Below are 101,639 nucleotides of genomic sequence, written 5' to 3' on the forward strand. Positions count from 1 at the left end.
AATTTTTGTGAAAAATTTGTCGGCCCGCGCGAATCGTTCGATGACTTTGTGGGCGCCGTGCAGCATGCCCTGCTGGAGCTGAAGGTCGGCATTTTGCGGATGGAAAGCGAAGATCGGGAAAATGCCCGTTTCACATTGACTGTATCCGAAGACCTGGACTGTTCCGGCCTGCCTGACATGGAACACTCGGTTTGCACCTATGACGAAGGCTTTATTGCCGGCATTTTCAAGGTGTTCAGCGGTCAGGATTTTGCTGTGAAGGAGATCGACTGCTGGTGCACGGGCGACCGAACCTGCCGTTTTGAAGTCAAACCCAAAGGCGCTGTCTGACAGGCGCGTTGAAAACAGAAGTATGCCTACGAATGATTCTTCTACACAGCTTGCAAGCATTGCCGACCGCTCGGCGGAGCTTCTTGATTTCGTTACGGATGTGCTTACGCGAAATTCCGCGCGGGAAGAGGGTATTTCAGAGAAGCTTCAGGATATCGAGGGAATTGAAGAACTGCATGCATTGCTCTGGGATATCCGTAATCTGACGTACGCGCTGGGCAAGGGAGATCTCAAATACGCCTGCAAGAGCAAAGGTTGCGTCGTCGGCGCGCTCAAGACACTGCAAGCCAACCTGTCTCACCTTACCTGGCAGACGCAGCGCATTGCCAATGGCGAATACCAGCACCGGGTGAACTTTATGGGAGAGTTCTCCACGGCCTTTAACCAAATGGTGGAGGCGCTGGACGAGAATGTTTCCTCATTGGTGCGGCTTTCCCAAAAATATAAAGAAATGTCCGCCAAGGATCCGCTGACCGGTCTGTACAACCGGCGCGCCTTTGAAAGCGCGCTTATGGGCATTCTGGAAGACGTCGGGAAGAAAGAGTTTCACGCAAGCATAATCATGACGGATATTGACCTGTTTAAAAAGGTCAATGATACCTATGGTCATGCCAGCGGCGATACGGTGTTGCGGGCCTTTGCCGAAAAAATATCCGCGATGTTGCGTCCCCATGACCTGTTTTGCCGTTATGGCGGCGAGGAATTTGTCATTTTGCTGCCGGGCGCGTCGCTGAAGGGAGGCATGGCCGTGGCGCAGCGGCTCTGCCGGGGCGTGGAGGGGATGGCCATTCCCATTGAAGGAGTGGAGATTCGCATTACCGCCAGTTTTGGCGTGAGCAGCTTTGTCGCGTCGCTGCTGCAGAGCGAAAAACGCAATATGATGACAGAGTTTGATGCGGCCGTGAAGCGTGCCGACGATTGTCTGTACCAGGCCAAAAACGCGGGAAGAAATACTGTCGTCTGCGAAAAGGGCGACGCGCCGGCATAGGCCATTCCTGTCAGCCTTTTTCTGACTTCCGCATGCGTTTTGGCGCTGCCATGCCTGACAGCGCGCGGGCCGCCTTGGAGTGATTGCTCCAGAGCGGCCCGCTTTTGTCAGAGACGGCATTTTAGAGCGGTTTGGCAATAAAATTATCCAAACCGCTCTAATAGGCCTGACTCTAAGGCATTCGCCTAACCGCCAGCGGGCGCGGGCGGCGCGGCAGGCGCAGCGTCCGTATCCACATGGGGGACGGCGTCGTTTCTCGTTTCCGGCTGGGGCTGTGGCGGCGCGTCGCCTTCCTGTGGCGCAACGGGCGTGACTTCCTGCGGAGGCAGGGGGGCATTCCCCGCCCCGGCGGGCTCACGCGCGGGCGTCTCTTCTGAAAGCGGAAGGGGAACCGCCCGCGGCGCGTTCGGAATTTCCGGAGGTGCTTCCGCGGCTGGCGCGGCGGGCGTCACGTTGTCTCCGCCATTCACGGGCGCGGTCGGGGACTGGATGTCCTGAAGGCGGTTCAAGCCCGCCTGCGGCAGGGCGGCCAGCTCCGGCGCGAGCATCAGGGACGCCGGCTGGGTAAGAATGACGGCCGTCAGAGCGCAGAACAGCAGCGCGCCGCCCGGATGATCCCGCCGGATAAAACGGGTCATGGCCACGGCGGCCAGCAGACAGAGCGCGCCGAGCACGGGCAGCGCCCTGAGGCCCAGAATCATTTCCCGCTGTTCCGGGGTGAGCGGATGGGAGAAAAAGCGCGCCATCCAGTCCAGGGAAAAGCCGAAACCCGCCGCCATCAGGGCCAGGCCGGCGTGCAGCAGGCAAAGCGCCGCGATAAGATAAAACAGGCGGCTGCCCAGATGGGGCAGGCGCAGCAGGGCTTTGCCCAGCAGTGGGGCGGCAAGGCAGGCCAGGGCCACGGCCACGCCCTGCATGCGCGCAACGGGCGTCAGCAGACTGAGCAGGCAGCCCAGTACCAGCGTGATCCAGACAAAGGCCGAGCCGGCGCGTTCCGCGCGGGACGCCTTGAGATCGCCCCAGGCCGAGAGCAGCACCCGCCGCCAGGCGACGCAGAGCACCAGGGCGAGCCAGGGCGCGAGGCCCAGGGCGGCCCCGGCCAGGGGCCACCACCAGCGGTCCGGCAGGGGCCAGGGGCGGCGGGCCAGGGTGGCGTACAGCTCTTGCATATACCCTTCGGCATGCGTCCAGAGAATGACGCCGCCCAGCCAGGCGCCCAGAAGCAGCAGCAGAAGCGCGAAACCGCTCAGGGCGTCCGCTCCCTGGGCCCGGCGGAACGCGCCGCGCCAGAGCAGAAAGACGGCGCTGGCCAGCAGGGGCAGCAGCAGATGAAAAAGCCCGCCGGTCAAACCGGCCATGCCCGCCAGCACAAAGCCCGTCGGCAGGAGGAACCAGGCGCGGCGCGCCTGCCAGCCCCGGCAGAAACAAAGCAGGGAAAAAAGCAGCAACGCGGCGGATAAAGCCGTGGAGCCGGTAAAGTGAACCAGGGGCGCGAAAAGAGGCGAACAAAGCAAAATCAGCCCGGAGGCCAGGGCGGCCCTGGGGCCGAAACCCGCCGCGCGGCTCAAGCCCCAGACGCCCAGCAGGGCCAGGGCGGCAGCCAGAGCCCCGGCCAGGGGAAAAAGCAGGGCGGACGCGGCCTGCGGCAACAGCAGCGACAGAAGCGCCATGAACCAGGTGAAGCCCGGCCACTGCGCGGCCAGGCAGCCCATCCCATCCGCTTCGGGCGTCAGGCCCGCGCTGGGCGCGAGCCATGGCCCGTGCTGCGCCGTATGCAGAAAAGCGCGGATATGCTGACTTTCAGCCGGGCAATACAGGGCGTCGCCGCGCCATGCCTGCCAGAAGTCCGGCCAGGCCTGGGCCGCCAGCACAAGCAGCAGAACCAGGGGGGCCACCCCGCGGAGCGCCTGAAAGACCTTGTCCGCCTGGCCTTGCGCCGGCGCGGGGCCAGGCGTCGGCGCGCTTGTGCCGTCCCCTGGGCTTTCCCGCATGCCCTGCCCGGCGGCGGCATCATGATCAGGCGCGGTCGTGGCGCGCTCCGAAGCGGCTGCCGCATGCGCCGGGGATTCCGGCGAGGCGTCAGGCCCGCTTTCCGACGAGGCGTTCAGGGAAGGATTGGGGGCTTTGTCTGAGGTCATGGCGTCGCTCCTGGTTGGCGTGGGGGGAACAAATCCTCCGCCTGGCCGCCAAGCAGCAGATGGCGGGCCTGACGGGCGTCAAGATCAAGTTTGAGGGCGCGTCCGTTTTGCGCCGGGGCCGGGGCATGCGGGTTGAGAATGTCGCAAAGCCTGCCCGTTGTCGCGCCGTGGGGCAGGGTCAGTGAAAAGCTTTGTTTTTCTGCGGAAAAATTGGCCGCCAGCAGCCAGTGCCCGCCATCGGGCAGCGCGCTGAGCACGCCCGCGCAGCCGGGAGGGCCGCTGAACACGGCCAGCAGTCTGCCCCGCGCCAGGCCCGTATTTTTGCGGGCGCGCAACAGGGCGCTGACGGCATGCAAAAAACTCTGCCCGTCCGCCCATTGCCGCTCCAGAGGGCCGAAGGCCAGCGGCGCGGGCGGCCTGGAACCTCCGGCGCTCTCCCGCCAGAGGGGCGTCAGCCCCAGGCTGGCTGGCAGCTCAGGCGTGGCGCGCGGCAGAGCCAGCGCCCCGGTCATATCCTGCGGGCTCACAAAGCTCAGGCCCGGCAGGCCCACGCGCCAGCTCAACAGCAGAAGGCAGGCCTCGCGCAGGGCCGCCTTCTTTTCCGCACTGGACGCGGAGCCGCTGGAAGCGGCCGCGTCGGAAGGCTTCAGGCCAAGAGCGCGCGCGGCCAGAGAGGCCGGAGTGGTCCAGAGCTGCAGGGCCTCGGGGGGGCCGCCGGCCTTGCGTTGCGCCGTGCGGATCAGCTCCCGTCCTTGCGGCAGATCCAGCAGGGGCCGCCAGTCCACAGCCAGCCAGTCATGCAGGCCGCGCGCCAGTCGGCTCTGATCCACACCGGCGGCCTGGGCGGCGCGCAGCAGGGCGGCCAGTGGGGCCGCATCGCCGCTGAGCAGGGCATAGGCGGCAGCCGCCGGTGTGGCGGCGTCACGGGTGAAATCCACAGCGCCGGCCAGCACCGTGGCCGTGAGCGAGGGCGGCAGCACATCGTCCTGCATGGCCCAGCCGCCGTAGCGGCGCACCTCGCGCGCGGCATCGTCCAGAGCCTCCAGGCCGGGCGTCAGCAGGGCGCGGGCCGCGTCTTGCGATGGGCCCTCCGGCGCGCCGGAGAGCACATCCAGGCCCATGAGCGCTTCCAGGCGCAGACCGGCGAGGGTCTGCCGCTGCAGGCCGGTATGCCGGATGATGGCGGCGGAAAAAATGCGCCGGGCCTGGCCCGAGGGGTCTTGCCAGAGCAGGGTGGGGCGCAGGGGGTCGCCGCTGTAGCGATAGACCCAGCGCCGGACCTGGCCGTCAGCGCCGCGCACTTCGCCGGTGGCGGCCCAGCCGCCGGGCGTGGCCCAGGGCAGGCTGTCGCGCGCCAGGGCCTCGGGCAAAAGCCCGCGCCCGGCCAGTTGCGCCGCCGCTTCGGGCCGCAGGGGCAGGCATTCCCACTCGTCCGGCAGACGCGGGAGTATGTCCCAGTCTTTTGGCGGCACGGCGATCATGGCGTAGATGCCGTCGAAACGCGCGGCCCGTCGGGCCTGGAGTATGAAATCAGGTCCCAGGCCCGTATGGGCCGGGGGCAGTTCGCCGCCTGTCTGGATTTGAAGCCGCTCAAGATGCAGGGCCAGTTTTTCAAAATCCGCGTCCGCACCCAGGGCAGGATCAAAATGCAGGGAAGCCACGTTTTCCCCGCCGGGCGAGGATTGATTGCGCTTGTTCCAGATGTCGGCGCGTTCGCCCGTGGGAGAAATGAACAGGCCGTTGAAGCCGGCCCGGGGCAGCATTTCCAGAAAGGCGCCCCCGCCGGACAGCGCCCGGAAGAGAGGCTGGGCAACGCCGACCGCGTAGGGATTGAGCTCCAGCCAGTTGGGCGCGGCCCCCAGCAAAACGGGCAGCCGCCGGGCCGTGCTGCTGTTGCGCCAGATGCGCTCCGTGCCCGAAACCTGCGCCGTAAGCTCCGGCGCGGCGCCAAGCATGGATTGTTTTTCAAGCCATTGCAGATAGCCGGGATCGACTCTGGGCAGGCCGTCAGCAGGGGCAAAGGCCGCCGGGGGCCCGCCTGTCGGGCGCGTCGCGCGTTTTTGGGGGGTACAGGCCGCCGCCAGACAGCAGGCCAGCAGCGCGGCCAGCAGAACAGTCGGAAGGCGGGGCGTGCTGCGCGGCAGGGGCATGGCGTCTCCGTCAGTCCTTGCGGGCGGATGCGGCTGTTTCCTCCGCCTTGGCCGCGTTCCAGAGTTCATCCTTGTCGTCCAGGGAGAGTTCCGTAAAATCGCGTCCCTGTTCCCGCGCCATTTCCTCCATGCGGGCGAAGCGGCGCAGAAAGCGCAGGGTGGCCAGATCCAGCGCCTCACTGGCCTTGATGCCCTTGCGGCGGCCCAGCTCCGTGATGCTGAAGAGCAGGTCGCCCAGCTCATGCTTTTGCGCTTCCGCGTCGCCGTTGGCCGAGGCGTCGAGCCATTCCAGCCATTCGGCCTCCACCTGCTGCTCCGCCTCTTCGTCTTCGGGCCAGGTGAAGCCGGCGCGCGCGGCCTTGGAGTGGATGCGGTAGGCCTTGACCAGCGGCGGCAGGCTGGCGGGCAGGCTGGCGAAAAGCCCCTGGGGCTTGCCGTCGGCGTCGGCGTGTTCGGCGCGCTTGATGGCCTCCCAGGTTTTGAGCTGTTCGTCCAGATTTTCAAAAACCGTGTCGCCGAAAACATGCGGATGGCGGCGAATCATCTTGGCGCGGCTGGCGTTCAGGGCGTCGTCGAGGTTGAACTGGCCCTGTTTTTCATACAGGCGGGCCACGAAGAGCAGCAAGAAGGCCACATCGCCCAGCTCTTCCCGAATATCGCCGACATTGCCCGAACGGATGGCGCTGACAAGCTCGTGGCTTTCCTCAATGATGTAATCAGCCAGGCTTTCCGGGGTCTGCTCCTTGTCCCAGGGGCAGCCGTTCGGGCTGATCAGGCGTTCAATGACGTTTTGCAGTTCTTCCAGGGCGCTTTTTTTCATGACGCGGTGCATCCTTTTATACTATGGGTTCAGATTCCCAGCCGGGAGAGAAGGTCGGGCGGCAGCCATGCGCGCACCTGCTCCATCAGGGCGTTGAAATAGGGCAGGACGCGCGAATGCCGTATAAAGGCCGCATCGTGAAAAAATTTTTGCAGCGCCAGCAAAAGCAGCGCGCAAAGCAGCATGCCCTTGGCCAGGCCCAGCAGCATGCCGGCCAGCCTGTCCGCCCAGGAGACAAAGGAAAAGGAAAGAATTTTTTGCAGAATGCGGGCCAGCACGGCCACAGCCAGAATGACCGCCAGAAAGATCAGCACATAGGCGGCAATGGTGCGCCAGGCCGAGTCGGCGATGAACGTGAGGCGCGGCGCCAGCAGGGGATGATAGGCATGCGCGGCCCAGAAACCGCCCAGCAGCGAAACCACCCCGGCCACCTCGCCCACAAAGCCGTGCACAAAGCCGCGCCCGGCGAAAAAGACCAGCGCCAGGACGATGATCAGATCAAAAATATCCTGCTCCATACGCGATTCCGTCAGCCTCCGTGGCGCACCATAGCAGAAGCGCCGCCGCGAGACAATGCGGCCGCTGTACAGCCCCCGGCCATTGGGCTATATTGCCGGGCGTGAAAACGATGTCCGCAATGTCGGCTCTGCCCGGGCGGGAAGAGGGAGAGCAGACGCCCCTGGAGGCCTACACGCCGGAAATCGCCGTCAACGCGGCCGGGCGGCTGTGGCGTCTGACGCGCGCCGCCGACCTGGAGCGGCTCTGGGAGGCCATGACCGACGACCCCCGCAATTTCGAGGACGAGCGGCTGCCCTACTGGACCGAGCTGTGGCCCTCCAGCGTGGCGCTGGCCGGCTGGCTGGCCCGGCGGCGGGAGGAAATCGCGGGCCGCCCCTGCCTGGATTTGGGCTGCGGCTTGGGGCTTACCGCCCTGGTGGGCCGCTGGCTGGGCGCGCGGGTCACGGCTGTGGATTATGAGGAAGAGGCCCTGCGTTTCGCGCGCCTGAACGCAGAGCGCAACGCGGTGCCGCAGCCCGGCTGGGCGGTTATGGACTGGCGGCGTCCCGCGGTGCGCGCCCGGAGCATGGCGCGCATCTGGGGCGGGGACATTATGTATGAAAAGCGCTTTGTGACGCCGGTGCTGCGTTTTCTGGAGCATGCCCTGGCGTCGGACGGCGTGGCCTGGGTGGCCGAGCCGGGGCGTTCTGTGTATGAGGCTTTTCTGCACGCCCTGCACGGCGGGGGCTGGCGGGGGCGGCGCGTCCATTCGGCGCGGGTCGCGCCCCTTTACGCCCAGCCTGTGCCGGTGACAGTGCAGGTATGGGAAATACGGCGCGGAACGCTCTGAAGCATGGACGGGCTCGCGCCGGGGCGGCATACAGACGACAGGCGGTATACATGGGAAAGCTCGTGCGTTTCGGCGTATCGCTGGATGATGCTTTGCTGGAGCCTTTTGACGCGCTTTGCGCGCGCAAGGGCTATTCCAATCGTTCGGAAGCCATCAGGGATCTGATCCGCAAAGCTCTGGTGGAGGATGCCTGGCGGGATGCCGTGGGCCAGGGCGCGGGCACGCTGACCCTGGTCTATGATCATCACAAAAATGATCTGGCCCGGCGGCTGATGAAGATACAGCATGATGATCATGACATTATCGTGACCACCCTGCATGTGCATCTGGATCATTACAACTGCCTGGAGGTGCTGGTGCTCAAGGGCGAACCCGCGCGGGTGCGCGCTCTGGCCGACCGGCTGATCTCCTGCCGCGGCGTCAAACACGGCACGTTCAGCGTGACCACAACCGGACAGGATCTGGCCTGATGGAAGATGTGCAAAGTTATGCCCCCGCAGTGCCCCTGAGCATTGACCGCGTGGGGGTGCGTGAGCTCAGGCTGCCCCTGCTGGTGCGCGACCGCGCCAGGGGCAGCCAGCAGACCGTGGCCAGCGTGGACCTGGGCGTGGATCTGCCTTCGGCCTTCAAAGGCGCCCACATGAGCCGTTTTGTGGAAGCGCTGGAAGGCTGGAACGAGGAAATCAGCTATCAGTCGGTGCGCCGCCTGCTGGAAAACGTCAAGGAGCGTCTGGGCGCGCGACGGGCCTGGGCGCGCTTCAGCTTTCCCTATTTCATCCGCAAGGCGGCCCCGGCATCGGGCAGCCCGGGCACAGTGGCCTATGAATGCCGCCTCACCGGCGAGCTGGACGAGAAGGGGCAGTCCTTTCTGTTAGACCTGGATGTGCCGGTGATGACCGTCTGCCCCTGCTCCAAGGCCATCAGCAGCGAGGGCGCGCACAGCCAGCGCGCCGTTGTGCGCATGAGCGTGCGCATGAGCGGCTTTTCCTGGCTGGAGGAATTTATTGACATGGCCGAGGAGGCGGGTTCCTCGGCGGTCTATACCCTGCTCAAGCGCGAGGATGAAAAATTCGTTACGGAGCGCGCCTTCGCCCACCCGGCCTTTGTGGAAGACGTGGTTCGCAATGTGGCCCAGCGCCTTTCCCGGCACGAGCATGTGGCGTGGTTCAGCGTGGAGGTGGAAAGCCTGGAGTCCATTCACAATCACAACGCCTTTGCCCGCATAGAGCGCGGCCTTCCGCAGGCGGAGCCAAGCTGAAGCCGCCCGAAATGCCCGAAAAGACGCATGCGCGTTGGCCCGGACGGGCGCGGCCCGACACTGGAAAAAGCGTTTTGCAGTGCCGGGCTTTTATGCTAACATGACGCAAACAGGCGTGAAGCTGACATTGACATGAGCGGCACAAGCGACAGCATGTATATAGGCGCGTCGGCCTTGAACGCCCATTCTTGGGGCATGGCCGTCACGGCGCACAATGTGGCCAATGTGAACACGGCGGGCTTTACGCCGCGGCGGGCTGTCTATGCCGAGGGGCCTGACGCCCGTGGCGTGCGCTTGGACGCCGTGCTTCAGGATGCCGCCGGGCGCTTTGATGTCGCCGCAAGCGGCGAGCCGTCCATGCCGCCGGAATTCGTGAACCCCAGCGGCACGGATTTGGGGCGTGAAATGACGCGGATGATCTCCACGCAGCGAACCTATGAGGCCAATGCCCAGACTGTCCGCTCCGCTGACGCCATGCTGGGGGTATTGCTGGATATCAAGGCCTGACACAGGCATATGCCGAAATGGGCGGGACAGACCTGCCTGTTTTTTTGTCCCGTTGCCTGTCGCCCGCGCGGCGGGCGTTCACAAGCGGGAATGGAGCGCTAATGGGTAACTACTTGAAAATTTGCGCCTTGATCATGGCCTGCGGCCTTGCGTTCGGTTGCGTGGCCAGGCAGAACAGCGCCGCTGATGAGCAAATGCGCGTGGAGCGCTTTCGCCGTTCCTATGAGGCGGCGCTGGAGGAAGATCAGGCGCAGGCCAGCCAACAGTTGCTGAACAAGGCCCACTCGGCCATCGGCACCCCCTATGTGCGGGGCGGATCCAGCCCGGGCGGTTTTGACTGTTCGGGCTTTGTCTGCTGGGCGTACAAGAGCGTGGGCGTGAAGTTGCCGCGCACCGCGCGTGAACAGTCCGTGGTAGGCGAGCGCATCAGAAGGCAGGAAGACATGCGCGCCGGCGACATCGTGGCCTTCCGTCATCCCCGCCGGGGCTATCACACGGGCATTTATGTGGGCGACGGCAAATTCATCCACAGCCCGCGCCGTCGCACCACCGTGCGCATCAACTCCCTCAGCGACCCCTATTTCAGCAGCACCTTTCTTGGCGCGCGCCGTGTGCGCCTTGAAGGCAATGAAGACCTGGTGGCCCAGGCCGAAAGCCGTCTCAGCGATTACGCCGAGGAAAAGGCCGTGCGTGAACTTTCCGCCGCGAAGAAAAAACCGGCTCAATCCCGCCGCGACGTGAAAACGCGTCGCGCCTCCAGAGACAAGGTCGTGCAGGCGGCCGGCGGCGACAAGCGCCGTCAGGCCAGGGCCGCCGGCGAGCGCAAGGCACTGGCCGCCAAGGCGGGCAAAACCGCCAGGGCGGAAAAGGGCAAAGCCGGACAATCCGCCAAAAACGGTACAAAAGCGGTACGCAAAACCGCGGAAAAAAAGTCCTCCAAGGCGCTTTCCTCTTCCCATCAGAAGAGTAAAAATGCCGCCGGCGCAAAGAATCGCAAGAAATCATAGGTGATTACATGCTCCCCGCAATCAGCCCCGCCGAAACCCTGCAAAAACTCCAAGACGGCAAAATCCGTCTTGTGGATATCCGCGAACCGGATGAAATAAACTCGTTGCGCGTGCCCGGGGCGGAAGCGGCGCCCCTTTCGGTCATCAGATGGATGCGCCTGGCCCCGTCTGATGCGAAGCTGCCGATTGTCTTCACCTGCAATTCCGGCAACCGCACCAGCAAGCAGAGCGATCTGCTGGAAGAACTGGCCGGCGGCCCCGCCTGGCAGATGGAGGGTGGCGTCAGCGCCTGGGCCAGAGCCGGCCTGCCCGTGGAGCGCGGGCGGCAGGGCGTCTCCCTGTTTCGCCAGATCCAGATCGGCGCGGGCGCGCTGGTGTTGCTGGGCCTGGCGGGCGTGTTTGTCTGGCCGCCCATGATCTGGCTGCCCGCCTTTGTGGGCGCGGGGCTGATGTTCGCCGGAGTGACCGGCTTCTGTGGTCTGGGGCTGCTGCTTTCAGCCATGCCCTGGAATAAAAAATAACTTCATGCCGCCGCGCGGAGAGGAGGCTCCCGCCCGCATTTGCGGGCGGCTGGCGCCAAGCCCCACTGGGTACGCCCACCTGGGCAACGCCTGGGCCTTTCTGCTGGCGTGGCTGGCGGCGCGGGCGCGCAAGGGCGTTCTGATTCTGCGCCTGGAAGATATAGACCCCCAGCGTTCCAGGCCGGAGTATGCGGCGGCGCTTCTGGAAGACCTGCGCTGGCTGGGCCTTGACTGGGATCAGGGGCCGGATGTGGGCGGGCCGCTGGGGCCGTATGAGCAGAGCCGGCGCGAAAGCGCATATGCGGCGGCCCTGGCCCGGCTGGAGGCCGCCGGTCTGACCTATCCCTGTTTCTGCACCCGCAAGGAGTTGCGCCTGTTGGCCGCGGCCCCCCATGTGGACGACGCGGGCGCGCCCTATCCCGGCACTTGCCGTGACCTGAGCGCCACGCAACGCGAGGCCCTGTTCAGCAGCGGACGCAGGGCCGCCGTGCGGCTGCGCTGCCCCGCCGGGACCGTCGCCTTTGAGGATGCCCTGCTGGGTCCGCAGCTTTTCCGGCTGGCTGAATGCGGCGGCGACTTTGCCTTGCGGCGTTCTGACGGCGTGGTGGCCTATCAGCTGGCTGTGGCCGTGGATGACGCGCTCATGGGGGTGAATCAGGTGGTGCGCGGGCGGGACATTTTGCCGTCCACCCCGCGCCAGATTGCGCTGTTGCGGCTGCTTGGGCGCAGCGCGCCCACCTATGCGCATATTCCGCTGCTGCTGGACGGCGAGGGCCAGCGCCTGGCCAAACGCCATCAGAGCCTGGCCCTGCGGGCCCTGCGGGAACAGGGCGCAAGCGCGCGGCGTATTGTGGGGTTGCTCGCCCGGCTGGCCGGCCTCAACCCGCGCGGCGTGCCCGTGAGCCCGGCGGAACTGCTGCCGGATTTTGCCCTGGAACGCCTGCCCGGCGCGGATCAGCGCGTGACGGATCAGGATTTGCGTCAACTAGCGTCGTAACAGGCGCGTACCTTTCAGCAGGAGTGTACAGAACCGTGCTAACGCTTGATCAGGCTTTTCTGGATGAGATTTTTCCGACGCAACGAACCGATGATTTTTTTGACGCCCTGTTCGGCGGCGCCGAAGAGGGGGCCTACGACATCCGGCTGGTCTGTCGGGGCGTGACGCCCGCCAGGGCGCAGCTGGCCTTTGAGTTGCGCCGGCGGCCCGGCAAGTGCCTGGTCTGCACTCTGACCTACGGGCTGCCGCAGGTTTTTCAGCGCCATCCGGTTCTGAATGTGGCCGGCGTGGCCAGGGCCGTGGCGAAACGTCTGGGCTGGCCCGAAAACAGCCCCTGGAAGCTGGAACCGACGGAAGAAATCAGCCCTGAACTGCATGCCATTCCCCTGGTGCTGGAGCGGGGCTGACATGCGCCTTGACAGGGGGACGCTTTTTTGGCAATAAAGCGCACTGACAACGCGACCCGGATGGCGGGGCTGCCGCCTGCGCGTGGGCTTTTTGCCTGAAGAGTGAATAATTTTAGTATTTACAGGCATTTGCCGCCTTGGCTCAGCTGGTAGAGCGGCTGATTCGTAATCAGCAGATCGTCAGTTCAAATCTGACAGGCGGCTCCATACATGAAAGGGCTTGCACAGAGTTCTGCGCAAGCCCTTTTTTTTTTTTTTTTTCTCTCTTCTTTCCTTTCTTCCCCAGGCCGGCGAGCCCCTGCGCACACGGGGCGCCCGCGCTGCAAGGCCCCTGGCGGCGGTGAAGCGCTCAAAAAAAGCCCCGCATAAGTTGCCGGCAAATGCGGGGCCGCTCGCCAGATGCCGGCCAAGCACAACTGTCAGCCGGGTATTCGCTCCAAGCTCCTACCATCCCCACACTCCAGGTCAGAGAGTGGGGAATGGTCATGACAGTTTCATAAGCATCTGGTTTGCAAAGTCATATGGCTATTCTGACGCCATGTTTTTCTCAGCTCCCGCCGGGCGGGGGCTGGTCCGCGCGTCACGCGCTATTTATGCTGACAGCCGCAGCCGCACCCCTGCAATTTCTTGCGCAGAAATTCCGGCAGAATGCCGCGTACGGATTCGGCGGTCACCATGCGGCGCATGATGCCCAACTGATCCTGCAAGGGCAGTTGCTTGGGGCAGACGTTGTCGCAGGCCAGCAGGCCCATGCAGCCGAATACCCCGGTGTCGTCGCCGATCAGGTCGTAATAGTCGGACGCGGTGCGGTTGTCGCGCGGGTCCAGGTAAAAGCGGGCCAGACGGTTGATGGCCGTGGCGCCGATGAAGTCTTCGCGCATGCGCGCCGTGCCGCAGGCCGCCACGCAACAGCCGCACTCAACGCAACGATCCAGCTCAAATATCTTTGTGGCCAGTTCGTTGTCCATGCGTTCTTCCTGGGCGTCAGGATCAAAATCCTTGTTGGTATGAATCCAGGATTCGATTTTTTTGCCCACATTGCGGAACCATGTGCCCGTGTCCACCGAGAGGTCGCCCAACAGCTTGAACACCGGCAGGGGGTGCAGGGTGATGCGGTCGGGCAGGTCGCTGGTCTGGGTATGGCAGGCCAGGCCGGGGCGGCCGTTGATGACCATGCCGCAGGAACCGCATATGCCGGCCCGGCAGCAGAAGTCAAACTGCAGGCTTGCGTCCTGGGTTTCGCGGATCATGTTCAGGGCGATGAAGAGCGTCATGCTGGGGTGTTCTTCCAGATGATACGTCTGCATGCGCGGCTGGGAACTGGGGTCAGACGGATTATAGCGGAATATTTCAAACTTCAGGTTGCGTCCCATATCTCCTCCCTTATGCCTGTTCCGCGAAGGGCACAATATTGCCATCCTCGATTTTGCCGGGAATAATTTTGCCGCCGCCGTAACCGCGATCGCCAGGAGGCAGGATGAAGAACGGCGTTACCTTTTCGTATTCGAGGGTCGGCAGGGTGGCGCCTTCTTTCCAGGTAGCCAGGGTGCGCACGAGCCAGTCTTTGTCGTTGCGTTCCGGGTAATCTTCTCTGGCGTGCGCCCCGCGGCTTTCCGTGCGCTGCAGAGCGCCGTAGGCCACGCAGAGGGCCAGCTTGACCATGCCGGGAACGCGCAGGGCCATGGACAGCTCGCCGTCGGGCCCGTGAGATGCGCGTCCGCGCAAGCTCATCCGCTTGCACCGTTCCAGAATCTCCTGAAGCTTGTCGACGCCTGTCTGAAGATCCTTGCCGTTGCGGAAAATGCCCACATACTCCATCATGACATCCTGCATGGCGTTGCGCAGGGTGTAGCAGTCGTCGCCGGAGCCGCGCCGCAGGGCGGCAATGCGACCCTGCACCAGTGTCGCCGCCTCGTTGAGCGCCTTTGTGGAAAAGACCGAATCGCAGCCCTGCAGAAATTCCACCACCTTTTTGCCCACAACGCGACCGGCCACGACGGTTTCGGCCAGAGAGTTGCCGCCCAGGCGGTTGAAGCCGTGCATATCCCAGCAGGCGGCTTCGCCCGCAGAGAACAGACCGTGCAGGCCATAGGCGGCGCCATCCTTGTTGGTGCGCACGCCGCCCATGCTGTAATGCTGGGTGGGACGCACGGGAATGAGCTGATGGATGGGGTTCACGCCGAGGAAATGCATGCAGATGTCATACACTTCGCGCAGATTGGTGGTAATGTGCTTTTCGCCCAGATGACGGATATCCAGCCAGAGGTGGTCGCCATAGGGGCTCTTGACGCCCAGGCCCTTGCGCATGTGTTCGGTCATGCGGCGGGATACCACGTCGCGCGAGGCCAGCTCGGCTTTTTCAGGCTCATAGTCGGGCATGAAGCGGTATTCATTGACGTCCAGCAGCGTGCCGCCATCGCCGCGGCAACCTTCGGTAACCAGAATGTCAGTGGGCACCGTGCCTGTGGGATGGAACTGAACGGCCTCCATATTGCCCAGCGGCACCACGCCTGTTTCCAGAGCGGCGATCTGGCCGCCGCCGTCGCAGATCACGGCGTTGGTGGTGGCCCGGTAGATGCGCCCGAAGCCGCCGGTGGCGATCAGGGTCGCCCTGGCAAAGTAGCCCACCAGCTCGCCGGTGCGCAGGTCGCGGGCCACACAGCCCATGCAGCGTTCGCCGTCATGGATGAGGGCTTCCGCCTGCATGCGGTCATGCACTTCCACGCCCAGTTGCAGCATGCGGTTGTCCAGGGTGAAAAGCACCGCGTGGCCCGTACCGTCCGAGGTGTAGCAGGTGCGCCATTTGGCAGTGCCGCCGAAGGCGCGGGAGTGGATCAGACCTTCGTTTTCTTTCTTTTCCGTGGCCTGAAAGGGTTTGCCTCCCTTGAAATAGGTGTGCTCGCCGGGCACCACGCGGTTCCAGGGCACGCCCATCCAGGCCATTTCGCGCATGGCGATGGGCGCCGTATTGGCAAAGATGCGCGCCACTTCCTGGTCGCAGCCCCAGTCCGAGCCCTTGACCGTATCGTTGAAATGGATTTCCGGGCAATCGCCTTCGCCCATGATGGAGTTGCCCAGCGCCGCCTGCATGCCGCCCTGCGCGGCGGAGGAATGCGACCGCCTGGGCGGCACGATGCTCAGACAAATAACACTGAAGCCCGCCTGTGCGGCCTCCACGGCCACGCGCTCTCCGGCCAGACCGGCGCCTATGCAGAGTACATCACTTTGAAAAACACGCATATATACCCCCCTATCCCAGGAACCAGACGCGACTCAGGGCGAGTGTACCCAATGCCAAGTAGCAGCCCATGACGATCCAGAGTATTTTGCGGAACCTGTCGCGTCCCGCTCTGGAGCAGATGCCGAATTTCACGGCCAGCCGATAGACGCCGATGCCCGTATGCAGGATGACGCAGGGCAGGAATATCACATGAAAAGCCAGCCAGCCGGCATGCAGGCGCTTGGCGCTGCCGGCCACGGTAATGGGCAGGTCGGTCATGACCGTATATACATGGAAGAACGCGCCGGCCAGGATGACCACGGCGGTGAACACCTGCACCAGCCAGAGCCAGGTGTCGGCCTCGCGCAGGCTTTTGCTGTGCCGCGTGAACACGCCCAGTTCGCCCGCGCGAAAGGGCATTTTGCGCGCCGCGATCCAGAAGTGAAAGAGAATCAGCAGTACAAGACACGGGGCCGCGATCTGCGCCATGTAGGTAACTTCCAGCAGCCATGCGATGCCGTCGGTCAGCCGGGGGCTGATGACCACGCTGCCTTCAAGAATCAAATGCACACAGATGAACAGCGCCAGCACCGCGCCTGACAGGGCTTGCCAGAAATCCAGCCTGGATCTGACATCGGCAGGGGATCTGCTTGCGATCATAGTGACTCCTTGTGGTTTTTCAAAACTACGCCCATGACATCAGCCATATTTTACAGACTCCGGTAAGGAGCCTGACCCGTTTCGTAATAATTGTTGCCCAGACTGTCGATGACCACGATGGCCGGGAAGTCCTCGACCTCCATGGCGGCCACGGCCTCAGGGCCGAGGTCTTCGTAGGCCAGCACCGTGTATTTTTTGATGCTGCGGGCAATGAGCGCGCCCGCGCCGCCCACGGCCGCCAGATAGGGCACGCCGTGTTTCTTCATGGCCTCCACCACTTCCGGCTTGCGATAGCCCTTGCCGATCATGCCCTTGAGCCCCTCGTCCAGCAGCCGGGGGGCATAGGCGTCCATACGGCCCGATGTGGTGGGCCCGGCCGCGCCGATGACCTGGCCAGGCTTGGCTGGCGAAGGCCCCACATAGTAGACCACCGCGCCGCGCAGATCCACGGGCAAAGGCTCGCCGCGATCCAGCGTCTCCACCAGGCGTTTGTGGGCCGCATCGCGCGCGGCCAGGATAACGCCCGAAATCAGCACATTGTCGCCCGCCCTGAGAGAACGCGCCGTGGCGTCGTCAAATGGAGCGCGAATACGCTTGACTTGCTTTTCCGACATGGTGCCCTCCTATAAAACGGTTTCAGCGTGGCGGGCCGCGTGACAGTTGATGTTCACCGCAACGGGGAGCGAGGCGATATGCGTGGGCGCCCATTCAATGTGCACGGCGACGGCCGTGGTCAGGCCGCCCAGGCCTTGCGGGCCCACGCCCGTTTTGTTGACCATCTCCAGCAGTTCGCGTTCAAGCGCGGCATAGCGCGGATCGGCGTTGACGCTGCCTATGTCCCTGGCGGCGGCCCGTTTGGCGCAAAGAGCCGCCACTTCCATATTGCCGCCCAGCCCCACGCCCACCACCATGGGCGGACAGGAGTTGGGCCCGGCGGCCAGCACCGCGTCCAGCACAACCTTGCGCACGCCTTCAATGCCGTCGGCGGGCACCAGCATTTTCAGCACGCTCTTGTTTTCCGACCCCGCGCCCTTGGGGGCCAGGCGCAGACGCAGACTGTCGCCGGGCACAATGCGGGTGTGAATGACCGCGGGCGTGTTGTCTTTGGTGTTCTTGCGCTCGAACAGCGGTTCGGCCACGCAGGATTTGCGCAGGTAGCCGTCCACATAGCCCCGGCGCACGCCTTCGTTGATGGCGTCTTCAAAGTCGCCGCCCACGATATGCGCGTCCTGTCCCAGTTCGGCGAAAACCACAGCCAGCCCCGTGTCCTGACAGATGGGGATGCCCTCTTCGGCGGCGATGGACGCGTTTTCCAGCAGTTGCCCCAGAATGTTGCGTCCCACTGGCGAGGGCTCTTTGGCCAGGGCCGTCTCAAAGCTTTTCCGCATACTGGCGGGCAGTTGGCAGCAGGCCTGAACCGCCATGGCCGCAATGGCTTCCGTGATGCTTTTCACATGAATATCTTTCATGTTCTCCTCCCTGTTGTGAAAGGGCATGCGCAATCCGGTCAGACTATGGATTCAGAATGCCCGTCCCGGCGATAATCCAGAGCATGACCATGGTCAGCAGAACGCCCACGATGCCGATGACCACGCCGACCTTGGCCATATCAGGCGTTTCCACCATGCCGGTGGAACTGGCCAGGGCGTTGGGCGGGGTGCTGATGGGCAGGGTCATGCCCAGAGAAGCCGCAAAGGTGACGCCCAGGATAAGACCCAGCGGGCCGCCCATGGAGTCAAGCCCGGTCAGGCCGGATGCCAGAACCGCCATGATGGGCAGCAGCAGGTTGGCCGTGGCCGTGTGCGACATGAAGTTGGCCATGAGCAGCGTGACCAGCGAGGCGACAACCAGCACCATTACTGGCGCGAAAGAGGCAAAGGGAATGCTGGCCACCATGCGCGCCGCCAGCCCCGTCTTTTCAAGGGCCAGACCAAGGGCCAGACCGCCGGCCACCAGCCAGAGCACATCCCAGGAAATCTCCTTGAGATCGCTTTTGGAGATGATGCCGGTACAGACAAAAACCGCCACCGGTATCATGGCCACCACTTCGGAGTTCATGCCGTGAAGGCCGCCAAACATCCAGAGGAAGACCGTGACGCCGAAGGTAAGGTACACCACGTTGGCGCGCCATCCCTTCAAAAATTCGTCCTTGATGGTCAGGGTGACGCTTTTTTCCCGGGATGGGAACAGCCACGCCAGCAGAACCCAGGCAATGAACAGCAGAACGATGACGTAGGGAACGCCAAAGAGCATCCACTGCCCGAAGCTGATGGGCTGGAGATCCAGAACGTACTTGAGGGCAATGGCGTTGGGCGGCGTGCCGATGGGCGTCGCCATGCCGCCGATGTTGGCGCCCACCGGAATGGCCAGCACAAAGGCCGTGCGGCCCCGGTCGCCTTCAGGCAGGGCGGACAGAACCGGCGCGAGGATGGCCAGCATCATGGCCGCTGTGGCCGTGTTGCTCATGAACATGGAAAAAATGGCCGTGATCAGCAGCAGGCCCAGCATCACAAAATGGGGTTTGGTTCCGAAAGGCTTGAGCAGCACCCGCGCCAGATTGATGTCCAGCCGGTACTTGGTGGCGGCCATAGCCAGGAAAAAGCCGCCCATGAACAGCATGATGATGGGGGAAGCGAAGGTGGCCATGATGCTCTGGTAGGTCAGGGCCTTGCCGAAAGCGGGGTCGCCGGCCGCGCCGCGTAAAAAGATAAGCCCCTTGTTGGAAAGAAGCAGCAGCTCCAATACAATGACCAGAACTGACGTGGCGAAAATGGGAATAGGCTCAAGTATCCAGCAGAGGGCCGCCAGGAAGAAAATGGCGATGAGTCTTTGCTCAACCACAGTCAGACCAGGCATGTGAAACCATTCCGCGGGGAAATTGAGCAGGCAGAAAAAGGCCAGAATAGGAATAACAAGAGACAGGAATTTTTTCATACGGCCTCCGTAGTTGTTTGCACCCGATCAAAAAACGCCTGCACGATAAATCTGTGAGGGAAATTCCCCACAGAATGCTGCAATTTCAAGTTTGGGGCCGGTAATACCCCTGGCCGGCCTTGGCTCAGCCAAAAGGGATATCAACATGTCATACCAGTAAGGCTTTTTCTGTTTGATTAACCAATCCAAAGAAGGATGGCAAGTTGATTTTTTCACAAATACTGAAAAAATGAGGGGCGTCATGGGAAATTTGTGCTTTAATTTTTAATATATTTAATAAATACATGGTGTTATATAAGAATTGTTTATTCTTGATTAATCTCGCGCTCGCGTCAGCCCGGCCCGAAGGCGACTGCAACGGAGGAGGAGAAAAAAGCAAGCGGTGAAATATGAAAAACAATACCTATTTTAATGCTGGGAATTACTTCAATAAAACAGGAGCCAACTCGCAGCATACTGAGATGCATTGGCATGGTTGCAAATTCTGCGAACCTTTTGAAGGTAAAACAGACAGATGTGGATTGCCCGCGTGCAATGAATGAGAATTGGAATGCTTGCCATGCCGTTCTGAATACAACATTCACACTGGCTCGAACAGGCTGCGCGTATGCGCAAAAAGGTAAGCCCGCAAGATAATGGGAATAAATTCATAATAAAAGGCGGCGATGCGACCAGCGCGGAAAAAACTTCACTGCCGCATGAAGCAAATGCTTACACCCCAAAGGCGCGACGCCCTTTTTTCAGGAGAGCGCCTCGCGGAACCGACCGGCTTCCGCTGCGGCCGCGCCGGATCAGAGCAAATTGCCTTTGAAAAAGGCATTCGCCCGCGGCGTCGCAGGAGCGGACGCCCGCGCCAATGAGTCTGAAATGCTCGTTTTGCAGGGGCTTGTCCCGCTCTGCGGGGAAATGCAAGGCCGCTTTTGAAACTGTAAATTTCAAAAGCGAAATGCTCCAGGCTCAGACCTCATCAAAAATGCGTTATGGCTTTTGCTTGTCGGTACAAAGGGCTACTTTTTCGCTCGCCGCCCGAAGCGGAGCGAAGGGACAAGCCTCCCAAAAACAGGAATTTTTTGCGCCGGCAAGAAGATGGGCTATTTTGGAGGGAGTGACCATGTTACATGACCGACAAAAATCGCACAGTGACGCGCCAGCGCGAAAAAGGATATTTTTGACGGATAGCTGCGGTGAGACACGACCAGCAACACCCCTGACCACCAGCGCATTCATAGGGTCTGGCTCCAGTGTCCACTTGCAAAAGTAGACACGCCGCAAAACCCGCAAGGGTTTTGCGGCGGCCTAGTCGCCGTGAGTGAGCGAAAAACCACGTTTTTCGCAAACGATCCTGCAAAAATTCCGCGCGGAATTTTTGCAATTGGACACTAGTTGAGGAAGAACAGCGTCAGCACCAGAATCTGGGCAAAAAGAATGCGTAAAATCATGGTCAGGGGGTAGACCGAGGCGTAGACCGAAGAGGGCGCGTCGGAATCAAGCATCTGTACAGAAAAGGCCAGAGCCGGCGGGTCAGTCATGCTTCCGGCCAGCAGGCCGCAGATGGAGGCGTAGTCGTATCTGAGAAAGATGCGCACCAGCAGCGCCACGGTAAGCAGGGGAATGAAGGTGATGAAGGCCCCGGCGGCCATCCAGAAAAGACCGGAACCGTGCGTCAGGGTTTCCACAAAGCCGTGGCCGGAATTGAGGCCAACGCAGGCCAGAAAGATCGCGATGCCGGTTTCGCGCAGCACCAGGTTGGCTCCGGCGGGCAGATACCAGACCATGCGCGCGAAGTTGTTGATTCGGCTGAGCAGAATGGCCACCAGAAGCGGGCCGCCCGCCAGGCCCAGCTTGAGGCCCGAAGGCAGGCCCGGCAACGGTATGGGGATGCTGCCGAGCACCACACCCAAAGAAATGCCCAGAAATATCGGCATGATGTGCGGGTGATCCAGGGCCTTGGCGGAATTGCCCAGAAGCGCGCTGGCCCGATCCAGGTCATTGGCCGTTCCCACGCAAAAGAGCCGGTCCCCGTAGTAGAGATGCGTGCCGGGCTGAGCCGTGAACTCAACCCCCGCCCGGATAATGCGGGTGATGGTGACGCCCAGCTCAGGGGTCAGACCCAACTGGCGAACGGATTTTCCCGCCACGCTGCTTTTGGTGACCCATATCCGTCTGACTTCCAGGGCGCTCTGTATCTGGCGCAAGTCAACATCGCTGGGCGGGCCGAGCAATGTCCGCAAAGTTTCCATCTGCTTCGGCTCGCCCACGGCGTGAATCAGCATGCCTTCCCGCAGAACTGTTTTCGGGGTGGGCGCCTGGATGACGTCTTCGCCGGCCTCCTTGACTCTGGAGATGACCACGCCCGAAGAGTGCGACTTGAAAACATCCTCCAGGGGCATATCGAAAATATTGGGGTTGCGCACGATAAAAGTCTGCGCCTGCAGGGGGGGGTGCTGGATTGCCTCAAGCTTTTTCAGGGTTTCCAGTTCCTGGGCCGGCTGAATGCGAAAAAGGGCCCGCACCAGCAGCATGGTCAGAATGATGCCCATGATGCCAAAGGGGTAGGCGACCGCATAGCCCATTCCGGCTTCGGCCATGGCCATTTCGGCCCCTTCGGGCATGATTTCGTGAAATACCGGCGAGGCGGCCGCCAGCGACGGGGTGTTGGTGACAGCGCCGCTCAGCAGGCCGACGGCCACGGGCAGGGGCAGGTCAAGGGCCATGTACAGGCAAATGCAGACAAGCGCGCTCAGAACGACATTCAGCGTGGCGGCAAGGTTCAGATAAAGGCCGCGGCGACGCAACGAATCCATAAAGCCGGGGCCCACCTGCATGCCCACGGTGAAGACAAAAAGAATCAGACCGAATTCACGCGCGAATTTAAGCACTTCCGCATCAACGGAAATGCCGAAATGGGCCAGGGCCAGGCTGCTGAAGAGCACGCCGCCGACCCCCAGGCGAATGCCCCTGAATGGAATGGAGCCGATGGCAAGGCCGATAACGATGGCCAGGCTCAGGGCAATGATGGCCTGGGCTATGCCGTGTCCGGTAAAAAGTTGCGTGAACCAAAGCATGACGGCTTTTCCTTAATGTAAAATGTGCAGCAAGCACACCGAACCTGTCGGGAATGCCGGATCGCGCAGAACCTGAATGCGCCGGCGGAAAGCATGCGCGCTTTTCGTGATAAACGAATCCTGACTTTTTATGCGGTCAAAGCTTCCGCTGGCGGAGCGTTTTTCCCATGAAAACGCGCTGGCCAGTGAACGCGCGCTGGCGTTTGGCATCGGGAAATCGCTGTTTATTCTAAAAGGGTATTCCTGTCGTCAGGCGAGTGTCAAGGGCAAAATACAGGCGCACAGGCGTGAGGGGCGGGGCGAGGCTTCGCCGCCACATCGGGGCAGCCGCGATTCACTTTTTCGCGGACAATTCCGCAAAAATCTTCGCGTAGCCGCACGGAACTTTTGCGGGCAGGCATTGGCCGCGCCTTGTTTCGGGCCTGTCGTCGGGCGATTCTCGCGGCGCGCTCAGGTCCCGGCGTCCGTCTTGCCGTAATGCTCCAGCCAGTCGCTGAGCAGTGCGGCCAGATAGGCGTCGCCCTCGGCATAGGCCTCGCGCCGCGCCCCCTGAACCAGCGCGCGTCGTGAAGGGCCGTCCGCTTGCGCGGCCCGCATGTCTTCCTCCAGGTCGCGCGCGCGTTGCGCCATCTGCTCGCGCAAGCCCAGCTTGCGCAGCAGGCGCAACAGGCGTTTTTTCACGTCCGCTTGCGAAAAAAAGTGCAAAGCGCGTTCTCCGATCATCCGGGCTTCGTTCCACCTTCCCCCAGCTTCCAGATGATCCATGAGCGACAGCCAGCCGCCGCGCCAGAGGGGCTCCCGCTCCAGTTGCGCGGCGCAGGCCGCCGCATCAAAGGACGCCCCGCTGAAGGCGGCGTCCAGTTCGCGCTCGCGCGTCTCTGGCAGGGCCAGCCAGCAGGACAGCGCGGGACCGATGCGCATCTCATAGCCGTCCAGACGGGCCAGACAGTGCATATCCGGCCGGATACTCCGCCGCCGACGCTGATAAAAAAGCGCGCCGTTCTGCAGGTCGTGCTCAAAACGGCCCGGCGTCTGACTGGTATGGTGGCAGAGCGCGCTTTCTCCGACCACCGTCAGCCTGTACCCCCGGTCGGCCAGCGCATAGCAGAGTTCCATATCTTCAAAGCCGTTCTGATAGCCCTCGAAAAATCCCCCGCATTCTGAAAAAAGCTGACGCCGAACCATCAGCGCCGCGCCGGTGATGGCCTGCAAGGGGCGTTTTTTGCGCAAGAGCGGATGGTTGCCGGGAAAGCGCTCGTAAATATGGCTGACCCTGAAAAAAGGTGAAAACATGATGCCACAGTGCTGGGCCGTGCCGTCGGGGTAGAGCAGCAGCGGCCCGGCCGCGCCCAGACGCGCATCCTCGAAGACGGCGCGCAGCGGCGGCAGCCAGTCCGGCGTGCAGGTGGCGTCATTGTTCAGAAAAAAGAGCAACTCGCCGGCGGCGGCGCGCGCGCCCAGATTGCATGCCTTGGCGAACCCCAGATTTTCCGGCAGGCGCAACGCCCTGAAATCAGCCCCCCAGAGGCTTTGCCCCAGGGGTTCAAGTTCACGGGCTGTGGCGTCTGTGGAGCCGTTGTCCACCACCAGCACTTCCAGGTTTTCGCCGCGGGAGCAATTTGCCAGAGAGCGCAGGCAGGCCGCCGTCATCTCCCAGAGATTCCAGGCCGGAATAATTACGGAAACGCGCATGACCACCTCGCTTTGGCCGCTCAGGCCGTGCTGCCCCGCTCCCGCTGGAATTTCCGGGCGGCGGCCGTGAAATTGGGAGCCCAGCACGGCACGGCGGGCGCGAAAATATGGGTATACGCGGCCCAGACCCGGCCCCGCGTCAGCCCGTCGCGAGCCGCGCCGTCTATGAGGCCCATGCCCTTGCCCCGCGTGAGTTCCAGGGCGCAGGGGGGCGCCTGCTTTTCCCAGCGGCAATGGGAATAGTGAAATTCATGCCCGCGCAGCGCCAGGCCCGGCGGAAAAAAAGGATTCTCCGCCCGCACCGTGCCCTGCACATAGCCCAGACCCTGCGGCCTGGCGCAAAAACGGGCCGTCACCGGAAAAACATTGCACATGGGCCAGAGCCGGCCCTCATGCTCAATGCCGCGAGACAGCAGCATGAAACCGCCGCATTCCGCATAGATGGGCAGCCCTTTTTCGGCCAGACGGGCCAGAAGGGGCAAACGCGGCGAACGGCTCAGCTCCGCCGCGCAGTCTTCGGGAAAGCCGCCGCCCAGGTACAGGCCGTCCAGGTTGAGCCAGGGGTCGGACGCGGCGGACGCCTCTTCGTGGCCGCCGTCCAGCAGGGAAAGGCGCACCAGTTCCGCGCCCGCTCGGGACAGGGCTTCGAGGTTTTCCTGATAATAAAACCAGAGCGCCGCGTCGCGCACATAGCCGATGCGCGGGGCCGGAAGCTCCGCCGGCGCGGGATTCTGACCGTCAGGGCCGGAGAGAACTTCCACGCCGCCTCCGGCGCTGTACGCCGCGCCATTCTGCGCCGCGCCCGGCAGCGGCGGCGCGGACCGGGCCGCCGACAGCACATCCGCAAGGTTCAGATGCTCACGCGCCAGAGCGGCCAGATCGTCCAGACGGCGCTGCGCGTCTTCGGCCAGAATGTCGCCGCGACTGGCAATGCCCATGTGCCGCTCAGGCAGCGGATTTTCCGTCAGGCGCGGCAACGCGCCCAGCACGGGCATATCCGTATAGGTTTCAAGGGCATGACGCAGCACGCGTTCATGCCGGGCCGAGCCCACCTGATTGAGCACCACGCCGCAAAAGCGGAGGCCCGCTTCGAAATTGAGCATGCCCTGAATCAGCGCGGCCGCCGTGCGGGTCATCTTGGTGCAGTCCAGACTGAGCAGGATGGGACAGGCCAGAACACGGGCCAGCTCCGCCGTGGAGCAGGAGCCCTCCACATCCAGGCCGTCAAACAGGCCCCGGTTGCCCTCCACCAGCCCCAGAACATCCCCCTCGCCGTCCGCCAGCGCGGTCATGGCGCGGATAAAAAGCGCGCGCAGCCCGGCAGGCGGCAAAAAAAAGGGGTCCAGATTGGTGGCCGGTCGCCCGGCTGCCAGAGCCAGCCAGGCCGCATCAATATAATCCGGCCCTTTTTTAAAGGGCCGAACCGCCACCCCGGCGGAAGACAGCGCCCGGACCAAGCCGAGAGAGAGCAACGTCTTGCCGCCCCCGCCGGACAGGGCGGACACGCAGAGCCGGGGCAAAGAGCGGGGACGTGCCGACACAGTGGGGGAAAGAGCGCCCATAAACCTCCGGGGGCCGTCGTTGCAAAAGACGAATTTTTTCCCTGGCCAGGCAAAAGCCCATTGAAAAGGGATTCAGATTGATGACACAAATCCCGCCTTGCGGTGTTTGCGCCGTCTGAGCCGCTCTGGCGGCTCAGACGGAAAAGCCCGAAAGTCAGTCTGTTACGACGCGGCAAAGCCGCGACCCGCCCCTGATTTTCGTGGCTGCTGACTTTTGTCAGCAGCCTCAGCTCCTTTTCAATGGGCTGAACGCCTAATGCTTGAAAGAGCGCTGGCCCGTAAAGACCATCGCCACCTGTGGCCGCGCCTCGTTGCAGGCCATGATCACTTCAGCGTCACGCAGCGATCCGCCGGGCTGGGCAATGGCCGACACGCCCTGGGCCACGGCCACATCCACCCCGTCGCGGAAGGGGAAAAAGCCGTCGGAAACCAGGCGCGAACCCGACAGACCGCCGCGCGCCTCGGCCGTGCGCGCCTCGATGTCGGCCAGCTTGTCGGCCAGGGCCGCATCCGTCGCGGCCTTCTGCTTCAGTTCGTACAGTGAAAGCCCCAGTTCGCGGAAAGCCAGCGTGTCGGCATACTTGGTATACGCCTTGTGCACTGCCAGTTCCACGCAGCCCACGCGATCCTGCTCGCCGGTGCCGATGGCAAGGGTGGCTCCGTCGCGGGCAAAAATCACGGAATTGGAGGTCACGCCCGCTTCCACGGCCCAGGCGAAGCGCAGATCGGCCAGCTCGGCCTTGTCCGGCGCGCGCGCCGACACTTCAAGGCCCTCTTTGTCGGATGCCGTGGCGGGCAGAAAGTCCGCGTCCGTCAGAATGCGGTTTACAAAAGATTTCTGCACGATGATGCCGCCGTCGGCCAGGCTCTTGATGTCCAGAAAGGCCGAACGCGTCAGCTCTTCCAGGCGGCCCAGACCGGGCAGTTCCATAATGCGCAGATTTTTGCGGCGTTTGAGAATCTCCACCGCGCCGTCCTCAAAGGCGGGGGCGGCCACCACTTCAAAGTAGCTGGCCGCCGTCATTTCGGCTGCCTCGCGGGTAAAGGGCCGGTTGACCACCACCGCGCCGCCGAAGGCCGCGATACGGTCACACCAGAAAGCGCGCTCCAGAGCCGCGGCCACGCCTTCGTCGGTCCAGGCCGCGCCGCAGGGATTATTGTGCTTGAGAATGGCGGCGGCAGGGCGTTCCGCAAGGTATTGCAGAATGTTGGCCGCGTTGTCCACATCCGTGAGATTGGTTTTGCCGGGGTGCTTGCCGGCCTGGATCATCTGGCTCTCGGTGAGGGCGGAAACGATGCCGTTGCCCGGCCCCCGCCAGCTCAGGCCCCCGCAGCTCAGCGAGCCCTGTTTCAGGGCGTAGAGCGCGGCGGGCTGATCAGGATTTTCGCCATAGCGCAGGCCCTTTTCCTCCTGATCCAGAGTCCAGACGCGCTTTTCGTAAACCAGTTTCTCCCCGCCCAGAATAATGGTCATCGTTTCGGGGAAAGCGTCCTTGCGGACGGTGCTGTACATGGCCTTGATATCCGACATGCTGCCTCCGATGTTGTGGCCGGTCGTGGAAGGAACCCGCATAGCACAAAACGCCCGACGGGGCCAGACCCGCCCGACCGTCCGCCGCGCCCGCGTTGACGAAGCGCGCGCAACAACATACAAACAGCCCACGGGCGCGGCTGCGCGCCCCGCTAGAACGGACGGCCATGACGCCGGTCCGGCACACCACGCCGCCCTGGAGGCCACATGGAAAAGCTGCTCGCCCGGCTGGCGCAACAACTGGACGCCATCGACGAAGCCTCGCTCATGTCGCTGTGGAGCAAATACGCCACGGCGGCCAGCCGCTTCGAGCCCACCAAGCGCTGGGAGGAATCGGCGCTGATTTTTTCGCTGATCCAGGCCAAACGCTGGAAAAACCAGTTGTTCAACTACCACTGGGCGCGACAGAGCCGTCCTGACGCGCAGGCCCCGACCGGGGCGCCGGAAAGTCTGGCGCCGGGTTTTGAGCTGGAGCCCGCGGAGGCGCCGACAGTCGGACGGCATGAGGCAAACGCGCGACGCTGCCGGGTGTTGGCCTTTCGCCCCGCCGTCGCCGATGACGAAGCCGACGCGACAAAGCGGGGCGAGCCGGATCAGCCCCGGTAAGCCGTCCTCCGCAAAAGGCGTGTTTTCGACCGGCATGGCCTCGCCGTCCCTCCGCTCCGGCAGCGGCCTCTTTGCGCCGCCGGCATTTGACTTGCCTTGCCATCCGGGGTAGGCATCACTACGGCTTTGCGCGCCGCGCCGCCCCGGGCGGCCCTACTGTTTCAGGGCGGTTGCCCCCGCGCGCGAGCCGCGGCGGATGCAGTCACATTACCGAAGCGGAACCACAGGCGGAACAGCGCGGTTTTCCGCTCACTGACGCAGCCGGCGGCGCATCGGCTCTGGGCCGACGCCTGCCGGTTTTCGGACAAGTCAGTATAACCAGACCGCCGAGGGCGGACTTTCAGGCAGGTGAAACCATGACGAATACGGTCATCATCGGCGCGCAGTGGGGCGACGAGGGCAAGGGCAAGATTGTGGACATGCTCAGCGCCCAAAGCCAGGTCATTGTCCGCTTCCAGGGCGGCAACAACGCCGGGCACACCATCAAGGTCAGGGGAGAGGAAACCATCCTGCACCTCATCCCTTCCGGCATTCTGCACGAGGGCAAAATCTGCCTCATTGGCAACGGCGTGGTGCTGGACCCGGCGGTATTTCTCAGCGAGGCGGATCACCTGGCGGCACGCGGCATTGACGTCTCCCCCGCGCGTCTGGGCATCAGCAGGAAAACCCATCTGATCATGCCCTACCACAAAAGTCTGGATAAAGCCCGCGAGGCCAAGCGCGCCGGGCACAAAATCGGCACCACGGGCCGGGGCATCGGCCCCTGCTATGAAGACAAGGCCGCCCGCGTGGGCCTGCGCGCCGGCGATCTTGCCAACCCCGCCCTGGTGCGCGAAAAGGTGCGCCATGCCCTGCTGGAAAAAAACATCCTGCTGCGCGATCTTTACAAATTCGATCCTCTGGACGAGGCGGCGGTCTGCGACGAGCTGCTGGGCCTGGCGCCGCGCCTGCTGCCCTACCTTACGGATGTGGAGGCCCGCGTCCACGAGGCCATGCGGGCGGGGCAGGATGTGCTCTTCGAGGGGGCGCAGGGCATTCATCTGGATATCGACCACGGCACATACCCCTTTGTGACCTCCTCCAACACCGTGGCGGGCAACGCGGCGGCGGGCTGCGGCGTGGCCCCGGCGGCCCTGAACCGCATTGTGGGCATCGTCAAGGCCTACACCACCCGCGTGGGTTCCGGGCCCTTCCCCACAGAACTGCTGGACGACACGGGCAGTTATCTGCGCACCAGGGGGCACGAATTCGGGGCCACCACGGGCCGTCCCCGCCGCTGCGGCTGGCTGGACGCCGTGGTGCTGCGCGAAACCGTGCGCCTCAACGGCCTCACGGACATTGCCCTGACCAAGCTGGATGTGCTTCAGAACCTGCCGGCGCTGCAAATCTGCGTGGCCTATGAGTATGAAGGCCGCCGCCTGGAATATCTGCCGCAGGAGGAAGGCGCGCTGGACAAGGTGACGCCCGTTTACGAAGAACTGCCCGGCTTTGAGGATGACATTTCCGAATGCGCTTCCTTCGGGGAACTGCCGGACACGGTGCAAGGCTACATCCGCCGCATTGAGGAACTCGCCGGCGTGAAAGTCTCCATGATTTCCGTGGGCGCGGACCGTCGCCAGACCATCGTGCGCTGAACCCGCGCCGGGCGGCAGCCATGAACGCGACCCTGCTTCCCGCTGTGGCCGACCCGGCCTTTGAGCGGCTCAAAGCCGTGCTGGACCGGCTGGGCGACGCTCCGCCCCAGGTGTTGCTGCTGGAGGGCGGCAGTGAAGAGCAGCGCCTGGATATGGCGCGTTACTGGGCCGCGCGCTGCAACTGCCCCCAGGCCGCAACCCGGGAGAACGGTTCGCCCTGTCTGGCCTGCCCGGTCTGCCTTCAGATCGCCTCAGGCGAATATCTGGATCTGGCGGCCTATGACGGACGCATCAGCAACCGCGAGGATGAGGAAAATCCCGGTCTTGTGCGCGCCTTCAGCATGCAGCGGGCGCGTGAGCTGAAAAGCCGCCTGCGCGACGCCCCGCACGGCCAGGGCCGCCGGGTGGTGCTGCTCATGGGCCTGGGCCTGAACCGCGACGAAGCGGCCAACGCCCTGCTCAAGGCCCTGGAAGAACCCTCGCCCACCACGGTTTTTGTTCTTCTGGCTCCGCAGCGTGAACAGCTTTTGCCCACCCTGACGTCACGTTCTTTCTGCCTGACCCTGCCCTGGCCTGACAGCCGGACGCGCGACGCGGCCCTGGCCCCCTGGGAAGAGGCGCTGGCCGCCTTTCTGCGCGACGGCCAGGGTTTTCTGGACAAGACCTCGGCACGGGGCGCCGTGGATCAGGCCCTGGCGGAACGCCTGCTGCTGGCCTGCCAGAAAGCCCTGAGCCGCGTGCTGGCCCACGAGGCCGAAGGCCCGCTGGACGCCGCTCTGGCCGCTCTGGACGCGCGTGGCCGGGCCGTGTGCGGCCGTTGGCTGGCCGAGGCGCAGGGCATGCTTCGCTACGGCGTCACGCCCGCCCGCGTGCTGGAGGCTCTGGCCGCGCGGCTTTTTGTGCTGCGGCAGGAAGAGACGCGGACGCCCGCCGCGTCAGCCCTTTCCCGCCAGAGCCCGTAGCGCCGGATGACTTGTCCGTCCGGCGCGGCGGCGTTCATGCCCCGCGCGTCAGACGAAGCCAGCCCCAGAGAGCCGCCCCGGCCGTCAGGCAGGAAAGCGCGCCCGCCGCCGTTACCGCTCCGCCCCAGAACGGCAGGGAGCAGAGCAGCATGGAAACACTGCCGCAAAGCAATGCCCCGCTGTTGATGAGCGCGCTCACCGCGCCATTGTCTCCCCGCACGCGCTGCATCAGCAGCACTGTGGACGGCGGCCGGATGGCGCTGCCGCAAAAGCTTATGAGCGCGTACAGCAGGGCGAAAGCGCACGGCCCGCTGTCGCCAAGGAGCAACAGCAGCCCGCCGGCCAGACAGACCAGCAGCAGGTGGGCGGCAATGACCGCGTTTCTCCTCCAATGCCGGAAAACACGCATGTGCAGCAGGGGCCCCAGCAGGCTCATGCCCGCGTTGAAGGCGAAAAACCAGCTGTATTCCTGCGCGGACAGACCGAAGCGATTCTGAAAAACATAGGGAGAAACCGCCAGATAGGCCATGAAAGGCATGCTCATGGCGGAAAAAAGCAGGAGCGGCGCGGCAAAACCCGGCGCGCGCAGAACCACGAAAACGCGCCCCAGCGCGCGCAGAACCGGGCCCTGTACGGCAACGGCGCGGGTTTCCCGCAGGGCCAGGCCGCCGGCCAGGGCCAGCAGGCCGCACGCGCCCAGGCACCAGAAAATGCCGCGCCAGTTCGTGAGCAGCAGCAGGCCGCCGCCGGCCACCGGGGCCAGCATGGGGGCCAGGATGGTCACGGTCTGAATCCAGGTGACGACCTTTTCCATGGGCTTGCCGCGCAGAATGTCCTTGACCACGGCCAGGGACATGGCGCTGACCGCCCCGCTGCCCACAGCCTGAAGACCGCGCCAGAACAGCAGCGGCCCGATGGAAGCGGCCAGGGCGATGCAAATGCTGGACAGGACGTAAAGCGCGCTGCCGGCCAGCAGAACGGGCCTGCGGCCGTATTTGTCGCTGAGCGGCCCCCAGACCAGCATGGACAGGGCAAAGAGCAGCAGAAAGCTGCTTACGGTAAGGCTGACCAGACTGTAAGAGGTGTTCAGGGCTTCAGCCATACGCGGCAGGGCGGGCAGGCACATGTCTGTGGACAGCGGGGCGAAAGCGCCCAGAAAAGCCAGATAGGCCATCAATCGTCGATTGCCCCAGGCGAAGAATACGCGTCTGGACATGCGGCCTCCTCCGCGCCCCGCCCGCAACTGGGCCGGAACACGATGCGCAAAACAGACAAAAAAGCTCCCGCCACGAGGGGAGCTTTTTTGTCATGCAGGTTTTCCGAAAAAAGCTGTCGACGACGCCCGCGCGGGGCGCTATTTCCACAAGTTGCCGTATTTGGCCGCTATGCCGTCAGTGCGCTCCACCAGTTTGTCCACCAGGGCGTCCAAATCGTCATAATTGACCGTGCCCACTTCCCTGGCCAGCAGATAACCGAGATAGCCCTTGCCCTGGCTGAACACCCAGCACACCCCGTACACCGACCCCACGCCGGGGCGGCCCGGAAATTCCGGGGCGGTGCTCACCAGCAGGCGCAGCTTGGGCGCATCCTTTTCTTCATCATCATTGAGCGTGAACAGGTTGCTCTGGTTGAAGCGCTCCTTGAGCCTGGTGCCCAGACGCGCCCCGATGCTGTCCGTGCCCTCAAGCTGCACGCTGACCACGGAAACGCGATCCGCGCTTTTTTCCGGCCTGTCCTGTACGGGTTTGCCCGCCTGCGGGGCGGCGGCCGAGGCGTTGCCCGCCAGGGTCAGAATGCAGACAACAGCCAGAATGCGGAAAATATTTTTCATGTATTTTTCCCTCAGAAAAGCAAAAAGCCATGATCAGCCCGCCATGCCGGGAAGAAGTCGGCATAATTTGGGCACGCTTGCATGTGGCGACTCTACACAATCTTTAGAAAAAGTCCAAGGGGTGGGAGGGCTTTTCAGGCGGTAAGCGCATGCGATTGAAATTTATTCATAATTCGGCCAGGAGCTGACGCATGAAGGCCATTCGCCCCAAAAGCTTTTTGGGCTTCAGTTCCGGCGCTTTTCGCGCCGCGCCGGGCTTTCGTCCGGCGTGAGAAGCCATTTCATGTGAATCATGGAATGACGCCTGCAAAAAATCAGCTTCATTCCTCATGGAAGCTCCGTCCGCTAAAAGCCGCCTTGCGTCAGACGAGACGCCGGGGCCGCGCCCGCCATGTCCTTTTCACGCGAGCTTGCCCCGGAGGCCCCGCCCCGCTCTTGAGCCGCGCGCGCGGAAAGGCTACACTGCGCCAATTCTTCCTGAGCGAAATTCATCCGCAAGGAGTGACCCCACCATGCAGCGCACACTCATCATCGACGCCCTCAACGCCGAAAGGGCGCGCGACGACATCACCCTCTGCGGCTGGGTGCGTACCCGCCGCGACGCCAAGGGCTTTTCTTTTGTGGAGCTCAACGACGGTTCCTGCCTGGCCAACATGCAATGCATTGTGGACGAGGGAACCGAGGCCCACGCGGCACTGGGCGGAGCCAACACGGGCGCGGCCCTGGCCGTGAGCGGCGAGCTGACGCCCTCGCCGGGCAAGGGCCAGAAATGGGAGGTGCGGGCCAAGAGCGTCACGGTCTTCGGGCTGGCCGACCCGGCAAGCTTTCCCCTGCAGAAAAAGCGCCATACCGACGAATTTTTGCGCGGCATCGCCCATTTACGCGCGCGCACCAACAAGTACGGCGCGACCTTCCGCATCCGTTCCGAGGCTGGGCGCGCGGTGCACGACTTTTTTCATGGGCGGCGTTTCGCCTGGGTGCACACGCCCGTGCTCACCGGTTCGGACTGTGAAGGCGCCGGCGAGATGTTCCGCGTGACCACCCTTGCGCCGGGTGAAAAAAACGCGGGCGGCGACTTTTTCAACCGCCCCTGCAATCTCACCGTCTCTGGCCAGCTGGAGGCCGAAGCCCTGGCGCTGGGCCTGGGGCGGGTCTACGCCTTCGGCCCCACCTTCCGCGCGGAAAATTCCAACACGCCGCGCCATGCCGCCGAATTCTGGATGATTGAACCCGAAATGGCCTTTGCGGATCTCGCGGACCTCATGGAACTGGGCGAAAGCCTTACCCGTCACGTCGTAGAGCATGTGCTGATCCGCTGCGAAGCGGATGTGAAGCTTTTTGACAATTTTGTGGACAAGGGCCTGCTGGATCGCCTGCGCGGTCTGTTGCGGCAGCCCTTCGCCCGCGTGCCCTATGCCGAGGCCATCCATATTCTTGAGAACAGCGACCGGGAGTTTGCCTTTCCCGTGACTTTCGGCGTGGACCTGCAAACCGAGCACGAGCGCTATCTGGCCGAAGAGCACTTTCAGCGGCCGGTCATCGTTTATGATTATCCCAAGGAAATCAAGGCGTTCTACATGCGTCTCAATGACGACAACGAAACTGTGGCGGCCATGGACATACTGGCGCCGCGTATCGGCGAGCTCATCGGCGGTTCCCAGCGTGAGGAACGCCTGGATCTCCTGGAGGCCCGCATCCGCGAGCTGGGGCAAAAACCTGAAGACTACTGGTGGTATCTGGATTTGCGGCGCTTCGGCAGCGTGCCGCACGCGGGCTTCGGTCTGGGTTTCGAGCGCCTGCTGATGCTGCTCACGGGCATTACCAACATTCGCGACGTGATTCCCTTCCCGCGCACGCCGGGCAATCTGGAGTTTTAGGGGCAGCCCCTGCCAACGCGCCGGGGTTTGGGTTGCGGGGCCTGTGCAATGCCGCAATGATTTAAAAGGGCTTTTAGGCGCTGGCCGCGTCAGCGGGTGATTCTTGCCGGCGCGAAAATGTTTTAGCGCCGGCGGATGGAAAATAAGCAACAATGGACAAATCCCCCGGCAAAAGCCGGGGGACGCCCAAAGCTTGACCCAACGCCTCTGGCGAGGCCTGAACCCGGAGCGTTTTGCATTGAAAATATTCGCCGGCCAGAACCCCAAGTTCTGACCCGCGGTCTTCACGCCTCCATCGGGGCTGACGCCGCAAGTGCAGTGCGGCGGCTCCGATGTGGCGGCGGAATTTCGCCCCGCCCGGCTCCGCAGAGCGTTTCATGCGCAAAAGGCCCTAGGGCGCGGGCCTGTCCGCGACGCTCTTGCGCGTCAGTGCCCGGCGTCGTTCCCGCGCCAGGGCGCGCAAATCCGCCACATTGTCGCTTTCGTCCATGATTTCGCTGCCCAGAATTTCCTCCAGCACATCCTCCAGGGAGACCACGCCGGCCAGACCGCCGTATTCATCCAGCACGGCAAAAAGGTGCACGCGAGCCTTGAGCAGCTCGCGCAGCAGCAGATCCAGCCTCTGGCTTTCCTGCACGAAGTGAAGGGGGCGCATGATCCCGGACAGGCGGACAGACTGCTTGCCATCCCTGACGCAGCGGCCCAGGGTGCGGCGCTCCACCAGACCCACCAGGTCCTCGTTGTCCTCGCCGTAGACGGGAATGCGGCTGAAGTGCCAGATGCGCGGATCCTTGTAGGCTTCTTCCACTGTCATATCCTCAGGCAGGGAGAAGACCACGGTACGCGGGGTCATCACTTCATGCACGCGCTTTTGATCCAGAGCCAGGACGTTGCGAATGAAGTTCTCCTCATAGGGCTTGATCCGTCCGGCCTGACGCGAAAGGCTGGTCACGGCGCAGATGTCATCCTCGGAAATCTGCGGCGCGCTGGATGGCGGGGAGAGCAGGCGGGTGAGCAGGCCCGTGAGCCAGAGTACCGGCGACAGCAGTCTGACCATTACGTTCAGGGGCCGCGCCAGGGCTCCGGCCAGCGGCGTGGCGTAGGCCACCCCCAGGGTTTTGGGCACGATTTCGCCAAACGCCAGAATCAGAATGGTGAAGCCCAGAGCGAAAAGCGCCATGTGCTCCGAGCCAAAAGCCGCCAGAAAGGCCGCTCCCGCGATGGTGGAGCCGGCGGTATTGGCCACGGTGTTCAGGGTCAGAATGGCGGCAATGGGTTTGTCCACCTCGGTGCGCATTTTGTAGAGCAACTCGCCCGCAGGGCGACCCATGCGGCGCAGGCGTTCAATGGCGGACCAGGGAACGGCGTACAGAGCCGCCTCGGTGAGCGAACAGGAAAACGAAACCAGAACGGCTATGCCGACGGCCAGGATAAGGGTGAGCATGATGCGGCATCCTGCTGCGGGTTGCGAACCTGCCCTGACGGCCCGAAAGAGCGCCGCAGGCTGGCCCGTATTATATGGATAAACTATATCTCGACGGAACGGCCTTGGCAATTGCCGCCCGGGCAACCAAGGGAGGGGAAAAGAAGCGAGAGAAAAAACGCCTGACGCCAGGCGGCTTGAGGGCGGCAGCCCATAGCCGCGAGACTTTCTGAAAACCGGTGGCGCGGCATAGTGTCCTTGTCGTCAACCATGAGGGGGAAAGCATGTCGCAAGCCGCGCACGGCAGGCATGACATCGCTGACAGAGTGTGGGAAAAACCAGAACCGCTTTTTCCGGTTCTTCCGGGAGGGGCGGGAGGCTATAAATGCCGCCCTGGGGATTATGCGCCCCGGCGCGCCTTGCCGCCTTGAAAGAATGGCCTGGAATTACGACAAGATATGCTAAAAATACGCTGTCATTTCCTGACGCCATGCATGGCAGGCGCATTTTTTCTGGGCTTCAATCTCGTGGCCATACGCCAGAGGACAGTCCCATGACTTTTCATACAGCCAGAACTCAGGGGCACGCCGGGGTTGACGCCTGGCGCGCTCTCGGTTTGTTGGCGGCTTTGCCGTTTATTTTGCTTGTCCTGCCGACAGGCCGCGTTTATAGTAAACCATGTCTTCTGTAACGGAACTTTGGCAAGCCCTGCGGCGGCATCGCCGCCTTCAGCGCTTCTGGGGCGGGTGCAGCGCCGTGCTGCTGGCGACGGCCCTGCTGGGGCTGCTCGACGGCGTGCAGGCGCTGATGCGTCTGGGTTCGGATCATCTGGAAATGCTGCCCGGCGCTTCTGAAACCATTTCCGGCCCCTGTCCTTTCAAAAATCCTCTCAGCAGCGACATAGAGGCGCGTTTTACGCCTGAAAACGCTCCTCTTTATTTCAGCCTGGAAGGTTTTTTCGCCGGCTACTGGTTCGGCAACGGCATGTGGCGCGGCGAAGTGCGGGCCGAGCCGGACGCCGGGCCGGGCCGTTACGCGTTGCGCGTCGTCTTCAAGGGGGCCGCCGCACAGAGCGCGCAGAAATATGTGGTGGCGCTCTGGCCCGACGAGGCATCCCGGCGGGCGGCTTCGCCTTCCTGGATTCGTCGCGTCACGGGCTGGAACGCCTTCATCACGGCCGCCCTGTTCGGCTGCCTGGGCATTCTCTGTGGCCTGGGCACCTATCTGCTGGGCCGGCGCTGCTTTCGCCTGCTGGCGGCGCTGGGCTGCGCCGAGGTTTTCCGCGTCAGCGCGGGCGGCGCGCCCCGCCGCATCTGGTGTCTGGCTTCCGCGCCCGGCGCGCCCCGCCCCGGCGATGTTCGCCCGGTTCTGGACGACGCCGGGCAGCCCCTGGGCGACGCTCGCGCGGAAAAAGCCCACAAGGGCGTGCTGGAACTGGTCATGCTGGACAACGCGTCCGTGCTTCCCGGTTGTCTGGTTTGCCTGCGCCCCGACGTCGTTTCCCGGCCCCAGGCGGGCGGACGCGACTGACGGGCCGCGCCCGTCCTGCTCTTGCCGCCTGTGGGGCCATAGGCTATGCTGTGACGGAAGAACAAGGCCCATTCCGGGCCGCTTCAAACAAAGGCGGCTTGTTTCATGTCCCAACTCTGTCCTTGCGGCAGCGGCCTGCCCCTTGCGGACTGTTGCGGCCCCTATCTTGACGGCAAGGCCTGGCCGCATAGCGCCGAAGCGCTGATGCGTTCGCGCTATGCGGCGTATGCGCTGGGGCGTTATGACTGGCTGGTGGAGAGCACACACCCCGATTTCCGCGCGGAAATTTCCGCTGAAAAACTGGCGGAGCAGGGGAGGGACGTGCGCTGGCTTCGCCTGGAAATGGGCCAATGCGCGAATGACGCGCCCGTGGGTGAAAATGGCGAACATTACGATATTGTTGAATTTCGCGCGTTCTATGAATTGGATGGCATCCCCCGGCAGTTGGGCGAGAAAAGTTTTTTCCGGCGCAAGGACGATAAAATCTATTATGTGGACGGCGTGGCCCTGCGCCCGGCGGCGTACCGGCGGCCCGAACCCAAGGTGGGACGCAATGATCCCTGCCCGTGCGGCAGCGGCAGGAAATACAAGAAATGCTGCGGGGCGGCGGCTGAATAAGCATGGGCAGAAGCGGCGCCATAGCGCTTATCCGGCAATTTTGTCTGGAATGCCAGGGGGCGTCCTCCCGATCGGTGCGTTCCTGCCCTGACGCGCGGTGTCCCTTATGGGGCTGGCGGCTGGCGGCCTTGCCCGGCGAAACGCCCCCGACCCCGGAGGAGGACGCCGTGCGGGCGGCCTTGCGCGCCGTGCGGCGACAATGCATGAACTGCGCGGGCAACCGGCGCGAAGTGCGGGCCTGTCAGGCGCGTGAGAGCTGTCCGCTCTGGCGCTGCCGTTTCGGCGTGCGTCCGCGAACCTACAGGGCCGTGCGCCGCCGTTTTTTCGCGCCCAAGGCCCTGCGGCTTTTCTGACCTTGTTTTCTGTATGTCTTCAGGCCAATCCGTTACGCGGGAGGTGCGTCATGTCCCATAATCTTGAATGGTCCAGAGCGTATACAGGCCGTCTGCCAGAGGCGGCGGCCGCGGCCTGCGCGGCCCGGAGCGCGGAGCTGGCGCAACGCCTGTCTCGTGAGGCGGCCGCCGGCGAATTGCCTTTTCTGACCATGCCCTATCGCGCCAGGCTGGAAGCGGCGCTGGAGCCGCTGGTTCCGCGTCTCAGGGCCTTCAGGCACATGCTGGTGCTGGGCATTGGCGGTTCGGCCCTGGGCGCGCGCGCCATGCAGCGGGCCTTTGCGCCGGGGCAGGACGGTCCGGCTCACCAAGGGCCCTGGCTCTGGATTGCGGACAATGTCTGCGCCGAACAGTTCGAAGCCCTGCTCGGCAAGCTTGACGCCGCTGAAACAGTTGTGGTCTGCATCAGCAAATCCGGCGGCACCATTGAAACCCTGGCCCAGTACTTTCTTGTGCGCGACTGGCTCAAGACCTCACTGGAGGAAAGCTGGCGGGAACGGATGATTGTGGTGACCGACGAGCGCAAGGGCTATTTGCGCGAGGAAGCCGCGCGGCACGGCCTCACGGCCCTGGAAGTGCCGGATTATCTGGGTGGCCGCTATTCCGCCCTGTCCGCCGTGGGGCTGCTGCCCGCCGCTTTTCTGGGCATCGACTGGCGGGCTCTGCTGGACGGCGCGGCCGATGTGGCCCGCCCCCTGGCGGAACATCCCGACAGCATCGGGCGGCATCCATCCTTCGCGCTGGCCTGCTGGGCCAAGGCCCTGGAGGATCATGGCTACAGTCAGTTGATTTTTTTCTGCTACATTCCGCAATGGGCCGCCTATGGCTCATGGTTTGCGCAGCTCTGGGCGGAAAGTCTGGGCAAGGAAGGCCAGGGCAGCATGCCGACGCCGGCCACCGGGGTGACGGATCAGCACTCCATCAACCAGATGTTTCTGGACGGCCGCAGGGACAAGGGCTGCCTTTTTCTGACCAGCCGCGCCCAGCCCCAGGGCCGCTCGTTTGGCATGGATCTGCCCGAACAATGGTCCTGGCTGCGCGGCAAGCCGTTCGGCAGCCTGCTGGAGGCCGAGGCGCTTGGCACACGCATGGCCCTGTGCAAGAGCGGCGTGCCTCTGGTGCATATAGAGATGGGCGATACCGGGCCTCGCGCCGCCGGCTCACTGATGATGCTGCTGGAGGCGACCACAGTGTTCACCGGCTGGCTCATGGGCATCAACCCTCTGGACCAACCGGCTGTGGAGCTGGGCAAGCGCCTGGCCAACACCCGTCTGGGCGCGGCAGGTCATCCGCAGGAAGAGGCGGATTTGGCCGCATATCTGGCTGCGCCGCAATGCAGGCAGGGTTTTTAGAGCGCATTGCCTTTGAAAAAGGCATGAGCTTCCGGAGACCGCGGGGGCGGGCGCCCACGCCGGAAGGCTTTTGCATCCGTCCAGCCGGGAGGGCGACCCCGCCGCCGTTGAAGGCGTCGCCCAGGCGGTCTGTGCCGTGTATCTGAACCGTTGAGGTCATGAAGGAAAATCTGGCCTGGTATGCGCGACTGGGCTATGCCGAACGTCACAGACGGGCGGAAAAAGGCCGCCGCGTGCGCCTCGTCAAAACGCTTGTGTGACGCCGTTTTTCGTTTTCGCGGCCCTGCGGATATGTCAGGGCTTTCGGCATGTCGTCCGAGGCCCGCAACGCCCTTCAGCTTTGAGCATTGTATGGCTAATCTTTCCAGAGAGGCGTGTATGAGCCAGCCAAAGCCGGCGGAGCCGGAAAACAGCGACTGCCGCCGGCAGGAAGCGCCCGTGGAAAGCGCCCTGCCCCTGAGCTATGCCCGCACGCTGTCCTGGCTGTCGCTGGGGGTCATTCTGCTGACCAGCCTTGGACTGTCCTTTTTTATTTCCAATTCAGCGCGCGAAACGCTGCTGACCCGTCAGGAAGATTTTGCGCGGCTGCTGGTGGAAAATCTCAACAGCCAGATTTTCCGGCGCTTTGCCCTGCCCACCATTCTGGCCAACGGGCGCATCGCCCTGCGCCAGCCCGCCCAGTACGAACGACTGGATCAGGTGGTGCAGTCCGTGATTCACGGGCTGCCCGTGGAGCGACTGCGCATCTATGACTTTTCGCGTCTGGTGGCCTATTCCACCAGAAAGGAAGACCTGGGCCGGGCGGGCCTCTCGCCGCCCAATCTGGACGACGTGCTGCACGGCGCGGTGCCCAAATCTGAGATCATTTCCAGCATGCCGGCCTGGCAGGCCCCTTTTCGGATGCCGTTGCGCGAGGGGGCCTTTGTGCTGCGCGTGCTTTACCCCCTGCGCGGCGAAACCCTGCGCCCCGGCGAGCAGGCCCCGGTCATGGGCGCGCTGGAGCTTACTCAGGACATTACCGGCGACTATGAACAGGTGCTGACCTTTCAGGGCATCATTGTGGTCATGTGCCTTTTGTCTTCGGTGATCCTGTTCGGCCTGCTGCTGATGCTCATCCACCGCGCCGAGCGCATTCTGGCCGAGCGCATGCACAAAAACCGGCTGCTGGAAAACGAGCTGCACAACAATGAAAGGCTTGCCGGCATGGGGCGGGTGGTGGCCAGCATCGCCCATGAGATACGCAACCCCCTGGGCATCATCCGTTCCAGCGCGGAACTGCTCCAGCGCCGTACGGACAAGGCCGACGCGGGCACTTCGCGCATTCTGGGCGCCATTTATGACGAGTCGGTGCGTCTTTCCCAGACGGTCAACGATTTTCTGGACTACGCCCGTCCGCGCCAGCCCCGCCAGAGTCTGACGGACGTGAATCTGGTGCTGGATCAGGTGCTGGCTTTTCTGGAAGGCGAACTGCGCCGCCATGCTGTGGCCGTGGAGCGCGAGACCGCGTCCGGCCTGTTCGTACGCGGGGACAAGGATTTGCTGTACCGGGCCTTTTACAATATTCTGGTTAACGGTCAGCAGGCTATGGACGGGCCGGGCATTATGCGGATTCGCGGCTGGCTGGAGCCGGGGCAGGGCAAGGGCTCGGGCCGCGTGCGCCTGGAATTTCTGGATTCCGGGCCGGGTTTCGACAGCGCAGTCCTGCCCAATCTGCTGGACCCCTTCTTCACCACCAAGGAGGGGGGCACGGGCCTTGGCCTGCCCATCGTCCAATCGATCATCGCCAGTCACGGCGGTCAGATCGAACTTGAAAACGGCCCCGAAGGCGGGGCGCTGGCGCGGGTGCTCCTGCCCGCCGCCGACCCGGAAGCGCCCGAGGTTCAAGATGAGTGAGAAATCGCATATTCTGGTTCTGGACGACGAAAAAAACTATCTTCTGGTTCTTCAGACCCTGCTGGAGGACGAGGGCTATACGGTCACGGCCATCAGCGATCCGGAAACAGCCCTGGCTTTTCTGAATGAAAGCGAAGTGGATGTGGTGGTGACGGACATGAAGATGCCCAAGGTCACCGGCCGCGAGGTGCTGCAACGGGTCAAGAAGACCTGGCCGCATATTCCCGTGCTGATCATGACGGCCTTTGGCTCCATCGAAAGCGCGGTGGAGGTGATGAAATACGGGGCTTTCGATTATATCACCAAGCCCTTTTCCAATGACGAGTTGCTGCTCTCCATCCATAACGCCGCAGAGCTTGCCCGCGCCCACCGTCAGTACCGGCTGTTGCAGGAGGTCATGGAAGAGCGCTACGGCGTGCACAAAATCGTGGGCCGCAGCCGGGCCATACGCGATGTGCTGGTCATGGTGGAGCGCGCCGCGCCCAGCCGCTCCACCGTGCTGATCACCGGAGAATCGGGCACCGGCAAAGAGCTGGTGGCCCGCGCCATCCACTACGCCAGCCCCCGCAAGGACAAGCCCTTTGTTTCCGTGAACTGCATGGCCCTGAACCCCGGCGTACTGGAAAGCGAATTGTTCGGCCATGAAAAAGGCTCTTTCACTGGCGCGGTGGCCATGCGGCGCGGCCGTTTTGAGCAGGCTGACGGCGGCACGCTTTTTCTGGATGAAATTGCCGAGCTGACGCCGGATCTTCAGGTGAAGCTGCTGCGCGTGCTGCAGGAACGCCGCTTCGAGCGCGTGGGCGGGGGCGAAGAAATTGAGGTGGACATCCGTGTGGTGGCGGCCACCAACAAAGACCTGGCCGCTCTGGTGGAAAAGGGCGTCTTTCGCGATGACCTCTATTACCGCCTGAACGTGGTTCAGATTCCCCTGCCGCCCCTGCGGGAACGGCGGGAGGACATCCCCCTGCTGGTGGCTCATTTTGTGGAAAAGGTCATCGCGGACAACAACATGCCGTCCAAGACCTTCAGCACCGAAGCCCTCAATTATCTCACCGGTTACGAATGGCCGGGCAACATCCGCCAGTTGGAAAACGTGGTGGAAAGCTGCCTGGTGCTGGTGCCGGGCTCAATCATTGAGGTGGACAATCTTCCGGCGGAAATCCGCGACGAGGAATCCCAGTTCAAAAGCGCTGTGGATCTGCTGCCCGTGCAACTGGACCTGGCCGACACGCTGGAAAAGATTGAGGCCGCCCTGATTCGCCGGGCGCTGGTGCGCGCCGATCTGGTGCAGGTCAAGGCGGCGGAGTATCTGGGCATTTCCAAAAGCCTGCTTCAGTACAAGCTGAAAAAATACGGCATTACCGGGCATTGACGTCAGCCCCGCTGCCGTGCGGCTGTTTGGAAAGCGGCGTTTTGCGCAATGCCGCGATGGTCGGAAACGGGCTTTTCGCGCCGCGCCGGACTCCCCCCGGCGCTGGAAGTCGTTTCATGCGAATTGTGAAATGCCTTCCAGTGTCTAATTGCAAAAATTCCGCGCGGAATTTTTGCGGGATCGTTGGCGGAAAAACGTGGTTTTTCGCGAATGAACCCGGCTACGCCGCCGCAAAACCCTTGCGGGTTTTGCGGTGTCTGCCTGCAAAAGCAGACACTGGACAAGCGACCCTCCCGCACCTACACTGTATAGATGAAGCAGATGCAGCAAAATCTGGCTCTCGCGCGCGGCGATCTGATGGAGATGGAAAGCCTGCTGTGCGGCGGTCTGGCCGCTTTTTTTTCGTTCAGCGGGCATGCCCTGTATTTTCCCACGCATGATGCGCCGGACGCGCCGCAGCTTTTGCCGCGTGAGCGGCGTCTTTTGCTGCCGCTGGTCTGGCGGGAAAAAACGCTGGGTGTGCTTATGCTGCACGGCGTGCGCGCGCGCGAAATCCGCCCCCTGCTGTCCGTGCTGCCGGCCGTGGTCGCGCTCTGCCTGGAAAATCTGGCCCGCGTCAGGGCCGCGCGCACGGACGCGGTCACCGGCCTGGCCACGGAAGACGTCTTGTTTGCGCATATGGAGGATGAGGCCGCGCGGGTGCGCGCCCATCTGGACGATCCCGCCCGGCCAGACGACAGGCCGGCGCCGCTGCACCGTTTGTGCATGGGGCTTGTGGTGCTGCGTCTGCGCAATGGTGAGGAACTGGCCCGGCAGGCAGGCTTTGCCTTTGGCGAGGCGTTTTTGCGCCGTGTGGCCGATGCCTGCCGTTCCGCCCTGCCGTCAGACGTGCTGGCCGCCCGTGTGGGGCGCCATGAGCTGGCTCTGCTGCTGTCCGCCAGCGGGCGCGGGGCCTGCCGCAAGCTGGCCCGCGCGGCCCTGAACCGCATGGAAGCCGTGAACCTGCCCGGCCCTCTGACGAGACAGCCCATGCGCCCCTTGCTCTGCGCCGGCCACGCGCTTTATCCCCAGGATATGCAGGGGCCGGAACTGGTGCTGCCCATGTTTGAGCAGGCGCGCCTGCTCATGGCCCGCGCCCGTCTGGCCGCCGATGTGGCGGCGCAGGGGCGGAGCGGGGCGGGCGTCGGCGGCGAAAGCCGCATCATGCCCTTTGCCCGCATTCTTCAGGATGGCGGCGTTGTGCTGGAAAATCTGCCTCTGGGCCGCCTGCGGGTCAGCCTGGGCCGCCAGACCAAGGCCCGCGAGGGGCTGCGTTTCGCGGTCAGGGGCGCGGACGGGGCGTCCAGGGGTGAGGTCGTGCTCCTGCAGGTGCGCGAACTGGATGCCGTGGCCGAAATTTTGCATCTGGAGGACGCGCTTCGGCTTCCAGAGCCGGGCGACAGCCTGGCCCTGCTGGACAGTCTGCCCGCCCTGAGCCCGCCGGATATGGAAAGCGCCCTGGAAGACGCGGCGGGCGCTTTCGCCGGGGTCGGATCGGATAACCGGGAGGAAGCGGGCGTCGCGCCGCAAGCGGAAGGGCCTGACGCGCCCCCAAAAGCTTCGGCGCGCATTCCGGCCCCCGCCGCGCCGGAAGAAGGCGGCAAGCGCGGGGGGGATGGCGCTCTGTACGGGCACGGCGACTTTTTGAATCGCTTCAGCCGTGAGCGGGAACAATGCGCGCGTTTCACGCTGGCCATTGTGCGTCTGGTTCAAAGCGGCGAGGGCGTCTGGGGCGTCGCGCGCGAACCGGAACAGGGCATGCGCAAGGTTCTGGAGCTCTGGCGCGCGCTGTCCGCCCCTGTTACGCTCCAGGCCGCGCCGCCGGAAAGCGGAGACGTGGCGGCCTTTGGCGGACGCTATGGCAGCAACAGCCTGATGTTTTTTCACCCCGGTCGCGCCGCCGAGGAGCTGCTGCCCGCATATGCGCGGCTTTGCGCCGGTCTGGGGAAATACGGTCTGGAGGCCGCCGCCGGGCTGGCCGGATATCCCTTTCTTCAATTCCGCAAGGCGGAAATGCAGGACTGCGCGCTCAAGGCATTGGAGTACGCGCTGCTGCTGCCCGAACCCAAGGCGGGCGTCTGCAATTCGCTGGCTCTGAACATCAGCGCTGACCGGCGCTACAGCCTGGGCGACGTCTTCGGCGCGGTGGAAGAGTACAAACTGGCCCTTCTGGCTGACAAAACCAATGTCATGGCCTGGAATTCCCTGGGCGTGTGCATGGCGGCCCTGGGCCGCCAGCACGAGGCGCGCCGTCATTTTCTGGAGGCCCTCAGGCATAGGCCGGATGAGGCGCGGGCCGCGCAGATATGCTACAATCTGGGCACGGTCTGCCAGAACCTGGGCGAACGACGGGCCGCGGCCCGCTATTACCGCCAGTGCGTCAAGACAGCGCCGGATCATCTCTTTGCGCATATCCGTCTGGGCCAGCTTTGCGAGCAGGCTGGCCGCCGCGGCGAGGCGCGGCGTTTCTACGAACAGGCCGCGGCCATTGAAGACGCCAGACCCGACGCGCCCAGTCTGGCCCGGCGGCATCTGGCCCGCGTGGCCGCGCGCCAGCGGCGGGGCGGCGAGGCGCGGGAACTGCTGCATGAGGCCCTGCTGCGCAACCCCAACGACGCGGCTGCCATGCTGCTGCTGGCCAAAATTTATCTGGACGGCAATGAAGACCCGGCTATGGCCGAACTGCTGGCCCGCAAAAGCGTGGGGCTGCACGACCGGCCAGAGGCATGGCAGACGCTGGCCCGCGCCCTGCGCGCGCTTGAGCGTGAAGAAGAAGCCCGCGTGGCTGAGGCGCGCGCGCTGCTGGCCTGAGACCTCCGGCATGCCGCCGCGGGGCTTTCTTACACGTCGAAGAGCATCTCCAGGTCTTCTCTGGTCAGGGATTTCCAGGTTTCCTGACCGGGAATGATGGCTTCGGCCACGCCGCGCTTGGCCTCCTGAAGCTTGAGAATTTTTTCCTCCACCGTGTTCTGGCAGATCAGCTTGTAGGAGAATACCTGGCGGGTCTGGCCGATGCGGTGGGTGCGGTCTGTGGCCTGGCTCTCCACAGCCGGGTTCCACCAGGGGTCGTAGTGGATCACATAGTCGGCCGAGGTCAGGTTCAGGCCGGTGCCGCCCGCCTTGAGCGAAATCAGGAAGATGGGAATGTCCGGGCTGTTGTTGAAGCGGTCCACCTGATCGAAGCGGTCTTTGCTGGCCCCGTCCAGATAGCAGAAGGGCACCTGCGAAAACTCCAGCCATTGCTTGATGATCTGAAGCATCTGCACAAACTGGGAGAAAACCAGCACCTTGTGCCCGCCCTCCACGATTTCCATGACCATATCCTTGAAGGCGTCGAACTTGCCGGAAGGCAGGTTGTTGGAAAAACCGGGCAAATCCATCTTGAGCAGGCGCGGGTGACAGCATATCTGACGCAGCTTGAGCAGGGCGTCGAGGATGGACATCTGGCTTTTGGCCAGACCTTTCTGATCCACGTCGGCCAGCACCTGGGCGCGCAGCTTGCGGGCCAGGGCGGCATACAGCTCGGCCTGGGCTTCCTCCAGGGCGCAGCAGGTGACGCTTTCCACCTTGGGCGGCAGATCCCTGGCCACCTCCGCCTTGGTGCGGCGCAGGATGAACGGCCGCACGCGGGTGCGCAGATACTCCAGGGTTTCGGCGTCGCCGTCCTTGATGGGCTTGACGACGCCGCGCTGGAAGGCGTGCTGCGACCCCAGAAAGCCGGGCATCAGAAATTCAAACAGTGACCAGAGCTCAAACAGATTGTTTTCAATGGGCGTGCCGGAGAGGCAGAGGCGCATGCGGGCGCTGATCCGGCGCACGGAGCGGGCCGTGATGGTGTTGGGGTTCTTGATGTTCTGGGCTTCGTCCAGAATCACAGTGTTGAACTCGTATTTTTCCATCTCCTCCAGGTCGCGGCGCAAGAGGGCGTAGGTGGTGATGATCAGATCCGACCCCGCAATGTGCTTGAACATGCCCTCGCGCCGCGTGCCGTAGATGATCAGCTGCTTGAGGCCGGGCACAAATTTTTGCGCCTCGCGTTCCCAGTTGGGCAGCACTGACGTGGGCACAACAATGAGGTTGGGGCCCTCGCAACGATTTTCAACCATATGCTGGATGAAGGCCAGGGTCTGCACGGTTTTGCCCAGGCCCATCTCATCGGCCAGAATGCCGCCGAAGCCGTATTCCGAGAGAAAATTCAGGTAGGAAAGGCCCTGCGTCTGGTAGGCGCGCAGGCTGGCGTTCAGGCCCTTGGGCGGCGTGATGGGCCGCACCTCGCGGAAAGAGCGGATTTTTTCGCGCAGATTGTTCCAGAAAGAATCCGTGGCCGCGCCGGGCAGGTCTTCCAGCAGGCTGTCCAGCACCGGGGCTTCAAATTGCTTGAACTTCTGCTGCGGGGGCTTGCCGGGGTCCAGTCCCAGGGCCGTGAGCTTGTGCGAGAGTTTTTCCAGCCAGGCTTCGGGCAGGCTGGTATAGGAACCGTCTTTAAGCTGCACATAGCGCTTGCCGCGCGCCCAGGCCTTCCAGATTTTTTCCAGAGGCAGGGACTGGCCCTCGTAATCCACGCTGATGTCCAGGGAAAACCATTTCTCTTTTTCGTTGCTGCTCACCTGGGCCGTAATGGTGGGTTGGGCCGTGCGCATCTTGTAGCGGGAGAGGGCGCGTTCGCCGTATACCCGGTAGCTTTCCACCAGCCTGGGATAAGAGTCGAGCAGAAAGGCGATGGCCTCTTCCGGCTCCAGAAACCAGAGCTTGCTGGAGCGGGCCTGAAAGTCCATGCCGGCGAGCTCGTTCATGAGCTGGGCTTCTTCATCCTGATGCCGGCGCACCAGATAGGTCTGGCCCTCATAGGAGTAGCTGCCGGTCTGAAAGTCGGGGTTAGGCCCGTTGAGCGTAAATTCGCCGTGCCTGGTTTCGTAGATGTTGTCGATCTCCAGAGTCAGCAGGCTGCCTTCCTCATCCAGAAAAAGCTTGGGATTGTAGGTGGCGGGCTGGAACACCGGCTCCATGAGCTTGAGAAACTCCTGCGGCTCATAGAGTTCCGAGGCGGGCAGGCGCGTCCACACGCGGTCCAGAAATTCCGAAATTTCCTCGTGCGGCACCACCGGGCGCTCATAGATGAGATTGCGCACCAGGGAGGGATAAAGACCCGTCTGCACCGGGTAGAAATTGTGTTGGTAGCAGACCCAGAGCGGCATCTGGCCGTGGAAGGTGATGGGCTCCTCCTCCAGATTGGCGTGGTCGCCCTGGGCTGAGGGATTGCCCGCGCGGATGGGCAGGGGCGGGCGGCCCTCGCGTTTCAGCAGCACCTCGAAACTGAAGCCCGCGTCGTCCAGATTGGGTTTGAGCTTGAGGGCGAAGGGCGTGCTTTCGATGCGGCAGGGTTTGTCAGTATCCATCCAGAGCAGATAATATTCCTTGCGCACGGCCCAGAAAAACCATGAAATCAGCCCGTCGGGAATCTCCACCCGGTGGCCGTAATAATCAAGATGCTGGCCTATCTGGCGGGCCACATGCGGCAGCTGGGGCGAAAATTCGGTCCATTCCGGGTTCTGGATGATCTGCTCCAGCGTCACTTCGTTGTGCACGCTGGACAGGCCGGACTTGTTCTGCCTGCCCCGGAAGAAGGAAACCAGCAGCCGCCCCTGTTCCGGCGCGAAGCGGAAGATCAGGTAGTGGCGGCCCGGTTCGGGCTCCATGTCCGTTGAGAAAAAGTTTCGGAAGCTCTGCTTCCAGTCCGTGGCCGGCGAGGATATTTCCTCCGCGTCGCCCTGCTCTTTGCGCAGTTCTTCAATAAGGCGCAGGGCCAGGGCCGCCACATGCCGGCAGATGCCGGAAAAGGCGTCCGAGCAGTTGCACTGGTGGCGCGTGCTGCGGTCTGTAATGGTGAAACTCAGGCTCGGCGTGTAGACCTGGAGGTCTTCCCCCTGAATCACGCCCTGCACGTCCCAGGTTTCGCCTTCCTGAATATTTATTTTTTGCACCCCGCCTTCGGACAGGATATAGTAGGCGGCGTCGCGGATATATTCCGGCACGCTGTCGTGCAAAAAGGCCTGGCACATTTCACGGACGACGCTTTGTTCTGATCGGCTCATGCATCCCTCAAAATAATCCGCGCCGGACGACCCCGGAGTCGCCGGACGCAGAGCGCTGTTTTGGTGTTTGTGACAACTAGCACAGGTTACAGGATGAAAGCAACCGCAAGCGCGCAAATTATGAAAAAAATATTCCTGTTTTCCGCCGCCCTGTTTTTTCTCTGGCTGGCGCCGGCCTGTCCGCCGGCGGGGGAGACGCCCCGCGCCGCCGAAAATGAAGGCCCGACCGGGAAGAGCTATGGCGACCGCATTCTTTTCGGCAGCATCGGAGAAGCCTCCAATCTGATTCCCTACCTGACCTCGGACTCGGCTTCGCATGAAGTGGCCGACATGCTCTATGTGGCCCCGCTGCGCTATAACAAGGAGTTGCAGCCGGAACCGTGGGCCGCCGAATCCTGGAGCATGGAGGATGGCGGGCGGCTGATGCGTTTCACCCTGCGCAAGGGCATTCTCTGGGAAGACGGGCGGGAGCTCACGGCTGAGGATGTGGCCTTTACCTACAGGCTGGTCATCGACCCGGCCACGGGCAGCCCGTATGCCGAGGATTTTTTGCGGATCAAGGAGCTGCGCGTGCTGGATCGCTATAGCTTCGAGGCGCGCTACGAGCAGTTTTTCGCCAGGGCCGTGTCCTCCTGGATGAGCCCCATCCTGCCCAGGCATATCCTGGAGGGGCAGAATATCCGCGAGACGCCTTTTGCCCGCAAGCCCGTGGGCGCGGGCCCCTATCGGCTGAAGTCGTGGGAGCCCGGCAGCCGCATCACGCTTGCGGCTTCGCCCACCTATTTCGACGGCAAACCCCACATCAGCGAAGTGGTTTACAGAATTATTCCTGACAGCGCCACCATGTTCATGGAAACCCGCGCCGGGCGTCTGGACGTCATGGATCTGAGCCCGCTGCAATATCTGCGGCAGACCTCCGGCCCGCTCTGGCAGGAGGGCTTTCACAAATACCGCTATCTGGCTTCGGTTTATGTGTTTCTGGGCTTTAATCTGGAGCATCCCTTTTTTAGGGATATCCGGGTGCGCCGCGCCATCTCAGCGGCCATCGACCGGGACGAGATCGTCAAGGGCGTGCTGCTGGGGCAGGGCGTGCCGGCTTTCGGGCCGTTCAAGCCCGGTTCCTGGGCCTATCATCCCACGCTCAAGCCCGTGGCGCGGGATGTGGCGGCGGCCCGCGCCCTGCTGGCCGAAGCCGGCTTCGGCGATACGGACGGCGACGGCGTGCTGGACAAGGGCGGCAAGCCCCTGGCCTTTACCATCCTGACCAATCAGGGCAACGAGCAGCGCATTCTCACGGCCACGGCAATTCAGTCCCAGCTTTGGGCTGTGGGCATTGATGTGCGCATCCGCACGGTGGAGTGGGCGGCCTTTATTCGCGAATTTGTCAACAAGGGCCGTTTTGACGCCGTGATTCTGGGGTGGACCATCGCCCAGGACCCGGATATCTTTCAGGTCTGGCACTCCTCCCAGGCCCATGACGGCGGTCTGAACTTCACCCACTACAAAAATCCCGATTTGGATCGCCTGCTGGAAGAGGCGCGCGCCACTCCGGATCAGGCCGCGCGCGCGCGTCTGTACGCCAGGGTTCAGGAAATTCTGGCCGAAGACCAGCCCTACTGCTTTTTGTTCGTTCCATATGCCCTGCCCGTGGTGCAGCGCCGCTTCAGGGGCATCCGCCCGGCTCTGGCCGGCATCATGTACAATTTCGACAAGTGGTGGGCGCCCAGAGGCTTGCAGCGGTATGAGGTGGTGGAATAGGGCGGTCGGGCCGGCGATGGCTGGTTTTCAGAGCGAAATTGCAGTACAAGACCGCTTCGGTTAGGGAGGCTGCCCGCAGAAAGCGGGCTGGCCGGAACAATGGCGCGCAACTTTTCATGAGAGGGCAATATGCGACAAACCTGGCGCTTGCTCTGGCAGGCGGCTCTGTTCGCCGGCGTCGCATGGCTGGCCGACTTTGCGGTCAGAGTGCTGGATATGCCCGTGCCCGGCAATGTTCTGGGCATCATTGCGCTGTTTCTTTTGCTGTGCGCCGGCATCGTCAAGGAAAGCTGGATAAGCGAGGCCGCGCCCTTTCTGCTCAGGCATCTGGTCTTCTTTTTCATTCCCGTGGCTGTGGGCCTGATGAACTGGGGCGAAGTTTTTTATGATTACGGCTGGGTGCTGCTGGGGGCCATCGTCGGCAGCACGGCTCTGCCGCTGCTGGTGACCGGCTGGCTGGCCGGGGCGCTGCGCCGCAAGGCGGCAAAGGAAAAAACGCAATGATCCTGACGACCTTTCTGTGCGTGGCGGGCACGCTGCTTGTGTATCAGTGCGTGCTGCGTCTGTATTTGCGCTACCGGCACCCGCTGATTAACGTCGTCGGCGTCAGCGCCGCCGTGATAATCGCCGTATTGCTGCTCTGCGGCCTGCCCTACAGCGCATATGAACCCGCCAAGGAGCTGATGACCAGCCTGATGGGCGCGGCCACGGTCAGCCTTGCGCTGCCCCTGTACCGGTACAGAAAGCTGCTCTGGCGCAATGCCCCGGCCATTCTCGTCAGCGTAAGCGCCGGAGCCTTTGCGGCCATGTTTTCCGCCGGGCTCATGGCCCAGGCGGGCGGGTTGCCGCGCCAGGTCGTCATGTCCATTCTCGCCAAGGGGGTTTCCATTCCTTTTGCGGTGGAAATTGCCGCCATTTATGATGGCATCCCCCCGCTGGCCGCGGCTTTTGTGGTGGCCACAGGCACGTTGGGTTCCCTGCTGGGGGCCTGGGCGCTGACGCTGGCGCGGGTCTCCTCTCCTTTCGCGCGGGGACTGACGCTGGGCGTCATTTCCCATGCCCAGGGCACGGCGGCGGCCCTGCAGGAAAATGAAGAAGCCGGCGCTATGGCGGGTCTGGCCATGATTCTCGCGGGTCTGCTTACCGTCGCGTTCGCGCCTCCCGTGGTCTGGCTGCTGGAGACGCTTCAGGGCGCTTAGGGCGGCCTGTAGGCGCGCTGCCTTTTTGCCCGCCTGCGGCGTCAGGTCTTGTCCGCTTTTTTGGGGGTACGCCGAAGAGTCCGCTCCTTGAGGCGGGCTTATCCGCCTTGCGGACAAACAAAAGCTTTGCAGAGGGCAAAGCCCCTGACCGTCAGGGCGCGGGGGCATCCGCCTGCGCGGTCTGCCCGGCCTCTTCCCCGGTTTTCAGCGCCTGTGCCTGACCCAGCAGTTCGTCCATCTTTCGCTTGATGCCCGATGCCATTTCCTCTTTGGCGATGTCAGGCATATCCGAGGCCAGCACCTGTTCCAGTTGGCCTGTCAGTTCTTTTATCTGCCGTTCAATGTCGGAAGTTTTTCGGGCTGTTTTTTTATGCGTTTCTCCATCCCGCCGAAGTTCCGATGCCGCTTCCGCTTGAGAACTTCCTTCCGTCTCGGCGGCGCTCATGCCGGGGAAGCGGATGCCGCCCCTGTGTGCATGGGAACGGAATCGCTGAAACAGTTCTTGCCGCTTGTCAGCGCTGTCGGCAGCGGCATCGGCCTGATCCTGTCGATCCTGAACGGCAAGCCCCCGGCCGGCGGTCTGACGCTGGCAAAGGGCCCGCTTTGCCAGAGCCAAAGCCTCCCGGGAAAAACTGACCTGATCTCCCCGACCCGCTTCGGCCTTCGTGGACGCGCCGGGATCGCGGCGTGCGGGCTCTGTAAAGAAACCCGCGGAAAGCGAGGATGCGGCGCTGATAAACACTGTCAACTCCATGCTGCGTGGACGTCGTTACGGAGAATCGGGAAATTGCTGCCGTTGCGCATGGGAAATGCAAGAAACATGCTGCAAAATGCCGTTGTTTTCGGGGCGCGGAATCTCTTTCCGCCGTTGACAAGCCCGCGCTTGTCGGAACATAGTTAAAAAAATGTCTTTTCCCCACATTTTTCATTTTTCCGGCAGGGCTGATTCCATGATTCGCATTCAGGAAATTCTCGATAAAGTGGCGGCCAGCAATCAGAACGCCGATCTGGAACTGATCCAGCGGGCCTATGTGTTTGCCGCCACAGCCCACGCCGGGCAGACGCGCCTTTCCGGCGAGCCCTATCTTTCCCACCCTCTGGCCGTGGCCGCCACCCTGGCGGACATGGGTTTTGACGAACCCACGGTGGCCGCGGGCCTGCTGCATGACACCGTGGAGGACACCAAGGCCACTATTGAAGAGATTGACGAAAACTTCGGCGAAGAAGTGGCCGATATCGTGGACGGCGTCACCAAGATCAGCATGATCCCCTTTGAAAACAAGGAGGAGGCTCAGGCCGAGAACATCCGCAAGATGATTCTGGCCATGAGCCACGATATGCGCGTGCTGATGGTCAAGCTGGCCGACCGCCTGCACAATATGCGCACCCTGGATTTTCAGAAAGCCCACAAGCAGAAGCGCATCGCCCAGGAAACCATGGATATTTACGCCCCCCTGGCCAACCGGCTGGGCCTGTACCTGCTCAAGCGCGACCTGGAAGACCTCAGCTTCAAATATCTGCGGCCGGATATTTTCAACCAGATCGACCACTGGCTGGACAAGCATCAGGTGGTGGAAAAGCATATCATCGACAAGGTGGTGGGCCTGATTCGGGATCTGCTGGCCTCCAACCAGATTCAGGGGCAGGTCTATGGCCGCATCAAGCACAAGTACAGCATTTACAAGAAGATGCAGTCCCAGTCTCTGACTCTGGATGAAATGCACGACATCATGGCCTTTCGCGTGCTGGTCAAGGATATCAAGGATTGCTACGCGGTGCTGGGGCTGGTGCACTCGCAGTGGCGGCCCGTGCACGGACGCTTCAAAGACTATATTTCCATGCCCAAGGCCAACGGCTATCAGAGCCTGCACACCACGGTCATCGGGCCTGAGGGCGAGCGCATCGAGATTCAGATTCGCACCGAAGAGATGCACCGCCAGGCCGAGCACGGCGTGGCCGCGCACTGGCTGTACAAGGAAAAGGGCCGGGTCAACAGCAAGGACCTGGAGCAGTTTTCCTGGCTGCGGGAAATTTTTGAGCGCCAGGGCGACGAGACGGATTCGCGCGAGTTCATGCATGCGCTGAAAATGGATCTCTTCAAGGATGAGGTCTATGTCTACACGCCGGCCGGTGACGTCAAGGAACTGCCGGAAGGGGCCACGCCTCTGGATTTTGCCTTTCTGATTCATACCAAGGTGGGCCAGCATTGCGCGGGAGCCAAGGTCAACGGCCGTCTCATGCCCCTGAGCACGGAGCTGAAGAACGGCGATATAGTGGAAATCGTCACGGACCCGGCGCGCAACCCCAACCGCGACTGGCTCAAGCTGGTCAAGACCGCCAGGGCCCGCAGCCGCATTCAGCGCTATCTGCGCACGGAGGAGCGGGCCCGCGCCGTGACCCTGGGCCGCGACATGCTGGAGAAGGAAGGACGCAAAGCCAGCCTGAATGTGGCCAAAGCCCTCAAGGAGGGGCATCTGGCTCTGGTGGCCCAGGAGATGAATTTCGAGAGCGTGGATGACCTGATCGCCGCGGTGGGGTATGCCCATCTGACGCCGCGCAAGGTTCTGAACCGCCTTTATGCCGTGCTGCACCCCAACGAGGTCGCCCCGACCGCGCCCGCGGCCCCCAGCGTCAAGGAAAGCAGGGAAGAGGCCGTCCGCAAGACCGAGGGCGTGGGCATCTCCGGCGTGGACGGGGTGCTGATGCGCTTCGCCAAATGCTGCAATCCGGTGCCGGGCGATCCCATTATCGGCTATATCAGCCGGGGCATGGGCGTCAGCGTGCACTGCGCCGACTGCCCCAATGTGGCCAATATGGAGCCGGAGCGCCTGATCTCCGTACATTGGGACGGCGCGGAAGAACAGCCCTACGAGGCGGGCATTTTCATCATCGCCCAAAATGTGCGGGGCGTCCTGGCGGAAGTGGCCCAGGTGCTCGCCAAAAACGATGTGAACATCACCGGCCTGAGCATGGACACGCTGGTGGACGGTCGCGCCAAACTGCGTTTTACCGTGGAGGTGCGAGACGCCACCCAGCTTTACCAGCTTATTGAGGCCATCCGCGCCCTGCCGTCCATTCTGGAAGTGGTGCGCGACGCCGAGGATGTGTAGCGGTCGCTGGCTGCGGAAAGCAAATAAGCTGCAAGGCCGCCCGGCGGAAGGACGGCCTTGCGGTTCGCGTGCGGGAAGGGAGCGCGCGCAGAGGGCCTCAAGCGTTAGAGCGGTAGTGATTGAAAATGGATATTTTCAATCAAAAAATGCTCTAGAAGGCATAGGCAAAGACAAGCTGCGCCTTCCAGGCGTCCTGTTTCTGGAAGGAATCGTTCATCCAGCTCTTTTCCCAGGTGTCCTTGTCAATCATGTTGACGATGTAGCCCAGCTCCAGGTTGGCTTCCAGATTTTCATAAATCTGCCAGGAGTTGACCATGTTGAATTCCAGCAGGCCGTCGTTGGTGGTCAGGTACGGGCCGTCGTTGGTGCCGTAGCCGTCGGCCCAGGCCGTGGAACTGCTCATGTATTTGACCATGGAGGGGCTGTTGGTGCCGCCCCAGTAGGCCACGCGGAAGGTGTGCCTGAGGTCTTCCACAAAGCTCATGTCACGAAGTTGCAGGCCGACGCCCCAGGTGCCCGCGTAGCTCAGGCCGCGGTCGTACCAGTCGCCGTTGGGGGCCCAGGCCAGGTTGCCGTCGCCCATGAAAGAGGTGAAGTTGCCGGCGGCGGCCACCGAAGGCATGCGCTCGGAGCCGTTTTTCACATTGCCGTCGTCGCCTGAAGCGTACCAGCCGAAGATGCCGGGCACGCCCCAGTCCATCTTGTACTCGATGAGCGCCTTGGCCAGCCAGCCCTGCCGTTCTGTGCCGCCGCGCACCACTTCGGCGCCGCGCTTGGAAACGTCAAAGCGGCCCATGCTTTCCACATAGCCGTAATTGATGTCAAATTCGATGTTCAGCGGGTCCCAGGCGGTAATGGCAATGGGCAGGCCGGCCCAGAACATGGAGCCATAGGCTTTGCTGGTTCCCCCCAGGGCGGTCGCGTTGAAGCCGGGGTACAGGCCGCTGAGGGTGTAGCGCAGAGCGCCGTCCTCCGTGCCCCACTGGTTCGTCCCGACTCTGCCGGGACGTCCCCAGGGGTTGTTGCCGTCGTCGGCATCCAGACCATCCAGAGAGTACTTGCCCATCATGCCGTACATGGCCCAGAGGGTGATTTCAAAACCATCAAAGGTCAGAGGCAGGCTGAGGGCGAAAAGGTCGATGTTGTCCAGATAGTTGGACTCGCGCGTATTGCCGTTGTCATCCCATCCCGAATAATTGTCGTTGACCGGGCGCATCCAGAGGGCGGTAAGCGCCACGTTGTCGGTGAATTTGTAACTGGCGGCCACAGCGGCCACATCGCCGTCCATAACGGCGGAACCGCCGGCCATATTGGGCAGGGCCACGGCCTGAAGGCCCATGCGGAAGCGCAGGTCGGTACGGGGCGCCAGCCAGTCGATAAAGGCGTTTTTGACCTTGACCACAGTGCCGTCAGCGCCCAGAGCGCCGCCGTCTTCCGCCTTGCCCCAGGTCTGGTCGCCGATTTCAAAGAATACCGTGCCGGACAGCGCCTCGGAAGCCACCGCGTCCAGTTGCAGGCGAATGCGCTGGGCTGCGGCGAACTTGTCGTTCGCATTGGTCTTGTGCTTGCCGTTGTTGTCGCGCACCTTGTCGATCAGCGAGGCGTCGCCCGCGCCAAAGCCCACCAGCCATTCGCCCTGGGCCTTGAAGTCGATGGCCCTGGCGCTCCCCGTCGCTCCCAGAAACAGACTCGCCGCCAGCAGGGCCACCATGCACCGTTTCCTGAATCTTCCCGGATTGTTCCCTTTCTTGCTCATGTCATTCTCCTCATGGGCCTGTGTTTGTGCCGCCGTCTTACCGGACTGACCAGATGAACGGCGAAGCGCTCCATCCGGAAGCGGCGGCGTTGTGGCGGTATTTTTGATAGCACGATTTTTGAAAACGTGGCAATGATTGTTTTCCCCGTTTATGCCGTGAGAAGCCTGTGAACGGTTCTCCTTCTCGTGGCGGCCGGGCGAGCGCATTGCCTGCTTGTAGAAAACGAATTGCATATTCAGTGTCTGGGCAAAATTTTCGCGCTCATGCCGTGCCGGGGCGATCCCTTTTGTCTTTGCCGCAATGGCAGTTGGCGCAGTCGCCCTGGCAGAGGCGTTTTTTTCGCTGTTTCTGATAGTGTTGGATAAGCTCGATGAGCAGCGGGTCAAAACGGGCATGTTGTCGAATATGCTGGTTTTCATGGCTGAAACGATGGCTGGCGTCCAGAGTTTGCGCGATAGTGCGGGAAGAGTTCATGGCTTTCTCCGTGTTGCGGGTGAACTGGCGTGACTTTGACACAGGCCAGGTTTGCTGTCAATAGAATTGAAATTCATTTTCATAAAGCGCGTCTTGCCTTTTCAGAAATTTTGAAGCAGAAGGCCACAAGCAGCCGGCGGAAGGGCGGCATGAACCGGAGGGGTCAGGCGGTGGGAAAATACTATGCTCTTTTGAGCCTGACGGCGGCCATCTGGGGTGTCCAGCCGCTTTTCATCAAACTCGCCGTGCGGGAAATCACGCCGGTCAGTCTGACTGTGGCGCGTTTCGTCCTGATCAGCGCCACTATTTTTCTGATCATGCGCTGGCGGCGTAAAACGCCGCTGCTGCCGCCCCCGGCATGTCTTTTGCCGCTGTTCTGCATGGGGGTGAGCGGCGTGGCCATAAACAATGTGGCCCAGTTCAGCGGTTTGCAGTATTCCACGGTCGGCAACGCCACACTGATAGCCTCCACCACGCCGGCGGTCACAGCCCTGCTGGCCGCGCTTTTTCTGCGTGAGCGCCTTTTGCCCGTTCAGTGGATGGGCATCGTCATTTCCCTTGCGGGCGTGCTGCTGCTGTCCAGCAAGGGGTCGCTGGACGCTCTGCTGCATATTTCATTCAATTACGGCGACATGCTTTTTTTCTGCGCCCAGCTGGGTTGGGCCGCGTACACGCTGATCGGTTTCCGGGTCATGCGGCATCTGTCGGCCTTGGGCGTCACGGCCTGGGCCGGGGTGTTCGGGGCGCTGATCACCTTTGTTTACGGCCTGTTCACGGGTGAGCTGCACTACGCGCCGCTGTCCGCGACGGGCATGGCCTGCATGGCCTATGTGGTCTGGGCGGGCGGGGTCTGCGCCATGGCGTTCTGGAATCTCGGCATCAAGGCGGTGGGCGCCGGACAGGCCGCCGTCTTTTTGAACATTATGCCGCTGATGGGAGTGGGGGCCGGCATCGTCGTGCTGGGTGAGAATTTTTACTGGCAGGAGTGCTTCGGCGCGGCGGGAATTCTGTTCGGCGTATATCTGCTCACGCAGGTGCGTCGGATGCTGCGCCGCCGTAACCTCCGGCGCGGGAGGCGCCACGGGGCCGCGCGGCGGGCATGACGCCCTGAAAAAACGGAGTTTCAGGCTCTGGCCCTGCCAACGCGCTGCCGGTTTGGCGCGGGACGTTTTGCGCAATGCCGCCATGATCAAAAACAGGCTTTTCCGCGCTGGCGCGGCCAGCGCGGAAAAGCCTGAATCAGCAGCGCCATTAGCCAACAGCGCATTGACAGGGCCTGACTCCAGAGCGTTTTGCCCAAAACACGGAATTTACCGACGCTTGCCAGCCGCGCTCTTTTGCGGCACTCTCCCGGCCATGCCGCATTTTCACCTGGTTTCGCTCTTTCCCGAATTTTTTGCCTCCCCGCTGGACACGGCGCTCATGGGCCGCGCCCGCGAAAGCGGTCTGGTGAAATTCAGCTTTCATGACCCCCGCGCCTTCAGCGCGGACAAGCGCCGGCATGTGGACGACCGCCCCTACGGCGGCGGGCCAGGCATGGTGATGATGGGCGAGCCCGTGGCCCTGGCGCTGCGCTCCATTGAGCGCCCCGGCCGGATGCTGCTCATGACGCCGGGCGGTCGTCCGCTCAATCAGGCGCTGGCGCGCGAGCTGGCCGCCGAAGAAGATATCACCCTGATCTGCGGTCGTTATGAAGGGCTGGATGCCCGTCTGTCTGAGCTGTTCCCGCTGGAGCCGGTGAGCGTGGGCGAGGCCGTGCTCAACGGCGGAGAAACGGCGGCTCTGGCCGTTATTGAATCCGTGGCGCGCCTGACGCCGGGCTTCATGGGCAAAGAGGAATCCGGCGAGGAAGAAAGCTTTTCCCATGGCCTGCTGGAGTACCCGCATTACACCCGGCCCGAACGCCTGGAAGGCCTGTCCGTGCCCGAAGCGCTGCTCAGCGGCGATCATGGCCGTATCGCGGCATGGCGGCGCGCCGCGTCCCTGGCGGCCACGCTGAGGGCGCGCCCCGACCTGCTGGATACGGCCCCGCTGACCCGCGATGACGCCCGAACCCTGTCCACTCTGTCGCGCGAGAGGCCTGGCCGCAACCTCTCTTTCTGTCTGGTGCACTATCCCGTTTTGCTTGGAGAAAAAAATTCCGGCGCTTCCTCTTTGACAAATCTCGACATTCACGATATAGCCCGAATTTCCCGCAGCTATGCGATGGGGCCCTTCTATGCGGTGACGCCTCTGGAGGATCAGCTGCGGTTGCTTGAGGATATTTTGCGACACTGGACTCGCGGCCCCGGAGGCGAAAACAATCCGGACAGGGCCAGAGCGCTGGAGCTGGTTCGCCCGGCAAGCTCGCTGGATGAAGCCGTGGCGCAGTTTGCCGCTCATGCCGGCGCTACGCCCAGGCTGATCGCCAGTTCCGCCGTCTGGCCCGCGCGCAAGCGCGCTCCCGCGCCGCTGACGCCCGGCCAGGCGCGTGACTGGTGTCGGGAAGGCCCGGTAATGCTCTGCCTGGGCACGGCTCAGGGGCTGGCGCCGGAAGTGCTGGAACGTTGCGAGGGGCAGATGCGCCCCCTGCGCTTTTTGGGATACAATCACCTTTCAGTGCGCAGCGCGGCCGCCATTCTGGCCGACAGAATTTTAGGCGACTACTGCTGAAAACCTCGGGCCGCGCACAGCGGATCGCTTTACAACGAAGCGGCAATCCGCCCGCGGGTTTGCAAGGAGTTTACGATGGACATCATCAGAAAGATCGAACAGGAAAACATGCGCATGGACATGCCCGCGTTTCGCTCCGGCGACACGGTCAAAGTGCACCTGCGCATTGTGGAAGGGGAAAAAGAGCGCATCCAGGTCTTTCAGGGCAATGTGATCCGCATCAAGCGCGGCTCCACCAACGCCAGCTTCACCGTGCGCAAAATTTCCGACGGCGTGGGCGTGGAGCGCATCTTCCCGATCAACTCGCCCTTCATCGACCATGTGGAGCTGGTTACCCAGGGCCGCGTGCGCCGCAGCCGCCTCTACTACCTGCGCGCCCTCAAGGGCAAGGCGGCCCGCATCAAGCCCCGCGGCCGCTTCTGACCACGGCCTGTGCTTTTTGCCGTCCACGGCCTCATGCGCGACGCCGCCGCGCGGGCTGCGGACGCTGGCAATATCCTTCGCTTCAGCCGGCAAACCGGGGTCTGTCTGGTTCGCCGGCTGAAGCTGCGCTTTTCAGAGCGAATTGCCTTTGAAAAAGGCATGCGCTTTCGGCGACCGCGAGAGCGAACGCCCGCGCTGCCGGAAACGAGGGCATCATGAAGGAACATCCCGTGCAGGCCAGTCTGCTTGAGCCGCATGCTCCCGCGCAGGCCGCCGGCCCCGTCGCGGGCATTGACGAAGCGGGGCGCGGCTGTCTGGCCGGGCCTGTGGTGGCCGCGGCCGTCATTCTGCCCGCTGCCTACGACCTGCCCGGCCTCACGGATTCCAAGGCCATGAGCGCAAAGGCGCGCGAGCGTCTTGCCCCGCGCATCAAAGCCTGCGCCGTGGCCTGGGGCCTGGGCGTGGTCTGGCCCCGGCGCATCGAGCGCATCAATATTCTTCAGGCCACGTTTGAAGCCATGAGTCGCGCCGTGCGCGTTATGGGCGTTACGCCGGCCCGCCTGCTCATTGACGGCGACAAAACGCTGCCCGCCGCCGTGCTGCTTCCCTTCTGGCGCGCCGGGCATACGGCGTCCCCGCCTTCACAGCGGGCCATTGTGGGCGGCGACAAAAGCGAAGCCGCCATTTCCGCCGCCTCCATCCTGGCCAAAACCTTTCGGGATCATCTCATGCGCCATCTGGATCGCCGCTGGCCCGGGTATGGCCTGGCGGCGCACAAGGGCTACGGCACCCGGGCCCATTATGAGGCATTGCGTCATCTGGGCCCCTGCCCGCAGCACCGCCTGACCTTCCGGGGCGTGTTGCGCCCATCTGGCCCGCCGCGTCAGGACACGCTATGCTGAAGCTTCCCGTTTGCCGGCTCTTTGCCCGACGCGTCGCGCCGGGCGGCGGCCAGAGCGCGAAAGCGGCCCATATCCGGCTGGGCCAGGCCGGCGAGGAGGCCGCCGCGATGTTGCTGACGCGCGCGGGCTTCACGCTGCTGGATCGCAACTGGCGTCAGGGCCGCCTGGAGCTGGACATGGTCTGCCGCGACGGCCGGGAAGTGGTTTTCGTGGAGGTCAAGACCCGGCGGTCAGACGGTTACGGCGGCCCGGCGGCGGCCGTGACCCCGGCCAAGCAACGCGCGCTCGCGCGCGCGGCCCAGGCCTGGCTGACGGCGCATGACGCCTGGCAAAACCCCTGCCGTTTTGACGTGGTCTGCCTCTTGCGCCACGGCGACACTTTCAGCGCGGAGCATTACCCCCATGCCTTTGACTTCTCCCCGGCTCTGGATAGTGGCCACGCCCCTTGGCAACCCTGGTGACCTTTCGCCGCGGGCCCGCGAAATTCTGGAAAACGCTGACCTTATCCTGGCGGAGGATACCCGCCGCGCGCTTCAACTCTGTCGCCTCTGCGGCATCCGCAACATGCGGAGCCGCCGCTTTCTCAGTTTTTACGACCACAATGAAGCCCAGCGTCAGGAAGAAGTGCTGCGCCTGCTGCGCGAGGGCCGCGACCTGGCCCTGATTTCCGACGCGGGCACCCCGCTGCTGGCCGATCCCGGCTACCGGCTGGTGCGGGCCTGCCGCAAAGAGGGCCTGCCGGTTTCGCCGGTTCCCGGGCCATCCGCCCCTGCGGCCGCCCTGTCCGCCGCCGGCATCGCGCCCCTGCCGCATACCTTTTTGGGCTTTCTGCCCCGCGACGCGGGGGGATGCGAGGCGCTTTTCGCTTCCTTTGCCCGAACGCCCGGTTCACTGATTTTTTTTGAACGCAAAGACCGCCTCAAAAAGAGCCTGGCCCTGGCGGCCCGTATTCTGGGCCCGCGCGACCTGGCCATCTGCCGTGAATTGACCAAAACCCATGAGGAATTTATACTTGGTCGTCTTGAAGACAGCGATTGTCTGCCTGACGACCTTCTTGGCGAAATCACGGTGCTGCTCGGCCCGCCCGAGGCGGTCGAGCGCATGCCCCGGCATGAGGTGGAAGAGCTGCTGCGGGCGGAGCTGGCGCGAGGCGGCAAACCGCGCGAGGTGGCCCGGCGTGTCCAGAACGCCGCGCGCGGCTGGAGCTGCAAGGAGCTTTATGCTCTTATTCCGGCGAGCAAGGCAGGGTAGCATGTTTTCAGCCAAAAACGCGAAGCGCCTCAACCAGGCTGCGCCAAGGCGTTCCCCGGCGCTCCGCTTGGGCAGTCCGCCCAGTGTTCGCTTGCCAGCGCAGACGCTATAAAGCCGGAAGGCTTCTGCCGCAGCCTGGCCGGGGTATTCGACAAAAAACACATTTTCTGGCGAATCATCTTCATAATGCGGCCCTTGACCGAATTATGAAATGGGTTCCAGACACCAAAGAAGGTTCTGACAACAGCGAAAGGTTGCCATGCTTCCCCGTCGCGTCGCCCTCAACTGCCTTGCGCGCACCTGCTGCGTCAACGCGGCCGTCACCGCCAGAGGCATGCAGCAAATCGGACTCGCCTTCGTGCTGACTCCGGCCTTTCGCTGTCTCTATCCCCAAAAAGAAGACAGGGCCCGCGCCTTCGCCCGCTACGGCGGGCACAGCAATACCCATGTATTCATGGTTCCGCTCTATGTGGGCATTGTGCTTTCTCTCGAAATGCAAATCGCCAGAGGCATCCTGCCGGAAGCCTCGGCAGGCGCGTTGCGCGAAACGCTGGCCACCACGCTTTCCGCCCTGGGCGACTCCTTTTTCAGCGGCGCGCTGCTGCCGCTATGGGCCCTGGTCAGCGTTTTTCTGCTGCTGGCCGGGCAAACCCGCCTTACGGCTGTTCTGACCGCCGTCTTTCTGGCGCTGCTTCTGCTTTTTCGCATCCTGACCTTTTTCGCCGGGCTGCGCCACGGCATGTCAGTGCTGCTGCGCCTCAAGCGCCTGAACCTCATCAACTGGGTGGATCGGCTCAAGATTGTCAACGCGGTCATGGCGGCTCTGGTGGTCTGGCAACTGCCGTTCAGGCATCTGAAACCCTTTCCCTGGCTGCTCTGCGGGCTGGCGACGGCCTCTGTGCTGGGCGCGGCCTGGCTTGTGGGGCGAATGCACCTGCCGCGCATTCTGCTCTGGGCGCTCGTGCTGGGTCTGCTCATTCTCATGGACGCGGGGCTCATCGGCATGTAAGATGCCCCCAGCGGCGCGAAGCGGCAGCCGCCCTTTCGCCGGAGCGAGGGAAGCTCAAGGATACACGGATACATGGAAGAACACATCGAAGAAACCGCGCGCGGGCTGGCCCTGCGGCTCACGCTCAACCTGCGGGGCGGCCTGCACGCGCGGCCGGCGGCCCGGCTGGCGCAGGAGGCGCAGCGCTACGCCGCCGACATTCAGCTCATCGGTGAAACGGGCGAGGTTGACGCCAAAAGCATGCTGGACATCCTCTCCCTGGCTCCGCCCTCCAATGCGGAACTGACCCTTCTCGCCAAGGGCGACGACGCCCGCGAGGCCCTTTGCGGTCTGGCCCGCTTTTTAACCACCCTGCAGGAATGACATGGCCCGCGCGGTTCTGTTCGGCACGCCGGTTTCGCCCGGCATATGCATCGGTTCCATCCGCTTCATGCACGACACGCGCATGAGCGAGGAACGCCGCATCGGCCCTGACGAGGTCGAAGCGGAGCGGGCCGCCCTGCGCGCCGCGGCGGCCAGCGTGCGCGCGGCCCTGGAAAAAACCATGCGCAACGTGCCGGAAGACCTGGCCGAATACCGTGACGTCATCGCGGCCCAGATGGAGCTGGCCCGCGACCCCAAACTGCTGGACGCCGCCCTGGCGCGCATCGAGCACAAAAAAATCTGCGCCTCCTGGGCCCTGAGCCATACCGTGGAAGAACTCTGCGCCCTGTTCCGGGGCATGGACGACCCCTATTTGCGCGACCGCGCCCAGGACATCCGCGCTGTGGGTCTGCGCCTGCGCGAATGCCTGGCCGGCGCGCGGCATGACAATGCCGCCGCCGGTCCCAGCGTGCTGGCGGCCGAGGATCTTTCGCCCGCCGATGTCATGGAGCTCAACCTGGACGGCGTACTGGGCATCCTGACCGCCGAGGGCGGCCCCACTTCGCACACCGCCATACTGTCGCGCGGCCTGCACATTCCGGCTCTGGTGGGGGTGACCGGCCTGCTGAACACGGCCCGCGGGGATGAGCGCATCATTGTGGATGGCCTGGGCGGCTGCGTGCTCTTCGGCCCGGACGAGAGCGATCTGGCCCGTTACACGGCCCGGCGGGATGAATACGCCGCATGGGAAAACCATACCCGGCGCACGGCGCACTGGCCCGCAGAGATGTGCGACGGAGTGCGCGTGGCCGTACAGGCCAATCTGGAAAGCCTGGAAGAGCTGGACGCCCTGCCCGGCTGCGGGGCCGACGGCGTGGGCCTGTACCGCACGGAGTTTGCCTATCTCAAAGGCGATCTGCCCACGGAGGAAGACCTGTTCAGGGAATACGCCGCCGTGGCGGCCAAAGCCGGGCCGGGCCGGGTGGTCTTGCGCACGCTGGACGCGGGCGCGGACAAGATGCTGCGCGCCCAGGCCGCGCTCAAGGAGCCCAATCCGGCTCTGGGCCTGAGGGGCATCCGCTTCAGCCTGCGCCATCAGGGCATTTTCCGCACCCAGTTGCGGGCTTTGCTGCGGGCCGGGGCGGCGGGCAATCTGGCCCTGCTGCTGCCCATGATTTCCGGCCTGGCCGAAGTGCAGAGCGTGCGCCGCATTTTGCAGGAGCTGCGCCAGGAGTTGCAGGCCCAGAACCTGCCCCACGCGCCTGACCTGCCCCTAGGCGTCATGGTGGAAACCCCGGCCGCCGTGATGGTTTGCGACGCCCTGGCCCGCGAGTGCGACTTTTTCAGCATCGGCACCAATGACCTGATCCATTACCTGATGGCCATTGACCGCAACAACCGCCATGTGGGATATCTGCATGAGCCGCTGCATCCGGCGGTGGTGCGTTCGCTCAAGCGGGTCATTGACGCGGCCCATCGCGAGGGCATCGGGGTTTCGGTCTGCGGCGAACTGGCCTCCGACCCCTGCGGTCTAGCCCTGCTGCTGGGCATGGGGGTGGACGCCGTGTCCGCCGCGCCGCGTTTTGTGCCGGGCATGAAACATATGATCCGCCAGCTTGATGCCGAAACATGCATGGACCTGGCCCGCAGCGTTCTGATGAGCACCGACGTCACGGCCTCCCAGCGCATGGCGCGTGAAAAGCTCCACCAGTCCCTGGGCGCGGAGCTGGCCTTCCACACCACAAGTTTTTCGAGCCACAGTCAGCCATGAGCCAGAAAACACCGCCTTCCACCATTGCCGTCAACAAAAAGGCCCGCCATCTTTACGAACTTTCCGAATTTCTGGAAGCCGGCATCTCCCTGACCGGCCCGGAAGTCAAAAGCATACGCGCCGGCAAGGTAAATTTCATCGACAGCTATGTGGAGTTCAAACGCGGCGAAGCCTGGCTGCTCTCGCTGCATGTGGCCCCCTACGCCAACGCGGGCTACGCCCCGCAGGAGCCGGACCGGCCGCGCCGCCTGCTGCTGCGCACCCGTGAAATTGCCAAACTGGCCGGGCTGGTGGCGCAGAAGGGGCTCACCGTGGTTCCGGTGCGCGTTTACCTCAAGCGGGGCAAGGTCAAGCTGGAGATAGCCCTGGGCCGCGGCAAAAAGCTGCACGACCACCGCGACACGCTCAAGCGGCGGGCGGAAGAGCGCGATCTGGCCCGCGAACTGGCATAGCCCCCGCATGCGGCCTCTTTTGCCGCTGGCCGCGTTTCGCCGCGTTTTTGTTTTCCATGCGGTCGCCGTGAACCGGCGAACAAGATTTCCTGACGGGCGAGGCCAGCCGCCTCATTTCCCCCGTTCAAGGCCAGCCTCGCAAAAAGCAAGAAAACCATGCGTCGTCCGACCCCGCAAGCGCCCCTGCTCTGGCAAGCCTATCTCGGCTTCTGGATTGCGGGCGTGGCGGCCTCGGTCTGGCTCTGGCCCGCGCTCTGCTGCGCGTTGCTGCTGACCCTGGCGGACAGACGCCTCTGGCGTCTCCCCCGTCTTGCCGCGGCCGGAGCGCTGCTTCTCTCCGGTCTGGGCGTAGCCCTGTGGCAGCTCGCGCCGCCAGGGCCCGCACAGAGCCCCCTGACCGCCTGGACAAACGCGGACGCGGCCATGCCCCCGCCACGCATCTGCGGCCTGGTGCGCGATGTGCAGGGCCTGCCGGATCAACGCCTGCGCTTGCTGCTGGCTGACGTGCGCCCGCAGGGAGGCGGGGCGGCGCAAACCCTGCCGGGCCTGACGGCCTGGACCTGGGAAGAGCCGCTCTTCCGCCCCCTGGCCGGGCAGACGCTTTGTTTGAGCCGTCGCCCGCGCGCGGTGCGCGGTTTTTCCAACACGGGTCTGGCCGACTGGGAAATATGGTGGGCCGCGCGGGGCGTGCGCTGGCGTCTCTGGAGCCAGGGCGGGCGCGGCGAGCCTGAAGTTTTCGGCCAGGGCGCGCCACTTGCGCGCTGGCGCGAAGCGCTGCGCGCGGCTTTTCTGACCGCGCTGCTTCCCGACGGGCAGGCGGCGGATTCTGCCGCCGCCTTGTCGGCCCTGCCCCAGAGCAAGGCCATGCTTCCGGCTCTGCTGTTCGGGGATCGGCATTACCTCAACCAGCACACGCTGGACAATTTTGCCGCCGCCACGCTGGCGCACAGTCTCGCGCTCTCAGGCCAGCATCTGGCCGTGGCCGGTCTGCTGGGTCTGCTCTGCGTGCTGGCGGCGGCCCGCCTGCGCCCGAGCCTCTATCTTGCCCGACCGCGCGCGATTCTGGCCCTGGCGGCGGCCTGTCCGCCCGCCCTGGTCTACCTCTGGCTGGGCAACGCCCCGGCCTCCCTGTTGCGGGCCGTGTGCATGCTTTTTGTTCTGGCCTTCTGGCTGGCGCGGAGCCGGGCCCGCACCACGCTGGACGTTCTCTGCGCGGCGCTGCTCTGCATCTGCGTGGCCGCGCCCCTGAGCGTGCTGGACACGGGCCTGCAACTTTCCGCTCTTTGCGTGGCTGTCATAGGGCTTGCCCTGCCCTGGCTGCGTCGGGTAGCGCCGCCGCGCGCCGCCCGGAACTCCCGGCGGGAGCTCCTGCTCCGGCTTGTCCGCTGGCCGTTGCGCATTCTGCTGGTCTCGCTGCTGATTCAGACGGCCCTGCTGCCGCTGAACCTGTTGCTTTTCGGCAACGCGGGCTTCTGGTTTCCGCTCAATATGCTCTGGCTGCCCATGGCCGAGCTGATAGTGCTGCCCGGCGCGGCGCTGGGCCTGCTGCTGGCCGGCGCCGGGCTGGACGCGGCCGCGCGGCTGGCGCTGGACGCGGCGGCCCTGCCCTGCCGCTGGCTGCTGGATGGCCTGGAATTTCTGAACGCTCAGGGGCTGTTGCACAATCCCGTGATGCTGCGGCCGCACTGGACGTCTCTGCCCGCTTTCGCCGCCCTGGCTGCTGGTCTGGCCTGTCTGACGCGCGAGAATGCGCAATACGCGCGGGGTAGGGGGCCGGCCGGAGACAGCGGAACGCAAACAGGCCGCCGCTTTCTTCTGGCCGGGCTGGCCCTGCTCTGCGTGGGCCCGCTGTTGCGCCTGGAGCAGCGCGCTTCACACGAAATACGGCTGGATGCGCTGGATGTGGGCCAGGGACAGGCGCTGCTCCTGCGCGCTCCCGGTCATCTGCGTCTGCTTCTGGACGGCGGGGGCAGCGTCTCGTCGCGTTTCGACCCCGGCAAGGCGCTGACGGGGCCGGCGCTGACCTACAACGATGCCCCCCGGCTGACCGCCGTGCTCAACAGCCATCCTGATATGGATCACCTGGGCGGCCTGTTTCATCTGCTGGACGGCTTTCAGACGCGCGCCCTGTTTCATAACGGGCGCGAGGCCGTCGGACATCGCGGGGAGCAGTGGCGGGAAGTTCTGCGCGCGGCAGACAGCGTTGTTCTGGCCGAGGGCGACACGCTGGTCGTGGGCGATCCGGCTTCGGGTCTGATGCTGGAAGTGCTGCACCCGCCGCGCGACGCCGCGCCGGAGGCCGCCTGGACAGGCAACGACGCCTCGCTGATTCTGCGGCTGACCCGCCACGGGCAGGGGCTGGCGCTGTTCACCGGCGATGCCGAACGCCGCAGCCTGCGCCGTTTGCTGGCTTCGGGCCATGACCTGCGCGCGCGGGTTCTGGTGGCGCCGCACCACGGTTCGGATCGCAGTTTTCTGCCCGCCTTTTACAAAGCCGTGCAACCAGAGCTGGTGCTGGTTTCCTGCGGCTTTCAAAACCGCTACAACTATCCGGGAAAACGCCTGCGGGCCTGGCTGGGCAAAAACGGCATCCCGCTGCTGCATACGGGCGAATCCGGCCAGATCAGTGTGGTCTGGCCCGCGGACGGGCCATTGCGCGTGCGGACAAGGCGGGCCGCGCCTTCCCCGGCGAAAGCCCGCGCCGCGGGCCGCTGACGCCGGGCCGGTTCCGCCGCGCTGTTCCGGCACGGATCGGAATATTTTTGCCTTGACATTGTTTCGATATCGAACTAGTTTCCCCTCATGACGTACAGCGCCGTTTTCTCCAACGCCGCCCGCCTGCGCGAGATGGGCAACGCCTTTATTCTGGCGGAGCTGAAAAAGGCCGGCCTGCGCGGTCTGGCGCCGAGCCACGGCGATGTGCTGGCCCGCCTGCTGGCATGTGAGGCCTGCCATATGAGCGAGCTGGCCAGACAGGTGCGGCGCAGCAGGTCCACCCTGACGGCGCTGGTGGAAAAGCTGGAAAAATACGGCTATGTGCGGCGTTCTGCCGACCCGGAGGATTCGCGGGGGGTTCTGGTGGCCCTGACCGCAAAGGGGCGCTCCCTGCGCGCTGTCTTTGAAGCGGTTTCCCGGGGACTGGAGCGCGTGGTCGCGCAAAAGCTCAGCCCTGAGGAAGCGCAAACCCTGGATCGGCTGCTGGCCAAATGCGTGGAGGCATGAAGGGAATTTTTTTGGACGAATAGTTTGATATCAAATTAAAAAGGAGCAAACGACATGGCCCAATACAAATTGGCGCATATCAATCTGAACGATGGCCGCAGCGAGCTGCATGACCTGCTTGAGCTGACGGGAGCCGAAGTGTCCTGCAATACCCTGCCCGCCGGCGTGAGTGTGCCTTTTGTGCATGCGCATACCCATAATGAGGAAATATATCTTGTGCTCAGCGGACAAGGCCTTCTCTTTATTGACGGGGAAGAACTGCCCCTTGCGCAGGGCGACTGCTTTCGCATAGACCCGCGGGGGCAACGCTGTCTGCGGGCGGCGGACGACAGCGAACTGCGCTTCATCTGCATCCAGGCGCGTGCGAAAAGCCTTGAAGGCTTTACCATGAGCGATGGGGTCGTGTCGCAGGGCGACCGGAAACCAAGCTGGCTCTGAGCCCTTCCCCTTGCCATGCCGCCGTGAGGCGTTGTTCTTACATGCGGCATGGCAAGGCTTTTCCAGAGACGCGCCATCTCCGGCCCGCGCCGCGGGGCATTCAGGCGCGCCATGCCGTCAGCCGGCGTCAAAGCGGCGGCTTTCACCCGCCGCCGATGATCTCCAGGGCGCGCGGGCGGGCCAGGGCGCTAAATACCGCCATTCGGCAGTGCGGCCTCATAGTCCAATCCCCGCCTTTTGTTTTACCGCGCCTCCCGCCCAATGCCGCATGCAGGGCCCGCTTGCGATTCAGGCAAGTTCCCTGGACTGCGTCAGTGAAGCAATACAGTTGTAGCTGATTGCGAATCTGAGACGCCCTGTGGCAAAACCACTCAATCGCATATTGGCGCAGGAAAGGTCACCCGCACCGTCGTGCCCTTTCCTTCCCCGCCTTCCAGCCCGATGCGGGCGTGATGCAGTTCCGCGATATGGCGCACGATGGAAAGCCCCAGTCCGGTGCCTTCCGCCTCGTGCGAACGGCTTTTGTCCACCCGGAAAAATCGTTCAAAGACACGCTCGCGCAATTCAGCAGGGATACCCACCCCTGTGTCGGCGACTTCCAGCACAACCGTGCCGTTTCCTTCGCCGGACGCATACACCCGTACGTCCACCCGGCCGCCTTCATAGTTGTACTTGACGGCGTTTTCACACAGATTGAACACCATTTCGTCCAGCATGGGGCGCAGACCAAGCACCCGCGCGGAGTCCCCCCCGGCCTGGAGCGTAATATTCCGGGTGCGCGCCATTGTCTCCAGACGAGCAAGGCAGAAACGGGAAAGCTCCAGCAGATCGACCTCCTCGCGTTCGCTGAGGGCGGCCTCCATGGGCAGAACCTCATCCAGGCGGGAGAGTCGGATGAGGTCGTTCACCAGCCGGATCAGCCTGCGCGCTTCGTCATACACCGATGACGCGAAACGGGGCACGTCTTCTGCCTTGACCATGCCGTTTTTCATGAGTTCCGCAATACCCGAAATAGTCGTCAGCGGCGTTTTCAGTTCATGCGAAACATTGGCGCTGAATTCGCGACGCAGGGCATCGCGCTCCTCCTTTTCCGTCACATCCATGCACAGCAGCACACAACCGCCGTTCCTGCCCGCCTCGTCCCGCGCGGCGTTGACGAAAATCTGCACCCAGCGCCCCCGCTCGCGCAGCAGCGTCTGCCCCGCCCCTTCCTTACGCGCGTCTTCCACCGCCTGGCGCAGCCTTTCATCCCGGTTCAGGGCCAGCAGCGCTCCCCCGACGGGGAGCTCGGTCATCCCCAGCAGGCGCGGGGCCTCCGCGTTGCATGACAACACCCTGCCCTTCACATCCAGCAGGATCAGGCCTTCGGCCATATTCGCCGCCACGGCCTCGAATTCCCGCTGTCTGCGCCCCAGTTCGCGCATTTGCGCTTCAAGCTGCCTTTTCTGCGCGGCAAGGCGCTGCAGCAACGGGGTCAATTCCTCATAGCTTTCGGCGAGCTCGGGGTGACCGAGATCGAGCTCGTTCACCGGGCGCACCACCCGGCGGGCAATGCGTCCGGCCAACCACGCCGCGAGAAGCATGGAAACTCCCAACGCCAGAATAACAGCCGGAAACATACGCCGCAGCACGCGCAACAGAGAATCCTGCGTGCCGGAAAGGCGCAGCACGCTTCCATCACTCAGGCGAAAAGCCCGATAGATACTCTGTTCGTTCAGTGTGCTGGAATAGCGGACGCTGCTCCCTGTTCCTTTTTCCAGAGCTTCGCGAATTTCCTTACGATCGGCATGATTCGGCAGGTCCTGCGCGCCATCGCTGTCGTACAGCACCGTCCCGTCCCGAGCCACCCAGCTGACCCTGCTGAGACCAGGGGAAACATGCCGGAAATAATCCAGCCCTTCCCGCTCGATCCCCTGCCTCAGGTAATGGGCTTCGGCTTCAAGCCGCTCCATGAACACGGTCAGCATGCGCTCGTGCGCGCCGCGCATGATCAGCCCCGCGCAACACAGCAGGATGGCGAAAGAAACCAGCATAATGGCCCAGAAAATACGTCTCTTCATGCTTCCGGTTCCGTCGATTCGCCGCCGGGCATCTCCCTGTTCGTCCCGGCTTGTTTCGAATCCTGTCCCGCGCAGGCGTATTTTCTCTGCCGCGAAGCATCAGGAGGCCATGCGGCGGCAAGGCGGTATCCCACGCCGCGCACCGTTTCAACGCAGGCGGCAGCATCTCCGAGTTTCTGCCGCAACGTACGCACATGCACATCCACTGTGCGTGTCTCGCCTGCATAGTCATAGCCCCAGACACGCTCCAGCAACTGCTCCCTGCCGAATGCCGTCCGGGGGTGATCCATGAAGAGCTTGAGCAGTTCGTATTCCTTGCGGGCAAGCGCCACGGGAAGCCCGTTGACCCGCACCTCATGCCGCTCCCTGTCCAGCCTCAGCGGCCCCATCCGGCTCAGAAGCGGAGCGATGTCGCCACTTCGGCGCAAACGGGCGCGGATGCGGGCCAGCAACTCCATGATGCCAAAGGGCTTGGCCACATAATCGTCGGCTCCGGCATCAAGGCCGCGCACCTTGTCGAATTCGTCGCCCAACGCGGTCAGCATGATCACTGGAATAGCCCGCGTGGCGTCGCGGGCGCGTAAACGGCGAAGGACGGTGACGCCATCCTCTTCGGGCAGCATGATATCCAGCAGCACGAGTTCGGGAAGTTTCTTCTCCACCGCCTTGCGGAATTCGGAGGGAAGCTCGAAGCCTCTGGCTTCCAGCCCCACGCTATTCAGCGAATAGACCACCAGATCCCTGATGTTGCGATCATCTTCCAGCACATAGATCAATGTTGTTCTCCGGCATGTCGCCCGGTGAGAGAAAATTCCACCCACTCCGCGATGTTCACGGCATGGTCGCCGATACGCTCAAGGTATTTCGCGATCATCAGAAGATCAATGCAAACCTCCCCCTGTCCGGGGCCGGAACCAATCAGGGAGGAAAGCTCGCGCTTGACCTTTTCAAACAATCCATCCACCACTGAATCCTCCGCCATGACGGAGCGGGCCAGGGCCAGATCCTTGCGGACAAAGGAGTCAATGCTGCGCGTCACCATGCCGGAGGTGGCCGTGGCCATGTCCCCGATATGCAGAAGCGTGGCGCCCTCGCCGCAGGCAAGGCATTCGTTCATTTCAACGGAAATTTCCGCAATGTCGCGGGATTGATCCCCGATGCGCTCCATGTCGGAAATCATCTTGAGCGCGGCGGAAATGGCGCGCAAATCTCCGGCTACGGGCTGCTGCTGGAGCAACAGGCGCAGGCAGAGGTTTTCAATGATCCGTTCCTTGCGGTCGATGCTTTCCTCCGTGGATTCGACTTCCCGTTTCAAACCTGTTTCATCCTCAAGCAGCATACGCGTCGCCAGAGCGATGGATTTTTCGCACAACGCGCCCATGGCGACGAGTTCCGCGTTCAGTTCTTCAAGCTGTTCCTCAAAGTGGCGGCGCATCTAGCCGAACCTCCCGGTAATATAGTCTTCGGTGCGTTTGTCGCGGGGCATGGAGAACAGTTCCTCGGTGGGTGCGGCCTCCACGACCTCTCCCAGCAGGAAAAACGCCGTAATGTTGGAAACGCGCACGGCCTGCTGCATGTTGTGCGTGACAATGACAATGGCATAGCGATTCTTCAGTTCGCCCACCAGGTCTTCAATGCGTGAGGTGGAAATGGGGTCAAGCGCGCTGGTTGGTTCGTCCATGAGCAGCACTTCCGGCCCAACAGCCAGCGCACGCGCGATGCACAGGCGTTGCTGCTGGCCGCCGGAAAGCCCCAGCGCACTCTTTTTCAGCCTGTCCTTGACCTCATCCCACAACGCCGCGTCCTTTAATGATTCCTCAACGACTTCATCCAGTTTCACGCGGGATTTCACGCCGTGGGCACGCGGCCCGTAGGCGACATTATCATAAATGCTCATGGGAAATGGATTGGGCTTCTGGAACACCATGCCGACGCGGCGGCGCAGTATGTTGGGATCCATGTCCCGCACATCCGGATGCCCTTCCCCGTCCAGTCGGATGCTGCCCTCGATGCGACAGCCCTCCACCAGATCGTTCATGCGGTTCAGACATTTGAGCAGGGTCGACTTGCCACAACCGGAGGGGCCGATGAACGCGGTCACCGCGCCGGATGGAATATCCAGCGAAATATCCTTGAGCGCCTTGAATTGCCTGTACCACAAATTCAGATTCCGTATCTCGAACGTATTCATGAACGCTCCCGAACGAGCAGCGCGGCGACGGCGCTCGACGCGAAGTTGATGAGCAGCACCACAATCAGCAGCACCAGCGCCGTGGCATGAGCCTCATTGACGTACAGACCTTCGGAGAGCAGCGCGTACATATGCACCGACAGGGTGCGCCCCGAAGAAAGAAGGCTCTCCGGCATGGCGGCCACGGTTCCGGCGGTATACAGCAATGCCGCGCTTTCTCCCACGATACGCCCGATGGAAAGAATGACGCCCGAGAGTATTCCCGGCACGGCGGCGGGCAGCACAACCCGAAAAATGGTGCGCAACCGTCCGGCCCCCAAGGCGAAACTTCCTTCACGCCAGTTGTCCGGCACGGATTTGAGCGACTCCTCCGTGGTGCGCATGATCAGCGGCAACACCATGACCGCCAAGGTCAGCGCGCCGCCAAGAATGGAAAAGCCCATGCCGCAGGCCACAACAAACAGAAGAAAGCCGAACAGACCGTATACAATGGAGGGAATGCCCGCCAGACTTTCCGTGGTCAGCCGCACCAGAGAAACAAGAGGGTTCCCCCGCCGCGCGTATTCCACCAGGTAAATCGCCGCTCCCATGCCCGCCGGCGCGGCGAAGAGCAGCGCCAGCACGACCATAAGCACCGTGATGACGATGGCGGGCAGCATGGACACATTTTCTGTGGAATATTCCCACTCGAACAGCTGGGGAGAAAGGCGGGGAAGCCCCTTGATCACGATGTAGCCCACCAGCCAGACGAACACCCCGGTCACGAGCAGGGCGGCCGCCCATACCAGCGCCCGCAACGCGACGGATACAGGATCGAACCCGCCGCGCAGAGCGGAAGCCTGTTCTGAAACGGCGCTTGCGTCGCATGCTTGCGTCTGAATCATATATATACATACCTCACGCGCCCAGTTTCCGCAGCATGCCGCGCTTCACCACGGAAAAGGCCAGGTTGATGATCAGGATGAAAACGAACAGCACCACGGCCGTGGCAATGAGCGCCTCGCGATGCAGGTCGGTCGCGTAGCCCATTTCCAGCACGATATTGGTGGTCAAGGTGCGCACGCCGCTTATGAGACCGGAGGGAAGCGCGGCCTGGTTGCCGGCCACCATGATCACCGCCATGGTTTCTCCCAGCGCGCGGCCCATGCCCAGAATGATTCCAGCCAGTATGCCCGATGCGGCCCCGGGCATCATGACGAAAAATACACTGCGCTCATGGCTCGCGCCCAACGCCAGAGAAGCTTCATGCCATGCGTCGGGCGCCACCCTCAGGGCGGCTTCGGCCACTCCGGCTATGGTGGGTATGATCATGATCGCGAGAATGATCGAGGCCGTCAGGATGCCCTTGCCGCTGCCGCCGAAATGCTGCATGAGGGGAACCAGTGCCACCAGACCGAAAAATCCGTAGACAATGGAGGGAATTCCCGCCATGAGGTTTACCGCCTGCTTGAGAGGCGAGCGCAACATGCGGGGGCAGAAATATACAAGAAACACGGCGGAGAGCACGCCCAACGGCACAGCCAGGATCAGAGCGCCCGCCGTGACGCAGAAGCTGCCAACAATCATGGGAAAAATACCGAACAGTTCGCTGAGCGGTTTCCAGCGCATGCCAAACAGAAAGTCGGGCAAGCCTATCTTGAGCAATGCGGGAGCTCCCCCAGCGAACATGAAAATACAGATGAGGGACACTGCGGCGATGGATGCGCATGCCGCCAGCACGAACATTACATGCAGCACCGATTCCGACATATTTTTCATCAATATTCCTTTTAAATATTTTCAATCAGAAAAGCTCTACGGTTGAACGCTCCCCCTTCAGGGGAAAAAGAGGAATTGACCAAGCGACGGAGCTGATGAAATCCCCTTCCGTCCCCTCCGGGCGGTGAAGCGGGGAGCCGAAATGGCGAGGTGCAGAGACCCCGCCGTTTTCCAGCATGCGGTACGAAATGTCTACTTGCCGGTCAGGGCGGACCAGTCGGTCACAACGCCGGTGAACACGTTCTTGACCTGTTCGCTGGTCAGGCCGTCCACCGGGTTGGTCTTGTTCACGATGATCGCGATGCCGTCCATGGCCATAACCACGGGCTTGAGACCGGCCTTGAGTTCGCTGTCCTTGAGTTCACGCGAGGCCATGCCGATGTCGCAGATGCCGTCACGCGCGGCGTTCATGCCGGTGGTGGAGTCGCTCAACTGGATTTCGATGATGGCGTTGGGGTTGACCTTGAGATAGGCTTCCTTCAGCTTTTCCATGGATGGCGTCACGGAAGAGGAACCGGCTGCCACAATCTTGCCCGCGGGCCTGGAACCGGCATAGGGCTTGGGTTGGCCGACGCCGATGTAACCGGCTTTTTCCACCACGGCCTGCCCTTCTTTGCTTAGAATGAAACCGAGAAAATCCTGCGCCGTGTTTCCGGCCCTGGCGCTGAGCACGAGGTTGAAGGGGCGGCAAATCTTGTAGCCGCCGTTCTTGATGGCGTCCGCTGAAGGTTTCGTGCCGTCGATGGCCAGCGCCTTGACGGAATCGTTCAGAGAGCCAAGGGAAATATAGCCTATGGCGTTCTTGTTGCCCGCCACGGAGGCCATCATGACAGAGGTGGAGTTGGTGATTTCCGCGCTGTCTGTGGTCAGGTCAACTTTCTTGCCGTTAACCTTCCCCTCCATCTTGAACAGTTCAATAAACGCGCCGCGTGTGCCGGAACCGTCCTCGCGGGAAAGCACGGTGATATCGGCGGCCTTTGCGAACCCGCCGCTTAACGCCATAACCCCTAAAACCAGGGAAGCCAGCAGGTATTTTCCCAATCTGTTCATCACAATCTCCTTCTTTCATGTTTGGTTGCAACCAATGTTGTGATCCATCCCTTCAAGACGTGAGAATGATATAAGGCACACAGATAAAATTTGGGGGCAGGGTTTTGTAAAGTTTGTGTAAAATTTCGTTCCTCCTGATTCTTGCTGAATACGCGAACGTATCTAGGCACCGGCATGGTGACGTGATAGCCGTCATAGGCCAGATAGTTCACGGCAGGGCGGGTCTGAGCCGCGCGACGAGTGGCGTTATTCATTGCCCGCCTCCACGCCTTCGCCGTCGTCCATGCCTTCCGGAAGCTCAACTTCCCCATTGGCAGCGAGGACAAGGAGCTGGGCTATGAGCATGCTTTGCCGGGTAATGGCGGCCACGCCGTTTTGCACGGACTGGCTCATGCTGTCCATAGTGTACGCCCATGCCCGCACATTGGATGCCGCAGGGATTTCCTTCCGAAGCGGCTTCACCGCACATTTCAACTCGTGGACGGCATTCCGGAGATTTTCTGCGGCCTTATCCACGGCGGTGCGGCGCGCGTACAGCGGCGGCAGACATTGCAAGCGCCCGAGGCTGACCGTTTCCGGCAGGGGAGCGGGGGCGGGGTCAATGCGTTCCGTGAGTTCGTCAAGCTGGTTTTGCAGGTTGGTCAGCAGGGCCACAAGGGCGGCCCTGTCGGTTGGGTTGGGGTTAGGCCGGGCAGGGGAGTTGCCTTCCCTTGCCCGGCTGCTTGGGTTATTCGTCCGTTGCCTCTGCCTCTGCCTTGACATTTCCGCTGGCAAGCCACGCCTTCACGGCGTCCGGGTCAATGCGCCAGCCCACGCCGACCTTGCGGGCCGGGAAATCTCCGCGCAATATCATGTCTTGCACGGTGCGAGGGTTAACGCGGAGGGCGGTAGCGGCTTCTTCTAGCGTCATACCAATGGGGGGCCACTCGATTTTTTCAGCCAATTTCATCACCTCCTTGATTGACAAGAAAACATAAAAACTGCATATAGTTAAGCTATAACATGTCTATTAAATGACTAAATATTACATAAAACTCCTTATGGGACATTCGCTCCGAAAAATCTACCGCTATTTCAATGAGATGCGGCATGCTGAAAAACGACTGAGCGAATTAGGCAAACATTATTGAAAACCTATTCCGCCCGGCAAGAGGTGAGCCCCGGCATGGACAGCGGGCCGCTTAGTGGGTATGTGTAGGCCATGAAAGGACACACCGCCCGGCAACTTGCCATCAATACGCTCTCGAATCTCTCCGTCATCGGGTTCGGTCTTGGTCTTTTTGAGGGCCGCGCCATGCCCTTCATTCTGGCGGCGCTAGCCTATGGAATAGCTTTCATCCTTGCAAAGGAGGCGGATAATGATTGAAGCCATCGCCATTATTTTTATCGTTCTGGTCGGCCTCTCCGGGTATTATGCCACCCGCAGACGCAAGCAGAGCTAACCACCTCTCCCCTCGCAACCAATGGCCGCTCTCTCCGGACGGCCTTTTTTTTGCCCTGCGGGGGTACTGCCCGGAATTCGGGTGGCTGAATTTATTGACTTTTTGCGGTGAGCGATTTGCTAGATTGGGTGATTTTATTGACCTTTTTGCAACCCTTAAAAAAGCAACCCTCGCGCGCGCGTACTGTTCGCAAGGCTTCCGCAAAGCCTTTCAGGAAGCCTTGGACAACTTCCAATCCCCTCGCGCGCGTACTGGTCCCCGCCCTTTTTTGGGGTTGCACCCTGCGACCACCCCCGCGCCTCCCCTCAATTTGCCCCGGGAATGCCCTCCCAAGCCACGAAAATGAAAAGGCCGGGAAACAAGGCCCGGCCAAGGTGGAAAACGCGCCTGAACGTGGCGGTGGTCACGCCAGAGACGCCAGAAATCCCGGCAGGGGAAGGGAGGCTTCCCGCATGGCGGCGGCAAGTGCCACCTTTTCTTCCCATGCGGAGGCCCGCAGTTCCCCGGAACGGACAAAAACATACGGCAGAATGCGCAGGGCGTGGCAAATAGTCGGCTCGCCCTGGTAAGCGTCAATATCCCGCAGCAGGCGGCCAATGGCGGCAGGGTCGGTGATTGCGGCATAGTGGCGCGTCTGGACGGGCGCAAGGGCTTCCGTCAGCCCCGCCGCCGCATCATGCTTCACAATGCCGGAAATGCGGGCGTAGCGCGTCACCTGCCCGCAAAGTTGCGCGAGCCTGTGCGCCGTCTCAATCGCGCCCCGCGCTTCGGCTTTCTGGATGGCCGCAAGGAAATCCGCCGCTTCAAGGTCGGCAAGGTGCACGTTGCCCAGATAGGGGAAAAGCTGGTTTTCCAGCCGCAGGAGGATCTTTTTCTGATGGCCCGGCGTCCATGCGGCCCGCTTCTTTTCGTACCACTCCCGCGCCACCGCCTCGAACGTCTGCCCCTTGACAATTTCCACGGCCGCGGCTTCGGCCTTGGCGGCCTTGCGTTCCTCTCCGGGGTCAAGGCCACGCCGCAGCATGTCCTTAATCTCTGCTGCCCGGTTCCGCGCCTCTTTTAATCCCGCGGCAGGATAGACGCCGAGGGAAAGGCGTTTTTCCTTGCCCCCGAAACGATACTTGATACGCCACCACTTGCCCCCGCTGGGGGCAACTTCAACGTACAGACCTTCACCATCCGCCAGCTTGTAGCGTTTTTCCCTGGGCTTGGCCGCGCGGATGGCGGTATCCGTCAACTTGAAGGGCATGGGGGCAACTCCGGCAGGGGGCAACTTGTACAGTCACGACTTGCCCCCACTGTTGCCCCCCTTTCTCGCGGCCGTCAACGGACTTTAGCGAACACAGACGGACGCTAAAAACAGATAAAGCCCGCTTGGCTCAAGGCTTTGCGGGCTTTTTCGAACGTGTGTGAAATCTTTGTTGGTGCCGAGGGCGGGACTCGAACCCGCACAGCAATTGCCACTACCCCCTCAAGATAGCGTGTCTACCAGTTCCACCACCTCGGCACGGGTTCCTGATTTATACGAAGGGGGCCTTCTTGGCAAGCATTTTTTACGGGCCGTCCGTTTCCGGTCGAGGGCTTGCGCTCATGCCCGCTTGCGGGTATCAAGGCTGGAGCGGGAGACAGGGGCATGGATGATACGATACACCATTTTTTGCGCGATGTCGGACCGGTGCTCTGCCTGGATATAGGCAGCGGCACGCAGGATGCCCTGCTGGCCCGCCCTGGCCTGGAGTACGAGAACTGGCCCCGTTTCGTCCTGCCGTCGCCTGCGCGCATGGTTGCCCAGCGCATTCGTGAGCTGACCCTGTTGCGACGCGGGCTCTGGCTGTATGGCGGCAATATGGGCGGCGGTTTCAGTCAGGCATTGCGCGAGCATTTGGCTGCCGGCCTGCCGGCGGCGGCCACGCCGGACGCCGCCGCGGCCATTCACGACAACGAAGACGTGGTGCGCGGCATGGGCGTGGAACTGCGCGCGGATTGCCCCCCCAAAAGCGTTCCTGTTTTTCTGACCGACTATGCGCCGGAATTCTGGTCGGGCCTGTTGCATCTTGCCGGCCTGCCGCAACCGCATCTGGTGCTGGCCGGAGCGCAGGATCACGGTTGTCACGCCCACGGCAACCGTCAGGGGCGGATGCGGGCATGGCGCGATTTGCTGGCCGCCTCCGCCGACCCGCGCTCCTGGGTGTATGCCGCGCCGCCGCCTCCCCTGACGCGCCTGCGGGCTCTGCATGAGAAAACGGGCGGCCCGGTGGCGGATACCGGCGCCTGCGCCCTGCTGGGCGCGCTTTGCGAACCGGAAGTGCTGGAGCGCAGCTTTCGGGAGGGCATTACCGTCATCAATGTCGGCAACAGCCATACGGTAGCGGCCCTCGTCTATCAGGGCAGGGTGCGCGGCATTTACGAACATCATACCGGCATGAGGGAGCTGGCTCTCCTGCTGGAGGATTTGAAGCAGTTCCGCCTGAGCTGGCTGCCCGCGGAAGAGGTGCAGGCCAGCGGCGGGCACGGCACGGCATTCGGCCCCTACTGTGAAGAGGCGGGCAGTTATGCGCCCACCTATATTCTCGGCCCCCGGCGCGCCCTGCTTCAGGGGCAGGGGCGTTTTCTGGCTCCATACGGCGACATGATGCTGGCCGGCTGCTTTGGGCTGCTCTGGGGGTGGGCGCGCGCCAACGCCGCCTGAACATGCGTTTTCCGCGGCGCTTCATTGCGGGCGCGGCGTCAAGTGAGGAGAAGGGGATGGAAGTTTTTGACGTGGCGGAATTGTGGAGCCGCGAACATATCGCGGAAGTCCAGCTGACGCGCCTGAAGGCCACGCTGGCCCAATCGCGCAAGTGCGCTTTTTATCGCGAGCGTCTGGACGAAGCGGGTATCGGCCCGGATTCCATCCGCGGTCTGGACGATTTGCGGCGCATACCTTTCACCACCAAACAGGATCTTCGCTCCCAATATCCCACGGGGCTGCTCTGCGTGCCGCCCTCTGAAATCGTGCGCATGCACTGCTCCAGCGGAACCACGGGCACGCCCGTGGCCATTTGCCATACCCGGAACGACATCAATGCCTGGGCCGATCTCATGGCCCGCTGCATGCATATGGTCGGGGTGCGCCGTGAGGATGTCTTCCAGAACATGTCGGGCTACGGGCTGTTCACGGGCGGGCTGGGCATCCATTTCGGCGCGGAGCGCCTGGGCTGCATGACCATCCCGGCCGGGCCGGGCAACTCGCGCCGCCAGATCAAGCTGGCCAAGGACTTTCGTACCACAGTGGCCCATATTCTGCCGTCCTATGCCCTGATTCTGGGCGAGCACCTGCGCAATATGGGTGAAGACCCGCGCGATTTCCCGCTGCGCATTGCTCTGGTTGGCGCCGAACCCTATACTGAGGAGTTCCGCAAGCGTATTGAAAAGCTCTTCGACATGAAAGCCTACAATTCCTACGGCCTTTCGGAAATGAACGGGCCGGGCGTGGGCTTTGAATGCATGGAACAGAGCGGCATGCACATCTGGGAGGACGCCTACATTCCCGAAATCGTGAACCCGGATACCGGCGAACCCGTGCCGGACGGCGAGGTGGGCGAACTTGTCATGACCTGCCTCTGCCGCCAGGGCATGCCCATCCTGCGTTACCGCACGCGCGACCTGACCCGCTTTCTTCCGGGGCGGTGCGCCTGCGGCCGCGCGCACCGGCGCATGGATCGCATTCTGGGCCGGGCCGACGACATGTTCATTATCAAGGGCGTCAACATCTACCCCATGCAGATTGAGCAGGTCATCATGACTTTCAATGAAGTGGGGCAAAGCTATCTGATTCTGCTGGAAAACGACGGCATCGGCGACGTGATGCGGGTGCAGGTGGAAATTCGCGATGAATGCTTTGTGGAAGATATGCGCGTGCTGCACAACCTGCAAAAAGCCATTGCGCAGCGCCTGCGCGATGAAATTCTGATCACCCCCAGGGTGGAACTGGTGGAGAGCAACAGCCTGCCCCGCGCCGAGGGCAAGGCCGTGCGCGTGCAGGATTTGAGAGTCAAGAAATAGGTATCGTTCAGCATGGACTTTCTGCCGTTTCCCCTTGCCTACCTTCTGGCGGGCGCGTTCGTCACCCTGCTCTGTTTTGTGCTTCTCCTCAATGTGTTCGGCCTGCCCGCCAACTGGATATTGCTGGGGCTGGCGGCCTTGTGGAAGATGGCCCATCCCGCCGCATCCGGTCTTGACGTCTGGTTCTGGGTCATGATGGTGGGGCTGGCCCTCATCGGCGAAGCGCTGGAGCTGGGCATGCAGATACTCAAGGCCAGGCGGTATGGTTCCAGTTCATCTGGCACGTTCGCGGGCATGATCGGGGCCATTGCCGGGGCCATTCTGCTGGCTCCGCTCTTTTTCGGCCTGGGCGCGTTGATCGGCGCGCTGGCTGGTGCCTGGCTCGGCTGCTTTATCATGGAGCTTGTCAAGGGCAGAGCCGGGAGGGAGGCGCTGGACGCGGCCTTTGGGGCCATGATGGGCCGCTTTCTGGGGACGGTCTGCAAATGCGGCGCGGGCGGCGCCATGCTGGCGCTGACCGCCCACCGGATATGGCCGGAACCGCTGACCGCCCCTGTTCCGCCTGTTCCGCCGGATAGCCTGGATGGCCCGGCCAAGCTGGTGCTGGGCCTGATTCAGCATTGCTGTTGAGGTCTCCATGTTGCTCGACGGCGCGCAAATTGTTCTGGTCAAGACCCGCTTCCCGGAAAATATCGGCATGGCGGCGCGGGCCTGCGTCAATATGGGCTGCCCCGGCATTTGCCTGGTGGAGCCTGAACGCTGGAACCGGGAAAAAGCCGCCCCGCTGGCCACACCGAAAGGCCAGAGTCTGCTGGACAACGTGCTGGTGAGTCCGACCCTGGCCCAGGCTGTGGGCTCAAGCAGTCTGGTGCTGGGGGCCACGGCCCGCACCGGCGGCTGGCGTCAGGCGCTGCTCGCGCCCGCGCAGGCCGCGCGGGAGGTTGCGGCGGCTCTGGCGCGCGGTGAAAACGTCTCGCTGGTGTTCGGCCCGGAAGACCGGGGCCTGAATAATGAAGAAATTACCCACTGCCAGCGTCTGGTGACCATTCCCACCGATGCGGCGGCCAGTTCCCTCAATCTGGCCCAGGCTGTGCTGCTGGTGCTCTATGAGTGCGCCAACGCCGTGCGCGCGGTTCGGCTTTCCCATACGGACAAAAGCGGCCTGGCCGCCGACGGACGCGCCGTCAACGCGGAAGAGCAGGAACGGCTGATGACCACGCTCAAAGAGATGCTGCTCAGTCTGGATTACCTGCACGGCGACAATCCCGACTATTTTCTGATGCCCTGGCGGCGCATGTTCAGCCGGGCCGGGCTCAGACGGCACGAGTATGACGCCCTGATGGGCCTGTGCCGTCAGGTGCGTCACAAGCTGGGGCAATGCACGCGGAAAGCATGAATTTTCTTCGCGACGCTTTTTCTCCATTGCCTGCGAGAGCTTTCTGCGCCTGCCGCTGACGTGTTCATGGCGGCGCGCGCAAGAGCGCGCCGGGGCGTGACGCGCGGCAGAAGCCGGAATGTCAGCCGCGCCGCAGCGGCTCCACATGCGTTGGCCCGCGATGCGAACCTCACCGCTCTTGCGTCAGATCGGCCGCAATGCTGTCGAGCTTGCCTGTCTTTGAGGCAGGGCTTATGGCGTCACGGCCTGCTGGCCGTCTTCAGCGCATTGATCTGTTCTTCCAGACTTGTTTTGCCAGGTTGCGCCGTAACGGTAAACAGCGCGGCGGGATTGCCCCCGGCCAGCGCGCCCGCGGCTTCAAGCAGGCGGAAGTTTTTGCCGGGCTTGCTGTATATTTCCAGGACGCCGGGGCTGGTGACGAAGGTTTCCAGCGCGTTGCGCAACGCCGCGTTTTCGGGGTTGTCGCTGAAGCAGAACTGGGCTATGCCCGCCTTGAGGGCGGGGGTGGCCGCCTGGGCAACGGGAATGACGTTGCTGATCAGGCAGGCCATGAGCCGCTGATCCGTGTACTTCAGGCGGATGTTGCTGAAGGCGCTGGCAAGCAGGGCCTGCGGCGACGCCGACGCCGCGTCGCCGGAAATGACGAAATCGTATTCCAGCGCGCCCAGAAACTGCGCGCTGAGCGTGCCCTGTTCACGCATGGCGTCGTTGCCCTGGGCCGTGAAATCCAGTTTCGCGTCCAGAATCAGGGCGGGCAGACCGGGCAGGGACAGCCCGCTTTCACGCTCCACCAGCGCTGTGGGCAGGGACAGTTTGTCCAGGCTGCAGCCGTATTTCAGGGGCGTGCTGGACGGCCAGCGCAGCGTGAAATTTCTGAAGCTCGCCTCCTGGCCGTTCAGGGGGACGCGCAGGTCTGTGGCGCTGATTTCCCGCACCAGAGGTTCATCGCCGGTGAACATGCGCAGCAGCAGGTCCCGCAAGGCCGATTCGTCGGGTATGGGCCTGGCGGCCAGCGCCAGCAGTTCGCGCAGAGTCGCTTCCTCCGGCAGGGCATACTGCGTGAATGTGATGTTGCCCAGACGCAGAAATTCCCGTTCATCCATTTTCAGGAGGACGCCGTCCACGGCCGCGTGTTCCGTGAAGCGGCCTTCCCAGTTGCGCAGCCGCATGGAATCGCAGTTGAACTCCATGCGCACGCCCTGATCGGGAATGCTCATGCCCGAGGTCACGGAAGATACACGCGCTTCCCCAATGCCCATGCGGTAGAGAACATTGACCATGTCCCTGGGGGCGGCGCCTTCCAGCAGTTCCCGGAGCAGGCCGCTTTCCAGGCGAATGGCGTCGGCTTCCTTGAGCCGCGCCACGCTGTGCGCGCTGACGCCCTCCTGGCTGAACGCAGAGGTGAAGTTGGAGATGCGCATGTCCTCGCACACCGTCAGCATGCCTTTTTCCGGCAGAACCGTATTGCGCAGGGGCGTGAACAGCAGCAGCGTCCGCAGGGGGAGCCGGCAGGAGGCCTCCTCCAGCGCATAGCGCAGCGCGCTTCCGGGAAGGGACGGCATCTCGCCGCGAATTTCAGCGCCGCGCAGGGTCAGGCGACGGGAAAAGGGGGAGAATCTGATTTCTTTCACCTCCGGCGCGGAGAGCCGCAACTCGCCGGAGATGGACGCGGCGTCGGCAAAAGCGGCCATTTCCCGCCGCGTCTGTTCCTCCACCTGCGGGCCTATCCAGAACGCCAGCGCGGCAATGCCGGCCAGCGCCGAAACCGCCAGAACAACAACGGCACGGAGAATAGTTTTCATGGCATGTTCCTCTGGCTCAGTCCACCCGCTGGTGACAGCCGATGCTTACAGGGTTGCGCATGGCCGCCTGAGTGATGACGTAGGCCGTCTGCGAACCATGAAACAGATCCACCAGACGCCGTGAAATGCGGGTGCGTTTGTAAAAATCGTGAATGTGGCGCACAAGGTCGCGCATGTCTTCAAAGGCGCGGCGCAGTCTGGCCTCAGTGCGCGAAATGCCCACATAATTCCACATGGTGTTGCGAATGTTGGCCCAGTCCTGAGCCACCAGCGCCGGGTCGTCGCGGCGTTCGTCGCCCTCGTGCCGCCAGTCCGGGATGGCTGCGGCCAGGCCGGCGGGCAATGTCTTGCCCAAGGCGCGCCGGGCCAGATCCTTCCCGCAGCTCACGCCCCAGACCAGAGCCTCCAGCAGAGAGGTGCTGGCCAGGCGGTTGGCCCCGTGCAGGCCGGTGCAGGCGCATTCGCCGATGGCGTACAGCCCGCGCAGCGAGGTGCGGCCGCGCGTGTCGGTCAGCACGCCGCCGCAGAAATAGTGCGCGGCGGGCACCACCGGGATGGGCTCGTTGCGGATGTCCAGACCGGCTTCACGACACTGCTCAAAAACCGTGGGGAAGCGGGTGGGCAGGTCCTGCTTGACGCCGCTCACATCCAGAAAGAGGCAGGGCGCGCCGCTGTGCAGCATTTCTTCCATCATGGCATGGGCCACCACATCGCGCGGGGCCAGGTCGCCGCGCTTGTCGTGACGGAGCATGAAGGCGCGGCCTTTGCCGTCCAGCAGGCGCGCGCCCTCGCCGCGCATGGCTTCGGTAATCAGGGGGCGGCGGTTGCTGCGTTCTTCATAAAGGGCGGTGGGGTGAAACTGCATGAATTCCAGATTGGCAAGATCAACGCCCGCGCGAAAGGCCATGGACACGCCCGCGCCCACGCAGCCCGGCGCGTTGGTGGAATGCAGAAAGACCTGCCCCACGCCGCCGGTGGCCAGTACTGTCCAGTCGGCCAGAATGGTTTCCGGCTCGCCGCTTTCCTCGTTGAGCACATAGGCCCCCAGACAGCGGTTGTCCACCTCGTAGCGGTACTGCGAATTTCTGGCGTGGTGGTGGCTGGTCAGCAGATCAATGGCGGCGCGCCGGTGCAGGCAGGCGATGCGCGGATGGGCCAGCACCTGAGCCGTGAGCCCCTCCATGATCGCCCGGCCCGAATAGTCGGCCCGGTGCAGAATGCGCGGGGCCGAGTGCCCGCCCTCGCGGGTCAGGTTGAAGGTTCCGTCCGGGTTGCGGTCAAACTCCACCCCGGCGCGCTTGATAAGCGTCTCATCCACGCAGAGCGGCCCCTGGCGGCAAAGCCAGCGCACGGCCTTGCGGTAATTGTGGTTATGCCCGGCCACCAGAATGTCTTTTTCCAGAGCGCGGGCGTCGTAGTCGGGCCGGTCGGGCTGATCGGGCGGGGGAGCCGCGCGGTAAATGATGCCGCCCTGGGCCAGCTCGGAATTGCCGTCGGTCAGCGTGTCGCCGGCATTGAGCAGCAGCACGTCGCAACCGGCGTCGGCCAGGGTCAGGGCGGCGGTGCAGCCGGCCACGCCGGAACCGATGATCAAAATGGGCACATGACGGCGGATGGGTGTCACAGCGCTGTCCTCATTGGCCGCAAATCTCCAGCATGCGGGTTAAGGAACGACGGGCGGGATCGCGCAGCGCGGCCTCCACGGCCAGAGGCTCGGCTGTTTCCCGGGCAATGGCGGACAGTGTAGCCAAAAGCTTCGCTTCCGTCACCTTGGCCATATCCGGGCAGCGGGCCTGCCCCAGCGGCAGGATGCGGCAGCGCCCCTTGTGGCGGGCCGCCAGACGCTCCACCAGATTGTTTTCCGTACCGATGATCAGGGTGGAGCCGGGCGCTTCTTCGGCCAGACGCGCGGCCTCTCTGATCAGGAAAGAGGTGGAGCCGGCGGCGTCGCAACGCTCGATGAGTTCCGGGCGGCATTCGGGGTGGGCCACCAGGCGGCAGCCCGGATGGGCCGCGCGCGCGGCTTCGGCCAGTTCGGCCTTGAGCCTGGCATGAATGGCGCAGCAGCCGGGCCAGAGCAAGAGCGGACGGTTGAGGGGCTGCCGCCCGGCATCCACGAGGCCGTGGCCGCTGAGGCGCAGAATATGCTGGTCGTCCGGCGCGAGGCCCAGCTTTCCGGCCGTGTTGCGGCCCAGATGCTTGTCCGGCAGAAAAAGCACGCTGTCGCCCTGGTTCAGAGCCCAGCACAGCATGGTTTCGGCATTGGCCGAGGTGCAGACCGCGCCGCCGTATTCCCCCACCACGGCCTTGAGCGCCAGGGTGGTGTTGACGTAGGCCAGGGGCACGATGCGGCGGCCCGTGGCGTTCAGTTGCTCCAGCACGCGGCGGGCCAGGCCCGCCGGAGTCGTCAGCGACATCATGCAGTCGGCGTCGGGCGCGGGCAGGTGCACGGCCTGCCCCGGCTTGGCCAGCAGGGCCGCTGATTCGCCCATGAAAAAAACCCCGCAGAAGACAATGTGCTCCGCATCCACATCGGGCACGCGGCGGGCCAGCTCCAGAGAATCTCCGGTGATGTCGCAGTGGGCCACCACCGCGTCGTTTTGGTAATGGTGCCCCATGATGCAGAGCCGTTTGCCCAGTTGTTTTTTCAGCGCCGTCACGGCGGCAGTGATCTCGTTCATGCGTTGATCCATGTGCTCCTGGCAGGATAGGGGCGGTCGCGCCGCCGGTTCGGGGTCGGTTTTGCCGTTCAGGCGGAAATCAGCGTCATGCTGAAATCCGCGGCCACAGCCGAATGGGTCAGACGGCCCACGGAAATGAAGTCCGGGCGACGCGGGGCGGTGAGGGCTATGGCCCGGATGTTTTCCAGCCGCACGCCGCCGCTGACTTCGGCTTCAATGCTCGGCGGCGTCAGAGCCAGCGCCTGGCTCAGCAGCGGGCCTTCCATATTGTCCATCATGATTCGGTCGGCTTTGGCCGCCACAGCTTCACGCACATGCTCCAGGGTGCGGCACTCCACCTCCACGGGGGGGCAGGGCCGGTAGCGGGCGCGCAGGGCGGCCACGGCGGCGGTGATGGAGCCGGCGGCGTCTATGTGGTTATCTTTGAGCATGAGCATTTCCGCAAGATTCTTGCGGTGGTTTGTTCCGCCGCCCGCCTGTACGGCGTATTTTTCGGGCCAGCGCAGGCAGGGCGTGGTCTTGCGCGTGTCCAGCAGGCGCACGCCCGTGCCTTCCAGTTCCCGCGCATAGCGGGCCGTGAGATTGGCAATGCCCGAAAGATGGGTAATAAAATTGAGGATGACCCGCTCGGCCTTGAGCATGGCCACCGCCGGCGCCGTGATGCGGGCCACCTCGGTCATGGCCGGCACAAGCGAGGCCTCGCGCGCCGTTGCACGCCAGGCAAAGGGGGCGTTCAGGCTCTTGAACACCGCGCCGATGACCGGCAGGCCCACCACCAGGGTGTCCTCTTTGGCCCGGATGGCGGCGCGCATCCGCGCTTCCGGCGAAAAGAGCCCTTGCGCCGTCAGCTCCGGCCCGTCTTCGGCCAGCGCCAGGTCAATACTCCGTTGCAGCAGTCTTTGCCCGTCAGAAGAGAAAAAAGCGGCCCAGGGCGTGAACATTGCGCTTGTCCCCATTTCATGCGCGTGCTAAACGAAAAACGCCCGCGCGTCCGCCCGCGCCCGCGCCTTGGGCCGGGCACGCGGCATGATGGCGTGCGGAACCGTGGCGCTCCGGATGGCGCGCGGCCTGCCCGGGGGCTTTGAAGTAGATAGAATGAGCTGTGGCGCGCGTCAAGTTGCGGGCGCTATTGGGAGCTTTTTCACATATGCGGCCCGCGTGCGGGCGCGAATCCCCTTCACGCGACGCGGGCTTGCCGCATGGCCTCCGCCAGCGGCGGACGCTGTTTTTCATCTTTTTCGCTTTTCAAAAAGGCGCGCGCATGGCTGACGACCGTACCGACAAGCTTCACCCCTTCGCATCCGCGGGTGAAAGGGGCTCTCCGCCGGGAGGCGGAGACGCGCACGGCATCAGCATGCCGGCGGCCTGCCGGGAGGCGGGCCATGAGGCCGAATTCGTCCATCCGGCGGATATGGCTGATCATCTGGAAAATCTGAGCCTGGAAAAGCAGGTTTGCGCCCTGCGCCATATGGCCACCGAGGACGCCGCCGAGGCCTTGGCCGAGCTGGACGGCAATGTGGCCGTGGATGTGCTGGAAAATCTGGACGCCGACGTGGCCGCCCAGATCATCGCCGAGATGGCCCCGGACGACGCCGCCGACGTGCTGGACGAGCTGGACGAGGAGCACCGCGACGTGCTTCTGGAAAAGCTGACCAAGGAAGATTCCGAGGAACTGCGCAATCTGCTCAATTTTGATCCGGATTCCGCGGCCGGCGCCATGAACACCGAGCTGATTCTGCTGGAGCGGAATCTTACGGTGGATGAGGCCATCGCCCATATCAGGCGAGAGATGGAGGACAAAGAAAGCCCCTATTACGGCTATGTGGTGGATGAAAAGGATGTGCTGGTGGGCGTGCTTTCCCTGCGCGACCTGATGCTGGCCCGCCCCGGCACGATTGTGGGCGACGCCGCCGCCGGACAAAGCCTGGTCAGTGTGACCTATGACACGGACAAGCGCGAGGTGGCCAGCCTGCTCTCGCACTACAACTATCTGGCTTTGCCCGTGGTGGATTACGAAGGGCACATCATGGGCGTCGTCACCTATGACGACATCATGGACATCATGCACGAGGAGGCCAGCGCCGACATGCTCGGCATGGTGGGCGCCGACCCTGAAGAAAGCGTGGACACGCCCTGGATGGAGAGCGTGCGCAAACGCCTGCCCTGGCTGATGGTCAACATGATCAACTCCGCGCTGTCGGCCTCGGTGGTATATATGTTTGAAGGCTCCATCGCCCAGATGGCCGTGCTGGCCGTGCTCATGCCGATGGTCGCGAACCAGGCGGGCAACACCGGCCAGCAGGCTCTGGCCGTGATGATACGTCAACTGGCCACGGATCGTTTTGACCAGAAAAAAGCCTGGATGGCCGTGCTGCGCGAGGGCAAGATCGGCATGGTCACCGGCCTGTTCATGGCCGTTACCGCCTTTCTGGGGGCCTGGTGGTTTACGGGCATCCCCCTGGTGGGCGCGGTCATGGGCGGCGCGCTGCTGTGCGACATGCTGCTGGGCGCGGTGGCCGGGGGGTCCATCCCGCTGATATTCCGCGCCCTGGGCCGTGACCCCGCCCAGGCCTCCAGCATTTTTCTGACGACGATCACCGACGGGGCGGGCTTCTTTATTTTTCTGGGGCTGGCCACGCTGTTTGTTTTCTAGAGCCAGGCCCTATCAATGCGCTGTTGCTTAGGGGTTTGGTTGTGTTCCGCCACAATTTTCCGTCAAAAACAGGCCGTTTCGCGCTGGCCGCGTCACTGCGCGAATTGAAAAAACAATGCCCGTCAATGCCACTGGTTCGCCCGTTTCAAACGCAAATCTCAGGTTGTTTCAAGTTCCTTGCGAATGGCTGGTCTCACAATATCTTTCTTTTGGCAATACTCTTGTATTTTTTAATGAGGTCTGAGCCTAAAAAGGCAGAGTGAAGGGCTGCCGCGCCTGAAACGCCACGCTGTGGGAGTAGCCGAAAGAGCGGGCGTAGGCCGCCAGCCGCTCAAAGGCAAAGGCCACATCCGCCGTACTGTGGGCGTCTGAGCCGAAACTGATGCTGACCCCCAGTTCGGCGGCCATGCGCATGATGGCCGGGGCGGGGTAGGGTTCCGCGAAATCCTTGCGCAGACCCGCCGAGGAGACTTCCAGAGCCACACCGCATTCGCTCATGGCGCGCAGCGCCTCGCGAACCAGCTCCAGGCTGCCGGGCATATCCAGCCAGGCGTGAAAGCTTTCCGGGCAGCGCACCTTGATGAAGTCCGGGTGGGCCGCGATGTTCATCAGGCCGCTGCGAACCATGCGCGTCATCTCCCGGTAATAGGCGGCGAAACGTGCGCGGCGTTCCTCCTCGCTCTCGCCCCGCCCCCAGTTTTTGGGCGAACCCACGGCCAGAGAGCCCAGAAAATGCAGACCGCCGATTACATAATCAAAGGGCCAGCGCGCGGCCAGCTCCCGCATGTACGGCATGCGCGAGGGAATCCAGTCCAGCTCCATGCCCAGCAGCACGCGGGGAGAGGCGGCGTCTTTCAGCCCTGACACCTCCTCAATATAACGCGGAAAATCTTCGGCCAGATCGCCATGGTACAGGGGGCAGGCATAGCCGGGGGGCAGGGGCGAATGTTCGGAAAAGCCATACCAGCTCAGGCCCCGCGCCCGCGCGGCTTCGTACATCTGCGCCACGGTGGCTTCACCGTGGGAGATGATGGTGTGGTTGTGCATGTCCGCGAGAATCATGCCGCTCTTCTCTGTGTCAGGCTTCGGCTCGGGCCAGAATGTCGCGCGCCTCGGCCACATCCTCGCTGATCTGGCGGGTAAGTTCCTCCACCGAGGCGAAGCGGCGTTCGCCGCGCAGTCGAACCACAAATTCCAGGCGCACGCGCCGCCCGTAGAGATTGGCCGACGTGTCCAGCAGAAAACTCTCCACCGTCACGTCCCGGCCGCCGAAGGTGGGCTTGCGTCCCACATTGGTCACGGCCTTATGCCAGGTTTCGTCCAAGCGCACGCGGGCCGCGTAAACGCCTTCGGCGGGCAGCAGGGTTTCCGGCGGCAGCAGGTTGGCCGTGGGAAAGCCCAGACCGCCGCCGCGCCCCTCGCCGCGCACAACCTCGCCGGAAAAACCGTAGCAGCGCCCCAGCAGACGGGCGGCCCGCCACACGTCGCCCCGACTGATCAAGTAGCGCAGGCGGGTGGAGCTGACCACCGCATCATCCGCAATGACGGGCGGCAACTGCTCCACCTCGAAACCCCATTCCGCGCCCAGATTCCGCAGCACGTCGGCATGTCCGCTGCGTCCCCGGCCCAGGGAGAAATCATAGCCCACCACCAGCTGGCGCAGGCGCATGGGCAGCAGGCAGCGGCGCACAAACTCTTCGGGCGTCAGGGCGGCCAGCTCCGTGGTGAAGGGCAGCTCCAGCACATGTTCCACGCCCAGCCCGTCCAGCAGTTCCAGCCGCCGCTCGCGGCTGGTCAGCGGGGCATGCGCCCTGTGCGGGCTTACGACCAGACGGGGATGCGGCCAGAAAGTCACCAGCACGCAGGCCAGATCATGTTGGCGGCAGACATCCAGAGCGCGGCGGATCAATGCCTGATGCCCTTTATGCACGCCGTCGAAGTTGCCGATGGTGACGCCCGCGCCCATCAGGGCGCCCAGGCCGTCCACGGAATGTACAATTTGCATAGATTGCGTCAGTTCCAAGCGTTGGAGGAAAGAAAAGGCTTCACGCTGTCTGAGCCCTTTTGGGGGCCGGCGCCTCTTCCCCGGATGCCTGTCGGACAACGCGGGCAGGCCCCGTCTGTCACACGGCGGGTTCCAGAGCGGTGTCGTCGGAACAGGGCCTCTGGGCTCGCGTCGCGGGCAATAAAGATTGCTGTTCTCTGCCCCAAAGCGGCCTTCGGATGGGGAAGCATCTTGAAGAATGTTCGTCCCTCGCGCGCGGGCCGCCGTTGCGGGCGGGGGGTAAAAAAAGCGTTGTCGGCGCTTTGCCGGAATTCATTTCATAATTCTGCCAAGGGCTGCAGTATGAAGATCATTGGCCAAAAACATGGTTTTTGGCTCATTCACGGCGTTTTTCGCGCCGCGCCGGACGAGAGGCCGGCGTTGGAAGACATTGCATGCGAATTGATGGAACGCCTTTTAAATCAACCTGTCAAAAATAATTTTATATGCCCTGCGAATATGCAGCACCAGCCTGAGAGTCAGGCTGCGAGTCTGCTTTTCATCCCGCGCGGAAAAGGAGCACAGATGCCGGGCCACGTCGCTGAAATCCGCGTCGCCCTTGGGTTGGAGCATGCCCCAGTATTCTCGGGCGCGCTCCATGATTCGGGAGCTGACCTTGTCCGGATGCGCGGTGTGGTAAGAACGCAGAAATGTCGTGAACATGCGTTCCGCGTCCTGCGGAAAGGAGCTGCCCAGGGCCAGACGCCAGAGGGCCATGTACAGGCCGCGCCACTCCACCAGCATTTGGCGGCGGCGCATGAACTGCATGCGGCCGATGCCCATCAGCTCAAGTTCCGGAGTGAGGTCCGCGCCGTCCAGCAGGGCCGCGAAGTTCTCCAGGGCCTCGCGCGCGGCGCTTTCATCGTCAAAAATTTCCGCAAGGTTTTGCATAGACGATCCGTTCAGCTTTCCGCGCCCTTGTCTTCGCCGCCGTTTTCGCTTTTGCGACGGCGTGACGAACGGCGGCGGCGCTTCCCGGAGCGCGACGCCTGCCCGTCGCCGTCTTCGCGGCGGGCGGGGGCGGGGCCATGCCCACGGCGCGGTGCCGCATGCCGGCGCGTGGCCACAGCCGGGCTGTTGTCGGGAAAGCGGTTTTCCTGAAGGCTGCGCTGGTGGCAGGCGTCCAGCAGCATGGCCAGCAGTTGCACGCCGTCGTCCTCTTCGCTTTGTCGGGCAAGTTCGCGCGCCAGTGCCGCATAACGGGCCACGCGCATGCGTTCCAGACCGGTGAGCGCGCGGAAGCGCGCTTCCAGAATGGCGGTCAGGCGCGTGCCCGCCACCCGGGCCACATCTTCGTCTGTGGGCAGGGGCAGCTCCATCAGCGCGATCTTGTAATGTCTGGCGATGCGCTCCAGCTCCATGCGCTGCATCACGTCCACCAGAGAAATGACCGTGCCCGCCGCCCCGGCGCGCCCGGTGCGCCCGGCGCGGTGGATGTAGCTTTCGTGGTCTTCCGGCGGCTCGTACAGAAAAACGTGCGACAGCGCGGCGATGTCTATGCCCCGCGCGGCCACGTCCGTGGCCACGAGATATTGCAGACGCCCCTTGCGTATCTTGTCCAGCACGGCCTCGCGCCGGCTCTGCGAAAGGTCGGCCGAAAGCTCGTCGGCGCTGTAGCCGAAGCCCTGAAGCACGCCGGTCACATAGTGCACATTGGCCTTGGTGTTGCAGAAAACAAGGGCCGAGGCCGGGTTTTCCGTCTCCAGCAGACGCACCAGGGCCCTGTCCTTGTCCATGGGTTTGACCTCGCAGAAGAGGTGCTGCACTTCGGCCACATGAACTTCTTTCTGCGAAAGGGACAACATGGCCGGCTCGGCCATGAACTCGGCGGCCAGCTTGAGCACATGCGGCGGATAGGTGGCGGAGAAAAGACAGGTGTGAACGCGCCTGTCGGGCAGATAGCGCTGCACTTCCTTCATGTCTGGATAAAAACCGATGGACAGCATGCGGTCGGCCTCGTCAAAGACCAGTATCCGCAGATTTTTGAGATCCAGCGTGCGGCGCAGCAGGTGATCCAGCACGCGACCAGGCGTGCCTACAATGACCTGTGCGCCGTCGCGCAGGGCGTCCATCTGTTTCTTGTAGCCCACGCCGCCGTATACGGCCACGGCCTGAATGCCCGTGTCAGCGAAAATAATGTTTGCCTCGCGCTCCACCTGCACGGCCAGTTCGCGCGTGGGCGCCAGCGCCAGCGCCTGCGGCGCTTTGAGCGTCGGGTCCAGACGGGGCAGCATGGGCAGCAGATAGCAGCCGGTCTTGCCGCTGCCTGTGCGTGACTGCACCATAATGTCCCGCCCTTCCAGCAGGTAGGGCAGGGCCAGGGACTGCACGGGCGTCAGGTTGCGCCAGCCCGCGCGGGCGCAGGCAGCGCGCACGGCTTCCGGCAGATCGGCCATGCTCATTTGGGGCAGGGCGTTTTCCGGTTCGCTGACGGAAAAACCCTCCGGGGCGGAAAGCGCCGTATCAGCGGCGGGCGCGTCCGCGTCGGGAATCATCGTCGGGGAAGTCTCTTCTGGCATGTGGCATCCTGGCGGCATGGGAACCGCCGCGCAATTAAATATTGTTAACAAGCGATTATGCCATAGGGCTTATTTTTCCGCAAGTTTTGTCCGCACGGGGCGCGTCGGAGCGGCGTCCCGCCGGGGCGGTCGCGCGGCTTGCCACCGCCGCCGATTACGGATAAATTGATCTTTTGCGCGGGAAGGGCCTGCCCCCGCCGTCAAGGAGAACTTCATGTCCAGTGAGCCGATCCGCCAGCCGGGAAAAGCCGTTCCCCCTGATTTCGCCCCTGATTTCAGCAAGGGGCTGATACCGGCCATCGCCCAGGACCACGCCACGGGCGAGGTGCTCATGCTGGCCTATATGAACGAAGAGGCATGGCGCAAAACCCTGGAAACCGGCGAGGCGCACTACTGGAGCCGCAGCCGCCGGGAACTCTGGCACAAGGGCGGCACATCCGGCCATGTTCAAAAAGTGCGCGCCCTGCGGCTGGACTGCGACAACGACGCCATACTGCTGCTGATTGAGCAGGTGGGCGGGGCCGCCTGCCACAGCGGACGACGCTCCTGCTTTTACCGGGAGTGGACGGACGGGGGCGCGTCCGTCTGTTCCCCCCAGGTTTTTGATCCCGAAAAAGTTTACGGCGGAGAAAGGAAATCCTCATGAGCGCGCAGACGCAGCCGATCATCAAACTGGGCGTGCCCAAGGGCTCGCTGGAAGAAGCCACCATCAATCTTTTTGAACGCGCGGGCTGGAAAATACGCAAGCATACCCGCAACTACTTTCCTGACATCAACGACCCGGAAATAACGGCCTCGCTCTGCCGCGTGCAGGAAATCGGCGGCTACATCGAAGCCGGCGTGCTGGATGTGGGCATCACCGGCCTGGACTGGCTGAGTGAGCGCGGGCACGAGGACAAAGTGGAGCGCATCGCGGATCTGGTCTACTCCAAAACCTCCAACCGGCCCTGCCGCTGGGTGCTGGCCGTGGCCGGGGACGCCCCGTACGCCTGCGCCGCCGACCTGGCGGGAAAGCGCATCGCCACAGAGCTGGAAGGTCTGACGCGTCGCTATTTTGCCCGTCAGGGCGTGAATGTGGACGTATTTTACTCCTGGGGGGCCACTGAAGCCAAAGTGGTGGAAGGGCTGGCCGACGGCATCGTGGAAGTGACGGAAACCGGCACCACCATTCGCGCGCACGGCCTCAGGATTATCGACGAGGTCATGGTTTCCTATCCCGTGCTGATCGCCAACAGGGCCGCCTGGCGCGAGCCGCGCAAACGGGCCAAGATAGAACAGCTGACCCTGCTGCTGCGGGGCGCCTTGCGCGCCGAAAATCTGGTGGCCATCAAGATGAACGCCCCGGCGGCTCATCTGGACGCCATTCTTGAAATGCTGCCTTCACTCAATTCCCCCACGGTTTCGCCGTTGCGCGACGGGCGCTGGCTGTCCGTGGAAACAGTTGTGGAGGTCGGCATTGTGCGCGATCTCATTCCGCGGCTGCGCGAGGCCGGGGCCGAGGGCATCATCGAATACGCCCTGAATAAGGTCATTTAGAGAGAATTGCCTTTGAAAAGGCATGAGCTTCCGGCGGTCGCAAGCGCTGACGCGCTTTGAATGCGCCGCAGCTTTAAGGCAAACCCGCACTGCCGGGCCGCGTGAGGAGATTGCATGGATATGGACGACAGCCGCGAATTTCTGGAAAACCTGCCGGAACTCGGGGCGGACGAAACCTTCTGTTTTGACTGCAACCCCCAGGTTCCCTGCTTCAACCGCTGCTGCGCGGAGCTGACCCTGCCGCTCACCCCCTATGACGTGGCGCGTCTGCGCCGCCATCTGGGCATTGACAGCGAGGAGTTTCTGAGCGCTTTTGCCGCCATGCGTTCTTTTCCAGACACGGGCTTTCCCCTGCCCATGCTGCGTATGCTGCAGGGCCCCGGCGAGCCCTGTCCCTTCGTGGGGCCGGCAGGTTGCTCGGTATACGAAGACCGTCCCGGCGCCTGTCGTTGCTACCCGTTGGGGCGCGGAACAAAAATGGCCGGGGGCGGCGTGTCCGAACGCTTTTTTCTGGTGCGCGAAGACCATTGCCACGGTTTTGACCAGGGCGCGACGCGCACTCCCCGCCAGTGGTTCGCGGATCAGGAGCTGGAGGACTACAACGCGGCCAATGACCGTTACATGCGCCTCATGGCGATGGTGCGGGCCACGGGCAAACCGCTGGAGGCGCGGCTGGTGACCATGAGCGTGCTCTGCCTCTACCAGCTGGACAAATTTCGCGAACTTATCACCCGTATGCGCATTTTTGAACATGTGGACGCCGACGCCGCGCGCCAGGCCGCCGTCATGGAGGACAGCCCGGTCGGAGACGCGGCCGCGCTGGATTTCGGCCTGGACTGGATGGAGCTGGTCATCTTCGGAAAAAGCCGGGGTCTGAACAGAAAATAACGCCTCTTTCCCGCTGATCGGGCTTGCGCGAAACCGCCGGGCACATGCCCGGCGGTTTTTGTGCGGCGGCCAGCGGGAAAGAGCATTTTTCTTGCCATGTTCGTGATAAATTTCTTTTACAAAACGGGAAAAAGCTGCTAATGGTAGCTCGTGCGGACAGGTTCATGCTGCTTATTTTTTAATTTTTATCATTTATTACAATATGTTATATGATGAACATCACTAGAACAGCACGTTGGGGCAACGCTGTTTTTCGTTCCGCACGACCCTGTTTAGCTGTGCCCGCATTCCCGGCCGCCATCGGCCCTGACCGCACTGGAGGAGCGTATGAGTTTTGGCAGGCAAGTGTATGATTTTTTACTGAGCGGTTCACAGGCGTACGCCAGGTGGGATCTGGAGGTTTCGACCTCCATCCTCAGAAACCGCAAAAAACTGCTCCTTCTGCTGGCGCTGGCCGTGCCCGTTCTGGCCGGCTGCCTGGCCGAAGCCTACGAATATCATGAAATGCTGGGCGGCAAAGCCGCTTATGCTCCGGCCTTTTACACCACCACCATCTTTCTTGCCTCCATCGCCGTGGGGCTGGCCGCCGGGCTGATCACCGGCTGTATCGGCGCGGGCGGCGGCTTCATCATCACCCCGGCCCTGATGGCCGTGGGCGTCAAGGGCATTCTGGCCGTGGGCACGGACCTTTTTCACATTTTCGCCAAGGCCATCATGGGCACCACGGTGCACAAAAAACTGGGCAACGTCTCGGCCAAGCTGGCCATTGCCTTTCTGGCGGGCTCCATTGTGGGCACCTTTATCGGCGGCGCCATCAACAAGGGCCTGTACAACGCCGACCCCCTGCTCTCCGAACTGTTCATCAGCACCATTTATGCCGTGCTGCTGGGCTTTCTGGGCTTTTACGCCCTGTTCGACTTTCTGCGGGCTTCGCGCGGGCCCAAAAGCGCGGTCAGCCAGGACGCCCACGGCGGCAGCGCCGGCCTGACCAGCCTTTCCGTCAGAATGCAGAGCCTCACCGTGCCGCCCATGATCACCTTTGACGAAGACCTGGTGCCCGGCGGGCGGCGCATCTCCGGCTGGATTGTGGCCGCCGGCGGCGTGGTGGTGGGTTTGCTGGCCGCCATCATGGGCGTGGGCGGCGGCTTTGTGACCTTCCCCATGTTCGTTTATATTTTCGGCGTGTCCTCCATGACCACGGTGGGCACGGACATCCTTCAGATCATCTTTACCGCGGGCTTCGCCGCCGTGGGCCAGTACGCCATTTACGGCTATGTGTTCTATACCCTGGCCATCGGCATGCTGCTGGGCTCTTTGCTGGGCATCCAGATCGGCGCGCTGACCACCAAGGTGGTCAAGGGCATTCACATTCGCGGTTTTTACGCCATTTCGATCATTGCCGGTTTCATCAACCGCGCGGCCACCCTGCCCAAAAAGCTTGTGGAGATGGAGGCGCTTCACTGGTCGCCGGGCTTGGTGAACATCATCGAAGAAGTGGGCAACGTGGTCTTCTGGGTTGTGGTCGCTTTCTTCGGCGTCTGGGTCTTCAGCAAATTTTTCCTTAACCTCGGCAAACTCAGAGGGGAGGCCCGATAATGCTTATCCATGAAAAAGGCCCCTTTATCCGGGGCAGTCTGCTGCTGATTTCGTTTCTTGTGCTGTTCGCCGTGCTGCTCACGCCCGTCATGCGTGATGAAAACGGCAATCATCTGACCGGCCTGCAATACGCGGACAATGTTTTCAACGAGCTTTCCAAGGGTTCGTCCTATTTCATCCCCGGCGTGCGTGAAAGCGTCAGGCAGGTGAACGGCAAGCAGGTTCAGGTGACGGTGACTCTGAAAAAAGCCGCTCTGGCCCCCCTGGCTGTGGCTTTGCTGCAAAAGGCCGGCGCTGATGCCGTGGCCGACGGCGGCAAGGTGAGCTTCAAGGGCGATCTGGGCGTTATGCTGACCGCCGCCACGGATGACGCGGACTCCCTGTACCACAACGATGCCGACGCCGTGGCCCGAAAGTACAGCGGCGAGCCGGCGCTCAAGGTCGCGGCCGCCTGGTGGTATCTGCTTTCGCCCAGCATCAAGGAGCTTCAGAAGCAGCGCCTGATCAGCGAGGCGCAGGTGGTGGATCAGGTTCTGCGCCGCGCCGTGGAGCCGGGCAACAATTTCTACAGCGTGATTCCGGCCAAGGTGTCCGAGCATGTCTGGCTGATGAGCGGCATGCTGATCTTCTATGTGCTTTACACGCTCTGGTACGGCTTCTCCATTTTTGAACTCTTTGAGGGCATTGGGCTGGCCATGACCAAATCCAAGGTCAAGCAGGAAAGCTGACGCGTTCCGCCCGCATTGTTTCCCAGCGGCCGCAATGCATTGTCGTTGCGGCCGTATTTATTGGGGCTGCGCATGAGGGCTGACGGCAAACACGCCCACGCCCAATGGCCTGAAATCCGCGCTTTTCAGGCGCTTGTCCCGCTTCGCGGGGCAGTGCAAATTTCAAAAGCGGAATACTCTGAAGTTCTTTACAGGGCGACGGGGTCACGCTATAGAAAATCCGAGCTAGGGGAGCCGCGCGGGACACGCTTTGCGCAAGCGCGTTCAGGGCGGCTGAGAGTGGGGAACCAGCCCCAGACCCTATGAACCTGACGCAGTTCGCACTGCCGGAGGGAAGCTGAGGCCGCACCCGCTTTCCCGCAGGTTGTGGCTTTTTTTTGCGCCCTGCGTCACAACCCGTGAGGCATCCATGACATCTTCGCTCTGCTCAAAAAACGCCGCCCTGCGCGGCCTGCTTGACCGGCATCTGTCCGCCCTGGCCCAGGAGGAGGGCCTGAGCGCGGAAGACATCACCAGCGCCTTGGAAAAAGGCAGCATGGCGCTTTTGGGCAATCCCGCCCATGGCGGCCTCAAGCCCATTCTGGTGGGCCAGCCTTCACGCATCAAGGTCAACGCCAATCTTGGCACGTCGCCGCTCTGCAACCGCCCGGAAACCGAAACGCGCAAAATCAGGGCCGCCCTGGACGCCGGAGCCGACACGGTTATGGATCTTTCCATCGCCGGAGACCTGGACGCCATCCGCGCGGGCATGCTCAGGGCCTGCCCCCTGCCCCTGGGCACCGTGCCCATGTACGCCGTGGGCCAGCAGATTCTGGACGCCGGACGCGACATCAGCAGCATGCGGCCTGACGAGCTCTTTGCGGAAATTGAAAAGCAGGCCCGGCAGGGCGTGGATTTCATCACCGTGCACTGCGGGCTTTCCCGGCGTGGCGCGGAACTGGCCGTGAAAGACAAGCGCGCTCTGGGCATTGTCTCGCGCGGCGGCTCCATGCTGGCCCGCTGGATGCTGGAAAATAACCGCGAAAATCCCCTGCTGGAATATTTTGACCGCCTGCTGGAAATCTGCCTGCCCCATAACGTCACCCTGTCGCTGGGCGACGGCCTGCGCCCCGGCGCGGGCGTTGACGCGGGCGATGCCGCACAGTGGGAAGAGGTGATCAATCTCGGCCAGCTGGCCAGACGGGCGCTGGAAAGAGGCGTGCAGTGCATGATCGAAGGGCCGGGGCATGTGCCGCTGAACCAGGTGCGCGCCCAGATTCAGGGCATCAAGCGTCTGACCAACAACGCGCCCCTCTATGTGCTGGGGCCGTTGTGCTGCGACAGCGCGCCCGGCTATGACCATATTGCCGGGGCCATCGGCGGCGCCTTGGGCGTGGAGGCGGGCGTGGACTTTCTCTGCTATCTGACGCCGGCCGAGCATCTGACCCTGCCGGATGTGGACGATGTGCGCGCCGGGGTAATGGCTTCACGCGTGGCCGCCCATGTGGGCGAAGTGGCTCTGGGCCGCCCCAGGGCGCTGGAGCGTGAAGCGGCCATGAACACAGCCCGCAAGGCTCTGGATTGGGAGGGCATGTCCAGGGCCGCTCTGGACCCGGAACAGCTCGCCAAACGCCGTGAGGCGCACAAGAACGAGGAAGTCTGCGCCATGTGCGGAAAGTTTTGCTCGGTGAAGATGCTGCGCGGGCATTAGGCTCGGATCTCATCAAAAAATGCG

Annotated in this window: 90 protein-coding genes, 2 tRNA genes and 1 riboswitch; of the genes, 51 read left to right on the forward strand and 41 right to left on the reverse strand. The window is 63.0% G+C overall.

Translation table 11 applies throughout. The features are described 5' to 3' along the window. Positions 1–330: V4R domain-containing protein (locus ACQRA4_RS05765; protein WP_427822140.1), on the forward strand; the 330-nt coding region annotated here is incomplete at its 5' end. 22 nt (positions 331–352) lie between these two features. After that, a complete protein-coding gene (locus ACQRA4_RS05770; RefSeq protein WP_427822141.1) occupies positions 353–1,318 on the forward strand; it encodes a GGDEF domain-containing protein in 966 nt (321 codons plus the stop codon). A 185-nt stretch (positions 1,319–1,503) separates the two neighbouring features. Here ACQRA4_RS05770 and ACQRA4_RS05775 read toward each other — a convergent pair whose 3' ends face one another. Genes ACQRA4_RS05775 through ACQRA4_RS05790 form a run of 4 tightly spaced genes read right to left on the reverse strand, consistent with a single transcriptional unit; the run spans position 1,504 to position 6,944 of the window. Beyond that, entirely contained in the window at positions 1,504–3,456 is a 1,953-nt protein-coding gene (locus ACQRA4_RS05775; protein WP_427822142.1) for a glycosyltransferase family 39 protein, read from the reverse strand. After that, positions 3,453–5,606, reverse strand: a complete 2,154-nt coding sequence (locus tag ACQRA4_RS05780; RefSeq protein ID WP_427822143.1) for a hypothetical protein — start codon at positions 5,604–5,606, stop codon at positions 3,453–3,455. The genes ACQRA4_RS05775 and ACQRA4_RS05780 overlap by 4 nt, the downstream gene beginning before the upstream one ends. Before the next feature lie 10 nt (positions 5,607–5,616). Beyond that, positions 5,617–6,426 (reverse strand): nucleoside triphosphate pyrophosphohydrolase, encoded by an 810-nt coding sequence (gene mazG, locus ACQRA4_RS05785; protein WP_427822144.1) that lies wholly within the window; start codon positions 6,424–6,426, stop codon positions 5,617–5,619. A gap of 29 nt (positions 6,427–6,455) precedes the next feature. Next, positions 6,456–6,944, reverse strand: a complete 489-nt coding sequence (locus tag ACQRA4_RS05790; RefSeq protein ID WP_427822145.1) for a CvpA family protein — start codon at positions 6,942–6,944, stop codon at positions 6,456–6,458. 119 nt (positions 6,945–7,063) lie between these two features. Here ACQRA4_RS05790 and ACQRA4_RS05795 point away from each other — a divergent pair, with 119 nt between their 5' ends. The 9 genes from ACQRA4_RS05795 to ACQRA4_RS05835 all read left to right on the forward strand — a co-directional run bounded on the left by ACQRA4_RS05795 (position 7,064) and on the right by ACQRA4_RS05835 (position 12,678). Continuing rightward, positions 7,064–7,774: a class I SAM-dependent methyltransferase gene (locus tag ACQRA4_RS05795; RefSeq protein ID WP_427822146.1), complete on the forward strand. Its 711-nt coding sequence runs from the start codon at positions 7,064–7,066 to the stop codon at positions 7,772–7,774. A 50-nt stretch (positions 7,775–7,824) separates the two neighbouring features. Beyond that, a complete protein-coding gene (gene nikR / locus ACQRA4_RS05800; RefSeq protein WP_427822147.1) occupies positions 7,825–8,244 on the forward strand; it encodes a nickel-responsive transcriptional regulator NikR in 420 nt (139 codons plus the stop codon). Beyond that, positions 8,244–9,032 carry a GTP cyclohydrolase FolE2 gene (folE2, locus tag ACQRA4_RS05805; RefSeq protein WP_427822148.1) on the forward strand — a complete coding sequence of 263 codons (789 nt, stop codon included), beginning with the start codon at positions 8,244–8,246 and terminating at the stop codon, positions 9,030–9,032. The genes nikR and folE2 overlap by 1 nt, the downstream gene beginning before the upstream one ends. A gap of 132 nt (positions 9,033–9,164) precedes the next feature. Beyond that, positions 9,165–9,539 carry a flagellar basal body rod protein FlgC gene (locus ACQRA4_RS05810; protein WP_427822149.1) on the forward strand — a complete coding sequence of 125 codons (375 nt, stop codon included), beginning with the start codon at positions 9,165–9,167 and terminating at the stop codon, positions 9,537–9,539. Between the two features lie 101 nt (positions 9,540–9,640). Continuing rightward, entirely contained in the window at positions 9,641–10,546 is a 906-nt protein-coding gene (locus ACQRA4_RS05815) for an NlpC/P60 family protein (protein WP_427822150.1), read from the forward strand. 8 nt (positions 10,547–10,554) lie between these two features. Further along, complete coding sequence (locus ACQRA4_RS05820; protein WP_427822151.1) at positions 10,555–11,067, forward strand: rhodanese family protein; 513 nt, start codon at positions 10,555–10,557, stop codon at positions 11,065–11,067. Positions 11,068–11,071: 4 nt separating this feature from the next. Next, complete coding sequence (gene gluQRS / locus ACQRA4_RS05825; protein WP_427822152.1) at positions 11,072–12,064, forward strand: tRNA glutamyl-Q(34) synthetase GluQRS; 993 nt, start codon at positions 11,072–11,074, stop codon at positions 12,062–12,064. A gap of 35 nt (positions 12,065–12,099) precedes the next feature. Next, entirely contained in the window at positions 12,100–12,471 is a 372-nt protein-coding gene (locus tag ACQRA4_RS05830) for a hypothetical protein (RefSeq protein ID WP_427822153.1), read from the forward strand. A gap of 131 nt (positions 12,472–12,602) precedes the next feature. Then, a tRNA-Thr gene (locus tag ACQRA4_RS05835) sits at positions 12,603–12,678 on the forward strand. 380 nt (positions 12,679–13,058) lie between these two features. On the opposite strand, the gene ACQRA4_RS05840 is transcribed toward ACQRA4_RS05835, so the two are convergent. From ACQRA4_RS05840 to ACQRA4_RS05885, 10 genes are all read right to left on the reverse strand, one after another. Then, on the reverse strand, positions 13,059–13,844 hold the full coding sequence (locus ACQRA4_RS05840) for a fumarate reductase iron-sulfur subunit (RefSeq protein WP_427822154.1): 786 nt from the start codon (positions 13,842–13,844) through the stop codon (positions 13,059–13,061). Between the two features lie 10 nt (positions 13,845–13,854). Beyond that, positions 13,855–15,711, reverse strand: a complete 1,857-nt coding sequence (locus ACQRA4_RS05845; protein WP_427822155.1) for a fumarate reductase flavoprotein subunit — start codon at positions 15,709–15,711, stop codon at positions 13,855–13,857. 10 nt (positions 15,712–15,721) lie between these two features. Beyond that, positions 15,722–16,351 carry a succinate dehydrogenase/fumarate reductase transmembrane subunit gene (locus ACQRA4_RS05850; protein ID WP_427822156.1) on the reverse strand — a complete coding sequence of 210 codons (630 nt, stop codon included), beginning with the start codon at positions 16,349–16,351 and terminating at the stop codon, positions 15,722–15,724. Positions 16,352–16,401: 50 nt separating this feature from the next. Further along, positions 16,402–16,965 carry a Fe-S-containing hydro-lyase gene (locus ACQRA4_RS05855; RefSeq protein ID WP_427822157.1) on the reverse strand — a complete coding sequence of 188 codons (564 nt, stop codon included), beginning with the start codon at positions 16,963–16,965 and terminating at the stop codon, positions 16,402–16,404. A gap of 9 nt (positions 16,966–16,974) precedes the next feature. Then, positions 16,975–17,820 carry a fumarate hydratase gene (locus tag ACQRA4_RS05860; protein ID WP_427822158.1) on the reverse strand — a complete coding sequence of 282 codons (846 nt, stop codon included), beginning with the start codon at positions 17,818–17,820 and terminating at the stop codon, positions 16,975–16,977. 43 nt (positions 17,821–17,863) lie between these two features. Continuing rightward, positions 17,864–19,285, reverse strand: coding sequence for an SLC13 family permease (locus ACQRA4_RS05865; protein ID WP_427822159.1), 1,422 nt, complete (start codon positions 19,283–19,285; stop codon positions 17,864–17,866). A gap of 1,379 nt (positions 19,286–20,664) precedes the next feature. Continuing rightward, positions 20,665–22,350, reverse strand: a complete 1,686-nt coding sequence (locus tag ACQRA4_RS05870) for a putative transporter (RefSeq protein WP_427822160.1) — start codon at positions 22,348–22,350, stop codon at positions 20,665–20,667. Positions 22,351–22,800: 450 nt separating this feature from the next. Next, positions 22,801–24,042, reverse strand: a complete 1,242-nt coding sequence (locus ACQRA4_RS05875) for a glycosyltransferase family 2 protein (protein WP_427822161.1) — start codon at positions 24,040–24,042, stop codon at positions 22,801–22,803. Positions 24,043–24,062: 20 nt separating this feature from the next. After that, the gene (locus ACQRA4_RS05880) at positions 24,063–25,604 is read right to left on the reverse strand and encodes a cobyrinate a,c-diamide synthase (protein ID WP_427822162.1); all 1,542 of its coding nucleotides are present in this window, start codon (positions 25,602–25,604) and stop codon (positions 24,063–24,065) included. Positions 25,605–25,857: 253 nt separating this feature from the next. Further along, positions 25,858–27,135, reverse strand: coding sequence for an IMP cyclohydrolase (locus tag ACQRA4_RS05885; protein WP_427822163.1), 1,278 nt, complete (start codon positions 27,133–27,135; stop codon positions 25,858–25,860). Between the two features lie 207 nt (positions 27,136–27,342). On the opposite strand from ACQRA4_RS05885, the gene ACQRA4_RS05890 reads away from it, so the two are divergent. From ACQRA4_RS05890 to ACQRA4_RS05900, 3 genes are all read left to right on the forward strand, one after another. Next, a complete protein-coding gene (locus ACQRA4_RS05890; RefSeq protein WP_427822164.1) occupies positions 27,343–27,741 on the forward strand; it encodes a hypothetical protein in 399 nt (132 codons plus the stop codon). A 356-nt stretch (positions 27,742–28,097) separates the two neighbouring features. Beyond that, complete coding sequence (locus ACQRA4_RS05895; protein ID WP_427822165.1) at positions 28,098–29,375, forward strand: adenylosuccinate synthase; 1,278 nt, start codon at positions 28,098–28,100, stop codon at positions 29,373–29,375. A 20-nt stretch (positions 29,376–29,395) separates the two neighbouring features. Continuing rightward, a complete protein-coding gene (locus tag ACQRA4_RS05900) occupies positions 29,396–30,337 on the forward strand; it encodes a DNA polymerase III subunit delta' (protein ID WP_427822166.1) in 942 nt (313 codons plus the stop codon). Between the two features lie 34 nt (positions 30,338–30,371). On the opposite strand, the gene ACQRA4_RS05905 is transcribed toward ACQRA4_RS05900, so the two are convergent. Both ACQRA4_RS05905 and ACQRA4_RS05910 read right to left on the reverse strand, forming a co-directional pair. Beyond that, complete coding sequence (locus ACQRA4_RS05905; RefSeq protein ID WP_427822167.1) at positions 30,372–31,553, reverse strand: MFS transporter; 1,182 nt, start codon at positions 31,551–31,553, stop codon at positions 30,372–30,374. Between the two features lie 138 nt (positions 31,554–31,691). After that, complete coding sequence (locus tag ACQRA4_RS05910) at positions 31,692–32,168, reverse strand: hypothetical protein (protein WP_427822168.1); 477 nt, start codon at positions 32,166–32,168, stop codon at positions 31,692–31,694. A 512-nt stretch (positions 32,169–32,680) separates the two neighbouring features. On the opposite strand from ACQRA4_RS05910, the gene asnS reads away from it, so the two are divergent. Beyond that, positions 32,681–34,045: an asparagine--tRNA ligase gene (asnS, locus tag ACQRA4_RS05915; RefSeq protein ID WP_427822169.1), complete on the forward strand. Its 1,365-nt coding sequence runs from the start codon at positions 32,681–32,683 to the stop codon at positions 34,043–34,045. Positions 34,046–34,436: 391 nt separating this feature from the next. Here asnS and ACQRA4_RS05920 read toward each other — a convergent pair whose 3' ends face one another. Next, complete coding sequence (locus tag ACQRA4_RS05920) at positions 34,437–35,489, reverse strand: CNNM domain-containing protein (RefSeq protein ID WP_427822170.1); 1,053 nt, start codon at positions 35,487–35,489, stop codon at positions 34,437–34,439. A gap of 657 nt (positions 35,490–36,146) precedes the next feature. Between ACQRA4_RS05920 and ACQRA4_RS05925 the strand changes: the two genes are divergently transcribed. The 7 genes from ACQRA4_RS05925 (at position 36,147) to ACQRA4_RS05955 (ending at position 45,475) form a co-directional block, all read left to right on the forward strand. Next, complete coding sequence (locus tag ACQRA4_RS05925) at positions 36,147–36,998, forward strand: hypothetical protein (RefSeq protein ID WP_427822171.1); 852 nt, start codon at positions 36,147–36,149, stop codon at positions 36,996–36,998. Positions 36,999–37,103: 105 nt separating this feature from the next. Continuing rightward, positions 37,104–37,616 (forward strand): YchJ family protein, encoded by a 513-nt coding sequence (locus tag ACQRA4_RS05930; RefSeq protein WP_427822172.1) that lies wholly within the window; start codon positions 37,104–37,106, stop codon positions 37,614–37,616. Positions 37,617–37,618: 2 nt separating this feature from the next. Further along, positions 37,619–37,969 carry a hypothetical protein gene (locus ACQRA4_RS05935; RefSeq protein WP_427822173.1) on the forward strand — a complete coding sequence of 117 codons (351 nt, stop codon included), beginning with the start codon at positions 37,619–37,621 and terminating at the stop codon, positions 37,967–37,969. Positions 37,970–38,019: 50 nt separating this feature from the next. Beyond that, a complete protein-coding gene (locus tag ACQRA4_RS05940) occupies positions 38,020–39,360 on the forward strand; it encodes a glucose-6-phosphate isomerase (protein WP_427822174.1) in 1,341 nt (446 codons plus the stop codon). Positions 39,361–39,738: 378 nt separating this feature from the next. Next, on the forward strand, positions 39,739–41,253 hold the full coding sequence (locus ACQRA4_RS05945; protein ID WP_427822175.1) for a sensor histidine kinase: 1,515 nt from the start codon (positions 39,739–39,741) through the stop codon (positions 41,251–41,253). Further along, complete coding sequence (locus ACQRA4_RS05950; protein WP_427822176.1) at positions 41,246–42,625, forward strand: sigma-54-dependent transcriptional regulator; 1,380 nt, start codon at positions 41,246–41,248, stop codon at positions 42,623–42,625. Before ACQRA4_RS05945 ends, ACQRA4_RS05950 begins: the two co-directional genes overlap by 8 nt. A gap of 321 nt (positions 42,626–42,946) precedes the next feature. Then, positions 42,947–45,475: a diguanylate cyclase domain-containing protein gene (locus ACQRA4_RS05955; RefSeq protein ID WP_427822177.1), complete on the forward strand. Its 2,529-nt coding sequence runs from the start codon at positions 42,947–42,949 to the stop codon at positions 45,473–45,475. A gap of 29 nt (positions 45,476–45,504) precedes the next feature. Here ACQRA4_RS05955 and ACQRA4_RS05960 read toward each other — a convergent pair whose 3' ends face one another. Further along, complete coding sequence (locus tag ACQRA4_RS05960) at positions 45,505–48,756, reverse strand: SNF2-related protein (protein WP_427822178.1); 3,252 nt, start codon at positions 48,754–48,756, stop codon at positions 45,505–45,507. Between the two features lie 120 nt (positions 48,757–48,876). On the opposite strand from ACQRA4_RS05960, the gene ACQRA4_RS05965 reads away from it, so the two are divergent. From ACQRA4_RS05965 to ACQRA4_RS05975, 3 genes are all read left to right on the forward strand, one after another. Then, positions 48,877–50,514, forward strand: a complete 1,638-nt coding sequence (locus ACQRA4_RS05965; protein WP_427822179.1) for a peptide-binding protein — start codon at positions 48,877–48,879, stop codon at positions 50,512–50,514. Between the two features lie 129 nt (positions 50,515–50,643). Next, complete coding sequence (locus ACQRA4_RS05970; RefSeq protein WP_427822180.1) at positions 50,644–51,018, forward strand: CidA/LrgA family protein; 375 nt, start codon at positions 50,644–50,646, stop codon at positions 51,016–51,018. Further along, entirely contained in the window at positions 51,015–51,713 is a 699-nt protein-coding gene (locus ACQRA4_RS05975) for an LrgB family protein (protein WP_427822181.1), read from the forward strand. The genes ACQRA4_RS05970 and ACQRA4_RS05975 overlap by 4 nt, the downstream gene beginning before the upstream one ends. Positions 51,714–51,864: 151 nt before the next feature. Here ACQRA4_RS05975 and ACQRA4_RS05980 read toward each other — a convergent pair whose 3' ends face one another. After that, entirely contained in the window at positions 51,865–52,455 is a 591-nt protein-coding gene (locus ACQRA4_RS05980; RefSeq protein ID WP_427822182.1) for a hypothetical protein, read from the reverse strand. Between the two features lie 208 nt (positions 52,456–52,663). On the opposite strand from ACQRA4_RS05980, the gene ACQRA4_RS05985 reads away from it, so the two are divergent. Then, entirely contained in the window at positions 52,664–54,823 is a 2,160-nt protein-coding gene (locus ACQRA4_RS05985; protein ID WP_427822183.1) for a RelA/SpoT family protein, read from the forward strand. Between the two features lie 151 nt (positions 54,824–54,974). On the opposite strand, the gene ACQRA4_RS05990 is transcribed toward ACQRA4_RS05985, so the two are convergent. Next, positions 54,975–56,579: an outer membrane homotrimeric porin gene (locus ACQRA4_RS05990; RefSeq protein WP_427822184.1), complete on the reverse strand. Its 1,605-nt coding sequence runs from the start codon at positions 56,577–56,579 to the stop codon at positions 54,975–54,977. Positions 56,580–56,841: 262 nt separating this feature from the next. After that, the gene (locus ACQRA4_RS05995) at positions 56,842–57,054 is read right to left on the reverse strand and encodes a hypothetical protein (RefSeq protein WP_427822185.1); all 213 of its coding nucleotides are present in this window, start codon (positions 57,052–57,054) and stop codon (positions 56,842–56,844) included. A 149-nt stretch (positions 57,055–57,203) separates the two neighbouring features. On the opposite strand from ACQRA4_RS05995, the gene ACQRA4_RS06000 reads away from it, so the two are divergent. From ACQRA4_RS06000 to ACQRA4_RS06060, 13 genes are all read left to right on the forward strand, one after another. After that, complete coding sequence (locus ACQRA4_RS06000; protein WP_427822186.1) at positions 57,204–58,157, forward strand: DMT family transporter; 954 nt, start codon at positions 57,204–57,206, stop codon at positions 58,155–58,157. Positions 58,158–58,410: 253 nt separating this feature from the next. Next, positions 58,411–59,706, forward strand: a complete 1,296-nt coding sequence (gene trmD, locus ACQRA4_RS06005) for a tRNA (guanosine(37)-N1)-methyltransferase TrmD (protein WP_427822187.1) — start codon at positions 58,411–58,413, stop codon at positions 59,704–59,706. 75 nt (positions 59,707–59,781) lie between these two features. Further along, complete coding sequence (gene rplS / locus ACQRA4_RS06010) at positions 59,782–60,129, forward strand: 50S ribosomal protein L19 (RefSeq protein WP_427822188.1); 348 nt, start codon at positions 59,782–59,784, stop codon at positions 60,127–60,129. A gap of 215 nt (positions 60,130–60,344) precedes the next feature. Beyond that, entirely contained in the window at positions 60,345–61,031 is a 687-nt protein-coding gene (locus ACQRA4_RS06015; RefSeq protein WP_427822189.1) for a ribonuclease HII, read from the forward strand. Next, positions 61,025–61,492 carry a YraN family protein gene (locus tag ACQRA4_RS06020; RefSeq protein ID WP_427822190.1) on the forward strand — a complete coding sequence of 156 codons (468 nt, stop codon included), beginning with the start codon at positions 61,025–61,027 and terminating at the stop codon, positions 61,490–61,492. Before ACQRA4_RS06015 ends, ACQRA4_RS06020 begins: the two co-directional genes overlap by 7 nt. After that, positions 61,434–62,282, forward strand: a complete 849-nt coding sequence (gene rsmI / locus ACQRA4_RS06025) for a 16S rRNA (cytidine(1402)-2'-O)-methyltransferase (protein ID WP_427822191.1) — start codon at positions 61,434–61,436, stop codon at positions 62,280–62,282. The genes ACQRA4_RS06020 and rsmI overlap by 59 nt, the downstream gene beginning before the upstream one ends. Positions 62,283–62,541: 259 nt before the next feature. Then, the gene (locus ACQRA4_RS06030; protein WP_427822192.1) at positions 62,542–63,291 is read left to right on the forward strand and encodes a PTS system mannose/fructose/sorbose family transporter subunit IID; all 750 of its coding nucleotides are present in this window, start codon (positions 62,542–62,544) and stop codon (positions 63,289–63,291) included. A 72-nt stretch (positions 63,292–63,363) separates the two neighbouring features. Then, positions 63,364–63,654 carry an HPr family phosphocarrier protein gene (locus tag ACQRA4_RS06035; RefSeq protein ID WP_427822193.1) on the forward strand — a complete coding sequence of 97 codons (291 nt, stop codon included), beginning with the start codon at positions 63,364–63,366 and terminating at the stop codon, positions 63,652–63,654. Between the two features lies 1 nt (position 63,655). Next, on the forward strand, positions 63,656–65,425 hold the full coding sequence (gene ptsP, locus ACQRA4_RS06040; protein WP_427822194.1) for a phosphoenolpyruvate--protein phosphotransferase: 1,770 nt from the start codon (positions 63,656–63,658) through the stop codon (positions 65,423–65,425). Continuing rightward, positions 65,422–65,877 carry an SsrA-binding protein SmpB gene (smpB, locus tag ACQRA4_RS06045; RefSeq protein ID WP_427822195.1) on the forward strand — a complete coding sequence of 152 codons (456 nt, stop codon included), beginning with the start codon at positions 65,422–65,424 and terminating at the stop codon, positions 65,875–65,877. Before ptsP ends, smpB begins: the two co-directional genes overlap by 4 nt. 156 nt (positions 65,878–66,033) lie before the next feature. Continuing rightward, the gene (locus tag ACQRA4_RS06050) at positions 66,034–68,592 is read left to right on the forward strand and encodes a ComEC/Rec2 family competence protein (protein ID WP_427822196.1); all 2,559 of its coding nucleotides are present in this window, start codon (positions 66,034–66,036) and stop codon (positions 68,590–68,592) included. Positions 68,593–68,679: 87 nt separating this feature from the next. Continuing rightward, the gene (locus tag ACQRA4_RS06055; RefSeq protein ID WP_427822197.1) at positions 68,680–69,099 is read left to right on the forward strand and encodes a MarR family winged helix-turn-helix transcriptional regulator; all 420 of its coding nucleotides are present in this window, start codon (positions 68,680–68,682) and stop codon (positions 69,097–69,099) included. A 54-nt stretch (positions 69,100–69,153) separates the two neighbouring features. Next, complete coding sequence (locus ACQRA4_RS06060) at positions 69,154–69,537, forward strand: cupin domain-containing protein (RefSeq protein WP_427822198.1); 384 nt, start codon at positions 69,154–69,156, stop codon at positions 69,535–69,537. 371 nt (positions 69,538–69,908) lie between these two features. On the opposite strand, the gene ACQRA4_RS06065 is transcribed toward ACQRA4_RS06060, so the two are convergent. The 10 genes from ACQRA4_RS06065 to ACQRA4_RS06110 form a co-directional block, all read right to left on the reverse strand. Further along, entirely contained in the window at positions 69,909–71,597 is a 1,689-nt protein-coding gene (locus tag ACQRA4_RS06065; protein ID WP_427822199.1) for an ATP-binding protein, read from the reverse strand. Beyond that, positions 71,594–72,364 carry a response regulator transcription factor gene (locus ACQRA4_RS06070; RefSeq protein ID WP_427822229.1) on the reverse strand — a complete coding sequence of 257 codons (771 nt, stop codon included), beginning with the start codon at positions 72,362–72,364 and terminating at the stop codon, positions 71,594–71,596. Before ACQRA4_RS06070 ends, ACQRA4_RS06065 begins: the two co-directional genes overlap by 4 nt. Positions 72,365–72,369: 5 nt before the next feature. Beyond that, entirely contained in the window at positions 72,370–73,032 is a 663-nt protein-coding gene (gene phoU / locus ACQRA4_RS06075) for a phosphate signaling complex protein PhoU (protein ID WP_427822200.1), read from the reverse strand. Further along, positions 73,033–73,788: a phosphate ABC transporter ATP-binding protein PstB gene (pstB, locus tag ACQRA4_RS06080; protein WP_427822201.1), complete on the reverse strand. Its 756-nt coding sequence runs from the start codon at positions 73,786–73,788 to the stop codon at positions 73,033–73,035. Next, positions 73,785–74,672, reverse strand: a complete 888-nt coding sequence (gene pstA / locus ACQRA4_RS06085; protein WP_427822202.1) for a phosphate ABC transporter permease PstA — start codon at positions 74,670–74,672, stop codon at positions 73,785–73,787. The genes pstB and pstA overlap by 4 nt, the downstream gene beginning before the upstream one ends. A 13-nt stretch (positions 74,673–74,685) precedes the next feature. Beyond that, positions 74,686–75,546, reverse strand: a complete 861-nt coding sequence (gene pstC, locus ACQRA4_RS06090) for a phosphate ABC transporter permease subunit PstC (RefSeq protein ID WP_427822203.1) — start codon at positions 75,544–75,546, stop codon at positions 74,686–74,688. Positions 75,547–75,738: 192 nt separating this feature from the next. Further along, the gene (locus ACQRA4_RS06095) at positions 75,739–76,596 is read right to left on the reverse strand and encodes a substrate-binding domain-containing protein (protein WP_427822204.1); all 858 of its coding nucleotides are present in this window, start codon (positions 76,594–76,596) and stop codon (positions 75,739–75,741) included. Next, positions 76,596–76,850 (reverse strand): hypothetical protein, encoded by a 255-nt coding sequence (locus ACQRA4_RS06100; RefSeq protein WP_427822205.1) that lies wholly within the window; start codon positions 76,848–76,850, stop codon positions 76,596–76,598. Before ACQRA4_RS06100 ends, ACQRA4_RS06095 begins: the two co-directional genes overlap by 1 nt. Next, positions 76,843–77,250 carry a hypothetical protein gene (locus ACQRA4_RS06105; protein ID WP_427822206.1) on the reverse strand — a complete coding sequence of 136 codons (408 nt, stop codon included), beginning with the start codon at positions 77,248–77,250 and terminating at the stop codon, positions 76,843–76,845. The genes ACQRA4_RS06100 and ACQRA4_RS06105 overlap by 8 nt, the downstream gene beginning before the upstream one ends. Positions 77,251–77,323: 73 nt before the next feature. Then, positions 77,324–77,545: a helix-turn-helix domain-containing protein gene (locus ACQRA4_RS06110; protein WP_427822207.1), complete on the reverse strand. Its 222-nt coding sequence runs from the start codon at positions 77,543–77,545 to the stop codon at positions 77,324–77,326. Between the two features lie 252 nt (positions 77,546–77,797). Between ACQRA4_RS06110 and ACQRA4_RS06115 the strand changes: the two genes are divergently transcribed. After that, complete coding sequence (locus tag ACQRA4_RS06115; protein ID WP_427822208.1) at positions 77,798–77,962, forward strand: hypothetical protein; 165 nt, start codon at positions 77,798–77,800, stop codon at positions 77,960–77,962. Positions 77,963–78,441: 479 nt separating this feature from the next. On the opposite strand, the gene ACQRA4_RS06120 is transcribed toward ACQRA4_RS06115, so the two are convergent. Both ACQRA4_RS06120 and ACQRA4_RS06125 read right to left on the reverse strand, forming a co-directional pair. Then, positions 78,442–79,287, reverse strand: a complete 846-nt coding sequence (locus ACQRA4_RS06120; RefSeq protein ID WP_427822209.1) for a tyrosine-type recombinase/integrase — start codon at positions 79,285–79,287, stop codon at positions 78,442–78,444. A 173-nt stretch (positions 79,288–79,460) separates the two neighbouring features. Beyond that, a tRNA-Leu gene (locus tag ACQRA4_RS06125) sits at positions 79,461–79,545 on the reverse strand. A gap of 126 nt (positions 79,546–79,671) precedes the next feature. On the opposite strand from ACQRA4_RS06125, the gene ACQRA4_RS06130 reads away from it, so the two are divergent. From ACQRA4_RS06130 to ACQRA4_RS06145, 4 genes are read left to right on the forward strand one after another with little or no spacing between them, the layout of a single operon-like run. Continuing rightward, on the forward strand, positions 79,672–80,727 hold the full coding sequence (locus ACQRA4_RS06130; RefSeq protein ID WP_427822210.1) for a DUF1786 family protein: 1,056 nt from the start codon (positions 79,672–79,674) through the stop codon (positions 80,725–80,727). A gap of 56 nt (positions 80,728–80,783) precedes the next feature. Beyond that, positions 80,784–82,082: a phenylacetate--CoA ligase family protein gene (locus ACQRA4_RS06135; RefSeq protein ID WP_427822211.1), complete on the forward strand. Its 1,299-nt coding sequence runs from the start codon at positions 80,784–80,786 to the stop codon at positions 82,080–82,082. 12 nt (positions 82,083–82,094) lie between these two features. Continuing rightward, on the forward strand, positions 82,095–82,712 hold the full coding sequence (locus tag ACQRA4_RS06140) for a DUF456 domain-containing protein (protein ID WP_427822212.1): 618 nt from the start codon (positions 82,095–82,097) through the stop codon (positions 82,710–82,712). Positions 82,713–82,719: 7 nt separating this feature from the next. Beyond that, on the forward strand, positions 82,720–83,478 hold the full coding sequence (locus ACQRA4_RS06145; RefSeq protein ID WP_427822213.1) for an RNA methyltransferase: 759 nt from the start codon (positions 82,720–82,722) through the stop codon (positions 83,476–83,478). A gap of 239 nt (positions 83,479–83,717) precedes the next feature. Here ACQRA4_RS06145 and ACQRA4_RS06150 read toward each other — a convergent pair whose 3' ends face one another. The 4 genes from ACQRA4_RS06150 to nadC are packed head-to-tail and all read right to left on the reverse strand — an operon-like array spanning position 83,718 to position 88,902. Next, positions 83,718–85,280 carry a hypothetical protein gene (locus tag ACQRA4_RS06150; protein ID WP_427822214.1) on the reverse strand — a complete coding sequence of 521 codons (1,563 nt, stop codon included), beginning with the start codon at positions 85,278–85,280 and terminating at the stop codon, positions 83,718–83,720. A gap of 16 nt (positions 85,281–85,296) precedes the next feature. Further along, on the reverse strand, positions 85,297–86,904 hold the full coding sequence (nadB, locus tag ACQRA4_RS06155) for an L-aspartate oxidase (RefSeq protein WP_427822215.1): 1,608 nt from the start codon (positions 86,902–86,904) through the stop codon (positions 85,297–85,299). A gap of 10 nt (positions 86,905–86,914) precedes the next feature. Then, positions 86,915–87,973 (reverse strand): quinolinate synthase NadA, encoded by a 1,059-nt coding sequence (gene nadA / locus ACQRA4_RS06160; RefSeq protein ID WP_427822216.1) that lies wholly within the window; start codon positions 87,971–87,973, stop codon positions 86,915–86,917. Positions 87,974–88,029: 56 nt separating this feature from the next. Next, positions 88,030–88,902, reverse strand: a complete 873-nt coding sequence (nadC, locus tag ACQRA4_RS06165) for a carboxylating nicotinate-nucleotide diphosphorylase (protein ID WP_427822217.1) — start codon at positions 88,900–88,902, stop codon at positions 88,030–88,032. 320 nt (positions 88,903–89,222) lie between these two features. Between nadC and mgtE the strand changes: the two genes are divergently transcribed. Beyond that, positions 89,223–90,614 (forward strand): magnesium transporter, encoded by a 1,392-nt coding sequence (gene mgtE, locus ACQRA4_RS06170; RefSeq protein ID WP_427822218.1) that lies wholly within the window; start codon positions 89,223–89,225, stop codon positions 90,612–90,614. A gap of 246 nt (positions 90,615–90,860) precedes the next feature. Here mgtE and ACQRA4_RS06175 read toward each other — a convergent pair whose 3' ends face one another. The 4 genes from ACQRA4_RS06175 to ACQRA4_RS06190 form a co-directional block, all read right to left on the reverse strand. Next, positions 90,861–91,676 carry a histidinol-phosphatase gene (locus tag ACQRA4_RS06175; RefSeq protein ID WP_427822219.1) on the reverse strand — a complete coding sequence of 272 codons (816 nt, stop codon included), beginning with the start codon at positions 91,674–91,676 and terminating at the stop codon, positions 90,861–90,863. 16 nt (positions 91,677–91,692) lie between these two features. Continuing rightward, positions 91,693–92,619 carry a bifunctional riboflavin kinase/FAD synthetase gene (locus ACQRA4_RS06180; RefSeq protein ID WP_427822220.1) on the reverse strand — a complete coding sequence of 309 codons (927 nt, stop codon included), beginning with the start codon at positions 92,617–92,619 and terminating at the stop codon, positions 91,693–91,695. Positions 92,620–93,075: 456 nt separating this feature from the next. Continuing rightward, positions 93,076–93,549: a hypothetical protein gene (locus ACQRA4_RS06185; protein ID WP_427822221.1), complete on the reverse strand. Its 474-nt coding sequence runs from the start codon at positions 93,547–93,549 to the stop codon at positions 93,076–93,078. 11 nt (positions 93,550–93,560) lie between these two features. Further along, positions 93,561–95,177, reverse strand: a complete 1,617-nt coding sequence (locus ACQRA4_RS06190; RefSeq protein WP_427822222.1) for a DEAD/DEAH box helicase — start codon at positions 95,175–95,177, stop codon at positions 93,561–93,563. A gap of 214 nt (positions 95,178–95,391) precedes the next feature. On the opposite strand from ACQRA4_RS06190, the gene hisI reads away from it, so the two are divergent. The 6 genes from hisI (at position 95,392) to thiC (ending at position 101,615) form a co-directional block, all read left to right on the forward strand. Beyond that, positions 95,392–95,823 carry a phosphoribosyl-AMP cyclohydrolase gene (gene hisI, locus ACQRA4_RS06195; RefSeq protein WP_427822223.1) on the forward strand — a complete coding sequence of 144 codons (432 nt, stop codon included), beginning with the start codon at positions 95,392–95,394 and terminating at the stop codon, positions 95,821–95,823. Then, complete coding sequence (gene hisG, locus ACQRA4_RS06200) at positions 95,820–96,713, forward strand: ATP phosphoribosyltransferase (protein WP_427822224.1); 894 nt, start codon at positions 95,820–95,822, stop codon at positions 96,711–96,713. Before hisI ends, hisG begins: the two co-directional genes overlap by 4 nt. A gap of 114 nt (positions 96,714–96,827) precedes the next feature. Then, the gene (locus ACQRA4_RS06205) at positions 96,828–97,601 is read left to right on the forward strand and encodes a YkgJ family cysteine cluster protein (RefSeq protein ID WP_427822225.1); all 774 of its coding nucleotides are present in this window, start codon (positions 96,828–96,830) and stop codon (positions 97,599–97,601) included. Between the two features lie 327 nt (positions 97,602–97,928). Continuing rightward, positions 97,929–99,197 carry a sulfite exporter TauE/SafE family protein gene (locus ACQRA4_RS06210; protein ID WP_427822226.1) on the forward strand — a complete coding sequence of 423 codons (1,269 nt, stop codon included), beginning with the start codon at positions 97,929–97,931 and terminating at the stop codon, positions 99,195–99,197. Continuing rightward, positions 99,197–99,925, forward strand: a complete 729-nt coding sequence (locus ACQRA4_RS06215; protein ID WP_427822227.1) for a hypothetical protein — start codon at positions 99,197–99,199, stop codon at positions 99,923–99,925. Before ACQRA4_RS06210 ends, ACQRA4_RS06215 begins: the two co-directional genes overlap by 1 nt. A 217-nt stretch (positions 99,926–100,142) precedes the next feature. Continuing rightward, a riboswitch (TPP riboswitch) is annotated at positions 100,143–100,277 on the forward strand. 57 nt (positions 100,278–100,334) lie between these two features. Beyond that, positions 100,335–101,615: a phosphomethylpyrimidine synthase ThiC gene (thiC, locus tag ACQRA4_RS06220; RefSeq protein ID WP_427822228.1), complete on the forward strand. Its 1,281-nt coding sequence runs from the start codon at positions 100,335–100,337 to the stop codon at positions 101,613–101,615. The last annotated feature ends 24 nt before the right edge of the window (positions 101,616–101,639 follow it).

It is taken from the genome of Desulfovibrio sp. SGI.169, from assembly GCF_050313595.1.
Taxonomy (GTDB): Bacteria; Desulfobacterota; Desulfovibrionia; order Desulfovibrionales; family Desulfovibrionaceae; genus Desulfovibrio.

Excerpts from the sequence above, each read along its gene's own strand:
- ACQRA4_RS05770 (WP_427822141.1), top strand. The coding sequence starts at position 353 with ATGCCTACGAATGATTCTTCTACACAGCTTGCAAGCATTGCCGACCGC.
- ACQRA4_RS05775 (WP_427822142.1), bottom strand. The coding sequence starts at position 3,456 with ATGACCTCAGACAAAGCCCCCAATCCTTCCCTGAACGCCTCGTCGGAA.
- ACQRA4_RS05780 (WP_427822143.1), bottom strand. The coding sequence starts at position 5,606 with ATGCCCCTGCCGCGCAGCACGCCCCGCCTTCCGACTGTTCTGCTGGCC.
- mazG (WP_427822144.1), bottom strand. The coding sequence starts at position 6,426 with ATGAAAAAAAGCGCCCTGGAAGAACTGCAAAACGTCATTGAACGCCTG.
- ACQRA4_RS05790 (WP_427822145.1), bottom strand. The coding sequence starts at position 6,944 with ATGGAGCAGGATATTTTTGATCTGATCATCGTCCTGGCGCTGGTCTTT.
- ACQRA4_RS05795 (WP_427822146.1), top strand. The coding sequence starts at position 7,064 with ATGTCGGCTCTGCCCGGGCGGGAAGAGGGAGAGCAGACGCCCCTGGAG.
- nikR (WP_427822147.1), top strand. The coding sequence starts at position 7,825 with ATGGGAAAGCTCGTGCGTTTCGGCGTATCGCTGGATGATGCTTTGCTG.
- folE2 (WP_427822148.1), top strand. The coding sequence starts at position 8,244 with ATGGAAGATGTGCAAAGTTATGCCCCCGCAGTGCCCCTGAGCATTGAC.
- ACQRA4_RS05810 (WP_427822149.1), top strand. The coding sequence starts at position 9,165 with ATGAGCGGCACAAGCGACAGCATGTATATAGGCGCGTCGGCCTTGAAC.
- ACQRA4_RS05815 (WP_427822150.1), top strand. The coding sequence starts at position 9,641 with ATGGGTAACTACTTGAAAATTTGCGCCTTGATCATGGCCTGCGGCCTT.
- ACQRA4_RS05820 (WP_427822151.1), top strand. The coding sequence starts at position 10,555 with ATGCTCCCCGCAATCAGCCCCGCCGAAACCCTGCAAAAACTCCAAGAC.
- gluQRS (WP_427822152.1), top strand. The coding sequence starts at position 11,072 with ATGCCGCCGCGCGGAGAGGAGGCTCCCGCCCGCATTTGCGGGCGGCTG.
- ACQRA4_RS05840 (WP_427822154.1), bottom strand. The coding sequence starts at position 13,844 with ATGGGACGCAACCTGAAGTTTGAAATATTCCGCTATAATCCGTCTGAC.
- ACQRA4_RS05845 (WP_427822155.1), bottom strand. The coding sequence starts at position 15,711 with ATGCGTGTTTTTCAAAGTGATGTACTCTGCATAGGCGCCGGTCTGGCC.
- ACQRA4_RS05850 (WP_427822156.1), bottom strand. The coding sequence starts at position 16,351 with ATGATCGCAAGCAGATCCCCTGCCGATGTCAGATCCAGGCTGGATTTC.
- ACQRA4_RS05855 (WP_427822157.1), bottom strand. The coding sequence starts at position 16,965 with ATGTCGGAAAAGCAAGTCAAGCGTATTCGCGCTCCATTTGACGACGCC.
- ACQRA4_RS05860 (WP_427822158.1), bottom strand. The coding sequence starts at position 17,820 with ATGAAAGATATTCATGTGAAAAGCATCACGGAAGCCATTGCGGCCATG.
- ACQRA4_RS05865 (WP_427822159.1), bottom strand. The coding sequence starts at position 19,285 with ATGAAAAAATTCCTGTCTCTTGTTATTCCTATTCTGGCCTTTTTCTGC.
- ACQRA4_RS05870 (WP_427822160.1), bottom strand. The coding sequence starts at position 22,350 with ATGCTTTGGTTCACGCAACTTTTTACCGGACACGGCATAGCCCAGGCC.
- ACQRA4_RS05875 (WP_427822161.1), bottom strand. The coding sequence starts at position 24,042 with ATGCGCGTTTCCGTAATTATTCCGGCCTGGAATCTCTGGGAGATGACG.
- ACQRA4_RS05880 (WP_427822162.1), bottom strand. The coding sequence starts at position 25,604 with ATGGGCGCTCTTTCCCCCACTGTGTCGGCACGTCCCCGCTCTTTGCCC.
- ACQRA4_RS05885 (WP_427822163.1), bottom strand. The coding sequence starts at position 27,135 with ATGTCGGATATCAAGGCCATGTACAGCACCGTCCGCAAGGACGCTTTC.
- ACQRA4_RS05890 (WP_427822164.1), top strand. The coding sequence starts at position 27,343 with ATGGAAAAGCTGCTCGCCCGGCTGGCGCAACAACTGGACGCCATCGAC.
- ACQRA4_RS05895 (WP_427822165.1), top strand. The coding sequence starts at position 28,098 with ATGACGAATACGGTCATCATCGGCGCGCAGTGGGGCGACGAGGGCAAG.
- ACQRA4_RS05900 (WP_427822166.1), top strand. The coding sequence starts at position 29,396 with ATGAACGCGACCCTGCTTCCCGCTGTGGCCGACCCGGCCTTTGAGCGG.
- ACQRA4_RS05905 (WP_427822167.1), bottom strand. The coding sequence starts at position 31,553 with ATGTCCAGACGCGTATTCTTCGCCTGGGGCAATCGACGATTGATGGCC.
- ACQRA4_RS05910 (WP_427822168.1), bottom strand. The coding sequence starts at position 32,168 with ATGAAAAATATTTTCCGCATTCTGGCTGTTGTCTGCATTCTGACCCTG.
- asnS (WP_427822169.1), top strand. The coding sequence starts at position 32,681 with ATGCAGCGCACACTCATCATCGACGCCCTCAACGCCGAAAGGGCGCGC.
- ACQRA4_RS05920 (WP_427822170.1), bottom strand. The coding sequence starts at position 35,489 with ATGCTCACCCTTATCCTGGCCGTCGGCATAGCCGTTCTGGTTTCGTTT.
- ACQRA4_RS05925 (WP_427822171.1), top strand. The coding sequence starts at position 36,147 with ATGTCTTCTGTAACGGAACTTTGGCAAGCCCTGCGGCGGCATCGCCGC.
- ACQRA4_RS05930 (WP_427822172.1), top strand. The coding sequence starts at position 37,104 with ATGTCCCAACTCTGTCCTTGCGGCAGCGGCCTGCCCCTTGCGGACTGT.
- ACQRA4_RS05935 (WP_427822173.1), top strand. The coding sequence starts at position 37,619 with ATGGGCAGAAGCGGCGCCATAGCGCTTATCCGGCAATTTTGTCTGGAA.
- ACQRA4_RS05940 (WP_427822174.1), top strand. The coding sequence starts at position 38,020 with ATGTCCCATAATCTTGAATGGTCCAGAGCGTATACAGGCCGTCTGCCA.
- ACQRA4_RS05945 (WP_427822175.1), top strand. The coding sequence starts at position 39,739 with ATGAGCCAGCCAAAGCCGGCGGAGCCGGAAAACAGCGACTGCCGCCGG.
- ACQRA4_RS05950 (WP_427822176.1), top strand. The coding sequence starts at position 41,246 with ATGAGTGAGAAATCGCATATTCTGGTTCTGGACGACGAAAAAAACTAT.
- ACQRA4_RS05955 (WP_427822177.1), top strand. The coding sequence starts at position 42,947 with ATGCAGCAAAATCTGGCTCTCGCGCGCGGCGATCTGATGGAGATGGAA.
- ACQRA4_RS05960 (WP_427822178.1), bottom strand. The coding sequence starts at position 48,756 with ATGAGCCGATCAGAACAAAGCGTCGTCCGTGAAATGTGCCAGGCCTTT.
- ACQRA4_RS05965 (WP_427822179.1), top strand. The coding sequence starts at position 48,877 with ATGAAAAAAATATTCCTGTTTTCCGCCGCCCTGTTTTTTCTCTGGCTG.
- ACQRA4_RS05970 (WP_427822180.1), top strand. The coding sequence starts at position 50,644 with ATGCGACAAACCTGGCGCTTGCTCTGGCAGGCGGCTCTGTTCGCCGGC.
- ACQRA4_RS05975 (WP_427822181.1), top strand. The coding sequence starts at position 51,015 with ATGATCCTGACGACCTTTCTGTGCGTGGCGGGCACGCTGCTTGTGTAT.
- ACQRA4_RS05985 (WP_427822183.1), top strand. The coding sequence starts at position 52,664 with ATGATTCGCATTCAGGAAATTCTCGATAAAGTGGCGGCCAGCAATCAG.
- ACQRA4_RS05990 (WP_427822184.1), bottom strand. The coding sequence starts at position 56,579 with ATGAGCAAGAAAGGGAACAATCCGGGAAGATTCAGGAAACGGTGCATG.
- ACQRA4_RS05995 (WP_427822185.1), bottom strand. The coding sequence starts at position 57,054 with ATGAACTCTTCCCGCACTATCGCGCAAACTCTGGACGCCAGCCATCGT.
- ACQRA4_RS06000 (WP_427822186.1), top strand. The coding sequence starts at position 57,204 with ATGAACCGGAGGGGTCAGGCGGTGGGAAAATACTATGCTCTTTTGAGC.
- trmD (WP_427822187.1), top strand. The coding sequence starts at position 58,411 with ATGCCGCATTTTCACCTGGTTTCGCTCTTTCCCGAATTTTTTGCCTCC.
- rplS (WP_427822188.1), top strand. The coding sequence starts at position 59,782 with ATGGACATCATCAGAAAGATCGAACAGGAAAACATGCGCATGGACATG.
- ACQRA4_RS06015 (WP_427822189.1), top strand. The coding sequence starts at position 60,345 with ATGAAGGAACATCCCGTGCAGGCCAGTCTGCTTGAGCCGCATGCTCCC.
- ACQRA4_RS06020 (WP_427822190.1), top strand. The coding sequence starts at position 61,025 with ATGCTGAAGCTTCCCGTTTGCCGGCTCTTTGCCCGACGCGTCGCGCCG.
- rsmI (WP_427822191.1), top strand. The coding sequence starts at position 61,434 with ATGCCTTTGACTTCTCCCCGGCTCTGGATAGTGGCCACGCCCCTTGGC.
- ACQRA4_RS06030 (WP_427822192.1), top strand. The coding sequence starts at position 62,542 with ATGCTTCCCCGTCGCGTCGCCCTCAACTGCCTTGCGCGCACCTGCTGC.
- ACQRA4_RS06035 (WP_427822193.1), top strand. The coding sequence starts at position 63,364 with ATGGAAGAACACATCGAAGAAACCGCGCGCGGGCTGGCCCTGCGGCTC.
- ptsP (WP_427822194.1), top strand. The coding sequence starts at position 63,656 with ATGGCCCGCGCGGTTCTGTTCGGCACGCCGGTTTCGCCCGGCATATGC.
- smpB (WP_427822195.1), top strand. The coding sequence starts at position 65,422 with ATGAGCCAGAAAACACCGCCTTCCACCATTGCCGTCAACAAAAAGGCC.
- ACQRA4_RS06050 (WP_427822196.1), top strand. The coding sequence starts at position 66,034 with ATGCGTCGTCCGACCCCGCAAGCGCCCCTGCTCTGGCAAGCCTATCTC.
- ACQRA4_RS06055 (WP_427822197.1), top strand. The coding sequence starts at position 68,680 with ATGACGTACAGCGCCGTTTTCTCCAACGCCGCCCGCCTGCGCGAGATG.
- ACQRA4_RS06060 (WP_427822198.1), top strand. The coding sequence starts at position 69,154 with ATGGCCCAATACAAATTGGCGCATATCAATCTGAACGATGGCCGCAGC.
- ACQRA4_RS06065 (WP_427822199.1), bottom strand. The coding sequence starts at position 71,597 with ATGAAGAGACGTATTTTCTGGGCCATTATGCTGGTTTCTTTCGCCATC.
- phoU (WP_427822200.1), bottom strand. The coding sequence starts at position 73,032 with ATGCGCCGCCACTTTGAGGAACAGCTTGAAGAACTGAACGCGGAACTC.
- pstB (WP_427822201.1), bottom strand. The coding sequence starts at position 73,788 with ATGAATACGTTCGAGATACGGAATCTGAATTTGTGGTACAGGCAATTC.
- pstA (WP_427822202.1), bottom strand. The coding sequence starts at position 74,672 with ATGATTCAGACGCAAGCATGCGACGCAAGCGCCGTTTCAGAACAGGCT.
- pstC (WP_427822203.1), bottom strand. The coding sequence starts at position 75,546 with ATGAAAAATATGTCGGAATCGGTGCTGCATGTAATGTTCGTGCTGGCG.
- ACQRA4_RS06095 (WP_427822204.1), bottom strand. The coding sequence starts at position 76,596 with ATGAACAGATTGGGAAAATACCTGCTGGCTTCCCTGGTTTTAGGGGTT.
- ACQRA4_RS06100 (WP_427822205.1), bottom strand. The coding sequence starts at position 76,850 with ATGAATAACGCCACTCGTCGCGCGGCTCAGACCCGCCCTGCCGTGAAC.
- ACQRA4_RS06110 (WP_427822207.1), bottom strand. The coding sequence starts at position 77,545 with ATGAAATTGGCTGAAAAAATCGAGTGGCCCCCCATTGGTATGACGCTA.
- ACQRA4_RS06115 (WP_427822208.1), top strand. The coding sequence starts at position 77,798 with ATGAAAGGACACACCGCCCGGCAACTTGCCATCAATACGCTCTCGAAT.
- ACQRA4_RS06120 (WP_427822209.1), bottom strand. The coding sequence starts at position 79,287 with ATGCCCTTCAAGTTGACGGATACCGCCATCCGCGCGGCCAAGCCCAGG.
- ACQRA4_RS06130 (WP_427822210.1), top strand. The coding sequence starts at position 79,672 with ATGGATGATACGATACACCATTTTTTGCGCGATGTCGGACCGGTGCTC.
- ACQRA4_RS06135 (WP_427822211.1), top strand. The coding sequence starts at position 80,784 with ATGGAAGTTTTTGACGTGGCGGAATTGTGGAGCCGCGAACATATCGCG.
- ACQRA4_RS06140 (WP_427822212.1), top strand. The coding sequence starts at position 82,095 with ATGGACTTTCTGCCGTTTCCCCTTGCCTACCTTCTGGCGGGCGCGTTC.
- ACQRA4_RS06145 (WP_427822213.1), top strand. The coding sequence starts at position 82,720 with ATGTTGCTCGACGGCGCGCAAATTGTTCTGGTCAAGACCCGCTTCCCG.
- ACQRA4_RS06150 (WP_427822214.1), bottom strand. The coding sequence starts at position 85,280 with ATGAAAACTATTCTCCGTGCCGTTGTTGTTCTGGCGGTTTCGGCGCTG.
- nadA (WP_427822216.1), bottom strand. The coding sequence starts at position 87,973 with ATGGATCAACGCATGAACGAGATCACTGCCGCCGTGACGGCGCTGAAA.
- nadC (WP_427822217.1), bottom strand. The coding sequence starts at position 88,902 with ATGTTCACGCCCTGGGCCGCTTTTTTCTCTTCTGACGGGCAAAGACTG.
- mgtE (WP_427822218.1), top strand. The coding sequence starts at position 89,223 with ATGGCTGACGACCGTACCGACAAGCTTCACCCCTTCGCATCCGCGGGT.
- ACQRA4_RS06175 (WP_427822219.1), bottom strand. The coding sequence starts at position 91,676 with ATGATTCTCGCGGACATGCACAACCACACCATCATCTCCCACGGTGAA.
- ACQRA4_RS06180 (WP_427822220.1), bottom strand. The coding sequence starts at position 92,619 with ATGCAAATTGTACATTCCGTGGACGGCCTGGGCGCCCTGATGGGCGCG.
- ACQRA4_RS06185 (WP_427822221.1), bottom strand. The coding sequence starts at position 93,549 with ATGCAAAACCTTGCGGAAATTTTTGACGATGAAAGCGCCGCGCGCGAG.
- ACQRA4_RS06190 (WP_427822222.1), bottom strand. The coding sequence starts at position 95,177 with ATGCCAGAAGAGACTTCCCCGACGATGATTCCCGACGCGGACGCGCCC.
- hisI (WP_427822223.1), top strand. The coding sequence starts at position 95,392 with ATGTCCAGTGAGCCGATCCGCCAGCCGGGAAAAGCCGTTCCCCCTGAT.
- hisG (WP_427822224.1), top strand. The coding sequence starts at position 95,820 with ATGAGCGCGCAGACGCAGCCGATCATCAAACTGGGCGTGCCCAAGGGC.
- ACQRA4_RS06205 (WP_427822225.1), top strand. The coding sequence starts at position 96,828 with ATGGATATGGACGACAGCCGCGAATTTCTGGAAAACCTGCCGGAACTC.
- ACQRA4_RS06210 (WP_427822226.1), top strand. The coding sequence starts at position 97,929 with ATGAGTTTTGGCAGGCAAGTGTATGATTTTTTACTGAGCGGTTCACAG.
- ACQRA4_RS06215 (WP_427822227.1), top strand. The coding sequence starts at position 99,197 with ATGCTTATCCATGAAAAAGGCCCCTTTATCCGGGGCAGTCTGCTGCTG.
- thiC (WP_427822228.1), top strand. The coding sequence starts at position 100,335 with ATGACATCTTCGCTCTGCTCAAAAAACGCCGCCCTGCGCGGCCTGCTT.